Genomic DNA, 90,716 nt, shown 5'->3' on the forward strand with positions numbered 1-90,716 from the left:
TCGGCTTCACAAGAAACGGGGACCGCCCGCTTGCGATAAACACATGGTGTCCCTGCCTCTGAAGCTCCGCTACCGTTTTTCTTGTGCTTTCCGGTATCTTTTTGTCGTGATCATATATCGTGCCGTCAATATCGAAAAAAATTAATTTTGAGTCCATCGTTATTCCCCTTTATCGTCTAAATCTGCAATTCCCACACTCATCATACAAAAAGATTTCGTTTCAGCAAACTATTTCCCTCAAAAACAAAATAAAATTCCATTAATATCCACGAAAAGTCCATGCTAAACTCCGCATACTATTTGTATAAAACAGCCTTGGACAAGTATCAATCGAAGGAGGGACCGCATTATGCTTCGGAAATTAAAAAAGAAACTCAGAAGACAATGGAACGGAATGCTCCGCAGGAAAGCCATTGCCTGATAAGGGATCTGTCCCTTTTTGAAAGGTCCTTATTTTGCTCAAGACTTTCCTTATATTCCGTTTTCGAATATAATAGAATAAGCGAGTCTAACATACGGCATTTAAGGAGAGATTTGGATGATTTATAAGGTATTTTATCAAAAAAAAGCTGAGGAAGTACCTGTTCGGGAAAAAACAGATTCACTTTATATTGAAGGCGTATCAGAGCGTGACGTCAGAACGAAACTGAAAGACAAGAAATTTAATATTGAATTTATCACACCTGTTGACGGTGCTTTTTTAGAATATGAGCAACAGAGTGAAAATTTTAAAGTATTGGAGTTATGAGCGGTATGAAATTTGTAAAAAACGATCAGACTGCTGTTTTCGCCCTCGGAGGACTGGGCGAAATCGGTAAAAATACGTATGCGGTGCAGTTTCAGGATGAAATTGTGCTGATTGATGCGGGGATCAAGTTTCCCGAGGACGAACTGCTCGGTATTGATTACGTCATTCCCGATTACACGTATTTAGTTAAAAACGAAGATAAAATTAAAGGGCTTTTTATCACTCACGGGCACGAAGACCATATCGGCGGCATCCCGTACCTGCTTAGACAAGTCAATATTCCCGTTTACGGCGGTAAACTCGCGATCGGCTTACTTCGGAATAAACTTGAAGAGCACGGATTATTAAGACAGACTAAGCTTAACATCATCGGTGAGGATGATATCGTAAAATTTCGCAAAACGGCTGTGTCATTCTTTAGAACAACACACAGTATTCCGGATTCCTACGGTATTGTTGTAAAAACGCCGCCCGGAAACATCGTACATACTGGAGATTTCAAATTCGACTTTACTCCAGTCGGCGAGCCGGCAAACTTAACGAAAATGGCCGAAATCGGCAAAGAAGGCGTTCTGTGCCTCCTTTCAGACAGCACAAACAGTGAAAACCCGGAGTTCACTATGTCTGAACGCCGTGTCGGAGAAAGCATTCATGACATTTTCCGCAAGGTGGACGGCCGAGTTATCTTCGCTACATTTGCGTCGAATATTCACCGCTTGCAGCAGGTAATTGAGGCTGCTGTATTAAATGGAAGAAAAGTTGCCGTATTTGGACGCAGTATGGAATCGGCTATCGAAATCGGACAAACTCTCGGCTATATTAACTGTCCTAAAAATACGTTTATTGAACATAACGAAATCAATCGCATTCCTGCCAATAAAGTAACAATCCTGTGTACAGGAAGCCAAGGGGAACCGATGGCGGCTTTATCCAGAATTGCAAACGGCACACACCGGCAGATTTCAATCAATCCTGGAGATACAGTCGTATTTTCTTCATCCCCTATCCCGGGCAACACAATCAGCGTGAGCCGCACAATTAACCAGCTGTATCGTGCGGGGGCCGAAGTTATTCACGGACCTCTTAATGATATCCATACATCCGGTCACGGCGGACAGGAAGAACAAAAGCTGATGCTTCGTTTAATCAAGCCTAAATTCTTCATGCCGATTCACGGTGAGTACAGAATGCAAAAGATGCATGTCAAGCTTGCGACAGATTGCGGCATCCCTGAAGAAAACTGCTTTATCATGGATAACGGTGAAGTATTGGCGCTTAAAGGCGATGAAGCTTCAGTTGCCGGTAAAATCCCATCCGGTTCAGTATACATCGACGGTAGCGGTATCGGTGATATTGGAAATATCGTGCTTCGCGACCGCAGAATTCTTTCTGAAGAAGGTCTTGTGATCGTCGTTGTCAGCATAGATATGGATGACTTTAAGATTTCAGCGGGCCCTGACTTGATTTCCAGAGGGTTTGTTTACATGAGAGAATCAGGTGATTTGATCAATGACGCCCAGGAGCTTATTTCAAACCACTTGCAAAAAGTTATGGAACGAAAAACCACTCAATGGTCAGAAATCAAAAATGAGATCACGGATACGCTTGCTCCGTTCTTATATGAAAAAACGAAACGCCGCCCAATGATCCTTCCGATCATTATGGAGGTTTAAAAAAAGATGCACTCACTTAGGAGTGCATCTTTTTTATTGCAGTGCTATATGCTGAAATGACTTTACATCAAACAATCCTGTTGTCGTCATTTTGATGTCAGGAATGACAGGCAAAGCCAAGAATGAAAGCGTCAAAAATGGGTTAAACCGGTCTTTAAAACCGATAAATGAGAGCTTTTCATGAAGCGTCATTAAGCTTTGATTCACTAATTCTGCAGATTGGTCGGATAATAACCCCGCAATCGGCAGAGCAACCGAGTGAAGTTCTTCCCCGTCTTTTATAACTGTTAATCCGCCGCCAATTTCCTGCAGCTTATTAACTGCGGCTGCGATATCGGTGTCATTTGTCCCCACGGCAATGATATTATGCGAATCGTGTGAAATCGTTGTTGCAATCGCCCCGCTTTTCAAACCAAATCCTTTCACAATACCAAGTCCCGTTTCTTTTAATCCCTTATGCCGTTCCACGACTGCAATCTTTAACAAGTCAAGATCGATATCAGGCTGAAAAATGGGTGCTTCTGGAGCCGGAACACTCACCAGGCGTGTTTCAAGCTGATTTGGTATGATTTGAATGACATTCATCTGCTGCTGGGGATCAATTGGCATATGAAAATCCTGTTCGGAAAGAGGAGCAGCAAGGTTAACGGAATGAAGCAGCGCCGGGTCTGGTGTTAGCGTATGAGCTTGCGCCTGACAAACTGCTTTATTATCTTCAGCAACAGTTTGTCCTTTTACCAACGTCTTTGTGACAGTGACATTTTCCACATCTGAAATAAAGAGCAAATCGGCGTCAAATCCCGGAGCAATCGCTCCCTTTGTATCTAGGCCGTAGCATTCCGCTGCATTCAGGCTTCCCAATTGGTATGCCAAAAACGGATCGAGGCCAGCTTGAATAGCCTTTTTCACCTGATGATTCACACTTCCCTCTGACAATAAATCATCTACGTGTTTATCATCAGTACAGAAAAAGAAACGGCGCGCATTCTTTTCATTAACAGCCGGCAGCACTTTCATTGTATTTTTGGCGACTGACCCTTCTCGCATCATGACGTACATTCCTCTTCTGATACGATCCAGCGCTTCTTCCTTCGTCGTTACCTCATGATCGGTCAAGACAAAAGCGGTTCTGTAAATATTGATGAGATCAGTTGACAAGCCTGCTAAATGTCCGTCAATCCGTTTCCCCGCGCTCCGGGCATCAAACAGCTTATTAACCATGTCTGCTTCACCCTGCTCAACCGATACATAATCCATCACTTCAGCCAGACCCAATACCTCTTTCTCTTCGTAAAATGGCTTCAAATCGGCCGCCCGAAGTACCGCACCGGATCGCTCAAAGCTGGCGGCAGGCACACTGGAGGGAAGCATAAAATGGATATTCAGCGGTGTTTGCCGAGCCTGTTCAATCATAAATTTGATCCCTTCCTGACCGGACACGTTCGCTATTTCATGCGGATCGGTAATGATGGTCGTCACGCCATTCGGCAATACGGCTTTTGCAAACTCGATCGGTGTCACCATTGATGACTCAATATGTACATGACCATCAATAAATCCCGGCACAATGACTTGCCCCTCTGCATCAATGGTTTCTTCACCTTCATACTGGCCGAGGCCTACAATCACTCCGTCTGTTATCGCAATATCTTCATAAATCCACTCATGATTATATACGTCCATGATTTTCCCGTTCTTAATGACGATGTCAGCTTTTTGTCTGCGGGCTGAAGCATTCAGCCTTTTGACCAGCGCTTCTTTATTCAAATGGCCCCCTCCTCTTTTTTATTTATATGGTACAATATGCTATCGGAACGCTTATCCGTAGTCAATAAAATTTTAGTAAATTGGCGCTTAGTTCATTAAAGTTGTTATATTCTGATAATATTAAAAAACCGCCCCTAAGGACGGCTTATATTTCTTCTATTTCGTATGAAGAACTCTTTTCTCAAAACGTGAAATATCCGTAACCGATCCAATGACGATGAGAATATCTTCTTGATGTATCACTTCAGTCGCAAGCGGCGACACGATGACTTCCTTGCCCCTTTTAATCGCTACAATATTAATACCGTATTTCGCCCGTATATCTAAATCGAGAAGAGTGTTTCCGGCAAGACGGCTGTTGGCAACGATCTCGACAAGACTATGCTCTTCTGACAGCTCCAAATAATCAAGTACATTGTTGGAAACGATATTATGCGCAATTCTTTTTGCCATATCACGTTCCGGGTGGACAATGTGATCCGCGCCGATTTTGGACAGCACTTTTTCATGGTAATCATTCTGAGCCTTAACTGTAATCGTATTGACACCTAGTTCTTTGAGAATCAGAGTTGTTAATATACTCGCCTGAATATTTTCACCAATCGCAACAATGACGTGGTCAAAATTCCTCAAACCTAAATTTTTCAGAACAGATTCATCGGTCGAGTCTCCGATGACGGCATGTGATGCAATCTTGGCATACTCGTTGACTTTATCTTCATCAATATCCATCGCCATGACCTCGACGCCCTCTTCACTCAATGCTTTGCATATACTTCCACCAAAACGGCCGAGTCCAATTACGGCAAATTCTTTTTTCATAGTGGTGCTCCTTTACCTAACATCATATTGATCAAATTTTAACATATTCTTTTGAGGCAGTGTTAATTTCATCAACCTTTTGGCAGCGAATTCATATGCTGCTTAAGCCGTTCAGTAAAGCCCTTGGTCAAATAAAGCTCCGCTCCCCGTTCAATCTCGATTTGATAATGCTGAGGAGGTGCTGTTTCTGCTTCTTTTCGGAGGACGAGAAAGGTTAAACAATCGGTATAGAGCTTTCCCCCTGCTTCAACGTCTACAAATGCCGGCCGATAGGTATGAGATTCAACCCCTTCCCTTTTATACAAATAGGCGACAGCTGAAAAAGGAAGACGATACAACACCCCTTCTGTCGTACCTCCGTCTTCAGTGATATCCGCTCTTGAGCCGTCTGGCCTTTTTAACGTAAAGCGGGTTGTATACCCTTTTAAAACAGCTCCTCCCACTGGATCTTGAAAATAATGATCAACCCCTGCTTTTTGAAAACGGGCATTGTCCATACAAGATCCGTAGGCAAAATAGTACACGGGATCTTTAGATTTGCTGATCATCTGATGTTCTTTCCAGTCACCGCTGCCTATGTTCACAAAGTCAGCACAATCATATTTTTTCATATAATATACAACTGCTTCCTTGATTCCAGCATCAGTTTCGACATGTACAGATGTCTTGTGGTAGCCTTGATAAAAAAGATCAAGCTTATGTATAAACGATTCATCTGCTTCATATATCTCACCGCAAATATAGCCATCAGCCCCAAACACGGCCGCAGGTTCCTCGGCTGCCGTATTAAAAAGACTTCCCTTTGTCCGCGCCTGCTCACTGATACAAGCCGACTGTGATAACAAATGATGATTTTTTTCATGCTTCCTTAAAGTCCCATATACAAACAGAAGCGAGTTCATCTTGTTTTTCCCCTCTCAGCTGTCAGATTTCAAAGGCAAAACAACTTGAAAGATGCTGCCTTTTCCAGCTTCACTTTCAATCTTCAATTCCCCGTTATGTTCCTTTAATATTCTCAAACAAATGGCGAGCCCCAGCCCTGTGCCTTTCTCCTTTGTTGAATAAAAAGGTTTTCCGATTTGCTCAAGCTTTTCCTGTGACATGCCGTTTCCTTCATCTTTTACGCTTATTACGACGTGTGAAGCTGTTTTAGCAGTGGAAATCGTTACGATACCGCCTTTTGGCATTGCTTCAATTCCATTTTTGATAATATTGATAAAAACCTGCTTCAGCTGGTTTTCGTCCCCTTTAATCATACAGGCTTCCGTCTCACCAAAATTCTTTTCTATAGCAATATTGGACAATATGGCATTCGTATCAAGCAATGTCGTGACTTGTTTCAAAATTTCATTGATTGGGTGCGTTTTAAATGTAATTTCCTGCGGCTTCGCCAGCAGCAGCAGCTCGCCGAGCACCAAGTCAATTCTTTTAATCTCTGAAAAGATGATATCAAAATAATCTTTTCTATCCGGATATGATGTTTTCATAATTTGAAGGAATCCGCTGACGGACGTTAAAGGATTTCTGACTTCATGTGCAATGCCGGCAGCCAGTTCACTCGTGATTGACAGTTTCTGCGACTCCCTCGCAAGCCGTTCATTGATTTCCAGAAGCTCATCTTCAGCCTCTTTTCGCTCAGTGATGTCTGACATTGTACCCAGGCTTCCGGTAAATTGCTCATCTCGGTCATAGTAAAGTTTATAGTGAACCTCGCCCCAAAAAATCGTCCCGTTCTTTGTCACATATTTTGCCGTAAACATCCCAGAGGACGCTTTGTTTTTGATTTGAGTATTAATGTGATCAGCTACATGCTTTTCTTTTATGAAATAATCATTATACATTGTCCCCATACATTCACTGATCGAAAAACCTGTGATAGCTGCCCACGCTTGATTTAAGTATGTAATTTCGCCTTTTGCATTTGTTTGAAAAACGATCTCCTGTAAATTATCCATGATGCGGTTCTTCTCATCAGAAAGCTGTTTATACTTCCATTCATTATCTTTCATTTTCTTGACCAGCTGTTTTTTCTCATCGACATAATACGCCAGCATCCAGACACTGAAAATCGTTACTGCTGTATACACAATGTCAACAGGCCAATTAATCGGGTTTTTGCCTATAAAATAAAATAAATAATCCCAAAACATAATAAAAATCATCGCCAAAATAATGGAAATGATACGTGCTTGATATTTTCTCATATGACCACCTGCCGCTTGTGTTTCTCTGTTTATTGTACCATTCTTCGACAAATAATTGAGTAAAATATGTAAAGTATCCCAAATCATTCATTACCTTTTGTTCATGATGTCATATCTTAGGCGGCGGTAATCAGAAATCGGCACGCAAAAAAAGGCGGAGATTACACCATTCCGCCTTTTTCAACATATATTATTCTTTTAAAGCGGCTTGAATTTCTTCGAGAAGCAGCTGTGCGCCTTCAGGGCTTAACGTAATTTTACCGTTGCCGTACTCTTTATTTTCTGAAGTGATTTCCCCAGTCATTAAACAAATGCCATGAGGTTTGTACTTTTTCAAAATAATTTTATCGCCCTCGACAAAAAACTCAATGCTGTCTTTAATAGCAATATCCAGTGCCCGTCTTAACTCTATCGGCATAACAATACGGCCTAATTCATCTACTTTTCTTACAACACCTATTGATTTCATAAAAACCCTTCTTCCTTAAATGTTTCTTTTTTCATGTAATATTCAAGGTTGTCCCTCAATATATCGTAGACGTACGAAACGCAGAAAAAGTTTCCCGCTTTCTTGAAGAATCGCAAGATATTTTTTCCATAAAACCGAAAAATGTATTACTTCTGTTACACCCTTCCGCAGTTTTTTACAAAAACATTTCTTTCCCGACGCACACCCCCAAAAATCGCTTCTTTTCTTAGAAACTTTAAATGTAGAATCATATAAAATCAGGATAAAGATTGGGTGAAAACATGTTTCAATCAACTGAAATTGGAATTGACTTAGGAACAGCTAATATACTTGTTTACAGCAAAAATAAAGGAATCATCTTAAATGAACCTTCTGTTGTCGCAGTAGATACAACGACTAAAGCAGTGCTTGCGATCGGGACTGACGCGAAAAATATGATCGGTAAAACACCGGGAAAAATTGTCGCTGTCAGACCGATGAAAGACGGCGTTATCGCTGACTACGACATGACAACTGATTTGTTAAAGCACATCATGAAAAAAGCCGGAAAGAGCATCGGCATGTCGTTCAGAAAGCCGAATGTCGTTGTGTGCACACCATCAGGCTCAACTGCAGTAGAACGCCGCGCCATCAGTGACGCGGTGAAAAATTGCGGAGCGAAAAACGTCCATTTAATTGAAGAACCGGTGGCAGCTGCAATCGGAGCGGATTTGCCGGTTGACGAGCCGGTTGCTAACGTGGTGGTAGATATCGGCGGCGGGACGACGGAAGTCGCGATTATTTCCTTTGGAGGCGTTGTCTCCTGCCATTCAATCAGAATCGGCGGCGACCAGCTTGATGAGGATATCGTTGCTTTTGTGCGGAAAAAGTACAATTTGCTGATCGGTGAACGCACAGCTGAGCAGGTTAAAATGGAAATTGGCCATGCATTGATTGAGCATGTGCCGGATGCAATGGAAATTCGCGGACGTGACCTTGTGACGGGGCTACCGAAAACCATTATGCTTCAATCAAATGAAATTCAAAACGCGATGCGTGAATCTCTCCTTCATATTCTTGAAGCGATTAGAGCCACACTTGAGGACTGTCCTCCTGAATTAAGCGGAGACATTGTCGATCGCGGCGTAATTTTAACAGGCGGCGGGGCGCTTCTTAACGGAATCAAAGAATGGCTGTCAGAAGAAATCGTTGTACCTGTACACGTGGCGCCAAACCCGCTTGAATCCGTGGCAATCGGCACCGGCCGTTCTTTAGAGGTGATTGATAAGCTCCAAAAAGCGGTTAAATAATCCTTTTCTCGCAAAATCTCAGAAAGTAATTGAAATTCCTGCTTCTTTTTTCCTCTCTCGCTTCATATTGTGGGAAATGGAGAAACGATAAGGAGGAAACAGATGCTTAGAGATTTAGGAAGACGGGTAGCGATTGCAGCCATTTTGAGCGGAATCATTCTTGGAGGCATGAGCATTTCACTGGCAAACATGCCTCATGCGCCTGAAGGCACTGTAAAAATGAATCATCCATAAGTGTTGAAAAGCCCAAGACCAATTTGTTTTGGGTTTTTCTCTTTGCACTCCTTTCTTTTCTTTATAGGAGATTATTTGATATGATGAGAAAAAAGCACGAGGAGGAAAGATTGATGGATACATTTTCAGAGAAACTAAATACATATGCCCAGCTGGCGGTTGAGGTCGGCGTTAATGTCCAAAAAGGCCAGTATGTGGTGGTAAATGCTTCGACGGAAGTACGCGATTTCGTCCGTCTGATTGTAAAACATGCATATGAAAAAGGCGCAAAAAATGTAACAGTGAATTGGCAGGATGACGAAGTGGCCAAATTAAAATATGAACTGGCGCCGTTTGAAGCCTTTGAAGAGTATCCTGAATGGGAAGCGAAAGGCAGAGAAGAGCTTGCCAAGAAAGGAGCTGCTTTCATTTCAGTCGTATCCTCAAACCCAGATTTACTGCAAGGGGTAGATTCCAAACGGATTGCCGCCTTCCAAAAAGCTGCAGGCAAAGCGTTACATACATACAGACAATACATTCAATCTGATAAAGTGAGCTGGACTGTCGTCGGTGCTGCATCAGCAGGTTGGGCTCAGAAAGTCTTCCCTGGCAAATCAGAAGAGGAAGCGACACAGCTCCTGTGGGAACAAATTTTTAAAGCCACACGCGTAAACGAAGAAAATCCGGTTCAAGCGTGGATCAATCATGATCAAAACCTTCATGAAAAAGTTGATCATTTGAACCAAAAACATTATGCCGCTTTACATTACCAAGCAGAAGGAACTGATTTAACAATCAAGCTGCCGAAAAAACACGTTTGGGCAGGTGCCGGAAGCGTAAATGAAAGCGGACATGAATTTATGGCCAATATGCCGACAGAAGAAGTATTCACACTGCCGCAAAAAGACGGGGTTGACGGGTTTGTATCGAGCACAAAACCGCTAAGCTACGGCGGGAACATTATCGAAAACTTCACGCTCACATTCAAAAACGGCCGTATTGTTGACATTAAAGCCGAAAAAGGAGAAGACATTTTAAAAGAATTGGTCGAAACAGATGAAGGCTCTCACTATCTTGGTGAAGTAGCTCTTGTCCCGTACGATTCGGCTATTTCACAGTCAAATATTCTTTTTTACAACACTTTATTTGATGAAAATGCGTCAAATCACCTGGCGATCGGCAGTGCCTATGCTTTTAATATTGAGGGCGGAAAACAGATGTCTCGCGAAGAGCTTGTCAAAGAAGGCTTAAATGAAAGCATTACCCACGTAGACTTTATGGTTGGTTCTAAGGATATGAACATTGATGGAATTACTGAAGACGGAAAAAGAGAACCTATCTTTAGAAATGGAAATTGGGCTTTTTAAATAAAGAAGGAGGCTTTCGCCTCCTTCTTATTTTTTTGCTTCATACATTTGCAGATTGGCATAAACTGTTTCTAATATTGGTGTTGACAGAGACAAACGCTTTGCTTTATCAAGCAAAAAGCCGTGCAGATGATCTCCTTCTGTCGTTTGGCCATTTTCCATATCACGGAGCATGGAGGATTTCATATGATAAGACATGCTTGTCATTGTGCGGAAGCTGTCTTCTTCAAGCTCTGGATCAGCCGGAACTCCTTCCTTGCGCAAGATCATGCCGATTTCCCCAATGAGTGTTCGCGCAGTGTGCCGCCCGCTCTCTGTTTCAAGGATTGGTCCAAGCGGTCTTTGAAATAAGGTTGTCACTCCTGCTTGTGCTGCAATAAACAGATATTTTTTCCAGATGTCTTTCTCAATATGCCCGCTAATGATGACCTCTGCCTTCACTCCTGCAAATGCTTCCTCAAGCTCTTTTATCCGTTCCGTGCGCTCACCGTTCCATTCACCGAACACAAAACGATGCGACGCACTTGTATGTTTGATTTCTCCCAGATTGTTTAAAGCACTTTCTATGAAACACAGCCCGCCCAGCACCTGATCTTTCGAAAATGCCGTAAACAGCTGCTCGTAGTGACGATAACCGTTTAAGAAAGGAATAATGACTGATTCGCTGTGGACAAAAGGTTTGACATCGCTAATCACCTGACCGAGTGAATATGCTTTAGAAGCGATGATGATCACATCAAACTGTTCTTTTTCTCCTGCAGTGATTACTGCGGGCTGAAAGGACACGTCACCCTTTTCACTATGAATAACTAGTCCCGTTTGTTTTAACTGTTCAGCTCTTTTTTGGCGGACAAGAAACGTCACCGCATTCCCTTTCTCTGCAAGCCGTCCGCCAATATAACCGCCTACTCCACCTGCTCCGACAATTAAAAATTTCAAGTTAATGTCCCCTTTCTTTTCTATGTACAAAAAAAAGCAGAGAATTCTCTGCTTTTTTTATTACGCGTATAGTTCAGCCAGTTTATTCTGCACATCAGCATTTTCAAGGAACTCGTCATAGCTCATTTGCTTGTCAACAATGCCATTAGGTGTAATCTCTATGATTCTGTTGGCAATCGTCTGTACAAACTGGTGGTCATGTGATGTAAACAGCATAGCGCCTTTAAAGCTGATTAAGCCATTATTGAGCGCTGTAATAGATTCTAGGTCTAAGTGGTTGGTCGGTTCATCCAAAATTAAAATATTGGCGCCAGAAAGCATTGCTTTCGAAAGCATGCAGCGAACCTTTTCTCCCCCGGATAAAACATTTGCTTTTTTGTGTACTTCTTCACCGGAAAACAGCATGCGTCCTAAGAAGCCCCGTAAAAAGCTCTCACTTTGGTCATGAGGAGAATATTGGCGAAGCCAGTCTACAAGATTTAAATCACTGCCTTCAAAATATTCGCTGTTGTCTTTAGGGAAGTACGCTTGAGATGTCGTCACGCCCCATTTAAATGTTCCGCTGTCAGCTTCCATTTCCCCGGAAATGATTTTGAACAGAGTAGTAACAGCCAATTCGTTACGCCCTGTAAAAGCAATTTTATCTTCTCTATTCATAATAAAGCTGACATTGTCGAGAACTTTTACACCGTCAATTGTTTTCGTTAATCCTTCTACCCGGAGAACGTCATTACCGATTTCTCGTTCCGGTGTGAAATTGACGTAAGGATAACGGCGTGAAGACGGTTTAATATCATCAAGAGAAATTTTATCAAGAAGTTTCTTTCTTGAAGTCGCCTGTTTTGATTTAGACGCATTTGCGCTGAATCTGGCCACAAACTCTTGTAGCTGTTTAATTTGCTCTTCTTTTTTCTTGTTCGCTTCTTGAGAAAGCTTCAAAGCAAGCTGGCTTGATTCATACCAGAAATCATAGTTTCCGACGTAGATTTGGATTTTGTTAAAATCAAGGTCAGCAATATGTGTACACACTTTATTTAAAAAGTGACGGTCATGGGATACAACAATCACAGTGTTTTCAAAGTTAATCAGAAACTCTTCCAGCCACTGAATTGCCTGAAGGTCTAAGTGGTTCGTCGGCTCATCAAGAAGCAGGACATCGGGCTTGCCGAATAATGCCTGAGCCAAGAGAACTTTCACTTTTTCGGAGCCGCCAAGATCTTCCATCTTCTTCGTGTGAAGATCTTCTGAGATGCCGAGACCTTTTAGAAGGATCGCAGCTTCACTTTCTGCTTCCCATCCGTTCAGCTCTGCAAATTCACCTTCGAGCTCTGCCGCACGAATTCCGTCTTCATCCGAGAAATCAGGCTTCATGTAAATTGCGTCTTTCTCCTGCATGACCTCGTATAAACGCTTATGTCCCATAATCACAACTTTTAGCACTTCATACTCTTCGTACTCAAAGTGGTTCTGTTTCAGGATGGCAAGACGCTCGCCAGGACTCATATGAACATCGCCTGTCTGAGGCTCAATTTCTCCTGATAACACTTTCAGAAACGTTGATTTACCAGCACCATTGGCACCAATTAACCCGTAGCAGTTGCCTGGGGTAAATTTAATATTTACATCTTCAAATAACTTGCGATCCGCAAAACGCAAGCTCACATTATTTACTGCAATCATTTAATATCCTCCATCATGTCTATCATCATTAAAAGTATACCATGAATGGAAGACAAGAGAAATGCTTCACTGATAAAAGCAGGCAGAAACACTTCTACACTAAAAGGGCGAAGCTGTGATACAATTGAAGACAAAGAGGATGCATCCAGATGGAAAATCATACATTCTTACTCGGAGGAACACATTGAGGCTTTTAACACTGACTGAATATTGCTTATTGATCTTTTTTACAGGCTTTTACCTTGCCGTAACTGGCTTTACCGCCAAAGATATCGGATTATATATCGGGATCGCCCTGATTTATATCTTCTCACATATCTTCTCTAAACGGTTATTAGAAAAACGCGGCAAAGAGAACAAGCAAGTGCACCTTTTCTTCAGTGTGCTGGCCATTATCGGTTCAGTATTTGTCACTGTATTATGCATTGCATTAGTCGCTTCTTTTTCCAATTAAAAAACGCCTGCTGTCCAAAGGCCAGCAAGGCGTTTTTATTTGGTTTGGCGCATTTCATTAAACGGGAAAAATACAAACTTCGACGTACCCACAATCCGATCTTCCGCAATCAGTCCGAGGCCATTTCTGCTGTCCATGGAGTTTAGCCGGTTATCCCCCATGACGAAATATTTGCCTTTCGGTACTTTCACCGGGCCAAAGTCGCCTGTAAGACTGACACCAAGCTTTTCTGCCTCTTTTTTGTTTTTAGACAAATAAGGCTCGGCAACTTTTTTTCCGTTTATATAAAGCGTGTCATCCTTCATTTCCACGGTTTCTCCAGGCTTACCGATCAATCGTTTGACGTAATGGATTTTTGAAGTCTCACCATTGATAATGACGATATCTCCCCGCTCCAGGTCACCGATATAGTGTACCGTTTTATTGACAAACAGTCTTTCGCCGTCATGTAAAGTGGGGTACATAGATGAACCTTCGACTAAATACGGTTCAAATAGGAAGTGGCGGATAATGAGTGCCAGCAGGACAGCAATGACAATTGCTTTTCCCCATTCCCAATACGTATTTGTTTTTTTCTTCCCCGCTTTTTCAGTTTTTGTTTGATTTTCTTCGGTCAAAGTGTTTCCTCCTAGACGATTGCTATGTCAGTTGTTTCCCTTCTTTTACTTTATCATAATTTATTATAAAATACATAACTTAACCGCGCTGCCGCGAGAAGATAGAGAAAAAGCGTCCTTTAGTAACAGGACGCTTTTTTTCCTTATTTTTCAGTTACAGGTTTTTTCACGATACCTAGGATCATCGCCATAATCACAGCACCAATTACAATACTTAATAAGTAAAGGAGCGGATGGTTTGTAATAAAGGCTACGAATATGCCCCCGTGAGGTGCAGGAAGGGTTACACGGAAGAATTCAGTTAATCCGCCGGCAACCGCTGCACCGACCACAGCCGCTGGAATGACGCGAAGCGGATCCGCCGCAGCAAACGGGATTGCGCCTTCTGTTACGAAAGCCGCACCCATGAAGTAGCATGTAATACCTGCTTCACGGTCACGCTGAGAGAACTTGTTTCTGAAAATTGTTGTTGCAAGTGCGATACCTAATGGAGGAACCATACCGCCGGCCATGATCGCTGCATGAGGCGCATAGTTGCCTGCATCAATCATCGCAATACCGAACGTGAAGGCTGCTTTGTTAAGCGGACCGCCCATGTCAATCGCCATCATACCGCCTAAAATAATACCCATTAACACCAAGTTTCCAGTACCAAGGCTTTGAAGCCAGTCTGTTAAGAAATTCATGAATGCTGCTACAGGTGTATTGATTACAAATTGCATTAATACGCCAGTGATAAAAATACCAAACAGCGGATAAATCAATACAGGCTTCAATCCATCAAGGGACTGAGGGATAAACACAAATACTTTTTTCAATAAAATCACGACATAACCAGCAAGGAATCCGGCAATCAAACCGCCTAAGAATCCAGCATTCGCTTGAGTGGCCATAAACCCGCCGACCATACCAGGAGCAAATCCCGGACGATCTGCAATACTCATCGCGATAAAGCCGGCCAGAACTGCAACAATCAGTTTTAATGCATTGTCGCCGCCAATAAAGTTCAATGCTGCAGCAAACGTATTGTAGCTAGGATCATTCGGATCTGAAGAATGGATACCCCAGAAGAATGAAATTGCAACGAGTATACCGCCGCCCACTACGAATGGAAGCATGTTGCTGACACCGCTCATAAGGTGCTTATAAAACGCGTTTCCAATGCCGCCGGATTTGGCTTTTGGTTCATTTTCATCACTTTGTGCAGAAGAACCGCCGCCGCTGCCTTGATAAATCGGTGCGTCTTGATTCACCGCTTTTTCGATAAGCTCTTGCGGACGTCTGATACCTGCCGTTACTGGAACCTGGAGCACGCGTTTGCCTTTAAAGCGCTCCATTTCAACCTGCTTGTCCGCTGCGACAATGATTGCAGGTGCATCTTCAATTTCTTGAGCAGTTAACTTGTGCTTAATACCGCTTGAACCATTTGTTTCAACCTTAATTTCAACACCAAGCTCTTTCGCTTTTTCTTTAAGGGCATCCGCTGCCATGAAAGTATGGGCGATACCTGTCGGACAAGCTGTAACCGCTAGGATTTTACCTTTTCCGGCTGGTGCTGGTGCCGTTTCTTCTTCTTCTTCCTCTTCGTCATCATCTTTATCATGCTGATTGATAATGTCAATAATCGCGTCTTCTGATTCGGCTTCAAGCAGCTGTTTGCGAATTTCTTCACGCATTAACAGCGTAGACAGTCTTGACAGTGCTTCAAGGTGAGTGTTGTTTGCACCTTCAGTCGCTGCAATCATGAAGACCAAGTGTGCCGGCTGGCCGTCTAGTGATTCATAATCGACACCGTCTTTTGAACGCCCAAACGCAATCGCCGGGTTGATAACGCTTGCCGTTTTCGCATGCGGAATAGCAATTCCTTCACCGATACCCGTTGAACTTTGGCTTTCACGATTTAAAATGGCTTCTTTATAGGCTTGTCTGTCATTTAATTTTCCAGCCTTATCAAGAACTGTGACCATTTCGTCAATCACGTTTTCCTTTTCTTTGCTTTCAATATTAAGCTTTATCGTATGCTTCGTTAAAAGCTCAGTTATTTTCACTTTTGTTTCCTCCTCTATAGACGTGTGACCTTAACTTCAGGAAGAAGCTGCTGGACAAATTCTTCTGTACCAAGTTCCTCAGAAAACGCGGTAGCGCTGCCTGATGTAACTCCTAAGCGGAATGCCTCTTCAAGCGGCAGCTGCTTGGAAACACCGGCAAGAAAACCTGCAACGACAGAATCTCCTGCTCCGACTGAGTTTACCAATTTCCCCTTTGGTACGTTTGCAAAGTAAACGGCATCCTTCGTAAACAGAAGCGCTCCGTCACCGGCCATGGATACGATTACATGCTCAGCGCCTTGTTCTACAAGCTTTTTCCCATAAGGAACAGCTTCTTCAACAGATGAAATCGTTGTTCCGAACATTTCACCAAGCTCGTGATGGTTCGGCTTCATCAAAAACGGTTTCATTTCTGTTGCTTTCATAAGCGCTTCGCCAGAGATATCTAACACAACACGTGCGTTCTGCTGTTTGCAAGCCTCTGCGATTTTTTCATAGGTATTTTGAGGCAGTGAAGAAGGAATGCTTCCAGCAAGAACGACAATATCCCCCTCCTGCAAAGATGTAAACTGTTCTAAAAAGGCATTGAAATCTTCGTCTGAAATCGTTGGTCCCTGACCGTTAATTTCCGTTTCATCACCAGTTTTCAATTTTACATTGATGCGGGTATCTTCTTTTACTTCAGAAAAAGCTGTTTCCAGGTTTTCTTCGCGCAAAAATGTTTTGATATATTCTCCGGTAAATCCGCCGATAAATCCGAGCACTTTTGACTGAACATGATGTCTTTTCAGCAGTCTCGATACGTTGATGCCTTTTCCCCCTGGATACTTTGTATCGTATGCGGAACGGTTTAGGCCTCCTACAGTAAAATCTTCAACGTGAACAATATAATCGACAGATGGATTAAGTGTTACAGTATAAATCATGGTTTCACTACCTTTACGACAGTTTTTTCTTGGTAATTATCGAATGTAAGCTCTTCAGCGTCAGTCGTAATGATTGTTGCGTCGCCTATGCCGGCAAATGCCGAAAATGAAATTTCTCCAAATTTCGAAGGGTCCGCTAAGACGTAAGCGTGTTTTGCCTGTTTGACAGCCTTCGTTTTCAATAGGGCTTCATCAGGGTCAGGCGTTGTGAAGCCGGCCTCTGTATGCACACCGTTTGCCCCCAGAAAACTCTTATCGAATCTGTACTGATCCATGGCAATCAGTGAAGCGCCTCCGATAACCGCGCCCGTTCTGTGCTTTACATATCCTCCAAGCAGATAAAAAGATATTTCTTTCCTTATCAATGCGTCGATGTGCATAACCCCGTTCGTGACTACAACGATATCTTTGCTTTTATCCATAAAATCAATCATGTGCAAAGTCGTCGTGCCCGCATCGAGATAAATGCAATCCCCTTCCTCCAAAAGTGAAGCGGCTTTTTCAGCAATCTTCAATTTGTCTTGAAGGTTTTTGGATGATTTTTCAAGCATATCAGGTTCAAGTCTGATATCGGAAAGCTTGGCAGCTCCCCCGTGAACACGCTTTAAAAAACCGCGTTCTTCAAGCGTCGATAAATCTCTTCTGATTGTAGATTCAGAAGCATTTGTAAGATTTATGAGCTCTTGAATCTTTACCACATCATGCTTTTCTATTTGATCAATAATCAACTGATATCTTTCAGGAGTTAGCATGCTTCACCTCCTAATGAAAACGTATTCATTTTGAATACAATTTCATTGTAAACGCTTTTTTTACAATAGGCAACTAAAATCATTCAAATTCATTCAATAACTATCAAAATCTTTCACGTTTCTCCATATTAACGTATGTATATAGGGTTTGTAAACTGTAAATTCGACAAAAATAAGGACAATTGTATGACTTTTTCTTCTTATCTTAATGTAAAAAGTCTTTTATATTCATAGTAAAAAGCACCAAACATAAAAAAACCTCATGCATATGCATGAGGTTACTCGTAACGCAGCGCTTCAATCGGATCGAGCTTGGCAGCTTTATTTGCAGGAAGCATTCCAAAGACAACGCCAATAAGCATACTGAACAGCACGCCTCCGCATACGACCTGCCAGGATACTAATGACGGCCAGCCGGCAATAGCAGAAACCAGCGCTGCCCCTCCGTATCCGATCCCGATCCCAATCAGTCCGCCGATAAGCGTTAATACGACTGATTCGATTAAAAACTGGGTCAGAATCTGTCCTCTCGTCGCTCCGAGTGACTTCCGAATCCCAATTTCCCGCGTTCGCTCTGTCACTGACACGAGCATAATATTCATGACACCGATTCCGCCGACTAAAAGCGAAATGCCTGCAATTGAGCCGATAATCGTGGTCATGATTGTTGTGATCTTTCCAATTCCTGCTGCAATCTCTTCCATGTTCATGACTTGATATGAATCCTCAGTGCCATGATGGTCATTCACCAGCTGTGCCGCTTCTTTTCCGATAGATTTTATATCATCAGCCGATTCGACCTGCAATGACACATTACTGAAGTCACTTGTACCGAAAGACGATTTCATCATATTAAACGGCACATACATTTCACTTAGTCCGAAAGACAGCAAACCTGTTTCTTTCTTCAGCACACCGATAATTTCCACAGGCTGTCCGTTTACCCAGACAACTTCACCGAGAGGAGAGGATTTATCAAACAGCTCTTCGGCCATTTTTTGTGATATAATGCCCGCCCTTTTTCCCGCAAGAAAGTCATTATCAGTAAAGGTTCTTCCGCTTTCTATTTCTAAGGAATTCACATTCATATATCCGTCGTTGATTCCGTTAATGGTTACATCGGTTTCTTCCTCATGATAACGCGCCTTCATGCTTTCAGAAGTGGATGCAACTACTTGTCTTATCCCATCTATCTCTTTTAATCCGCTAATATCGTTTTCTGTGAAAGTTGACTCCGTTACGGCGTTCGGATTGCTTGCAAGCTCTTCGTCACTCGGCATGTAGTATAGTTCCACCGTATTCCCCGGACCGCTGATGGACTGCTTAAGCATCTGCTCGCCGCCCTGCCCTACAGCAACGACAACAATAACAGAGCCAACACCAATGATGATTCCGAGCATCGTTAAAATGGAACGCATTTTATGTGCAAGAACAGAGCTCAAAGCCATTCTGATGTTTTCTAACAGACTCATTCCCCCACGCTCCTTTGTCCGGAGCCGGGAGGAACAATTTCTCCGTCTCGCACCATGATGACCCGGTTCGTGCAATCTGCAACTTCCGGCTCGTGGGTAACAAGTACAATCGTTGTTCCCTCGTCGTTTAACGCTGTAAATTGGTCCATAATCGCTGCACTTGTTTTCGTATCCAACGCGCCAGTCGGTTCATCCGCCAAAATTAATTTTGGTTCATTGACGATTGCCCTCGCAATGGCCACACGCTGCTTCTGACCGCCGGATAACTCATTCGGCATATGAAGCATCCGATCGGCTAATCCAACCTTTTCTAAGGCTCTTTCAGCTCTCTCTTGGCGTTCTTTTTTTCCAATGCCGGAATAAATCATTGGCAGCTCGACATTTTTTTTAGCGTTCAGCCGCGGGAGAAGCTGGAATTGCTGAAAGACAAAACCGATGGATTTGTTGCGGACTGCGGCCAGTTCTTTGTCTTTATAAGATGAGATGTCTTCACCGTCCAGCTTATATATACCGGAAGTCGGACGGTCTAGACAGCCGATAATATTCATAATCGTTGATTTTCCCGATCCTGACGGCCCCATGATCGAAACGTATTCCCCTTGATTGATGTTCAAATCAATCGAATGAAGAACATCAAACATTTCTCTGCCGATCTGGTAGCTTTTTCGCACTTTAGAAAGCTGAATCATTTATGCTTTCACTTCCGTTCCGTCAGCCAAATCATCAGCAGGATTTAAAATGACCTGATCATCCTTAGAAATTCCTTCTTTTATTTCCGTTACATCGTCTGTTACTTCCCCGATTTTGACGTCGACTCGCTTGGCTTTACCGTCCTTTACTGTATACACATAATATTGATCATCTTCTTTTTTAACTGCCTTAGAAGGAAGCGTATTGGTTTTCCGCTTATCTGTTTCTATATTCATAATGAATTTAAAACCTGGCTTTCCTTCAGGAAGATCACCTTTTATTTTGACTTGAAGCGGGTACTGTACCGCCTGATCTGTGCCAGCTGCTGCCGCGGCGTTATCCTGCTGATCTGGCACTAGTCCGACAGCTGCAACTGTACCTTTCCATGTTTTATCCTGAATGACATCTGAAGTGAGTGTGACCTTTTGGCCTTTGTTGACTTTAAGTGTATCGTATTCAGACAATTTTCCTGAAACGACAAGGTCTTTAGGATTGCCGATATGTATGACGGGCTCTTGAATATCTGACTTTTTTGATGCCGCTTCCTGGTTGACAGAAATCACAGTGCCTTCGATCTCGCTTTTCACTTGAAGATCTGACACTTGATTGGCAAGCGACTGCCGCTGAAGCTCAGTTTGCTTTAATTCAATTTGAGCTGTTTTTTCCTGCATTTCAAGCTCTGTGCGCTCAGAGTCAACTTGTTTTTCTGCTTCTTTTTTTCCAAGCTGTTTTGTCAGTTCTTTTTCTTTACTGTCCAACGCTTGTAGCTTTTCTTGAATCTGATCGATTTGCAGCCGGTTCGATTCAGAGGTCAATTGATTCTGTTCTTTTTCCAGACTAAGCTGCTCGTTCGTATAAGTGACTAACGGCGTACCCTTTTTAACTTTGTCGCCTTCCTTCACTTTAATGTCGTTCAAAGTTCCTTTATCGGCTTCATAAAACACATATTGTTCATTTGAAAATTTAAGTGTGCCTGGAACCATAACTGTTGACGATATCTTTTTTTCTTCTAGACTGCCCGTCTCCACCTTCTGGCCGGCGCTGCCGCTTGTCGGAGCGGCAGACCGGTAAATATTAATTCCTATAAAAAGAGCGGCTAATGCTGCAATCCCAATTCCAATCCAGACTTTTTTCATCTATTTATGCACCTGCCACAGAGTTTATCGCCCCTGAAATAAACGAAAATGCGACCAAAAGGACGAAAAGAATAATAACGGATATCCATCCTGCTTTTTTGGAGATGCCTCCCGTTTTGTGAAGACCGATCGCTAATAACACATAGCTCCAAATGCTGAAGATTTCAAATGTATTTAACACATTGGCTAAAGGCATGTCTGAAGGAATAATTCCCGCAAGTGACGTCATGCTGTAAAGTGAACTTGCGTCCGTTGTAAAAGCAACAATTCCGTTAATTAATAATCCTAAGCTGCTGATTAAGGAGACAAACAGACCGAGAGAAAGCATTTTCTTATACGTCGTTACGCCTCCTGATATTTTCACACAGAGCCAATAAATGAGAGGTGCAATAAATAAAGCTGCAATTCCGCCGAGAATTGAACCTGCCATTGCTCCAAATTTGGTAATGGTTGCGACAGTTGAAATCTGCTCAGGCGATAAACCTTCAGTATCCGTCGTTTTAAGAAGCTCGCTATAATCCGTTCCGAGACCCTGCAATACAGCACCAACTATGATGATTGCCGCAACAATCAAGAGCGGGCCCCATACCACCGGCCTTTCTCTTATTCTCTCAAATTGAGTTCCAGGACTTGTGATCACTCCAAAAAGGGATGGCTTTTCAGTTGACACTCCGCCGTTTTTTTCTACATTTGCTTCCATATATAAAACCTCCTTGAACATATCTAGCTGATAATACGAAATGACCTAAAAAAAGTTTCATATTTTTCGAAAAAATATCCAAATCATTCAAAAGGCCTTCAGACTTCCAAACTGAAGGCTTTTATTCGGCAGCTATGCTGTATTGCGCTTTCACCAGTCCTGCATAAATACCTCCTTTCGCAAGCAGCTGTTCGTGGCTGCCCTCTTCCATTTTCCTGCCGTGATCAAGAACGATGATATGGTTGGCGTCGCGGATTGTGGACAATCTATGGGCAATCATGACGGCTGTTCGATCTTTCAGCAAAGTTTTTAAAGCCTGCTGGATTTTGACTTCTGTCTCTGTATCAATGCTTGCCGTGGCTTCGTCAAGAATGATAATAGCAGGATCTGCGAGCAGCGCTCTTGCGAAGGAAATGAGCTGGCGCTGACCGGCAGATAATACGCTGCCCCTTTCTTCCACTTCTGTTTCGTATCCTTCTGCTAAACCAGAAATAAACTCATCCGCTCCGACTGCTTGAGCAGCTTTTATCACTTCTTCGTCTGACGCATCCGGCTTTCCGAAACGAATATTTTCCATAATCGTTCCGGAGAAAATAAACGTATCTTGAAGCACAATGCTGATTTGAGAGCGTAAACTGGCAATGGACAGGTCTTTTATCGGAGTGCCGTCTATTTTAATGGTTCCTCCTGTTGCATCATAAAATCGGCTGATTAAATTGGCAATCGTTGTTTTCCCGCTCCCCGTGTGTCCGACAAGTGCAAGTGTTGAGCCTGCTGGAATAGAAAAGGAAACGGCATGAAGTGCCTTTCGTTTTTCATCATAAGAAAATTCAACCTCTTCAAAGCTGATATGGCCTTTAATATTTTTCTTGTGAACGGCATCCCGCTTTTCCTTGACGTTCGGCTGTTCGTCTAAAAACTCGAAAATCCGCTCTGACGAGGCCATCCCCATTAACAATTGGTTATAAACCTGGCCCAATCTTGAAATAGGCTCCCAAAACATGCCTAAATAGAAGGCGAAAGATACGAAGACACCTATTGTAATGGTTTGGTTCATGATGAGTGTGGCGCCATACCATATTAATACAGCCGTTCCTATCGCATTTGTCATTTCTACCAGCGGACGGAACACAGCATTTTTTCTTGTTGCTTCCCGCCATGATTGATAGTTCTCCTGATTGACTCCGTCAAAGTACGCCATGTTTTCTTGTTCCTGCGTGAAAGCCTGCGTTACGCGGATACCTTGTATGCTTTCGTTTAAATGGGAGTTCAGCTTTGATTGCTTCAGACGCACCGTTTGCCATGAACGGCGGATTTTTTTTCTGAGACTTGTTGAAATAAAAAACATAATCGGCAGAGTCACCATGATGGCTATGGTCAGTTCAGGACTCAGCGTGAATAAAATGATGACGACTCCCGCCAAAAGCAATAAATCTGTTAATAAGTTAATTACGCCGCTTGTGAAAAGCTCCTGAAGGGAGTTAATGTCATTCATAATTCTGACGAGAATAGACCCTGCCGATCTCTGATCAAAAAATCGGTGGGACAAGCGCTGTACATGGGTAAATAAATGCTGGCGCAAATCGTAAATGACATGCTGGCCAAGCTGGTTCATCCATCTGATCCTTAGCATATTGGCTGCATAATTAACAGCGTATAAAACGCTGATCAAAATAATCAGCTGCATCAGCAATTCCGAATTCTTTGCTGTAATGGCTTGATCGAGAACATAAACACCGATCAGAATGGGAATGACAAGCTTCACAGCAGTCCCAATCAAAACGGTGAGAAAAGAAAGCGGCAGAATTGTTTTTCGGTACGGGTTGACATAGCTTAACAGCCGCCACATTTGAGCCCAGTTAAACGGTTTTTCAATGATTTCATCTGAAGAATAATAGAAACGCTCCAAAATCCCATGTTTTTTTGCTTGTTTCATATGTTCCTCCCTATCCGACCTGATGCGGCTCATTTATCATATTGACGTCCCGGTATTGCAAATCGTATATCTTTTTGTAATAGCCGTTCTCGGCAAGAAGCTCGTGATGATTGCCTCTTTCACGAATGCTACCTTTATCGAAGACAAGAATTTCATCTGCGTGTTTCAGTGAAGAAATGCGGTGAGCGATGATAAAGGTTGTGCGGTTTTTCATGACTTCTTTTAACGCAAGCTGTATGCTGTGCTCAGTTTGCATATCTACTGCACTTGTGGCGTCATCTAATATTAAAATGCTTGGGTTTAAACAGATGGCTCTGGCAATAGCAATGCGCTGCTTCTGGCCTCCTGAAAGCCCCAGCCCCCTTTCTCCAAGCATGGTGTCATATCCGTCAGGCAGTTCCATAATAAAATCGTGAGCCTGAGCTCTTTTTGCCGCATTTATAATGTCGTCCATCGAAGCATCCGGCTTCCCGTATGAAATATTTGAGCGAATAGTAGATGAAAATAGGAATGATTCTTGAAGTACAACTCCAATATTTGAGCGAAGGGTTTTTAATGAATAATCTGTGATAGGTTTATGATCAATCGTAATGATTCCGCCTGCAGGGCTGTAAAATCTAGTGAGGAGCTGTGTGACTGAGCTTTTTCCAGATCCCGTAGGGCCCAAAAGTCCGATCATCTTTCCGCTTTTTGCTTCAAAGCTTACATCGGAAAGCGCGTTCGTTTGTTCATTTCTGTATGTGAGAGTTACATCTTTGAATGAGACATCTCCGGTTAACTTTGGATGATGTAAAGCATGAACGTGGCCTTTGATGTCTTCCTCTTCATCAAGAATGTCTAACAGACGCTCTCCTGAGGCTTTTGCCTGAGAAAACATATTAATCACAAAACCTAAGTTCATGATTGGCCACATCATATAATTGACCAGACTGAAGAAAGCGACAAGCTCACCCGGATTCAGCTGATTTTGCATGACCAAATAGCCGCCGTATGAAAGAAGAGCCACAATACAAATATTGCCGATAAACTCCATCAGCGGAAAATACGCAGACCAGATGGATGACGTTTGTAAATATTTTGTTCTGTAGGCCGCATTTGCCTTATTAAAGGCGCTGATTTGAAAATCTTCTCTTGATAGTGACTTCACTGTGTTGATGCCGCTGATATTTTCCTGCACCTTTGTATTGAGTTTCGCAAACGATTTTCTGATGCCTCGGAAGGCGGGGTGTACTCTTTTGTCAAACTGATATACCGCGACCGCCAGAAAAGGCAAAGCAGCGATTGTTACCAGCGTAAGCGGAGCCGAATAGTAAAACATGACCGATAAGCTGATTGCAACCAGCAAACCGAATCGAATAAACTCAGCAAGCCCGTAGGATAAAAAAAACCTGAGCCCTTCAACATCGGCTGTCAGCCTGGACATCAAATCACCTGTTTTTGCGTTGTCATAGTAAGAAAAAGAAAGCCTCTGCAGTTTTGCATACAGGCCATTTCTCAGCCGGTAAACAGATTTGATGCCAAACATATCACCTAAATACTGATGAAAAAAAGTGGCGGTTCCTTTTACAGCCATAACCGCAATAAATCCCAGACTGATCCATGCTGCAAGCTGATACTGCCTCCCCAGTACGATCTCATCAATCGTAATTTGCAGAATGATCGGATAAACGACCGTAATGGCTGTCATCAAAAGCATCGCCAGAAGCGACCACATAAACACCTTTCTGTACGGCCAATAAAATGATTTTAATCTTTTAAATGTCTCCATACCCAGCACCCTTCCAGTTTTTTCACCCTTACTATATCGATTCCCGAAATAAATTTCTATTATTTTTCGAAAATTCAATCTAATGATGGAGATGGTCTCTTACTTTATATGGTGGGACTTATGTAAAATAAACGCTTACAGAAAATCATTGTATGCAGGATGATGAGCAGGATATGCAAAAAACGGAGAGATATGGCTTTTAACGCAAAAACCGGACGGCTTTATCGCCGTCCGGTTTTCATCCCCCGCTGACAGGTGGAATAACAGCCACCGTGTCACCGGAAGATACAGAGGTATTTTCTTTGACGTAGTTTTCATTTACAGCAATCATAGCCGTATCAATTGATTCAAGTCCGTATTGTTCCTTTAAAACCGCTTTTATATCTTCGGTTGTTGCTTGTTCCATATCAATTTGAAGCGTTGACGTGCCGGCCTTTTCAGCAAGTCCCGCAAACAAAAGAATGTTAATCATGCTGCTCTCCCTCACTTACATCTGGTTTTCCATTCGGATAAGCTGTTGTCTCAAGCTGGTCACCGATCCATTGCTCTCCGTCTTCCCAAATTTCTTTTTTCCAAATAGGCACAATCTGTTTAATGCGTTCGATTGCATACTCATTGGCTTCATAAGCGGCTTTTCGATGGGGAGAAGACACAGCGATGACAACTGCCGCTTCGCCGATATCCAGTACACCGATCCGATGTGTGATAGCAGCCGAAGCACCTTTCCATTTCTCTTCTATTTCAGCCCCGATTTGGGCCAGCATCTGCACAGCCATCGGTTCATAAGCCTCATATTCCAGCCGGATTGTTTTTTTTCCGTTTGTCCACTCCCGAACTGTCCCGATAAACGTGGTAATAGCTCCGGCTTCCCGTTTCTCTACTTTTTTTATGATATCTTCAGTAATGATGGGTGTTTTCGTAATCTCAAACCGTCCCATTACACAGATTCCCCCTTCAGCTTTGAAAGCACAAAATCAACTGCTGCTGGATCATCCGCGTGAAAAACGGGTAATCCTTGGTGTGCAGCCATTTGTTCTTTTTCTCTGTATATAATTCCGATGATATTTACTGCCTGCAGTTCAGCCAGATCATCCTTATCTCGTACTATTACTACTTTAGGATAAGGAGCTTTTTTAAAGCCTTCTATGAGCAGGCAATCCATATCGAGAAAACGATATAACTCGATCAGCTGCGGGAGATCCCATTTACGGCGGGCCGTAAGCTGTAAAACACCCGCTCCTTCTACTGCTGTTATATCAGCTCCCGCAGCTTGGTAACGGTCAGTGTCTTTTCCTTCAGTGAATGCTTCCGGTTCACCGCCATGACCGTGATGCTTCAGGCAGCCTGCATGCAGCCCCTCTAGTGCGGCTTTTTTAAGAATACGCTCTATCAACGTTGTTTTTCCGCTGTTTTGGAATCCTACAACTTGGACGATCGGGAAAGGACGGACCAAGGCCACTCACTTCCATTCTCTTCTCTGATCAGCAGCACGTGGACCGTTCTGCCTGATTCGTAACCTCTCGTACCGCCCGGCAGGATGATAAACGCATTCGCCTCTGCAAGTGAAGTGACAGAGCTTGACTTATCTAATCCAACGGGAGCCGCTAACAGCTTTCCTTCCTGATGGTGTACATAAGCACGTACAAATCGGGTAAAAGGATTCGGCTTCGGAAAGTCCTTAGTCAAAACAGCTTCTGCGCAAATCGGATGCGGTTTATCATGAAGCAGCCATGACCGGATCATCGGTTTTACAAACAGTTCAAAACCGACATAGCATGCCGACGGGTTACCTGACAGCCCAAACAGCAGCATATCGTTTGCATGAGCCACAGTCGTTACACTTCCCGGGCGCATAGCAACTTTATTAAAGAGCACATCAGCCCCGAGTCTTTCATAGATTGCAGGCAAAAAGTCAAAGTCACCCACTGACACGCCGCCTGTGGTGATTAGAAAATCAACCTTTTCCATTGCTTCCTCGACCGCAGCAAAGCTTTGATCAAGATCATCGGAGATTTTCCCTAAGTAAAGAGGTGAAGCGCCCGCTTCGATAACTTGTGCATATACCATACTGGCGTTGCTGTTACGGATTTTCCCCGGCTCCAGCGGGTCACTGACATTCAGCAATTCAGTGCCGGTAGCGATAATCCCGACAACAGGCTTTCTCATGACAGGCACAGAAGCGTATCCAAAGGTTGCCAGAAGAGCTGTTACCCCCGGAGTGATTCGCGTGCCCTTTCTGACTAAAACGCTCCCTTTTTGAGCATCTTCACCTGTTTTTGAAATATTGTCCCCTGGCTGGAAGCGGCGTTTTAAAGACATAAACGGCTGACCACTCTCTTCAAAGGTTTGAGTCAGCTCAATCATGACCACGGCATCCGCGCCTTTTGGAATTTGCGCACCTGTCATGATCCGCACTGCCTGAAACGCAGCAAGTTCTTTTTCAGATACAGCTCCCGCTCCGATATGGTCAATGACCTCAAAGCGGACAGGGTGCTCGCGTGAAGCTTCAGCCGTATCACATGCTCTGACAGCAAAACCATCATATGGCGAACGGTCAAATGCAGGCACATGGTGATCTGCCGTTACATCTTCAGCTAAAAATCGGTGAAGGCTGTTTTCAAGCGCCACCCATTCTGTTTCCCCTCGTTTTTGAAATCGGCTGACACGCCGAACAGCTTCATCTACCGGTATCGGTGTTCTTTTCTCCAGCATTCTGAACCCTCCTGTTGTTACAATCCGATTACTCTTGCCAACACAGAATTGGCTTCTTTCACATCACTTGTTCCGTGTATCAGAGCCCGTCCGTCATTAAAAATGACGATTCTGAAATGTTCATAATAGATATGAAGCAAAAATGCATTGGCCTCTACCTTGCCGATTGTTTTCAGCCGACTGGCCAGCTCCTGCTTCGGTATTCTTTTTAATGACTCTGATCTGACTTGAACCGTATCACGGCCGCACAGCACAGCCGCTTTTGGCGTGTTCCAGTCTTGAAGATAAGGATAAACTGCGTGTGCGCCGCACGACGGACAATCTTCGACTCGTACATTGCTAACGTTGATTTTCATATGTGAATTGTTCCAGACATCAAACGTGACAAAGCCGCGCTGTATCGCTTCTGTGTTTCCCGTTAACAGTTTCAGCGCTTCCGCCTGCTGATAGGCTGAAACCATATGGACCGCAGGCGGAATAATCCCCGCTGTATCGCACGTCGCTCCGCCGACAGGAATTTGCTCAAACAAACAAGACAAACAAGGTGTCTCCCCCGGAATAATCGTCATGAACATCCCTTGGCTGCTTACACAAGCGCCATAAATCCACGGTGTCTTTGTTTTCTGAGCTAGATCGTTGATAAGCATGCGTGTTTCAAAATTATCTGTTGCATCGATGACAACATCCGCTTTTACGATCAGCGGTTCAAGCGTTTCAGCCGTCCCCTCTGTAACGTATGCCTCAATATGTATGCCGCTGTTAATAGCGGATAAATGTTCTTTGGCAGCCATAGCTTTTGGCATGCGGAGTTCCGCATCGCTTTCTGTATAGAGCTGCTGCCTTTGCAGATTGCTCCATTCTACATAATCACGGTCAATGATGGTGACGGTTCCAACTCCCGCTCTCGACAGCCCTTCAGCTCCGGCTGTTCCGAGCGCTCCTGCTCCTACGATCAGCACGCGGCTGTCTGCCAGTCTTTGCTGGCCCTCTTCTCCAATTTGCTTAAATCTGATTTGCCGTGAATAACGCTCTTCCATCAAACCTGATCTCCTTATCTTTTATGTCAATCATACCATGATTTCCCCCCGTCAGTCCCAGCAGGAGAATGTCTTGAGTTCATTCAAACGCCTATAGTCATGTCGTGTATTAATATTCATAAACTCTTCCGGCACTGCCGCGATTTCCTCTGCCTGTACGTACCGAACTGAAATACGGTCTAAGAAATCTGATAGTTTTAATTTTTTCTCAGATAGCTGTTCATATAGAATAGGCATGACCCTTTTATGATACAGTGCTATCAATGGCTGCACTCGTCCGCCTGATATCGGGATGACTGCGTCCGTATCGGCAGTTACCATGCGCCTGAGCTCCGCCATCGTCCTTTTTCGTATCAGCGGTGTGTCACAGGATAGAATCGTATAAAGGTCACCGTCTGTCTTTTCAAAAGCAGTATAGATACCAGCCAATGGGCCCATTCCTTGGAACGGCTCCGCGTCTTGATACACTTCGGTTTCGCCATTCTCTTGAAATCTATCGATAAACTCGGGACGGCTGATGATGACCGCTTGCTCACCCAGCGACTTTTTAGCCCATTCGTAAAACATACGGCCTCTCCATTTTACAAACGCCTTGGGCTCCCCAAACCGGCGTGAGGCTCCTCCTGCTAAAAGTACATTTATTTGTTTCATGCTCTCACCTCTAGTTACCAAAAGCATAGCAAAAGCAAAGCCCCAACGCCAATGCTTGTCTGTTTATTAAAGAGGAATAGCTGTTCAGTATTTGCATATTGTAATGTTAACATCATGAGGGAGATGGTTCGATTGAAAAGAACAGGTCCTTTTTTCCATGACGTGTCACAGGAGAACCTTTATTTAAAATCAGAGCTGTCAAGGTGCCGTAAACTAATTTCCGAGCTTGAGGCAAGCTACTTCCATCAGAAAAATAACAAACTGCTCAAAGAAAATACCAATATGAAAGAAAAACTTCAGCAGCTGTCCGCTGAGCTAAAGCAAATGTCAATGAAAGAACAACACGCCTCCTATACGAGCCATACACTGCATCAAATGAGAGCCGAACTGCTCGATAAAATCGTCACCTTGCAGGAGCTTCTTTCCGCAGAAACCTACAAACGCAAAACCGAAATCGAAGAAAAACATAAGCTTCATATCGAAAAAATCAAAATTGAGGAAGAAAATAAAAATTTGCATAAACAAATTATTCATCTTAATACCTCTATCCAGCGGGAACAGAACGAATTGTTTCAAGCCAAGCAGCAAGCTGAAACGATAAAAGCCGAAAACGGACGCTTGAAAGAGCAAATGATAGAAAAAGAATACCAGCTAAAACATATCAAAATAGAAATAGATCATATGAAAGACCGAATCATAGAAACGAAAGAAAGGCTGCTTGAAATAGAAAAAACGAAAGAAAAACTATTTCAAGAAACTATTATTTCGTACAAACGGCAGCTCGATGAAAGTGATGCCTGGATTGCTTCTCATTTTGCCGATATTGATGGCGGTGCGAAACAGAAAGAAAAAACGGCAGAAGAAGCTCAAACCGTTTACGCACCGTCAAGTCATGTAGAGACCATCCTTGAAGATGTCACAAAACAAGTAAATGAGCTTCAAAAACAGCTGACCCGAGCCCAATCATCTGACCAGCTTATCAATCATAAAATTGAAGAGCTGAAGAGCCGTGCCGCCGAAGAAAAACCTTATCAAAAATGGGTGTATAAGCTTAATCTTGAAAAAGAAAACAAACCTTCACCGAAAAAAACCCAATAATAAAAAAACTGCTTGAGCTCCCAAGCAGTTTTTCTGTGTGTTTATTCTGTTGCTGATTCAGCTGATTCGATGTCACCCTCTAAAATGTACTGGCCGCGATACGGTTTTTTCACTTCCGGATACATTTTAATTAAACTTTGCATAAATGTTGTCATATTAGGGATTTCAAGACCGCTTTCCTTTTCAATCTCTTTTTGAAGCTCGGAGCTCTTAATCGCCGCGTTGTGGCGTTTTAATGTTTTAATAGCCGCTTCACGCAGTTTAGCTGCTTTAGATCCCGGTCTTGCCGTTCCTCTTCTTCTTCGTGTTGTTCCGTCTGGTATACCGGCAGGAAGAGAGGAAATAGTTTGAAGCTGAGGCTGAACAGACTGTTGCTGTGATGGCGGCTGATAGCTTCTGATTTCCTGAGCCGCAAGCTCAGCGAGAACCGGCAGAGAGTCAGTTTTTCGTTCAGAACGGAAATCCTTTTTCGTTTCGGAAGGGCTTCCATTTCTGTCCAGCTCTCTTAATTTAGCGTATATTTTATCGCGTTCAATTTGATATTCACGAATGACTTTCACTTCAGCTTCATTTAATTGTTCTAATCGCAAGCGCAAAGCTTCTCTTTCATTAAACATTCCTCAATGTACCCCCTATCAGAATTAACATCTTTAATTAAGATATTAGATTACAAAAGTAATTTTATCAACTATTATTTTAGCATTTTACTATTATATTTACTCTATGAAAAATTCCTTATTTTCTGAAAACGTTTTATTTTTTAACAGACCTCTTTATTCACAAGGGTTCAAGAGCTTATGTCAGTCATTTGGAATAAAGTTGAAAATATATCTTTTAATTACTTCTTTAATGAAATTTAGTGTAATATCTACAATTTTCGCGTGCAGAGATATGAAAAATATCTAAATATGCAGAAAAACATAAGAAATTAGGTCTCGTTTTTAGAAGATAAATCATTAAAAAGCGTTTTTCTTATACCCAAATATGGAAAAATAAGCTTCTTACTCTTTTCCTTTTTTGCACAAATAAAAAAACCTGATTAGGATCAGGTTTTTAATTTGCACACAATTATTCCGCTGCTTGTTCTGTTTCAGCCAGAACGCGGTTCACACGTTTTTCAAGCATTTTCATGCCGCTGCCGCCGGCTTGGAAATGACGAAGCTGTCCGGTTTTATCAAACACATAGTACGCAGGCACATACTCGTTTTCAAATGCGTCGGTTAAGGCGTGGTCGCTGTCAACAAAAATAGGCTGAGTAATGTCATGTTCAGCAGCTACTTCCTTGATTTTGTCGAGATCCAGGTCATCTTCGGAACGAGGCATATGAACAGCTACAACGTTCAGCTTGTCTTGATATTTGTCCCGGAATTCATTCACCTGCGGCATTGCTTCTTTGCACAGATGGCAGCTGATGGACCAGAAATGAATAAGTGTCGGTTTTTCTCCAATCAGTTGTTCTTTTGTTACTTCACCATTGAACCAAGCTTTTTCTCCTGTCAATTCAGGCATTGGCTGACGTAATTTCATCGCTTTTCCCTCCTAGTGAGCAGTAAGAGTCAAAAAGGCCTAACGAATTGTTAGACCTTTTTCTTTCGTTCTCAAAAAGAATTAAAGTGTTTTTTGACCTGGTTTCCAGTTAGCCGGGCATAGTCCGCCTGTTTGGAGTGCTTGCAGCACTCGAAGCGTTTCATCAACGTCACGTCCGATGTTGTTATGGAAAACCGTTTGATATTGCAGCTCGCCTTCAGGATTGATAATAAACAATCCGCGAAGTGCAACGCCTTCTTCTTCAATTAAAACGCCATATTCATGGGATACTTCATGGTTAGTATCAGCAGCAAGCGGATATTTCAGCTGACCAAGACCATTTTCTTTACGGTCTGTGTTGATCCACGCCAAGTGAGTATGGATTGTATCAGTTGAAACGCCGATCACTTCAGCATCAAGATCTTCGAATTCGTCATAACGGTCAGACATCGCTGTAATTTCTGTCGGACAGACAAAAGTAAAGTCCATTGGATAGAAGAAAAGAACCGTCCATTTGTCGTTTTTCATGTTTTCTTCAAGACTTACTTTGCCAAATTCCTTATTTGCAAGGACTGCTTCCATTTCAAAACGAGGAGCTTGTTTACCTACCATACGTTCTGCCATATGTATCCCTCCAATTGATAGTTTGGCTTTAAAAGCCAGATGAACAAGAAAATAAAGGAAAATATTCCTTAATTCGTCAATGACCTCACAATGACTATTATATCGAACCGCATTTTCCCAGTCAATTTTTAACAAAGAATACATGTCTTTGCCTTCGACATTTTACGGTAAAAAGTTTAACATGTTCATGTATAGGGAAACAAACTTTAACATGCTGCAACACATTCAGAAAGGGAGCACCAACATGGATTTTATTACACACTATGATTGGGCAGGTCTTGTCACCAATGCGGGTGTTTTACTCATTAAGCTCGTCATTATGATTTGCCTCTATTTTATCGTTCGATCTGTAGGCATGAGAATTATTAAACATCTATTTGCAAAATTTGAAGCGCAAAACAACCTGACTATCGGACGCGCTCACACGCTCCGAAGCCTGACACTTAACGTATTTGCTTACATATTGATTTTTATTTTTTTCGTTATGGTTCTGGATTTGTTTCATTACGACCCGAGCGCTCTTTTAGCAGGGGCGGGAATCGTAGGTCTGGCGGTCGGTTTTGGCGCCCAAGGCCTTGTCAGCGACATCGTGACAGGTTTTTTTATTCTGCTTGAAAAACAATTGGATGTCGGAGATTATATCACCGTTGCGACTTTTGACGGAATTGTGGAGCAGGTCGGTTTAAGAACGACCCAAATCCGCAGCTTTGACGGCACACTGCATTACATTCCGAACCGGAACATCACAAATGTAAGCAACCATTCCCGCGGAACGATGCAGGCGCTGGTTGATATTAAAGTCCCGGCTGAAAGAAACCTCGATGAAACCATTCACATCTTACAACATGTATGTGACGAAACGGCAGCTGCTCTTCCGCAAATAAAAGAGGGTCCTACTGTCATTGGCATTCAAGAGCTGGGAACCTCTGAAATTGTGATCAGAGTCATTGCCAAAACAGAAAATATGGAACAGTGGCGGGTCGAACGCGTGCTGAGAAAAGAAATAAAAACCGCACTCGACCGCGCTTTTCCTAAAGAAACAGAATAACAAAAGAACCGAAGCTTTTGCTTCGGTTTTTACTTTACTGAATTCTGCTTTCAACTTCGCTGCAAATTTCTTCAGCAGTCATCCCGGAAGCTGTAATGACCGGTGCTTGTGTTACTGTATCGGCAATACCTTGCACATTGTTGTCTAGCCCTGTTACGACACAGCAGTCACAGCCTTTTGCATCTGCAGGACTTTTCATCATGACAACGTCATATCCTTTTTCTCTTAATGCAGCTTCTACATCTGATAACGACTGTTCAATTCCTATTTTTTTTGTCATAAAGAACACCTCCGTTAAATAGGGTGCTCATCATATGGCATTTTATTCTTTCTATTGTACTTAATTGGCATAAACAGAAAAATAACCTGTCATCACGTTAACCGCTGTTTCGATCGCATTTTCATCAGGATTCAGCTTTGCGTGATGGAGTCCGTGCGCGGAATCAGCGCCGAGCCAGAACATGAAACCCGGGTATTTTTTCAGCATGTAGCCAAAATCCTCTCCGGTCATCGCTTCTTTTGCTTCGATTACTTGTGCCAATTTTTGCTCAGCAACAAAAGACATAAACTCCTCTGTGAGCCCGCTTGTATTGTAAACTTGGTGATACACAGACGGATACGTCACTTTTCCTTTACAGCGGAAGCCGATTTCGATTCCCTTCACTAAATCTTCGATCCGTTCCTTTACCTGCTTCATGGATTCTTCAGAAAGCGTGCGGATTGTGCCTTCCAGGTGAGCTGTTTGCGCAATGATATTTTGCGCGGAGCCGCCCGTAATCGTACCGATAGTAATCACAGCGCTGTCAAGCGGGTCTGTGTTTCTGGAGATGATTGTTTGCAATTGAGTAACGAGTGTGCTTGCCGCTACAACCATATCCTCAGCTAAGTGCGGATAAGCGGCATGCCCCCCTTTGCCTTCCAGGTCAATGACAAGCTCTGATGTATTCGCAAAAAGCAAACCGCTTTTTGTCGCGATGGTGCCGACCGGAAGCTCTGGCGCAATATGAAGCGCAGTGATGAGATCAGGCTGCCACTTTTTTAAGACGTCGCTCTCAAGCATCGGTTCCGCTCCGCCTGGCCCTTCCTCTGCCGGCTGAAATAAAAAGAGCAGATCATGCTTAACAGGGTGATGAACAAAGTGGTCGATGATGCCCAGCGCAATCGTCATATGCAAATCATGTCCGCAGGCGTGCATGTTGCCGTGATGCTCTGATGCGAACGGCAGCCCTGTCTGCTCTTCGATTGAAAGCGCGTCAATGTCCGCTCGGTATCCGAGCATTTTTTCCGGCGCTGTTCCGTTCACTTTCACAAAAAGTCCGGTTCTCCATTTTTCAATTTCAATTCTGTCTTTCGGATATTGCTCCAAGACGTTTAATAAATATTGCTGTGTTTTGAATTCCTGAAATCCAAGCTCGGGTATACGGTGCAGATCTCTGCGGATTGCAATGAGCTCCTCTTTCTTCATTTTCATTTCCTCCTGCCTATACGAATAAGGCGTGGATATATCATCCACGCCTTTTTGATCAAATCATTCCTTACAGCTGGCGTAATTCCTGCTTGATTTCAGTTTTGCCTTTTGTTTTCTCATCGATATCTTTGATTTTCTTAGCAGGTGTTCCCGCAACAACTGTGTATGGCTCAACATCGTTCACTACGATCGCTCCCGCAGCGACAACAGCTCCTTTACCGACTGTTACACCTTCAAGTACGACAGCATTTGCACCGATCACAACGTCGTCTTCAATGACAACCGGTTTAGCGGATGGCGGCTCAATAACGCCCGCAAGCACAGAACCCGCACCGATGTGACAGTTTTTACCGACAGTAGCTCGTCCGCCAAGAACAACGTTCATATCGATCATTGTACCTTCTCCGATAACTGATCCGATATTGATAGAAGCCCCCATCATGATGACTGCGTTATCGCCGATTTCAACTTGGTCGCGGATGATCGCACCCGGCTCGATGCGCGCTTTGACATCCTTAAGATCAAGCATAGGAATCGCAGAGTTGCGGCGGTCATTTTCAACCACGTAATCTTCGATTTTGCTTTGGTTTTCTTCAATTGCTGTTTTGATTTCGCTCCATTCACCGAAAACAACACCAGTGTTTCCGTTTAGAAAAGCTTTCGCAGAATCACCGAAATTGATTCCTTCCAGCTCACCTTTTACATAAACCTTTACAGGTGTAGATTTTGTACTATTTTGTATAAATGAAATAATTTCATTTGCGTCCATCATTTTCATATGTATAGTCCTCCTCCTGATTTTCTACCTCATTACTGTATCAAAGGAAAGATACAAAGACAAGAAAAAAAGGAAACACCCGCTCGGCAGTTCCCTTTGCATCTATCAGACAGCACAGCCGCTTTTTCTGGCAAATTGTCTGCCGAATTCCTTTAATACTTCTTCTTCTTCCCCTTCAGGATTCATTTCAACCTTTACGGAAGGAAGCACAATTTCGCCGCCTCGTTCTTTTATTTTCTCTTCAAGCGTATCTACAGCACCGCAGAAATATTCATATGCTGTATCACCGGAACCGAAAACGGCGCATGTTTTTCCGGTAAAGTCAAGGGCCTCCATTTCTTCGGCAAGGTCAAGAAATTCATCAGGCAGATCACCGTCTCCCCATGTATAGGTTCCTAAGATGATATGTTCATAATCATTAAACAGCTCGGCATCATCAATGTCCATTGCTTCAAATCGATCTACTTCCGCTTCCGCCTCCTGAAGACCCTTTTCAATCAAATCAGCCATGGCTTCTGTGTTGCCTGACATCGTTGCGTAAACCAGCAAAATCTTCCCCAATTCCGTATTCCTCCTCTAATGAATCATTGCTGAAACTTCGTACGGCTGGACAAATTTACATTCATACAAGCCTGCACAAAAGAAATTTTCTCTTTGATTGGCGACTCTCCATCCATGACCTTTAATGGTATCGAACCATTTTAGCTCTCGGGCCTCAAGATCAGCCTGATAAATCCTCGAATAGCCATTTTCGTCTTGAGCCGTTGTGACATAAATAATGCCATCATCCTCTGAAATATCAAGAAACGATTCTTCCTTTTTGATCATGCTGGAATGTATCGTGACTTCTTCAGCCGTTAAAATATGTTGTGCAGTGACGGCTCCGCGCTTTCCTTTTGCAGAGCCCATTGCAGCAACCAGCCATTTATCATCGAACACAAGCATGGATGCCGTCATACGGCTGTCTTCTTTTTTTACCATTCGGACAGCGCCTTGTTTGAAATCGTAAGCCCAAATCCCTCCGAAACATTCGTGTATTTGTGTACCAATATAAAGATTCCCGCCATGCAGACACAGTGAACGAATAACAGGCGGATGTTCAAATTCCGCAAAGGGTTTGGCAACCCGCCACGAAATACCGAAGTCTTCTGATACATAAATGCAATGCTTGCCATGGGCGCAAACAAATCCATCACTCCTGCCGGTCATCGACCACACTGTCGCATTTGTCGGGAAGCTCGACATCGTCCAGCTTTTCCCTTCGTCAGATGAACGAATGATCGTTCCCTTTTCACCGACACCGAATAAGTAAGGACCGATATAACTGATGCAGTGTATTTTCGCTTTTAAATGAAAAAGCTTTTTCCAGCCTTGTTCCAAAGAATAATGAAAAATGCCTTCTCTTTTCACTGCCACAAAATAGCCAGAAAACGCCGATGCCGCAACAGCTGTCGCCCCTTTATGAAACATGGCTTTTTCCCTTGTTCACAAAGTCTGCCCATGCAAGAAAACCTCTTGCAAATTCTCTGCAGCTTTCCACGTCATCATCCGTTTCAGGGGCAAGCTCAATTTTAAGTGTTTCTTGATAGACAGCAGCTCCCGCCTCTTGCAGCATGTCACTGAATAAATTAACAGCTTCGCAAAACTTTGGATAAGAGTAATCCCCCGAGCCGAAGCAAGCTGTTTTCAAACCGTTCAGCTGAAGCTGCTGAACCTCTTCGAAAAAGTCCTCTGCTTCGTAAGGCAAATCGCCATCTCCCCATGTGTAGGTGCCAATGAGCACATAATCATAAGAAGTCAGAGACGATGCCTCCGCGTCATCCATATCGATGCAATCAATGTCTAAACCATATTCCTGCAGTGTATCTTTTATAATTCCGGCAATGTCTTCGGTATTTCCTGACATGCTGGCATATGTAATCAAGGCTTTTGCCATGTTATCACCTCATAATTGATAATGATTTTCAATATCATATGTATCACTTTAAATGATAATGATTTTCATTGTCAATATATATTAATAAAAAAAGACAGCCTTGTGCTGTCTTTTCTCTTAAAATGGGTGCTCTTGATCAAGCATCTCCTTTACAACTGAAACAAAAGCTTGAACTTGCTTCAGTTCAAAAGCAGGTTCATAGCCTAATAACCAGGTATCCCGCCCGATAGGGTTGCCTTTCACGTCTAACAGAGGCATTTTATTGACTTTGTCTTCGTTCTGAAGGGTAACAGACGGCAAAATCGCATATCCGATCCCGTGCAGCGCCATCTGTTTGCACGTTTCAATCTGATCAACCAATATAGTCTGTTTTGGCGACGTTTTAAATTTTTGATGCCACCAATGCTGAATCTCCTGAAAATAAGTGCTGTCGCTTTTAAATTGGATAAACGGCCGTTCTGTATGAGCAATATCTTCTATACAAGAGATTTCAGTGTCGACTAAATACAGATGGTCTGTCATTAAATAGTCTTTGCGGCCTTTCCACTCGGGGTTTCCTCTAATAATGCCAATATGAACCTGATCCTCATAAAGACTTTTCAGCATTTCGCTGCTCCAGCCGGTAATGAGCGAGACCTTTGCATTCGGATACTTTTCCACATACGTTTTTAGAACTTTAGGAAGCCAATGCTGGCCGATGATGGAGGCGACGGCAAGCTTCAGTGTGCCGTGAATTTCTCCTTCGAGCTCATCGATTTTTTCTCTAATTCTGTCCTGCTCTAACGTAACGTCATTCGCAAACTGAATGATTTTCTCTCCGGCCGGCGTTACCGTCAATCCTTTTTGGGATCTTAAAAATATCTTTGTCCCCCACGCCTTTTCAATGGTTTGTAAACGCTGAGATAAAGCCGGCTGGGATACAAAAAGCCGTTCCGCCGCCTTTCTCATATTTAACTCCTCAGCTAAAACTACGAGCATATGAAGCTCTTGAAGCTGCATGTCGTCCTCCTTTTTATTGTCAATAAGTTTTTCTTATCTTCTATTCTAATAAAATCTTAGTTTATGATTCAAGTCCTTTTCACCCTAATTTATGTATGCGCTTTCTTTATTGCTCTGCAAATATAATAAAAAATAGGCTGAGCAGCCTACTTGTTCAATGAGCGAATATGCTTATGCAATTCCTTCAAAACCACTCTTCTTGTGAAAATCCCCTCAAAGACCTGATCATCATTTTCAACGCAAACAAACCCGTTATCAATGACCATGCTGAATCCTTTGATAATCGGATCATTTATATGAAGACGCGGAATATCAGTCAGCATAACTTCCTCAACGGTAATCTGGTCAAGCTTTTCAAATTCAATTCTTTCAAGACCAAAAATGCTGTTCATGATCATATTGGTCCCTATTAAGCCGTGTAAACGATATGACGCATCCAGCACCGGGATGGCCGTGTACCCTGTTTTTGTCAGCACTAATAAAGCGTGCTCCAGGTTGTTTCCAACTTGAACGTGCGCTACTTTGTCCGCCTCAATCATAAATTGTCCGACTGTTGCCTCAAGAAGCTGATCTGATTGCAAGCTTATCATGTTTTCGACCCCTTTTCATTTTCATCAACACATACATTCCCTATACTACAATAATATAAACTTTATCAGTATTTGTCGAAAAGTTTCCTTCAATAAAAAAGATACTCTTTGGAGGAGTATCAATTATAAGGTGTGCCATTAATTTTCAAATCGAAATCGGTCGTATAGCGTTACAAGTTTTTTGTAGGTGGTTCCGTCAACGTTTTTGGTTCCTGTCTCTATATCGTTGATCTCACTGCTTAAAAGCTCGATAGCATACTCATGGTTGATCAGGATATTCAGCAGAAGTTTTTGTTCTTCTTCTGTAAATCGTTCACCGATAAGACTCATTCGTAATCAGGCCCCCTGTTTTATACTGAATACCTCTGAAAGCAAGAAAACTTACTTTCAGCTCTACCGCTAGAATAAGTAATCAGAAAACAATCGTCAACCGCATAATTCGACATTTCCCTCGGCTTGCGAGCCGGAATTATTTTGTGAAACGATTTGCATAGCTGAAGGCTGTGTATGAATCCGGTTTGATTTTAGCCTCAATCCCCATTGAAGTTATGCGCCCTGTCATTTCTTGAATCAGTTCTTTTGTAAGCCCTTTTTTCCCAATATCCAAGTGAACCTCAAATGTAAGATCCGCCCCTTCGCCTGTAAAAGGCAGGAGCAGATCGGTAATATCCATCAAGTGTCCATCCAGAATATAGGCGGCTGTTTCTTGACTGTACGCCGTTTCTAACGAAATCTTTTCACGAAGGCTATGTATGGGTCTGTCGACTGCGTGGTTTTTCAAGCAGCCCCAAGCTCCCTTGCCTGTACGATGCAAATGTAATGCAGTAATAAACTTTGTGTAATCACGATAAACCTGTGAATCGGTTCCGATCGATAACACATATGAAGAACGGGGATCCCTTCGAATAAAGGCTTTAAGCCGTTCCATCACATCTTGAAAGGTCATCTGTGCTTCTGAAAGATTATAAAACAGAAAAGAATCGGCCACGACGACACTCCTTTTCAAGGATTTACAACCATGAAACAAGTATGTTCCTTACCGTTTATTTCGATTACATGCTGCAAAGCGAAAGCTTGTTTCCCCTATATCAAGAGTCTTACTGCAGAAGTTCAAAAATTTCGATTGAAACCATGTCGATATTATCAAACGGATATGTGTTCGGCTTTTCACCTTTTTGGAAAACCGTCAGTTCAAACGTTTGATTTTTTTCGAAATATTTAACACTGCATATTTTCTCACCATTTACTTCGAAGTAGCGCTGCATTGGCTCGTTAGCCGCTTCCGCCGTTTCTTGCAGACTTTGCAGCCGTGTGATGATACCCATTAATTGTGACATTCTAAAAAAAGACTCCTTTCAAAAAACAACTTCAAATCAACAAGTATTTATTATAATACAAGTTCTATTGAGCATCATACCATAAAGTCGGACAGGATGGCATTTTCCCTGCTGAATTTAAGAAAAGAAAAAAAGTGAAAAAACTATTTTTACGTAGTTTGAGGCTTTTTTTGGAATGTCATACACACAATTATGATTTTTTTGATATTCCGGCAGAATCCAACAGCCTTTTTGCAATTTCGTCAAAATCCTCTTTTGAAATCCCGGGAGCAAATTCCTCCGGCACTTCTCTGAAATCAGGAACGGGCGCTCCCTTAGGGCTTCCCTCAATGACATGAAGCTCACTGCCGTCTATCGGATGCTCACCTTTCCAGATTTTATTGATATCCTTGTAATCCGTATCACTGAATGTATACAGCTTCGTATGAATTCCCTGATCTTCGAATTTTCTGGCTGTATCAAAATGTTTATTATCAAGGTTCGGGATCGGAAGCATTTTGCCGATATTTACGCCAGTCGCAATCTCAAGCGCTTTGGCATACGCCACGATATGAACGCCGCCGCGCACGAGCAAATAACCGATCATTTCTCTGGCCACCGGATGATCAGTCATTTCATACACTCTCATTTTGTGAGTTCGGGCGCCGCATTCCAGGAAAAAGTTATGGAGCAAATCCAGCACCAGATTTCCGCTGTTAAACACATTTTCACCGGTCCAGGCTTTCCCCATCGAATCAAACGGATAAGACGTTTGAGCCGTTTCAATAAAATGCTGGGAATTTCGTTTATTTTTTGCATCTCTCATCGGTGAAACGTCGGGATCACCTTTAAATGTCGAACCTGTCAGCATTAAAGATATCGTATTAGACACAAGCTCCACATGGCCGAATTCTTCAGCGGTAATGCTTGATACAAGATCGTAAAACGGTTTTAATTTTTTCTTGCTGCGAAAGTTAAAGGACTGGAACATATAATTATTGAGAGTGGACATTTCACCAAATTTGCCGCCTAACAGCTCTTGAACCGCCGCTGCCGCATTTGGGTCAGGGTGTTCTGGGGTTGGAAGGTCAATAAGCAGTCTGTTGCTCCTTTTGAACATGTTTGTACCTCCTAGTGCCGTTGTTTACCACTAATAAGGTTTATTGTTTCTATGGATTGTCTTATGCGTTGACAAATAAAAAACTTGGCGGGGGTAGCGCCAAGCTTTTCGGATCTTGATCTGATAGAGGGGTTGGGGAACAGAGAGTAGCTTCTCTCTATAATTAAATGATAATGATTCTCAGTATCAATGTCAATCGTTTTTTGATATTTTTTCAACTCATAAAAAAAACGGCTCTTCAGCCGTTTAAATCAATCCATCCTGCTCATATAAATAAGAATACGGCAGGTCTATAAACAAATATATTTGATCATCCATCGGATATGAAAACGTTCTGATCATTTCGCCTGTTTCCAAATCGCTGTACAAATCACTGAAAAACCCTTTTCTGAGGTTTCTCATTCTCATGATGTTCTCCAGAAAATAAGGACGCCAGCTCCAGTTCTTCTCCGTATACTCCGGCTGGTAAATCCATTCTCCGTCTTGTTTAAAAACATTTCCAGTCAGCTGATCGCCTTCTCCATCACAGATATAAATTCTAAAGCTGCAGTCCGTCAGCTCTTCCGCCAGCTTTTTAATAAAGTCATCATCCGGAGACTGGCTGTTTTTTCGCAATGATGTAACAGCCTGGTGCACCCGTTTGTAAAACTGTTCAGAGTGCTCATAGACGGTTTCTAGTTTCTTTTTCTCATGTGTGATAAATTGGTGAAATTCAGTCTTAAGTCTTCGCTTCAATACATCTCTCTCTAAAAACGTTTCTGACGGGGACACCAAATAATAGCCCTGAAAATAGCGGCCGCCATTTCTCCATGCGTATTGAAGCTGAAAATTCGCCTCAATATCTTCGTAAAGCAGCGCCGCACCGATTTTTCTAGCTAATAATGAAATGCTGTACAGCACATGCTCATAAGACGGAGATGGCTGTGAGATTTTCAGCGCCTGTAAATCGATTTTTAACAAATCTGGCGATAGCAGCGCAATTCTGTCCAGATTGCTGCTTTCTTTTCCGATATTATCAACTGCAATTTTGATTCCGTATGTACGATAGTAGGCAAGCATATGGTAAAGCTGCTCAATATCCCCTTCAAAATTGTGCTCTGTAATTTCAAGCACGAAACGATGAAGTTCGATCCCTCTCTCTTCATATTCTTTCAGAAGCTCAAGAAAGCTTTCGCCGTGATCAAGCATTAAAAGATTGGCATCCTGATTCATAAAAATCAGCAGATCAGAATCCGCTTCTAAAAAGCGGTCAAGAGCCTGGCGGATAATTCTGTTATCAACCTCTAACTTATATTCTTCGGGTATCCCCGCATCTAAAAAAAAGGGTCCGAGACTTTGAATTTCTGAATCTGCCAATATACGTCCCAGCACCTCATATCCGACGATTTTCTGCTCCTCGGCACTGAAAATCGCCTGGTAATATGGGAGGACATCATCAATGTTCGTTAAAATATCAAGTGGATCCAACATGTTATCACCTGCTTCTCTATCTTTGTCTGATTATACCACATTGAATCCAAAGTTTAATATGCTTTAAAACGGATAAGGATTCAGCCATTGCCCCCCATCCAGAGTGACACATTCCCCATTCATATAGGACGCTTCAGCAGAAAGCATAAACGCGGCCAAGGCGGCGATTTCCTCGGGTGTGCCAAGCCGGCCGAGCGGCACACTGTTCAGCGTGCGGGACATCGCTTTTTCTGATTCAAAAAGCTTCTCTGCACCGCCTGTTCGTTCAATTGGACCGGGTGCAATCGCGTTTGTACGGATTCCGTATTGACTGCCCCACTCTACGGCGAGAGTTCTAGTGAGCGACAATACGCCAGCTTTTGCCGCAGCGGAATGAACAACCCCCGCTCCCGCTCCCCACGCATATGTGGCGGCCATATTTAGAATAACACCCCTCTGCTGATGCTCAATCCAGTGCCTGGCTGCGGCTTGGCTGCAAAAAAACGTGCCATTTAATACAATCTCAATTACCGCTTTCCATCCATTGGGAGTGAGCTTTTCTGCCGGGCAAATAAAATTGCCGGCCGCATTATTAATAAGTGCATCAAGACGCCCAAACACATGTAACGCTTCTGCAACCATTTGTGCTGCCCCAGAATCAGAACGGACATCCATTTGAAAACAGGCAACTTGGCCCTCAAAGGTTTCAATTTCTTTTTTTGTTTCTTCAAGTGCTTCATGGTTCCGCCCTGTTATCATGACATTCCAGCCCAATTCGGCCTGTTTTTTTGCCATTGCTTTTCCCATGCCGCTTGACCCGCCGGTAATAATAACAACCTTTTTTTCCATTGTATGATCCCTCCTGTTATGAATGAGTATTCATTCAATATTATTCTACCATTATACGCAAGCTTCTGTCAGTACATGCTAAGATGAGATTTTTTCAAGTTACAGGTGATATAATAGAAAAACTCTACTAAAGGTTGGTTTGAAATGAAAAAGATATCCAGAAGACAATTTTTAAAAGGAACGCTCGGCGTTTTTGCGGCCGGGGTTTTAACGGCCAGCGGGGGATATGGCTATGCCCGCTATCTGGAACCGCATATGATTGAGACTACTAAACACACGATTAAAAGCTCTCTCATTCCCCATGGATTTGACGGTTTTAAAATCGTGCAGTTCAGTGATACACATTTAAGCGATTATTTTACGCTTGAAGACTTTAGAACTGTCATCCTGACGATCAATGAAACTAAGCCTGATTTAATTGTTTTTACCGGGGATATTATCGATAACCCTGATACGTATCAACATTATCAGGCAGTGATTCCTTTTTTGAGAAAGCTGCAAGCACCCTTCGGCAAGTTTTGTGTTTACGGCAATCATGATCACGGCGGCTATGGAACCGATGCTTATAAAAGCCTGATGTCATCAGGAGGTTTTACGGTATTCCGCAACGCCTATCAAAAATTGACGCTCACAGACGGCAGCGAAATTGAGATCGCTGCGCTCGATGATTTAATGCTCGGCAAGCCCGATTATGAAGGCACCCTATCGAAACTAAGCGAAAGGCTTTTTTCCATTTTGCTCGTCCATGAGCCTGATGCTGCCTTGAATACAAAAACATATCCTGTCAATCTGCAGCTATCCGGACACACACACGGCGGGCAGATCCAGCTGCCCTTCTACGGACCGCTTATTACGCCTCCGTACGGAAAAGTCTATACCGAAGGAATGTACCAAACAGGCGACACTCATATTTATGTGAACCGCGGCCTCGGGATGACGAGACTGCCTTTGCGATTTCTGGCTAAACCTGAAATCACAGTCTTTACATTAAAAAGCACAACTTAATGTAGCAGAATGGGTTCCTCATCAATACTTATAAATAAAAAAGGGAGGATGAGGAAACTGCTTACGTACCAGATTAAACAAGGCGATACACTCACCAGCATCGCGGCCGATTTCAGAATCAGCACTGCTGCTTTGATCCAAGCCAATCCATCGCTGCAATCAGGAGTTATCGCCGGACAGCGCATTGTCATCCCCGGTCTGCCAGACCCAAATACGATCCCATATCATATTGCAGTCTCTATTGGGGCTAAAACCCTTACTTTGTACCAAAATAATCAGGTAATAAAAACTTATCCGATCGCCGTCGGTAAAATACTGACACAAACACCAACTGGCGAGTTCTACATTATTAACCGCCAACGCAATCCCGGCGGCCCATTTGGCGCTTATTGGCTGAGCCTTTCAAGGCAGCACTATGGAATACACGGAACGAATAATCCCGCTTCGATTGGCAAGGCTGTGTCTAAAGGCTGTATCCGCATGCATAACAAAGATGTTCTAGAACTCGCTTCAATTGTGCCAAACGGAACAAGAGTCATGATTAACCGGTAATGTTTTCTTATTTGTTTCAAAAACAGGCGGTTTATAATATGATAAAGTGGGACCTTTAGGGTAAGGAGCGTTTTTATGGATATATTTAAAAATCGTAATTTTGTTCGTCTATTTTTCGCAGCACTCGCTTCTCAAATGGGCACGACAGTAGGCAACATGGCATTTGCTTTTTTCTTGCTGGACCGCTTCAGCAGCCAGCCTTCTTACACAACCTTGGCTGAACTGATGTATTCCCTTCCTACAGTATTTGTGTTTTTGCTTGTGGGAGTCGTTGCGGACCGGTTTGACAGAAAAAAAGTCGCGGAAAACTGTGATTGGATCAGAGCCGCCCTGACTGTCGTACTTTTTTTCACTTTATTTACCGGCAATATTCCTCTTGTTTTCTGTATTTTGTTTGTCAGAAGCGCTGTAACCAAGTTTTTCTTTCCTGCAGAAAACAGTTTAGTACAAGCCATCCTGCCGAAGGAGCATTATGCGAAAGCGGCCGGGCTTAATCAGATGCTTTTTAGTATCTTTATGGTATTTGGCGTTGGAATCGGTGCTTTTATGTATAACACAATCGGAATTCATGGAGCGATTATTCTTGATTTTGTCAGCTTTATTATTTCCGGCCTGCTTATCCGCACCTGCCGGATTCCGAAAGAAGCCAGACAGCCGAACGGCACATTTAACTGGAGACAAGCTTCCGTCAAGGATTCGATAAACGATTTTAAGGAAGGCATTGTCTACATTTTAAAAAACAAGCTGCTGGCCTCTCTTATTTTCGGTTTCTTTGTTTTTGGTTTTGTGAACGGAGGATTTGCTGTATTGCCAATGTTTACAATGAAGTATGGACTGGCACCCGACCGTTATGAATGGCATACATCCGTATTTACAATCGCAATCGGGTTTGGGCTTTTGGCAGGAAGTGTGATCGGCACGTTAATCTCTAAAAAAGTGAAGCCTCACTTTTTAATGTCGGTGCCGATTTTAATTGCAGGCTTGCTGATTTTTGTCCTTGGCTACACCAAAGTTTTATGGGTGTACTATGCAACTACTTTTGTACTGGGGATGTGCATCGGTCCGGTAAACATCGCCATTGGGGGATGGATGCCTAAGATTGTCCATCCGAAGCTGATGGGACGTGTAAGCGGCTGGCAAGATCCTTTTATGATGTTTGCGCAGTCTTTGACACTTGGCTTAGTGGCGCTGTTATTCCCTAAGTTTGTATCAAACATCGATTATCTGTATTACGGCATGGGCGTTTTCATTTTAGCTGTTTTCATTTTCTATTTTGTCGCACTGCCAAAATACAGTGCGCAGGCTGTAGAAGTGAATGTACAGGAAACATTTCAGGCTCAGCCGAAAAAGAAAGCAAAATCTGTATAATATAAGTTGAAAATGCGCTTTTTTCCATAGAAAAAGCGCATTTTTGCATTCAATATTTGCATTTCAACCTTAAAAAAGTATAATCTAATCATAAGAAATTTGATAAGAGCAAAGGAGAGAAATAATGGACGACCATGCATACTCGAAAGATCTGCAGCCAACCGTAGAAAATCTTTCAAAAGCAGTTTACACTGTGAACCGCCATGCAAAAACCGCCCCCAACCCTAAATACCTATATCTGCTGAAAAAACGGGCTTTGCAAAAGCTTGTCAAAGAAGGTAAAGGTAAGAAAATAGGGCTTCATTTTTCAAAAAATCCAAGGTTCAGCCAACAGCAATCGGACGTGCTTATCTCAATCGGAGACTACTATTTTCACATGCCTCCAACTAAAGAAGACTTCGAACATCTTCCGCATTTAGGTACACTTAATCAGTCGTACCGAAATCCAAAAGCTCAAATGTCTTTAACAAAAGCAAAACACCTATTGCAAAAATACGTCGGCATGAAAGAAAAGCCGCTTGTGACGAATCGCCAGCAGCCCGCTTATCATAAGCCTGTCTTTAAGAAACTCGGCGAGAGTTATTTTTAATAAAAAAAGCCGATGCCACTTATGGCATCCGGCTTTTTTTATTAATCGATCACATACGTATCCACTTTTTTAATCAGATCGCTGATTTCCGGCTTGCTGATTTGCTCATCGGCGCCGACCACTTCTCCCCGGTGACGCAAATCATCTGTTATTAATGATGAGAAAATCATAATCGGCACATCAGAACTCTTCGGATTGTCTTTAAGCAGCTTTGTCAGCCTGTGTCCGTCCATTTTCGGCATTTCAATATCACTGATGATCATATCGATTTGTTCTGTTAAATCATTGCCGCTTTCGGTAAGGTTCATGATATAGTCATATGCATCTTTTCCATTCTCAAACGCTGTAATATTGTTGTATCCAGCTTCGGTTAATTCATCTTTTAAAAGGCGCATCAGAAGCGGTGAGTCTTCTACAATGATAAGCTTTTTATCAGTTCTTCTTTCATCAAAGCCCTCGGTATGCATATTGTACGTATCAACACCTGAGTCTGATTCGATATCATAGATGATTTTTTCATAATCAGGCAAAAAGATCATCGTTTCTTCCAGTTTGATAATCCCTGTGAGGTGCCGCTCCATTCCTTGATTTAGAGAAGTCGGTTTTTCAATTGCTTCCCATGAAACCCTGTGAATTTGAGAAACAGACCCGACATGGAAAACAATTTTTCGCTTATTAAATTCGGTTACGATATACTTCTCGTCTTTTGATCCCTCAGGCTCCACCCCGAAAAAGGAAAACAGGCTGATGACTGGGAGAATTTCTCCTCTTAGTTTAATCATTCCTTCTACATGCTGGTGGGAGTGAGGCACTGATGTGACCTCGACAGGCTGAATAATCTCTCTCACTTTCATGACGTTAATGCCGAAAGCATTGCCACCAACGCCAAACTTCACAATTTCTAATTCATTTGTACCAGAATCCAATAAAATTTCGTATTGTTGTAACGACAATTCAATCCCTCGCTATTCGCATTCAGTATTGTACTGTATATATCGGCGAAAATTATAAAAAATGAATGGTGAGGCTCTTCAAAATCCTATTCTGGCGACAGTTATGCTGATAACCTTAAAAAAGAAACTTTTTTCCTAATGACCATTGACTTTCCAACTGACAGTGATAAAATAGTCAAGGATTTTTCCAAAGAAGGGTGTAAATAATGGGTACTTTAGTAATATTTAAAGAAAATGAAATGACTGTTTTAGAGGATATCAGTGAAGAGACTTATCTTCATATAAAGAAAGAATCTGCTGATCTTCAAGAAGAGCATCCCCCGTACATGATTTGGCACGAAGACCTTCATTTTGACTATGGTTATTGATGAAATTGGCACATATAAACAATAATAGAACATGATACAATAAAGACAATCAAATCGCTGGTTGTCTTCTTTTTTTCTGAGAAGGAAGGTATGTTCTAGTAAATAGGCGCATACAATCGAAATATATCGGTTAAAAAGGTGACAAATGGCCAGCTAGTGGTAAAATAGGAGAAACTCATTATATATATTAAGGTGATGAATTATGGAACATTTGCTGAATCCGAAAGCCAGAGAGATTGAAATTTCAGGAATACGCAAATTCTCAAATCTTGTATCTCAACACGAAAATGTCATTTCACTTACGATCGGCCAGCCTGATTTTTTCACGCCGCATCATGTGAAAGCTGCCGCAAAAAAAGCCATTGATGACAACGTTACGTCATACACTCCAAATGCCGGCTACCTGGAATTGAGACAAGCTGTTCAGCTTTATATGAAGAAAAAAGCAGACTTCAACTATGAAGCTGAAAGTGAAATAATGATCACAACAGGAGCAAGCCAAGCCATTGATGCAGCATTCCGCACCATTCTGTCTCCCGGCGATGAAGTCATTATGCCAGGTCCGATATATCCGGGTTATGAACCTATTATCAATTTATGCGGTGCCAAGCCTGTCATTGTTGACACGACGTCTCACGGGTTTAAACTCACAGCCCGGCTGATTGAAGAAGCTCTGACTCCCAATACCAAGTGTGTCGTGCTTCCTTATCCGTCAAACCCTACCGGTGTGACATTATCTGAAGAAGAGCTGAAAAGCATCGCGGCTCTATTAAAAGGCAGAAATGTCTTCGTATTGTCAGACGAAATATACAGCGAATTAACATATGACAGACCGCACCATTCGATTGCAACACATTTGCGGGATCAAACCATTGTCATTAATGGCTTGTCAAAGTCCCACAGCATGACGGGATGGAGAATCGGATTTTTATTCGCTCCGAAAGACATAGCAAAACACATTTTAAAGGTTCATCAATACAATGTGTCATGTGCGTCCTCTATTTCTCAAAAGGCAGCGCTTGAAGCTGTGACTAACGGATTTGACGACGCCCTGATCATGAGAGAGCAGTACAAAAAACGGCTCGATTATGTGTATGACCGCCTCGTGTCGATGGGTCTTGATGTCGTAAAACCGTCTGGCGCATTTTATATTTTTCCTTCTATTAAATCCTTTGGGATGTCTTCGTTTGACTTTAGTATGGCTCTTTTGGAGGATGCTGGTGTGGCGCTTGTGCCCGGCAGCTCGTTCTCAGCGTTTGGTGAAGGATATGTAAGGCTGTCTTTTGCATACTCGCTGGACACATTAAGAGAAGGATTAGATCGTTTAGAATTATTTGTACTAAAGAAAAGGGAATCGATGCAGACGATATAAACAACGGCGTTTAAGCCGTTGTTTTATTTTTTTGGAAATGAGATTTTAAACGCTGTGCCTTTATCCGGCTGGCTGTCTACATGGATAACGCCTTGATGATTCTCAATGATATTAAATGTTACCATCAGCCCGAGCCCTGTTCCCTTTTCTTTTGTCGTTAAAAATGGTTCTCCAATACGGTTGAGCACCTTTTCAGGTATGCCCTCCCCTTCGTCCTTGACGGTAACATGAACAGAATGCTTATCCTCTGTTACGATAATGTCTACAGTGCCTCCGTCAGGCATAGATTCTACTGCATTTTTTATTAAATTAATGAATACCTGCTTCAGCTGATTTTGGTCCCCGTTTATATAAATGCTGTCTTTCTCATAACGGGTTCTGATGAAAATCCCGTTTAAATTCGCCTGGGTTTCCAGCAGCGCAGAGACTTCACCGATTAGTTTTTTCAAGTTCAAATGCTCTTTCACGGCATTCTGCTGGGGCTTTGCCAGCATCAGCAGTTCACTGAGTATTAATTCAATTCGGCTGAGCTCAGAGAATACAATGTCAAAATAATGTTCATTTCCTTCCATCGTCGGTTTCATCAGCTGTAAAAACCCTTTAATCGCGGTAAGCGGATTGCGGATCTCATGCGCGATTCCCGCTGCGAGCTGTCCTGCGATAGATAATTTTTCTGATTTAAGCATGAGTTCCTCTGTTTGTTTTCTCTCAGAAATATCACGCAGAATGACTTGGACAGCCGCTTCACCGAAAAAGGTCGTCGGAATGCAGACCATTTCCGTGTAGATGACCCTGTTCTGAAAGGTAAACCATGATTGCTTAACGATTTCCGATTCTGTTTTTTGCTCGGCAATGTTTTGGATTCTCTCTTTCACGTCCTCATGATCGCAAGGGTGGAGCTGATCGTATATATTTTTGCCGATTAAATCCTCATAGGTCGCCGCTTCAAACAGCGAAATTCCCGACTCATTCATAAACACCCATTTCCCATTATGAATCACAGCAATAGTATCGATTGAATTTTGAATCAGCAGCTGATATCGTTCACGGCTTTTTTGCAGGATGGTTTGGAATTTTTTCCTTGAAGAGATATCGATTAGCAGAAGCAGTTCAGCCTGCTGGTTTTTGTAGACGGTCGGGGACGCTTTCACTTCTAAATGAACAGGTGTGCCATCAAGCCTTTTCCACGTCTGTTCAATCATTCCGACTTCCATTCCTTTTTGCATTCGTATAATTCTGTTTTTCACGATATCATGATACTCTTCCTCAATAAATTCATAGGACCATTTGCCAATAACAGCATCCTTGCTTTTTGCTCCCAGCATGGAAAGCATCGCGCTGTTTACATAGACGATTTTGCCGCTGACACTGATGCATAGCGGGCTTGGAAGATTTTCAACTAGCCGCTCATAATCATCCGTTATATATGTAGTTGATTCCGGGTTCGCAGGCTCAATTTCATGTTTTTCGCAGGTAAGAGGCTGATGCCCGGACTCTTCTTCGAGAATCTTCATTTTCAAAATGATTTCCCGTTCCGTCCGCTCAGCTCTCGTCGTCACAATTTCTACTGCAGCCTCCACCCATACAATCGTATGATCTTTTTTAATGAAACGAAAGGTGCACGGCATCAGATGATGTTCATTATAAAAATAGCTTTCAACTAAAAATTGGTCTTCCTCATGCAGAAATGTCTTGAGGAATGATCCGATCATTTCTCCCTGAAGATAACCCAGATACAGTTTGGAGTTGGCTGATATATAAATGATGCGTCCATTAGAAGCCAAGACTGCATGAATATCGGTTTTCGTTTGAAATGGCTTAACATACTGCGTATCCTGTTCCACAGAATCCCTCCTTTGCATGATTATCATGTTCGACATTTACAGATTGACTTTTACCTAGTATGATTCGCTAGAAAATGAGTATTCTCCTTCTATTCTTATAGTGATCTCTAATTTTTGAGGAAAAGAAAGGGCACACAATCTGTCAGATGTGCACCCTGTTTTTTATTTTTCGCTATTTTTCTTTTCGAGCTCTGCGTAAGCGTGTATGGCTCTTTTGGCAATAATTTTATTGATTTTATCGTCATCATCTACTGACGGCACAACGACACTAAAGGCCACTTTTGGATTTTTCGATGGGTAATAGCCGACAAAAGTCAGATTGTATGTTTTTTTCCCCCACCAGTTGCGATTCGTGCCGTAGTAATATGTTTCTGCTGTTCCAGTTTTTCCCGACACATCTTCTGTAAAAGTATTTTTAGCTGTTCCTGAAGAGGTTACTAATTTCATACCTGTTTGCACTTGCTGTAAATCACTTTGGGAATTATTGATCTTATTCAGCACTTTAGGTTTCCTTTGCTCGATTGCCTTACCGAGTTCATCTTTTTTGCCTGGCTCATGTATGCTTGTGACGATTCTAGGCTGTACACGGTATCCTCCGTTTGCAATCACAGAAATGTACTGCGCCATTTGAAGCGGTGTGTATGTATCATATTGACCGATGGCCAAGTCTAAAATTAAGCCCCCTACAACATCAGGTGTCGTTTGCATTCCTGCAGATTCCTGCGGCAGGTCAACACCAGTCTTGACTCCAAGGCCAAACTGGCTGTAGTAATTTCTCATTTTTTGCAGATCCTTCTGATCAGCAGGAAGCGGTCCATACGGCTTATACGTTACCCCAGCTATATGCATAGCAACATTAAACATATATACGTTTGAACTTTTTTGCAAAGCCGTTAATTCATTGATGGTTCCCATATTTGTGTAAGATTTTTTTATGAGGTTCCTTCCTAAATGCATCGGCGCATCATGGAAATATTTATAATGTGGTATCCCATCCTGATAGCCCGCGAGAACGGTTGCACCCTTAACAGCTGATCCCATTTCATATTGGGTTGTAAAAGCACCGATCGCATAATCTTGAATCTTATTTGTTTCTAAATCTATCTTTTTTCCTGCCATCGACAAAATATCGCCGTTATTCGGATCCATCATCACAACAAAGGCCCGGTCAAGCATATAGTTTCCGCGCGCGCGGCTATTTCTCACTTCTTCTTCAACAATCTTTTCTACCTTTGCCTGCAGCTCCATGTCAAATGAAAGCCGAAGATCATAGCCCCTGCTGCCTTTGTCGATTGTTTTCTGGCTGACGACATTTCCTTTATTGTCTTCCACGTATTCCACTTTTTCTTTTTGAGAATTTAAATAGTCCTCATATTGATACTCCAAATAACTTTTGCCGACTCTGTCATTACTCGCATAGCCTCTCGTAACATAAAAGTCTTTCCGGTCGCTGAGCAGCCCTTGATCAGGTGTTGTGACACCTCCAAAAACGGAATAAAGTGTTTTGTCATAAGGGTATTTTCGTGTCCAATCGTTTACGACATCTATCCCCGGCAGCTCTTCTAAATGCTCAGACACAATAGAAATTTCATCATATGTTAAATCATTTTTCGGTCTTTGCGAGGAGTTTTTCTTTTCATCAAGCAATGATCCGTTTTTGCCGTTGCCGTTGCTGTCATTCGGGTCCATCGCTTTTACAATCTGAGGTTCATACGCATTCCCGCTTGAAAATCTTGTGTATATGGCCGCGGTTTGCATTTCTTCGTCATCCCGCTGGATGGCCTTCAAATCTTCAGCCGGGACGCGTTCAACTTGAAGCTTGTAAGCCTGTGTCCCCTTCAGATTGCTTTCAGATTCCTTTAACAGGCCGAGAGCTTTTTTTGGATGAGAAGCGAGCCAGTAATCACGTAAATCTCTATCCTTTAAAAATTCGGTATCAATATCGATCAAAGCGGCAAGCCGTTTAGCTGTTTTGATTTTGTCCTCTGTTTTTGTGCTTGATGTTGAGACATACACAATTTCCGGCACGCTCTGGTTCTCAACAGCCACTTTCTCGTTTCTGTCATACATCTTCCCCCGAGGCGCTGGATAATACGCTGTCTTCGCATTAGCTCTCTTAGCGTTTTCTTCATGCTGTTCACCTTCGACAATCTGAACAACGCCAAGCTTAAAGATTAATGCAGTAAATAGAACAAAGACCGCCAGGAAATACAGATTCATTCTGATTGCTCTGTTTCCTTTGCGCTTTTTCTTTGGTTCACGTCCTATTTCAGTCACTTCTGGTTACCCCTCTCAAATCATTCAATATATTTACATATACTGTTTTTAATTGTAACACCTTTGTAATAGTTGTTACAGCGAAAAGGGATAAAAAAAGTTGTCAATATTGAAATACATTAAAATATAACTAACGATTCAAAAAATAGGAAGCTATGTAACTGTGAGATAAAGTCCCTACATACGCGTTACTCGCTTGTCATCAGCGGTTCAGCGCGTTTTGATTACAAAAATGACAATCACCATTTGTCAAAGGAAAGTGATGGTTTCTTTATGACAAAAAAGCTATGTTATGATTTTTTTGTAGAAAACAAACAACTCTAGGAGGTTACGAACTAATGAAAAAAGCATTTATTTTATCTGCTGCCGCTGCGGTTGGATTATTCACATTCGGAGGCGTACAGCAAGCATCAGCGAAAGAACTCTCCTGCCAGCCTGTGGTAACGGTCAAAACGGGGAACACAGTGCAAAACCTTACACTTAAGGATGTAGTGAAAAAGCTACATATTAAAACAAATATAAAAACACTAAATGCGGCTAACGAAAAAGAGCTCGAGAAGCTTCTTCAAAAGCACGCGAAACAATCCAACATGAAGATTCAGGATGTTCAAAAGCCCGAAGCTGCAAAGCCAGCCCAAAAGGCTCCTGAAAAAGCCGCTGCTGATAAAAGCACTGCTGCTAAAGCACCGGCTACTCCTGAAAAAACAAGCAATAATACAACAACAGCTGCACCTTCATCTGTAAGTGCATATGAGAAAAAAGTTGTTGAGCTGACAAATGCAGAAAGACAAAAACAAGGTTTAAAACCGCTTCAAATTGATGAAACATTAAGCAAATCTGCACATGCAAAATCACAGGATATGAAAGACAAGAACTATTTTGATCACCAAAGCCCAACGTACGGCTCACCGTTTGATATGATGAAATCTTTCGGAATCAGCTACAAAACAGCTGGTGAAAACATTGCTAAAGGACAAAAAACACCTGAAGAAGTAGTAAAAGCTTGGATGAACAGTGAGGGCCACAGAAAAAACATTCTTAACCCTAACTTCACACACATCGGTGTCGGTTATGTTGAATCCGGCAGCTACTGGACACAGCAATTCATCGGAAAATAATAAAAAGAGATTGCCTGTTTTGGACAGGCAATCTCTTTTTATTTCACCCAAAGCTTATATATACTTTGGGTTCCGCTGTTTTCTTCTCCTTGTGCGGCAAGTTGGTCATATAATGATTTCGCAAGCGACAAGCCTGGCATTTCTTCACCCATTAATTCAGCTTCCTCTAAGGCAATTCCCATATCTTTGATAAAATGCTTTACATAAAATCCTGGCTCGAAATCACCCTTCAGCATACGCGGGGCGAGATTTGACAATGACCAGCTTCCTGCCGCTCCAGTTGTAATGCTCTTCAGAACATTTTCCGGCTGAAGGCCTGATTTTTGGGCATAAGCCATCGCTTCGGCTACACCGATCATACCTGCTGCAATCGCGATTTGATTACACATCTTTGTGTGCTGCCCGCTTCCTGCCGGCCCTTGATATTGAATATTCTCTCCCATTAAAGTGAAGATGGGCAGGCAAGCTTCAAACGCTTCTTTTTCTCCTCCGACCATAATCGCCAGTGTTCCGTTTTGCGCGCCGATGTCACCTCCTGAAACAGGTGCGTCTAAGGCAAATAATGATTTTTCTTTGGCTGCCTCCGCAATTTTTTTGGCTAACGACGGTTTGGAAGTCGTCATATCAATGAGATACGCACCTTTTTTAGCATGTTCAATAATTCCGCTGCTGCCGAAATACACTTCTTCTACATCACTGGGATAGCCTACCATTGTAATAATGATATCCGCTTCTTTCGATAGTTCTTTTACAGTGTCTTTCCACACCGCGCCTTTTTCCAGTATGCTGTCCGCTTTTTCTTTTGTCCGGGTATACACCAATACGTGATGTCCATCTTTAAGGATATGTGAAGCCATACTGTTTCCCATTACTCCAAGACCGATAAAACCGACTGTTTTTTTCAAGTAAATTCCCCCAGACGTTAGATTTCATTTAGTTAAAATTTATCATTTTCTAGACTACCATATCTAGTAATCATATAGTAGAGTCTAAAAAATAAAAAAACCCAAAACTTGAAAAAGTCCTGGGTATCCAATGTTGATTATAATGTAAATTTAGCAATAGCGTTCATAAGCTCTTGGCTTGCATGTTTTAATGTATCAGTTGAGTGTTTGACTTTCTCAAGCGTGATCAGCTGTTCATCGGTTGAGGCGTTGACTTCCTCCGCTGCAGCAGCCGATTCCTGTGATATAGCTGAGATACTTTGAATCGCTTCAGAAATGGCAAGCTGTTCTTCACTCATTCTTTGTATTTCTTCGTAAATTTGATCAATACCTTGGACAAGTGACTGCATTTCCGCGGTGATGGTGTTTAATACTTCACCAGTCTCATGAATTGCGCTGTTTTGTTCATCATTCATTTTACTTGCTTCAACCATTGCGTGAGAAGCCTCTTTTGTTTCAAGCTGAATCAGCTTCACTGTCTCACTGATATGCTTGGTGGAAAGCGCTGACTGCTCGGCAAGCTTCCGCACCTCTTCAGCCACAACTGCAAATCCGCGTCCGCTTTCACCGGCTCTGGCTGCTTCAATACTGGCATTTAAGGCAAGTAAATTGGTTTGATCCGAAATATTTGAAATCGCAGTAACCACTTCTTCAATATTCTTCGTTTGATTTTCCAAATCCAGCAGCATCGTTTCGACTTTCTTTGTTTCCGTATTGGCTTCGTTTGATTTCATCAGCAGCTGGCCGAGCGCGTCAAGCCCTTTATAGCTTGCATCCTCTGAGGATTTTGAACGTGCTTTCATGCCGCCTGCCTGATCAGCAATTCGTCTGATTTTAGCAGACAGGTTTTCTGATTTTTCGTTAATGGTCTCAACTTCTGAAGCCTGTTCCGTTGCCCCTGCTGCCACTTCTTCGATCGCTTTTGCAATTTGTCCGCTCGTTTCATTGGTTTCAGCGGAGACAGCTGTTAATTGTTCAGAGGTGTCAGACACTTTTCCTGAAGAATGTCTGACTTGTTCCACCATTTCCTTCATGTTTTCAACCATCTGATTAAAGTCTCTTGTTAACATGCCGACTTCATCCTTGGTCTTTGACTCTGCCTGTACTGTCAAATCGCCTGCAGAGACGGCCTTTGTTTTTGCAATCAGCTGCTGGATCGGCCCGGTTATTGTTTTGGCGAGGAAGTAGCTGAGAATAATCGTCACCGCCAGCGCGATGAGTGAGATGAAAAGGTTCGCCCGATTCATTTTATCTGAAATCCACATTAATTGATTTGTGTCAAATTGTGTTCCGACTTTCCATCCCGTTTCTCCAACCGTTTGATACACAATCATTTTTCCCTTTGCATCTTGTATCCCGTTTTTGTCAGATGCAATGGTTTTTAATGTTTGGTCCTTGGAGATATTTTTTCCTTGGTTTGACGGATGTGCTAAAAGATTGCCGCTTGCATCAGCTAAAAAAGCAAATCCATTGTATGGCACCTTTTGCTTATTTACCATGGTCTGGATGGAAGAAAGTTTCAGATCATAACTGGCAACGCCTATCACCTTCTGCCCGTCAAGAATTGCTTTTGAAGCTGTGACGATCATTTCTCCCGTCACGACATCTTTATAGGGTTCCGTCCAGACGACTTTATCCGGTGTTTCAGCCGCGCGCTTATACCATGGTCTAGAAACCGGATCATAATCTTCTGCAAATTCTGCTTTCGGATATGTAAACATTTCTTTTTTTGCGGTGCCTATATAGGCCATCGCCACATAATCATCGTTTTCTTTAATTTGTTTAATGTCATCATTAAACAGCCTGGCAGCTTCTTTACTTGAATTTGTCACAAACGCACGTGTTAACTCTCCATTTGCCAATCTTAACAGCGAAATGTCATAACTCTTTAACTGCAGTTCGATATTTTGTTCAAGCGAGTTTGTTACGTTTTGTGTCGTGTTTTTCCCATCCTCTGTAATCATCGGTTTTAACGTCAGGTAAGAAGAAAGCATCAAAAGAACAACTGTGACGATTAACATGATAGAAACGAAAACAGCAATCTTCATGTGAAGTTTTTTATACAAACCAATCCCCTCCTATTTTCTATATCGGCCTTTTCACCCAAAAAATGAATAATCATAAAATAAATTATATTGAAATCACAAGATATTTACTGAAAATTCTAACTATATGTGTTTCAGCAGTTTGGATTACGATATAATAAACCGCACAAGGAGAGTGATTATCATTTTTAAACAGATGTATGTCCATAATGGCATTAAATTTGAGCGGCTGACGATCAGAAATTATTTGAGAACAGACATAGAGGGCTTGCTTTCTCTTCAGAAAGAGTGTTTTCCCCCTCCATTTCCGCAGGAATTGCTGTGGTCAGAAGAACAGCTTGCCAGCCATATCAACACCTTTCCGGAAGGCGCCTTATGCGCGCTGGTTAATGGTGAGATCGTCGGTTCGATGACTTCTCTTATCGTGCATTTTGAACCCGATGCTCCCGAGCATACATGGGCGGAGACAACAGATAACGGCTATATTACATGTCATGATCCGCAGGCAAATACGTTATACGTAGCGGATATTTCGGTTTCACCGCATTACCGTAAGCTTGGAATAGGAAAATGGCTGATGAATACGATGTATGAATTAGCCGTTGAAAAGCGATTGGAACGGTTACTCGGCGGCGGACGTATTCCTTTTTATCATAAGTACGCACATGAGATCAGTGCTTCACAATATGTAGAGGATGTTATAGAAGGAAAAAAGAAAGATCCTGTACTGTCATTTCTCCTCCATTGCGGCCGTTCACCGCTCTGTATCGTCAGCAATTATTTAGACGATGAAGAATCCTTGAATTACGGGGTTTTGATGGAGTGGAAAAATCCCTTTTATGAAAAAACGAGCTGTAAAGCTGACAGCCCGTTTACGTGAAATATTCAATTTTTGCATTAGGAAAATACGTATCGATATAAGATTCAAGCGTTTCTCGAAGCACATGCTCTTCATCTTTCTGATAAATATATTTTCCGATCCCGTAGCGTCCCCATTTATAGCGCCGCTTTTCTTCATCTAACTCAAGCTTTGTTTTTGGATAATTCTTCTCAATGACTCGTTTCGCCGGCTTCGTAAATCGATGCTGAATCAATTCAAAGGTAATATCATGTCTGACATCCTGCGGCAAAGCGGCATCAAGTTTTTCAAACAGATGTCTGTATCCATCCTCCCAGCCTTCATGGATGTAAATCGGCGCAACAATAAAGCCTAACGGGTAGCCTGCTTTCGCTACTTTTACAGCCGCTTCAATCCGTTTATCGAGAGGAGAGGTTCCCGGCTCAAAATTCTTAATCACATAGTCAGCATTTATGCTGAATCTGAATCTTGTTTTCCCGTTATGTTTCGCATCCAAAAGGTGATCAACATGGTGAAACTTCGTGACAAATCTGAGCTTGCCAAGCTCACTCTGTCCAAAATGTTCAATGGCGTGCTTAAGCGTATGTGTCAAATGGTCGATGCCCACAATATCCGAGGTACATGAAGCTTCAAACCTTGTAAACTCCGGTGCACGTTCTTTCATATACTGATCCGCCTGGTCCAAGATTTCTTCGACATTTACATAGGTTCTGATATAGGGTTTTGTTCCCATTGTGGTTTGTAAATAGCAGTAATGGCAATGCCCCATACAGCCTGTCGCAAACGGGATCGCATATTCAGCTGACGGTTTTGAAGAATCAAACTTTAATGTTTTTCGGACACCGATTACTAAAGTTGATTTTGCATTACGGTATTGCTGAAGATGGTTTTTACCAGGAATATTGCGCACTTGGTTATGGGACGTCGTTTCTCTAATTTCGATGCCCATTTTTTCAAATTTATCATGTAATTCCTGTGCCAATGGATATTCCATTGCTCTCGGTTCAATATAAACGAGCTGCGGAACAAATGGGTTCTGCATGGTGCCACATCCTTTTCCTTTTCTACCGTTACTTTTCTCATAAAGCGGAAAGGATATGAGTTGTAATGTTTTCCTTGTTACTCGTACGGATCGATATCAAATAATTCTTTGTAAAGCGTTTTTGCTTCTTCATAGCTTGCAAAAACAGCATCATCCTCGGCAAACGGATGGTAGGTTTCAAATATAAACAGGGAAAGCTCACCCTCATGGTATGGGTGATGCACAATTTCAGCTTCCTTTATATGAGCAACATTGGCGGCGTGCGGATTTCTGTAGATGACGTAGACTGTATCTCCTGCGTTAAATTCGTTTGACATTCTATCCCTCCTAGCCATGTTATTGTGCCCCGCTGCATCCCTGATTATGAAAAAAACCAGACAGGCCGGAGGCCGTCTGGTTTTGTGCATTACTTGAATGTTTCTTTTACGAACGCGACAACTTCTTCTGTCGTGCTCATAGATAAGATTTTCTCTTTGAATGATTCAGCTTCTTGTTTAGACAATTTGCTGATTTGTGTTCTTGCCGGAAGGATAGAAGTTGCGCTCATTGAGAACTCATCTAAGCCTAAGCCAAGAAGAATCGGAATCGCAATTTCATCTCCTGCCATTTCTCCGCACATGCCGACCCATTTTCCTTCTTTATGTGCCGCTTCAATTACAAGTGTAATTAAGCGAAGGATTGCAGGGTTGTATGGCTGATACAGGTAAGATACACGTTCATTCATACGGTCAGCTGCCATTGTGTATTGGATCAAATCATTTGTTCCGATACTGAAGAAGTCAACTTCTTTAGCAAACTGATCAGCGATAACTGCAGTTGACGGAATCTCAACCATCATACCGACTTCGATGTCGTCAGATACAGTTTGTCCCGCTTTGACAAGCTTTTCTTTCTCTTCAAGAAGGATCGCTTTCGCTTCTTTGAATTCGTTAACTGTCGCAATCATAGGGAACATGATTTTCAAGTTTCCGTATGTACTTGCACGAAGCAGCGCGCGAAGCTGTGTTCTGAAGATTTCTTGCTCTTCAAGGCAAAGACGAATCGCTCTGTAGCCCAAGAACGGGTTCATTTCTTTAGGAAGCTGCAGGTAAGGAAGCTCTTTGTCTCCGCCGATATCAAGTGTCCGAACGACAACTGATTTTCCTTCCATACGCTCAAGAACCGTTTTGTAAGCGTCAAACTGCTCATCTTCTGTAGGCAGCTGATCTCTTCCCATGTAAAGGAATTCTGTACGGTAAAGACCAACTGCTTCTCCGCCGTTTTCAAGAACACCTTTCACATCATCGGGAGTACCGATATTCGCTGCAAGCTCTACATGATGACCGTCTTTTGATACAGTCGGTTCATTGACCAGCTTCGCCCACTCAGCTTTTTGAGCTAAATAAGCGTTATGTTTTTCTTCATACTCTTTTACAGTTTCCGCAGAAGGATCGATAATGACATCGCCATTAATACCGTCAACGATAACAGTCACGCCGTTTTGGATCGTGCCTGTAGCCGCTTTCGTTCCGACAACTGCAGGAATCTCAAGAGAACGCGCCATGATGGCAGAGTGAGATGTGCGTCCGCCGATATCAGTTGTGAATCCTTTTACGAACTCACGGTTTAATTGAGCTGTGTCAGACGGTGTTAAGTCTTCAGCTATAATAATAACTTCTTCTGAAATCATGCTTGGGTTTGGAATTTCAACGCCAAGCAGGTGGCCCGTTACGCGTTTTGTTACGTCGCGGATATCTGCCGCACGTTCTTTCATGTATTCATTATCCATAGATTCAAACATGGTAACGAACATAGAAGACGTTTCTTTTAAAGCGAATTCAGCGTTTACAGAATCAGAGCTGATTTTTTCTTTCACAGGATTCAGAAGCTCAGGGTCACTGAGAACTAAAAGGTGAGCAGAAAAAATATCAGCTTTATCCTGACCCAGTTCTTTCAAAGCATGCTCTTTGATTTTTTCGAGCTCTTCTTTAGAACGTGCAATCGCTTCATCAAAACGGCTTACTTCCGCTTCAGAATCAGAGATGTTTTTCTTTTCAACCGTTAAATCTGGCTCTTCAAGCCGGTACGCTTTTGCAATCGCGATGCCGGCTGAAGCACCAATCCCTTTTAATTCTTGCATTACTCGCCGAGTCCTTCGCTTTTCATTGTTTCTTCTAAAGCGTTAAGAGCATCGTTTTCGTCAGCGCCAGCAGCAGAAATTGTGATTTCAGCGCCTTTAGCGATTCCAAGAGACATAACACCCATGATTGATTTAAGGTTTACAGTTTTGCCGTTATATTCTAAATTAACGTCAGCGTCGTATTTGCTTGCAGTTTGTACAAGAACTGTTGCAGGACGAGCGTGAATTCCAGAATCTGCAGTTACTTTGAATGTTTTTTGTGCCATTTTTATCATTCTCCTTTTAACTTAAAGCTATATTACTTCACAATATTATATCATACAGCCGTACTTGTCATCTGACAAGCACAGCGTACTATATACCCTTATTTTTCAATCTTCACAATGTCTTCTTGCTCTCTGTTAACTGATCCGCTTGCCTTAATGCTGACTGTTTCTCCTTCAGCAAGGTTCGTAAATACGATCGGTGTCATCAGAGACGGTACATTCGGTTTTACTGCGTCCAAGTCAACTTCAAGAAGCTTTTGTCCAGGCTCAACGCGGTCCCCTTCTGATACGAAAGACGTAAACCCTTCGCCCTTGAGGCTGACCGTATCAATGCCGAAGTGGATCAAAATTTCTTTTCCACCGTCGGATTGCAGGCCGATTGCATGTTTTGTCGGGAAAACATTTAATATTTTTCCTCGTACCGGAGAAACGACGATGCCTTCAGAAGGAAGGATCGCAAAGCCGTCACCCATCATTTTTCCTGAGAAGACTTGGTCAGGAACATCAGTAATCGGGTGAATTTCTCCAGCAATCGGAGAAACAAAGACTTCCTCGCCAATTTCATTTTGCAGCGGTTCTGCAATGACTTCCTCAACCTGCTGCCCTACTTCTTCCTCAGCGGATGTTTTCGGTTCAGGTCTTGGTTTGCGTCCAGCGATGATGTCCTGCATTTGTGTTTTTAATCCGTCAGAACGCGGTCCGAAAATCGCCTGAATATTGTTGCCCACTTCCAGAACCCCGGAGGCGCCAAGCTGCTTCAGACGGTCTTTATCAACCTTTTTCTGATCGTTTACAGTCACACGCAGACGAGTGATACAAGCATCAAGGTGTTTGATGTTTTCCTGGTCACCCATTGCCTGCAGGATCTCGTAAGGAAGGTCGCCTGCTTCTCCTGTTTTCCCGGATGCTGCTGTTTCAGCTGAAGCATCCTCACGGCCTGGTGTTTTCAGATTAAATTTGCGGATCGCAAATCGGAATCCGAAGTAGTAAATAAGCGCAATCCCTAAACCAACAGGGATGACAAGCCACCAAGCCGTCCGGTTCGGTAAAATGCCGAAAAGGAAGTAGTCAATTAAACCGCCGGAGAATGTCATACCAATCTTAACATTCAACAGCTGCATGACCATGAATGAGAGCCCTGCAAACAAACAGTGAATCGCAAATAGGACAGGGGCAACGAATAGGAAAGAGAATTCCAATGGCTCTGTGATCCCTGTCAAGAAGGATGTCAGTGCTGCTGAACCCATAATACCTGCAACAAGTTTTTTGTTTTGCGGTTTTGCTTCATGATAAATCGCAAGCGCCGCAGCAGGAAGACCAAACATCATAAATGGATATTTACCTGTCATGAACGTACCTGCTGTTAATTGTACGCCGTCTTTAATCTGCGCCATAAAGATGCGCTGATCCCCGCGGATGATCTCTCCGGCTGCACTTTTGTAGCTGAAGAATTCATACCAGAATGGCGAGTAGAAAATATGATGCAGACCAAATGGAATAAGCGAACGTTCAATGACACCGAAAATAAATGCAGCAAGAGTTGGATTCGCTTCCACTAATCCAGTTGAAAAGGCATTCAATCCATGCTGGATCGGAGGCCAGATCACTAACATAATAAGACCCAGAATCAGTGCGGAAATTGACGTAATAATCGGTACGAAACGTTTACCCGCAAAGAAACCAAGATATTGCGGCAATTCAATTGTATAAAATTTGTTAAACAACAATGCCGCCAGCACACCGACGATAATACCGCCGAATACCCCTGTCGCCAAGGTAGGTATGCCGAGCATGTTTACATATGCCGGGTGGTTTTCAGTGAAGAACTTGGCTCTTTCGATTGAATCGGAAGGAATGGTTCCGTTTGCAAGAAGAACCGCACTCATGGATACGTTCATCACCAGATAACCGATAATTGCTGCTATCCCGGCAACTCCATCTCCGTTGGCAAGCCCGATGGCTACACCTACTGCGAAAAGAAGCGGAAGGTTATCGAAAACAATCTGCCCAGCGCTTTCCATCACACCCGCTACGAGCTGAACATTGTCATTGCTTAGGAAATGCAGGACTTGAATCATGTCCTTGTTTTGCATTGCATTCCCGATCGCAAGCAAAATACCCGCCGCAGGAAGAATCGCAACTGGAAGCATAAGCGCACGCCCGATTTTTTGGAGAACGCCGAATAATGCTTTAAACATAAGAATTGACCTCCTCTTTTTACTAGTCTGACCTTACAGCTAAAAATCATGACAACGAATTCACAGGCGTAAGTCTTCCAGTTTAACCGTTTACATTTGCCCTTTTACACAACAAAAAAGGCATGAGCAAAATAGGGTGCGCAAAAGAACGAGAATGATCTTCCCGTTTTTTCCCCTCAATCACTCATGCCTGATCGGATCAGTAACACGTTTTTAAAGGATAAACTGAATTTATGAAATTTTATTGGTTAATCGGTACAGATGAAGCGTGAGATAAACCGCTTCCGCCTCATGAACTGGTTTCTTCAATGTTTGCTGCAAGATTTTAATCAATTTCCAAGCTGTATTGTAGCATAGCGGATATTCATTTTTCAATAACAACATTAATTTTTCTGGTTCTTTAGTCGGTTCCTCTTTTTTAATTCTTTCTATTGTAAATCTGATGTGCCGGATAAGCCGTAAATAGTTGACGCTTTCCTTATTTACTTTCATTTGAAACGAGTCTTCAATCACCTCTACAAGCTGCGCCATCAGCTGAGAGTGCTTATTGACTTCGGACAGCGGGCGATTCGTCAGGGCTGAATGAATATGCAGAGCGATAAAACCGATCTCCCCTTCCGGAAGGCAGATGCCCGCTTTTTTATTGATCATTTCAATGACTTCTTTGGCAATCTGATATTCATCCGGATAAAGTGACTCCGTCTCCATTAAAAAAGGATTTTTCATATCAAAGCCCTGCTGCTGCCTTTTGATTGCAAATGCAATATGGTCAGTCAGTGCAATATGAATATGTTCATTTAGTGAACGGTTTGTCCGATTGCTAATGTGATATATGACATCGTTTGAAATATCAACAAGCTTTTCATCAACATAGTCGAGGAGCTTTTTAAACTGCTTCTGTTCCTTTTCGTCCTTTAAAATGAACATTTTATCGTACCCTTTATCTTCAATCACATCATCTTGTTTTTTTCCGAAACCAATTCCTTTTCCGATCAAAACTACTTCACTGTATTTATGATGAGAAGCAATTAATACGTTATTATTCAGTACCTTTTTCACTGTAAAGGACCCATTCACGATCCTCAGCTCCTTTGTCATTCAATACCTCATATCGTACATAACGAACGGAATGCGCGTCAAACCTTTTTTCATCCTTTCACTAAACAGTCGATCTTTCAATGAGACGGTAATCAAGAACCCTGCTTTCAATCGGCTGACCTTGAATCCTTTTTTCCAGCATGGCAAACGCCTGCTTGCCCATTTCCTTCGCTTGAATATCGATAGTTGATATCCCAAGCAATTGGCTGATTTCATGGTTATCAAAGCTTAAGATCGCAAGTTCACCCGGAACAGACACTTGCTGAGCTTTCGCTTCGAGTAAAAGCCCTGCCGATACCTGGTCATTGGCGACAAAAATAGCCGTCGGCCTTTCCCTCCAGTTGTTCCATTTATGAAAAAGCGCTTTTCCATCGTTCATTGTAATCGCTTTCTCAATCACCCATTCTTCATTGAATGTTTCTCCGATCTCTTCCAATGCTTCTTTATATGCTTTGATGCGAAAATGACTGTTCATGCCTTTTTTTCTCGCTAAGCAAATCGCTATTTTTTTGTGCCCTTTGGCGATTAAATAGTCGAGTCCGTCCCGGAATGCGGCTTGATGAGGAATGCTGATTGTGGGAAACCCGCCCTTATTTGAATTCTGACAAAGCAATATCGGCCCTTCCCACTCCTTGAGCTTGTCATCAGACAGCGCCTTCGAGCAAAAAATCAAACCGTCAACCTGGCACTGTTTTAATTGGGACAGCGCAAAGATTTCTTTCTTCACGTCATAATTTGTCTGGAATAAAGAGAGGTGAATGCCTGATTCTGCGGCAGCGTCTGAGATTCCCGCCATCAGTTCCGCAAAATAAGGAAGGCCGATCGTCGGCATCACAACACCGATCATGTTTGAAAACCCCTTCGACAAATGCACAGCGTGGACATTTCTTGTGTACTCCAACACTTCCATTGCTTCAAGCACTCTTTTTCTTTTCTCTTCACTTACATAAGGATGATTGTTTATGACTCTGGAAACCGTCGTAACGGAGACACCGGCTTTGTCTGCAATGTCTTTAATATTAGCCATAAATTCCCTTCTTTCTGATTTCCCTTGATCTGGAATGCGTTTCATACAATACGATAAGAACGTACCGACAGATTAGATGTTTTTTTGCTGAAAGGAGAAGATATAAATGGGTTTCTTCATTTTAATTGGATTATGTCTGGCCGTTCTGGGCGGAAGCTGCCTGGCTGTAAGACCGCTCAATCAAAAACATGAAGTGAAACCATTTCGGACGTTTGATGATTTTTTTATTTAAAACAGATAAAAAAGGACGATGTCGAGAACAAAGTCCTTTTTTATCTCTGCCTGTTACGGCAATATCGTTAATTCCTTCGGATATTGAGTAAGCGCAACCGCCCCGTCTTTTGTTACGTGAACGTCATCTTCAATGCGTACGCCGCCAACATCCGGCACATAAATGCCCGGTTCGATTGTGTAAACCATTCCTTCCTGCAGCAGCGTGTCATTGGCTTTGCTCATTGACGGGTACTCATGCACTGAAATGCCGAGACCATGGCCCAGCCGGTGAGGGAAATATTCTCCGTATCCGGCTTTTTCAATGATTCCGCGGGCAGTTAAGTCCAGATCTCCGATTCTCACGCCTGGTTTGCTTGCTTCTATCGCGGCTTTTTCCGCTTGGAGCACCGTCTCGTACATTTCTTCCTGCTTCGGATTGATTGTTTTGTAAGCAAAGGTTCGCGTGATATCAGAGCAATAGCCGTCCATAATAACACCCAGGTCAAACAAGACAAAATCGCCTTTCTTTAATGTGGCTGTTCCCGGGTTTCCGTGAGGCTGACCTGATTTTTTCCCGAATAGCACCATTGTCGAGAAAGACATGCCCTGAATTCCTTTTTTCTTCAACTCATACTCAATCTGAGCGAGAACTTCCACCTCACTGATGCCTTCACGCAAAGCAGCTGTTCCGACTTCAACACCAAAATCGGCAAGCTTCGCCGCCTCTTTCAGCAATTTAATTTCATGCTCGTCTTTCATCAGACGAAACTGGTTAAGTGTTTCTTCTGCTGATACAAATTGAGCCCCTCCAGCTGAATGCTTCAGTTGTTCGGCACGCGAAAGCGAGATTGAATCCTTTTCTACGGCAAGCGTATGTATGCTGACATTTCGTTTTTTGAGTGCTTTTTCAATGAGCTCCCATGGATTTTCGTGATCGGCATAGCCAATAATTTCGTGATTCCATCCGGCATTTCGGGCCTGGTCTGCCTCCATTCCCGGACAAACGAAAAATGGCTCCTCCTCTTGAAAGATAAACAAACCCATTACACGTTCATGCGGCTCTGTATAAAAACCGGTTAAGTAAAATACATTTTCTTTCGTATGAATAAATGCGGCAGTATGCCCCGCTTCCTTCAGCCATGAAGAGACGCGTTGTATTCTATTCATTTCTTGTTCCTCCCTGCCTTTTGCCATGCATTGTTCTTTATATATTGTAACAGGTTTTACGGGTGTTTGCCTTTCACGGCGACTTTCCGTTTTCCATCATTTTATTTCCTGCCGGTCATCTTGTATACTGAGAGGAGAGTTAAATCGCAGGGAGTTGTTCCGTTTGCTGATGAATTTTTTCAGACGTAAGGCAGTTGTTCTATTAACAGTTGGGGGAATTTCCGCTCCTTTTGTCGGTATGAAGCTGGTGGATTTTTATTATTACAGCTCTATCATAGGCTGTGCAGCCGGCTTCCTTTGCTGCATCCTGGCTCTCATCATTGTGATGAAAAGGCCGGATCAAGAGAAAAAGCAAAGGAAGGTAAAACTTGATCCATAAAAAAACAGCAGCCCATTTGGACCGCTGTTTTTTATTTTAAAAGCCTTAAACCGTTTAGAATCACCAAGATCGTACTTCCTTCATGGCCTATAACGCCAAACGGCAATTCCATCACCTGTAAAAAGTTTGCGCAAATAAGCAGGCAAATGACCGCGAGAGAAAATACGATATTCTGCTTTACAATCCTGTTCATTTTCCGTGATAAACGGCACATTTTTACGAGTTTTTTCAAATCGTTTTGCATGAGCACCATATCAGCAGTTTCAAGGGCCACGTCTGTTCCGCCGCCCATTGCAATGCCGACATCCGCCGCTTTTAGTGCCGGCGCATCGTTGATTCCGTCTCCGACCATTGCAATCGTCCCGAATTCTTCTTTTAATCGTTTCACTTCATTTACTTTTTGGTCAGGCAGACATTCTGCTGCAACTGTTGTCATTCCCGCTTCCTTCGCTATCGCTTGAGCCGTGTCCTCGTGATCTCCCGTCAGCATGGCCGTTTTAATCCCCAGACGGCTCAGTTCATCCATGACTTCTTTTGCTTCAGGTCTGATTTGATCTTTCAAAGCGATACAGCCGGCAATTTGATCGTCCTTTTTCACAAACACTATGGTTTGGCCGTTTTGAATGATATCTGATGCAGATTGTTTCAAAAATTGTGCTGACAATTCTTCCCCAATAAATCCTGCCTTTCCGACTTTCCATTTGGCACCCGCCACTTCAGCCATTACACCAAAGCCTGACGTTTCTTCGATTGATATGTAGCCGGACTTGTTGATGCCGCGGCTTTCAGCGTAGCCGGCAATGGCTTGCGCGAGCGGATGGCTGGACTGCTTCTCAATCGCATAGACAGCTTCAAGCACTTCCGTTTCTTCATACCCTTCCGCCAGTCTGACCGTCTCAACCGCGGGCTGGCCTTTTGTTACAGTCCCCGTTTTGTCAAAAGCGATCATTTGCACAGATCCCAGCTGTTCAAGAAATACACTTCCTTTCACTAGCATGCCGTTGCGGGCGCCATTTGAAATCAAGGACAGCGCTGCCGGCATGATGGACGCGACAAGTGCGCAAGGTGACGCCACCACCATAAATACCATCGCGCGATAAAAGGTTTCACTCCAGCTCCAGCCAAGTGCAAAGTGCGGCACAAACAACAGCAGCCCCACCACGATCAGAACGCCTTTTACATATGCATTTTCAAATCGTTCGATAAAAGCTTGCGCAGGTGACACACTGTTTTGCGCAGATTCCACCAATTTGATAATCTTTCGGAATAAAGAATCTTCGCTTGCTTTTGTGACACGGACGGTCAAGGAGCCGTTTCGATTAACAGTTCCCGTATACACAGCGTCGCCGGTGTTTTTTTCTACGGGCATCGATTCGCCCGTTAACGCTGACTCGTCAAGACTTGTAGAACCAGATTCAATGATTCCGTCAGCTGCCACCCGTTCTCCAGGTTTGATAACAATCGTATCACCAGCCTTTATATCTGCAACCGATACTCTTTTGGTTTCACCGTTTACAATCAGCGTTGCTTCTTCAGGCTCAAGCTTCATTAAAGAAGTTAAATCCCTGCTGCTTTTATTCATCGTGTATGTTTCTAAAGCTCCGCTTAAGGAAAAAATAAAGATTAAAACGGCACCCTCTGCCCAGTACCCAATCAATGCGGAACCCACGGCAGCGAAAATCATTAAAAGCTCAACATTCAGCGTTTTGGATTCGAGCGTTTCTTCGATTCCTTCTTTCGCTTTAGCAAATCCGCCGATGACAAAGGCCAGCAAATATAGCGTTACCGATAACAACTGATGTGAGGAAAGGAGCCAGCCTGCTAAAATAAGAGCACCTGACACAAGGGCTGCGATAAGCTCCGCATGCTGGGACCAGCTTTTTTCTGGCTGTTCTGTCTTTAATGGCTGATGCTGATCTTGTTGAAGCATCACTTGTTCATTCATATCGAATTCTCCTCCCTAATTGAGAACGCAAATCATCTTCATTTCTCTTATAAAAAACAAAATCGCCGCCCAGAAGGCAGCTTCATCGTTGATTATTTCATGATGTCTTTCTTAATTATAGCATGCAGAAAAAGAATTTCAATTATAATTATTTTAATTTCTTTTTGATAATAATTATCATTAATGTCTGTTCACCTTTCATTATATGACAAAAAAGCTGAAAGGCTACGCTCTCAGCTTATTCTTTCGTCCATTCTTTCAATTGTTCAGCCGTCATCGGCCCCACTTTTGTTTCTTCAATTTCACCCTGTTCATTCAGCAAAAACGAGGTGGGAATCGTTATAATATGATATTCCTTCATTAAATCCCCTTTTGTGTCGAGAACAATCGGAAAGGTCAGATGGTTTGCTTTGATAAAGTCTTCAACGACTTGCTGATTTTGTTCTGAATTCACTAAATTGACCGTTACCAGCTTCACACTGTCAGATCGATGAGCCTCGTAAAATGATTGGAACTGAGGAAGTTCCTTTTTGCAGGGCGGACACCATGAAGTCCAAAAATGCAGGATCGTTTTCTGTCCTTTATTTGGGATGGAGATATCCTCTCCTTCTATCGTTTTCATGAGGAAAACCGCAGGAACAGCAGGCTGTTTAGTGGCAGCCTGTGCCGAAAGAGGCAGCCATGAAATCATAGCAAATAAGATCAGGCAAATAGCGAGGGGCAAGCGTTTTGTCAACATGGAATCTTCCTTTCATGCTTTTCAAATAGCTTGCCCCGCTAGAGATTTATCATCCTTCAATCCGCGGCGTTCGGTTTCCTCCCGTCAGAAAAACAGATACACGCAGCGCTTTGCAAATCGTTGTATAATGTAGGCTCGTCAGCAAAATCATGCCTGTATTCATCCCAAGGATAATCCCGAGCATTTGCAGGTTTTCCATTGAACCCAGCACATACATCATACTCAGCGCAACGAGATGGCTCCACACGTTGTGATAAAAAGCTTCTTTGACAAAGCCCATCCCGATTAAACATGCCTGAAGGGGCATCACAAATAAATGAAAGAGAAAGTACGGCCACAAAAGCTGCAAATAATATTGTGCTTCAGGAGAGTGAAAAAACAGATGGGTCAGGGGCTCCGCAAACTGGAACATGATCCAGACAGCCGGTATACCATATCCCAACGTAATAAAGATCGACTGCTTCAGCCTTTTTAATACGATGTCATATTGAGAGAGAGAATAAGCTTCAGAAATACTGGGAATCATGACGACCATTAACGAATGAGCGATAAAAGCAGGAAACGACCCTATCGTCACAGCCACTCCGGCAAGCATGCCGTATTGATCGATTGCAGTTGTCCCGGCAACGCCCGCTGCCAAAAGCGCTCCTTTTACTAAAAAGGGTTCAATGGCGTTGACTACGGCGTGGAAAATGCGCAGTCCGGTTGTCGGAATCGATACGGCAAGCAGTCTTTTTCTAACATCTTTTCCACGCAAATGGATATGCTGCTGAACCGATACCGCACGTCTTGCCAGGATAAACTGTGAATACAAGTAAACAAGCACGATCACATCACTCACGACAAGGACAAACAGCGAAATCAGCACAGCCATGTCCAGCTCAAACGAGTACCATTGAAAGAAGATGAACAAGCACAACAGCTGAATGATTTTTTTCAGTACATTAGCGATGGCGATCTTCCCCATTTTTTGCACACCCATAAAGTAGCCTCTGGCAATTGACGTAAAGGCGACAATAGGAATCAAGCCGATGACAATTCCTTTGATAAACGGGTGATATGTATCAAACACCGGAATAAAAGGAAGCGCAATACTGGCGGCGGCGGTGGAAAAGGCTGTGAAAACAGCTGTCATTCGAAAGGCGTGCCTCAGCATGCTTTCATGGAGCTTTGGATTTGATTCAGCGATAAATTTAGAAATTGATATTGGCAGCTCCAAGCTTGCGATGACAATAATTAAAAAGATGGTAGGCAAAATACTCATGTAAAGCCCCATCCCGTGTTCGCCAAGCTCGCGCGCCAAAATCATATTCACGACAAATTCAAGGCATTCGGCGAAAAAGGCGGCAATGGATAAAAGAATAATCCCTTTTACAAATCGATTCATGATGTCTCTCCTTGTCTCTTGTACTACCAACATCATATGAGACAAGTTCAAAAATTATTTTATTTTTACTCTTTCTATAAAAAAAAGCACAGCTGAGACGAATGGTCTCTTCTATGCTTATATGGCAAAGACATGCCTGCCGATTTTTCCAATGATTTTCCTTGAGCGAATCCAGTCATCTGACGCCGTTTTCGGGTTATAAAAGAAAAGGGCTTCTGTTTCTCTGTCCTTAGATGACATCGCTTCTTCAACAGCCTCAATTGATTCTTTGTCAGGCTCTTGATTAATGCTTCCGTTTGCGACAGGTTCAAAGGCATTTTTCTGATAAATAACTCCTCTGATTGTATCGGGAAAGCCGTTCTTATCCGTCCTGTTCAGCACAACGCTTGCAACAGCGACCTTGCCTTCATAGGATTCGCCCTTCGCCTCTGCGTGAACGAGTCGGGAAAGCAATTCTTTTTCAGACTCAGAATAAGTTTCTTTCTTCTCATTCGTTTTCTCTGATTGTTCGTTTTCTTTCTTTTCAGTGTTCGCTGATAGCTTGATCGGCTTTATTTTTTTCTTGTCCTCATCAGCAGACAGTGAAGAGAAAGATGTGTCTGTGTCATGATTTATATGGGTAAGCAGCTTAGCTTCTTCATGTTTTGTCTTCTTTGTGTTCAGTAGTGAAGCTTGTGTATGTTCAATTTTCGAAACAGGCATGAAACAAAGAAGAAAAACAGCTAGCGCAGTAAATTTTGTCGTCATACAGTTTCCTCCTTAAAGTGCTCAAAAAACACTTCATAACCTTAACAAGAGATCAAATCAATTTCACGGAAAAAGATTTTCCAACTCTCCCAAACAGGTATCAGGATGGAATATACCGGGTGACGCACTGATTAATGGCAAAAAAACAGCCTGATTTTCTATAAATATTGTCATTTCAATGAATATTTATCCATTTTTGTAATTTTACATTTTGTTTACGTCTGTTACATCATTTGTAATAAAAGTCCGGCGTTCTGTCATATATGATAAAAAGGCTTCTCACTTATGAGAAACCTTTTAGCTTCTTGGCTGTTCTAAATATTGAAACACCACATCTCCGCCTTGCTGGGCAATGCCTCGGAAATGCTTAAAATCGTCCTGTTTCGATAAAACGGCCCTGAAATCAAGAAAGTGTTCTTTTTGGACTCTCAATTCTTTTATTTCACCAGTACGAAGCTGTTCAATCTGTTCTGTTATGTCTTCGGGACGCAATCAAAACTCCCCCTTTTCAATCTTTGAACGAAAATCAATATATCATTTTTCCTGGGCCAGGACAATTCCTTAGGACGATAAAACTCCTTATCGCTTTACTTCTCAATAAAAATACTGTTTAATACTTTCAAAAGGAATTATTATGTTTAAAGGAGAGGAAGCTTGTGAAAATCGCTAAGGTCGGAAACGTCATTGAATTTAAAAACGGATTAACCGGTGTTGTTGAAAAAGTTAATGAGAATTCTGTTATCGTAGATGTTACCATTATGGATAACTATCGGGATCTTGAGCTAGATTCACTGACTGTTGTTAATCATAAAAATTATAAGATCATCAGAGACTCCTATTAAATCCTCCTTCATCCACACGCATTCGCAAAAACTGCAAGACGAACAATTAAACACCTTACATATCAAATTAGCTTTCTCAAAAGCTGCCGGCCGGCAGCTTTTATACATAAAAAAACACCGATTATGAATCGGCGTTCGTGTCCGTTTCCGTTATTTCGATATAAAATTCACTCACGGCTCCCGCTTCGTACAGGTTGGTCAATGACGTTGAATAATTTGTGATTTCACCGCGAAAGGCAAGATTCCGTTCCGGAACTTCGACGTTAAATGTCTTTTCATATAACAGCACAGCGATATCATGATAAGTCTCACTGGTAACGTGTAAGGTAAAGGCAATTTTCCGCTTCGGCTCGCTCTCTTCTTGATATGTTGACATTTCTAACGTGACATCGTTTAAACGCAATGTTTTCACTTTGTATCACTCCTTATCAGTTCATGCATCTTAACATAATCCCGTTAAGGTTTACAATGAATCTGTTTTGAGCATTATTTTAACCATTTCTTTAAAAAAGACGCCTTTACAAACATACGTTCGATATTTTATAATAAAACAGACGAGCTGCCATCCAGCATCCCGTCTTTTCATTAGAAGGTGACGAGTGGCATTCCCCCCGGATTCACTCGTCTTTTTTATGTATAAAATCCCCTGCATTCCGCAGGAGAAACTATATTAACGATTATTAACCGCCTCCGCTTATATATTTTTAAACACTCTATTCCAGACTGACGAATCTTCTTGTCCAAGACTCCAGCTGCCAAGACCTTTTAGGTTATATTTTTGAACGAGTTTTATTTTTGCTCTGAGTGACTGTTCATTTTCGAACCATAATGTATATGTTCCTGAAGGTAATAGATCCTTCTTATCGTGTTTGATCGTAAAAACAGCTTTTGGAGATTGACTCTTTATGTCAAAAATAATTGTACCGTTATGCCTTTTTACTAATGAGTTAACAAGGTAAAGTGAAATGGCTTGTGAGTTAGATTGGTCTTGCATCCAGCAACGGCCATAGAAAGGCAATCCTAAAACCAGTTTTTTGGGAGAGATTTTTTGGGCTAGAGCATATTGAATGGACTTTTCCACCCATCCTACACTTGCAGTAGGCCCAGCAAGGCGGCTTTCATCATAGGCCATAACCATTAGATAGTCCGCATGTTTAGCTAAATTCTCATAATCATATAATCCGTGCCAGCCCTTCGTCCAGCCAAAAGGATTTGCTGCCACTGCAACTGATACCTCTTTGTGCCTAGGAATACCTTTTCTTACTAATCTAACGAAATCCGTAAATGCCTGCCGATCTTTCTCTGTAAGGTTTTCTATATCGATATTGACGCCGTCTAGATTCAGCTCTTCTATTGCATTAGAAATTTGTTTAGCCAAAACCACTCGTTTCTTTAACGCAACTCGACCCAAATCCTGATTCCAATGATTGCTTAAAAAAGGAACTACTTTTAATTTTCTTCTATGAAGAGCTTTAATCACATCAGGATTAGCTGAACGGAGAAGTAGTGATCCATTTTTTCTGATATAGAAAAAGTCAGGAGACACGACTTTTAATACTCCGTTCGTTTGATCAACGTGCTGAATAATATCATAACCTAATCCAGAGTAGAATTAGCTCATTTGAAACATCTCATAACCCCTTCATTCTCAAAGATATCAAGTTTTACCAAATAATTGACCATTCCAATTTGTTTCGTTTCCGAAACCTCATAAATTACCTTTCTCTTATCTTTATCATTTGTCCGGGATAAATTCTATCTGAAGAAAGCTTATTAAGATTCATAAGTTGTACCGGAATATTAAAGGATTTTGAAATCGTCCATAATGTATCGTCGGATTCCACACAATATACTTCATCTGTCACGGGAAATTCCATATAACGAGGCGTTCTTTTCACTTCTGTTTTGGTTTTTTCCCTTCATTTATATTACTCTCCTTTAGAAAAATTTATTTTTAACATCTCTAGACCGTTTCTTTCTAATCTTAATGATTTGTCCCGCATATATCTGATCTGATTTGAAATGATTTAGCTCCATGATTTGTTTAAGGGGAATATTGTAATTTATAGCGATTTTCGTTAATGTTTCACCGGGAGCAACATGATGGATCACGTAATTTTCTTTGAGAACATCAACATAATGAATGGTTTCCTCTAGGTTTCTTAAGATTCCTCTGCTTCTTAGCACCTCAAGCATTCTCTCAGCTCTATGCCGATAGGAATCATTCTTTACAGCCTTTTTACCGTTTATCCGAATCTTCTTTCTCTCGCTATCATGATTCAAATAGTATTTAACCTTTTCAAATGTTTCTTTTGGGGAAGATGAAACGATGAGATCGCGGCCAGGTTTGAATTTACCTCGAACTGCTGGTGTATCCGATGTCAATAAAACCCCTCCGGAACCAAGAATCTCATAGGTGCGCTGCGTAAGCTGGCTTTCACAGTTTTGCAAACCAAGAATAATTTTTGCTGAACTGTAAACTTTATATGCTTCAGTATAATCAAGGTATCCATGAATCCAATTTCGGGGAATTTCTCTTCCTATATGTTTGCTCATTTTCTCCCAATTTTTCCCCCAAAAATCAATGCGAATACCATTTCGTATGAGAGGACGAATAAGCGTTTTTAAAGAGGACGAGCGGAACACTTCCGGATGTTCCTCAAGAAAATTAGGGTAAGCATTAGCCACCACCGCTATATCACAGCTATATTTGTCCAATGGTTTAATCTGATGATGTATACTTTCGTGATATGCAAAGTCTAAATGAGCCGCTTTTACCCCCATTCTTTCATAAGTTTTACACAGAGAAGGTGTAACGGTGAAAACAAAATCCGGTTTCATCTTTTTAATTAACGGGATAGTAAAGTTTTGAGTGTGCAACGGGTCTTCAGTTGCCCAATAAACGAGGGGGATCTTCACCTTTTTAGTAGCATTGCGGATCCAGGCCTGCTTTTCCCTAGAATGCTCTGGTGTCCAACCCATAGATACGATTAGATCTGGTTTGAATTCTTCTATCATTTCAGTAACATTTTCCCGACTTACAGGGCCCGAAATCATTACGGTATGGCCTGCTTCACTAAACCCATTCGGTAAACCATAGAGCCACATAGGATGACTCTCTAGAAAAAGAATTTTCACACATGTTCGTCCTCTCTTTCACTTTTTAATGTCTACTTATTGGTATGTATTTGTAATATAACTTGTGACGGTACTAGTCTATACAAAACGTTCAGATATGAGATGACGTAATAGCTTCCTGAAAAATTACATTCTAAGAGAACGAAAAATAATCGTTTCTCTCGCCGACACGAAAAAATATAACAGAAGCTGAAAAATACTTTCGGTATTACCGGATACGCCATCCATATATAATGAGAAATAAAAATTGTAATCATCATTTAATAGCTTGTGCGTATGCCCCACAGAAAAGAAAGCGATCTACAAAATACTTTCCTTTGATTTCGCTAGACTTTCTGCCAAAAAACTTACGTTAATATATTGATTTTTGCATAAAAGAAAAAGACGTACACATTTGTACGTCTTAAATTACCTTCCAATATCAACTTTTCACTGCATAAAAGTCACACTAGGTTACACTTTTATTGGACTTAGTGCGGGTTCTCATTAACGATTATCAATCGTCTCCGGATACAAGTCATGATTCATCATGCGGTATTCGGCCATTTTCTCATATTTCGTGCCAGGTTTTCCGTAGTTTGTGTACGGATCAATGGAAATTCCGCCTCTTGGCGTGAATTTGCCCCATACTTCAATGTAGCGCGGGTCCATTAATTCAATCAAGTCATTCATGATGATGTTCATGCAGTCTTCGTGGAAGTCTCCATGATTTCTGAAGCTGAACAAGTACAGTTTGAGTGATTTGCTCTCCACCATTTTTTCATCAGGAATATAGCTGATGTAAATTGTTGCAAAGTCAGGCTGTCCTGTTTTCGGACATAAAGATGTAAATTCAGGGCAGTTGAATTTTACAAAGTAATCACGGTTTACATGTTTATTCGGGAAGGATTCGAGCACGTCCGGCGCATATTCGAATAAATAGTTTGTTCCTTGGTTGCCAAGCAGTGTTACACCTTCTAATTCTGATTCTTTTCTTGTCGTCATGTTTATCTTCCTTTCTATTAAACTCCTCGTTTGTTGCCCCATAACAGGGTATGCAGCTGCGGAAGCACTCTGACGAGATTCAGCTCTGCATCGGCAGCTACCTGATCAACTAACGCTTCATATTTTCCAAGCAAATGTGCAATGAGTGATTTGTCGTCTGCCGTATGCACATCATCATTACCGACTTGCAGATAAAACGGTATCCCCGGGTAGCGCTTGTGTACAGTTTTGGCAAACTCGAGATCTTCATCATTAAAAATGACAACCTTCAAGCTGACAGCATGCTGTCTGTTATTCTCTTTCAGTGATGTCAAAATGTGATCCAGCTTATCAAAGTTCGTCACCATTTTCGAGCTTGGCGGTTTTGGTGAAATCGTCAGATCATCGATCAGTGTAAACCAATCCTGATAGACTGTCCCCTGTGTCTCGAGAGCTGCACGGATATTGTTTTCCTTCAGCAGTTCTATCAAAGCATCCAGCTGTTTTAACAGCGCCGGGTTTCCGCCGGAGATTGTAACGTGGGAAAACGCGTCTCCCCCAATCTCCTTAAGCTCTGAAAAAATCTCATCGGCTGTCATCCAGCGAATATCTTTTTTAGCAGATCCGTCCCAAGTGAAGGCGGAGTCACACCAGCTGCAGGAGTAATCACAGCCGGCCGTGCGGACAAACATTGTCTTCTGTCCGATCACCATGCCTTCTCCTTGAATCGTCGGGCCGAAAATTTCTAATACAGGAATTCCTTTAGCCATTCAAACCACCCTTTTTCGGACGGTATACACAATAACTGGTCGGTGTTTCACGGACAAACACCTGCACACAGCTTGGTTTATTCTCCAGTTTGTTTAAATAAGCCTGCACTTTGTCATAGATCGTTTTCGCCACGACTTCAGTTGTCGGCAGCGAATACGGGTCATCCTTAGAAAATTCTTCATGATCATTTAAAAGCGTATGGTCATAGGAGCCGTGAACCAGCTTTTTGAGCACACTGAAATTCACGAGAAAGCCGGAATTGTCAAGCTCATCACCGGCAACGGTAATATTTACGGTATACGTATGCCCGTGAACCCTGCTGCACGCTCCCGCACTTTCACGCGGAATAAAATGAGCAGCAGAAATTTGCATGTCCTTATTCAATTCAAATGAATAAGGATGCTGGACCTGTGGATATATTTGAGATAACAATTTATGCCCGCTCTCCTTTCATCGCCATATATTCTTCATAGCCTCTGGAGCGAAGATGACATGCCGGACATTCGCCGCAGCCGTCTGCGATGATGCCGTTATAGCATGTAAGCGTGTTGTTTTTCACAAAATCAAGCGCGCCAAGCTCATCTGCAAGCTTCCACGTTTCCGCCTTATTCAGCCACATGAGCGGAGTATGAATCACAAATGGCTTCTCCATGGCCAGGTTAACCGTCACATTGCAAGATTTAACGAATTCATCACGGCAGTCAGGATAGCCGCTGAAATCCGTTTCGCAAACGCCCGTGATAATATGGCGGGCGCCAATTTGGTACGCCAGGATAGACGCAAAAGATAAGAACACTAAGTTACGGCCTGGAACAAATGTTGATGGCAGCTCGCCGTCTTTTGCTTCAATTTCTATATCATTTCTCGTCAGGGCATTAGGCGCAAGCTGGTTCAAAAGTGACATATCAAGCAAATGATTTTTCACGCCAAGCTTATCCGCAATCCCCTTCGCCACTTCAACTTCCTGCGAATGACGCTGATTATAATGAAATGTTACTGTTTCCACCTCTTCAAATTCCTTTAACGCCCACAGTAAACATGTGGTACTGTCTTGACCGCCGCTGAATACGACAATTGCTTTTTCCTTTTTCATGATTCCTCTCCTTCTCCGCTATAAAAATCTCGGCGAGAGACATCGCTACAACTGTTAAATATAAAAAACACCTTTTCGGAAAGGTGCTCTAGAAAAACATAAAAAAGGCCGTATCCAAGGATACAGCACGTCCTTAGTTTTTTATAGAGGGTGTAGCTAGAACCTCTCCCGCATATCGAACGGATTTTCTTCAATTTTTCACTTCTGCTATCTTACCATAATGTTGTTTTTCTTGACAATAAAAAAGATAGCCGAAAAGCCTGTCTCATTTTTTCCGCCTTAATCCTTTTACACAGCGAAAATACCTAATTAAGATCCGTTTCGGGCTGGCGCAGGGTTTAACATAAACGTTTGCTTCATTATTATATATATGTTTCAATATTGTGATTACAAACTGCGCCGGGGGAGCTTTTTACAGACCAAAGCGCCTATGAAAGCCAAGCTCACATAGCCAAACAGTGGGTAAATGGTTGAAATGAGCTTGCCGTAGCCGATTTGACTCGTGATATAAGCCGTAATCATGATTGCCGCAAAAATATATTTGCTTTTTATAGGAAGAAAGCTCTTCACTTGTTTTTCCAGCCCATAAAGGTTTCCGATCACCGATGTGAACACTTCGCCGAATATAATCAACAAATAAATCAAATGTACAGATCGCGCGAAGAGGTAAACCACTTGAGCCATCGGAATATCGTACAAAAATACATCCGGGAGCATCGACAAAGACAAAAAACTTGCAGCAAGCACAATTGTCAGCATTGTACCGCCGATGAAAGCGCCTTTTTTTATCACCTGTTCTGAAGACATTTCATTCGCCAGCGGCACCAAAACAGCCTGGGCAAGCGATAAATTCAAGGCTCCGTATGACACTGCTGATAATAGCCAGTCCCATCGATGCGGCCACACCCACTGAGCTGTATTCCGCGTCTCACTGAAAATAAATGAATCGGCCACCACAATCATAGAAAAGATAATCAAAAGCGGTACAACAAACACATTTACACCAAAAATGCCTTTTACTCCTCTTGTCATGACAATCAAACTTAATCCAATTGTGATCAGCATTCCAACCTGAGCGGACATCCCAAGCTGTTCCTCAAAAAGCGCCCCTGCCCCCGACAGCATGACAGATGTGACACCGAGGAGAACGAACAGCATAAAGACATTGATAATCCGTCCGGCAGCCGCCCCGAACAAGTATATATTCATTTCTTGATAGGACTTGGCATTGATTCGCTTTGAAATGATCATCAGCTTTGCGCCTAAAAACGTGAACATCCCGCCGCTTATAATAATACCAAGCAATCCGAACCAGCCGAACTTCAGAAAAAACTCAACAATTTCCCTGCCAGTTGCAAATCCCGCTCCGACGACTGTGCCTATATACACAAAAGCGAGCTGATGTGCAGACCCTTTTGATTGTTCCATTTCTCCCCTCCGAACCAACCGCAGTATTGTCCTTTTAGCCTTTTTATAGCCTATGAGACAAGTTCCTTGAAAAGACGAACAAAACATGTTTTACTGTGTTAACAATTCAAAAATATTTTTGAGCAAAAGCCTTGAAAGTCAAAAAAGGTCAGAGTATACTATTAATCAAAGAAGGTCAAACCAGCCGTCTTTTTATATTATTTCATTGGTCAAAGTTAGTCAAAAACAAGACCGCTTTGAGCAAATGGTTTTGAAAGCCAGTGAATCTGGCGTATACTAATAGTCAAAGAAGGTCAAATAAATCGGCCTTTTTTTCTGAACCGATTGGTCAAAGATGATCAAATTTTATAAGGAGGTTTTGGCAAATGCGTTGTCAACACTGTCATCAAAACGAGGCGACGATTCGCCTTAACATGCAAATAAATTCCGTTCATAAACAAATGGTTTTATGTGAAACTTGCTATCACGAACTGACCCGTAAACCTTCAATGAGCATGGGTCCTCAATCTTTCGGTTTTCCGTTTGAACAAGCATTCCAGCCGAAAGAACAAAGCGCAGCTAAGCAAAGCGAGAAAAAAGGATTGCTTGATGAACTGGCGCAAAATATTACAAACGGCGCAAAAGCCGGTCTGATTGATCCCGTCATCGGCCGTGATGAAGAAGTTGCGCGTGTGATCGAGATTCTTAACCGCCGCAACAAAAACAATCCGGTTCTGATTGGAGAGCCTGGTGTAGGGAAAACAGCAATTGCAGAAGGGCTCGCTTTAAAAATCGCTGAAGGCGATGTTCCAAATAAATTGAAAAACAAAGAGCTTTACTTGCTTGATGTCGCATCCCTTGTTGCAAACACTGGCATCAGAGGTCAATTTGAAGAAAGAATGAAACAGCTGATCACTGAGCTGAAAGAGCGCAAAAATGTCATTCTTTTCATTGATGAAATTCACCTTCTCGTTGGCGCAGGCTCTGCAGAAGGCTCAATGGATGCAGGTAACATTCTCAAACCCGCTCTTGCCAGAGGCGAGCTGCAGGTTATCGGAGCGACAACACTGAAAGAATACCGCCAAATTGAAAAAGATGCTGCGCTGGAAAGACGTTTTCAGCCTGTCATGGTGCAGGAGCCTACAATTGATCAAGCGATCAGCATTCTGCAAGGAATTAAAGACAAATACGAAGCATACCATGGCGTGACATTCAGCGATGAAGCCCTGAAAGCCTGTGTCACTTTATCATCACGCTACATTCAGGACAGACATCTGCCGGACAAAGCGATTGATTTATTAGACGAAGCTGGATCTAAAGCCAACCTGTTAATTGATGATTTGAATGATGAAGATGCAGCTGAACGGCTGACTGCAATTGAAGCAGAAAAAACAAAAGCGCTGGAAGAAGAGAATTACGAATTGGCAGCAAAACTCCGTGATGAAGAAATCGCACTGGAGAAAAAACTGAACAGCTCTTCTTCACATTCCGCCGTCACAGTGGAAGCTGAGCACATTCAGGATATCGTCGAACAAAAAACAGGCATTCCTGTGGGAAAACTGCAGGCAGATGAGCAAACAAAAATGAAAGAGCTTGAAGTAAAGCTTCACGAACGCGTCATCGGACAAGAAGCGGCTGTTCAAAAAGTGGCAAAAGCGGTCAGACGCAGCCGCGCCGGCTTAAAATCAAAAAACAGACCAGTCGGCTCCTTCCTCTTTGTCGGACCAACCGGCGTAGGGAAAACAGAGCTTTCTAAAACACTGGCGGATGAATTATTCGGCACGAAAGATGCCATTATCCGCCTCGATATGAGTGAATACATGGAGAAACATGCCGTATCTAAAATCATTGGTTCACCGCCTGGATACGTCGGCCATGAGGAAGCTGGACAATTAACGGAAAAAGTGCGCCGCAATCCATACAGCATCGTGCTGCTTGATGAGATTGAAAAAGCACACCCAGATGTCCAGCATATGTTCCTGCAAATTATGGAGGACGGCCGCTTAACGGACAGCCAAGGCAGAACCGTAAGCTTTAAAGACACCGTCATCATAATGACAAGCAATGCAGGCACTGGTGAAAAACAAACGAAAGTCGGTTTCCAATCAGAAGACAGTGTGATTGAAGAACAAACATTAATTGATTCACTCAGCATGTTCTTTAAACCTGAGTTTCTCAACCGATTTGACAGCATCATCGAATTCCGTTCCCTTAAAAAAGAGCATCTGGTCAAAATCGTCAGCCTTCTTCTTGGAGAATTGGAAGAAACATTGGCAGAACGCGGCATCAGCTTGAGTGTTTCAGATGAAGCGAAAGAAAAAATCGCTGAGCTGGGTTACCATCCTTCATTCGGTGCGCGCCCGCTCAGAAGAACAATCCAGGAATGGGTTGAGGACGAAATGACTGATCTGCTGCTTGACAGTAACGAGATTGCAAGTTTTCACGTCACAGTAGAAAATGATAACATCAAAGTTCAGGCAAAATAAAAATCAGCGGCTTCCTTTTCAGGGAAGCCGCTTTTTATGTGAAATCCTTCTCTCGTCCGAGAACATGTCATTCCATCCCCTGAAGCGCTCATCTCCTTCTTTCTTTACACTTTTCTAAAAGAGGGATGGAGCATGATGAATATTTATTTCTATTGTTATACGAAAGCACTTTAGAGAATCAGATACGCACATCAAAACCCGCGGCCTTTCCCCTGCTGAAAAGCCTGCGTTTGTTTATTTCTCCCTTCTATGTATCTTCCTTGAATATTTCATGAACAATTTCACAATGTCCCTAAAGTTCCAGACACTGATACCGATATTAACCATAGACAAGCTAGTAAAAAAGGATTTGGTGAAAATTATGGATAAAACTTCGATTATCGGTATTATTCTTGCTTTTGTTGCATTGAGTGTGGGAATGGTTCTGAAAGGCGTCAGTTTCGCCGCTCTTGCAAATCCCGCTGCCATTTTAATTATCATCGCCGGAACGATATCAGCGGTAGTCATTGCGTTCCCAACGAAAGAAATCAAAAAAGTGCCTGTGCTGTTCCGTGTGCTATTTAAAGAAAACAAACAGCTGACAATAGAAGAACTCATTCCTATGTTCTCTGAATGGGCTCAGCTTGCACGCCGTGAAGGTCTTCTGGCTTTGGAAGCAAGTATTGAAAATGTAGATGACGCGTTTCTGAAAAACGGTCTCAGCATGGCTGTTGATGGGCAAAGCGCAGAATTTATCAGAGATATCATGACTGAAGAAGTTGAAGCGATGGAGGAAAGACACCAGGCCGGAGCCGCTATTTTTACACAGGCGGGAACTTACGCGCCGACACTCGGGGTGCTCGGTGCTGTTATCGGACTGATCGCCGCACTTTCTCATATGGACAATACAGATGAGCTTGGTCACGCCATCAGTGCAGCCTTTGTAGCCACCCTTCTCGGTATCTTTACGGGATATGTATTATGGCATCCTTTTGCAAACAAATTAAAACGCAAGTCAAAACAGGAAGTCAAGCTCCGTGAAATTATGATTGAAGGCGTCCTGTCCGTATTAGAAGGACAGGCACCGAAAGTGATCGAGCAGAAACTTTTAATGTACCTTCCTGCGAAGGATCGTTTGAAATTTGCAGAACGAGAAGGAGAGGCGCAAAATGGCGAGAAAAAAGAAGAAGAAGCATGAGGACGAGCACGTTGATGAATCATGGCTGGTTCCTTACGCCGATATCCTTACCCTTCTCCTAGCATTGTTTATTGTGCTGTACGCGAGCAGCTCAATTGACGCAGCTAAATTTCAAATGCTTTCAAAATCATTTAATGAAGTCTTTACAGGCGGGACCGGCGTATTGGATTATTCCAGCGTCACCCCTCCTAAAGATGAGTCAGACGGAATCGACGAAGTGGAAAAGGAAAAAGAAGAGAAAAAGGAAAACAAGAAAGAAAAGGAAAAAGCAGCTGATCAAGAAGAACTTAAAAACGTGCAGAGCCAGGTTGAAAAGTTCATTAAAAATAAAAAGCTGGAGCATCAGCTGGAAACAAAGATGACTAAGGAAGGCCTGCTGATCACGATTAAAGACAGCATCTTCTTTGATTCAGGAAAAGCGACCATCCGCCAGGAAGACATTCCCCTTGCAAAAGAGATTTCAAACCTTCTCGTGATTAATCCGCCGAGAAACATCATTATCAGCGGACATACAGACAATATGCCGATTAGAAATTCAGAATTTCAGTCAAACTGGCATTTAAGTGTGATGAGAGCCGTAAACTTCATGGGGCTTCTGATTGAGAACCCTAAGCTTGATGCCAAAGTGTTCAGTGCCAAAGGCTATGGTGAGTATAAACCGGTGGCCTCCAACAAAACTGCGGAAGGCCGAAGCAAAAACAGGCGGGTTGAAGTTCTCATCTTGCCAAGAGGCGCAGCGGAAACAAATGAAAAATAGTAAAAAAGGAAGCCTGATCTATCACAAGGCTTCCTTTTTTTACTTATTATGAAACTGTTTTGCGTTTAATCCTACTCTTTTTAACATTTCAGTGCACATTTCAACTTCTTCTTCGCTTAATACGCTGATCATTTCATCAATTTCAGCTGCATGATCAGGGAAAATATCATCCAAAAGACTGATGCCTTTTTCGGTAATTTGTGCAAATGTTACTCGTCTGTCTGTAGGCGACGCTTTCCGAATAAGGAGCTCTTTTTGCTCAAGCTTATCTACGACGTAGGTGATGCTCCCGCTGGCCAAGAGTATTTTATCCCCTATCTGCTGCAGCGGCTGATCACCTTTATGATATAACAGCTCCAGCACAGCAAATTCAGTAGGATTCAGTCCATGCTTATGAATATGCTTATTCATATGATCATTAATAGACCGATACGCGCGCGACAGCACGATAAATAACTTCAGTGATTTTTCTGTCATGTCTCAATCATCCTTTTAGAAACCGTTACAGAGAAACATTAATAAACAAATACCGAAATGTCAATAAAAATCTTTCCAATATTTCTCTTCTTTTTTATTATTCATGTGAACAACATATTTTTCTTAATTATTTTGGTTATTTTTTCTTATTAAACAAGAAGAAACAATGATATAATACCTCTAATCAGGTGTATGTTGGAGCGATGCAAATTGAAAATACTAAAAGGCGCCTGCGGGAGAATTAAGCTTTATATTGCACTAGTAGTGATTCCGGCACTCGTCATAAGCTTTTTCGTCTATGAAAAGGAAAAAGAAACAATAGCTGCAGAACATAAGCAAGAAGCCAGTGTTATGCTGAACCTTCACCGCAACAAAATAAATTATTTAATCGGAGAAACAAAAGCGAGAATGACGTCCTTGTCTATCGCTATCGACAGACCGATAGATATGAATAAAATGAAAACTGTTTTGGAAAAAACATTTGATTCCGAACCAAGGTTTTCCGGGCTCTATTTTCTCAATGCCAAAGGAGATGTCACTGCCAGCGCAACAGAATTAAAAACTAAAGTCAATCTGGCCGACAGATCCTTTTTTACAAAAGCGAAAAAAACAAAAAAGACTGTCATTACAGACAGCTATTCAAGCAGGATCACAGGCCAGCCGATTTTTACAATTTGTGTTCCCGTGCTGGATGAAAAGAAAAATGTCACAGATTATCTTGTGGCAGCTATACAAATTGACTATCTGCAAAACCTGATTAACTTGCTGAGCCCTGATGTCTATATTGAGGTTGTGAACGAAAATAACAAAATGATTTTCTCAAGCGGACAGGCTTCTCACGCAAGAGATCAAAAACCTGTCAGCGGTTATCTTGATGATATCAGCTGGAATATGAAAGTATATCCGAATCCTGTGACAATAGAGGAGCTGAGTAAAAGCCTTGTGCTTCCTCTTTCCTGTATTATAGTCTTGCTGAATATTCTTTTTATTCTTGTACTTTATTATTTGCTGAAGCGGCGGACCCAGCTGGAGCGCACGGAAAATGAGCAGCAAAAATTAGAGCTGATCGGAACGCTTGCTGCCAGCACGGCTCACGAAATCCGCAATCCGCTTACCGGCATCAGCGGTTTTATTCAGCTGCTGCAAAAGAAATATAAAGGTGAAGAAGACCAGCTGTATTTTTCAATTATCGAACAGGAGATTAAACGTATCAACCAAATTGTGAGTGAGTTTTTAGTTCTCGGAAAACCGACAGCTGAGAAATGGGAGCTTAACTCGCTTCAGGATATTATCGGAGAAATTATGCCGATCATCTATTCTGAAGGAAATTTATATAATGTGGAAGTAGAGTTAAAATTTTTAACTGATAAACCTCTAAAAGTAAAATGTACAAAAGATCATATTAAACAAGTCATTTTGAATGTTGCGAAAAATGGCCTTGAGTCTATGCCGGAAGGCGGCAAACTCACAATTTCCTTAGGAGCAGTTGATAAAAAGGCCATTATAAAAGTGATGGATAACGGTGAAGGGATATCACAGGAAATGCTGGATCATATCTTTCTTCCATTTGTCACTTCTAAAGAAAAAGGAACCGGCCTCGGGCTTGTCGTATGTAAACGGATCGTGCTGATGTACGGAGGTTCCATTCATATAGAAAGTGAAGTACGAAGAGGAACCGAGGTTACCATTACCCTCCCCGTCTCATCTTCCTAGCCCCCTGACAGTCTCAGGAGGGCTTATTTATTTACGTGAACGGGTATTTTCATTCTCCTTGCTTACTGCTCCTCCTGAAAAGAAGAATCGGATCAAACGCAAAAGCATTTTCAAAAGCAAAAAGATGAAAAAGAACACCAAAAAGCCTTTTAACCCTTCCGTTGCATCTAAAAATTCCATATTTCCCCGTCCGGTCACTTTTTGCTGAATCTCAATTGCAAATACGATAACAATGATGATCGTTACGGTATAGATAAAGGACAAAGCCGTCAAGCTCCATTTAGAAAGCCATGTAAATACAGCGTGAGTGACAGCGAAAAAGAAGATGCCAAATATTCCAATTACCCAAAAATGCATTTCTTTGTCGGTTAATTGAATGCCAAGCATCCCGCATATCGAAATAAAAGCATCGTGAAATTGGTTTATCATTTCAGTAATGACTACCGCCAGTTCTTTCATCAGTTCCCTCTTTCGTATGAAATTTTCCCAGAAAAAAAGAGCGCTTCTGAAAAGCTCTCTCTTTATATATGCATCAGATAGCGCCGCTATTTATGTGCATCATATGCAGGCATGACGTCTCTTCGGGGCCACAAGCCTAATTTCTTCACAAGGCCTTGAATTCCTTTGGAATGTTCGTTTTCTTGCATGAGCTGGTGGTATTCGTTCATTAAAGAATCCAGCTCCTGACTGTGCCTGATTGTGTCATGCCCTGTAAATCCCTGCTTACTAGCGGCGTCTATCATTAACTTTCTTTTTTCATCAATAGACACCAGCAATCTTTCTTGTTCAGAAGAACAGCCCATTCAATTCACCCCTCGCCGCTAAGAAATAGGAAACAAGTTTGATTGGGTTATTGTGCATTATTACAGATTATACTTTATTTGTAAACATATTTTTATTAAATAACTTAATTTTTCATTTATAATAGATATATTGATAGGATTAGAAGAACAATACCCAGACGAAGACCATCTTAAACACACCGGCAGGCAGGAGGAATGCTAAATGAAGAAAAAAAAAGCGATAATGCTCGGTGCGGCAGGCGGAAAAGCTATTCTGAAAAGGAAAACCCGCAAAAAATTAATCAATCATATCACGATCTTTTGTCAAATGCTTCGCGATTGGCGAAATGGTGACTATCCCCGTTCACAGATTAAAACACTGTTGCTTCTGACAGCTGCTGTCTTTTATATCATCATGCCGATTGATATGATTCCGGACTTCGTGCTCGGTTTAGGAATTCTTGACGATGCTGCCGTTCTCGGTTTGATTTGGACGCTGGTCAAAAAAGAAATGTCCCAATACGAAGAATGGCGTTTACGATAACAAAAAAAGCCCCGCCTTTGGGACTGACCCCATAAGATGAGACAAATAAAAAACACCTTCAAGTTTGAAAACG

The 90,716-nt window shown here is 42.3% G+C and carries 95 protein-coding genes, 1 pseudogene and 1 riboswitch (1 of these 97 cut by a window edge); of the genes and pseudogenes, 24 read left to right on the top strand and 72 right to left on the bottom strand.

Annotation, left to right across the window (positions count from 1 at the left end; translation table 11 throughout):
• On the bottom strand, nt 1-157 hold the beginning of the coding sequence (locus LNN34_RS08235) for a Cof-type HAD-IIB family hydrolase (RefSeq protein WP_229043081.1). Its footprint begins 617 nt before the window's first position; 157 of the gene's 774 nt are visible here — the first part of the coding sequence; the start codon lies at nt 155-157; its stop codon lies beyond the left edge, outside the window.
• A 381-nt stretch (nt 158-538) separates the two neighbouring features.
• Here LNN34_RS08235 and rnpZA point away from each other — a divergent pair, with 381 nt between their 5' ends.
• Nucleotides 539-748 (top strand): RNA polymerase subunit omega 1, encoded by a 210-nt coding sequence (rnpZA, locus tag LNN34_RS08240; protein ID WP_010334097.1) that lies wholly within the window; start codon nt 539-541, stop codon nt 746-748.
• Nucleotides 749-753: 5 nt separating this feature from the next.
• Complete coding sequence (rnjA, locus tag LNN34_RS08245; protein ID WP_010334096.1) at nt 754-2,421, top strand: ribonuclease J1; 1,668 nt, start codon at nt 754-756, stop codon at nt 2,419-2,421.
• Between the two features lie 33 nt (nt 2,422-2,454).
• Here the strand turns inward: rnjA and ade are convergent, their stop codons facing one another.
• The 5 genes from ade to abhA all read right to left on the bottom strand — a co-directional run bounded on the left by ade (nt 2,455) and on the right by abhA (nt 7,683).
• Nucleotides 2,455-4,188, bottom strand: coding sequence for an adenine deaminase (gene ade / locus LNN34_RS08250; protein ID WP_202656967.1), 1,734 nt, complete (start codon nt 4,186-4,188; stop codon nt 2,455-2,457).
• Between the two features lie 156 nt (nt 4,189-4,344).
• Nucleotides 4,345-5,010, bottom strand: a complete 666-nt coding sequence (gene ktrC / locus LNN34_RS08255) for a Ktr system potassium transporter KtrC (protein ID WP_010334094.1) — start codon at nt 5,008-5,010, stop codon at nt 4,345-4,347.
• Nucleotides 5,011-5,081: 71 nt separating this feature from the next.
• Nucleotides 5,082-5,912, bottom strand: a complete 831-nt coding sequence (locus tag LNN34_RS08260) for a gamma-glutamylcyclotransferase (protein ID WP_099042907.1) — start codon at nt 5,910-5,912, stop codon at nt 5,082-5,084.
• A gap of 15 nt (nt 5,913-5,927) precedes the next feature.
• Nucleotides 5,928-7,214, bottom strand: a complete 1,287-nt coding sequence (locus tag LNN34_RS08265; protein ID WP_044156033.1) for an ATP-binding protein — start codon at nt 7,212-7,214, stop codon at nt 5,928-5,930.
• Nucleotides 7,215-7,404: 190 nt separating this feature from the next.
• Nucleotides 7,405-7,683: a transcriptional regulator AbhA gene (gene abhA, locus LNN34_RS08270; RefSeq protein WP_024121253.1), complete on the bottom strand. Its 279-nt coding sequence runs from the start codon at nt 7,681-7,683 to the stop codon at nt 7,405-7,407.
• A gap of 281 nt (nt 7,684-7,964) precedes the next feature.
• Here abhA and mreBH point away from each other — a divergent pair, with 281 nt between their 5' ends.
• From mreBH to LNN34_RS08285, 3 genes are all read left to right on the top strand, one after another.
• The gene (gene mreBH, locus LNN34_RS08275) at nt 7,965-8,972 is read left to right on the top strand and encodes a cell shape-determining protein MreBH (protein WP_024121252.1); all 1,008 of its coding nucleotides are present in this window, start codon (nt 7,965-7,967) and stop codon (nt 8,970-8,972) included.
• 102 nt (nt 8,973-9,074) lie between these two features.
• The gene (locus LNN34_RS08280; RefSeq protein WP_024121251.1) at nt 9,075-9,206 is read left to right on the top strand and encodes a protein YkpC; all 132 of its coding nucleotides are present in this window, start codon (nt 9,075-9,077) and stop codon (nt 9,204-9,206) included.
• 113 nt (nt 9,207-9,319) lie between these two features.
• Nucleotides 9,320-10,552: an aminopeptidase gene (locus LNN34_RS08285; RefSeq protein WP_229043082.1), complete on the top strand. Its 1,233-nt coding sequence runs from the start codon at nt 9,320-9,322 to the stop codon at nt 10,550-10,552.
• A gap of 27 nt (nt 10,553-10,579) precedes the next feature.
• On the opposite strand, the gene LNN34_RS08290 is transcribed toward LNN34_RS08285, so the two are convergent.
• From LNN34_RS08290 to LNN34_RS08300, 3 genes are read right to left on the bottom strand one after another with little or no spacing between them, the layout of a single operon-like run.
• Nucleotides 10,580-11,491 (bottom strand): ketopantoate reductase family protein, encoded by a 912-nt coding sequence (locus LNN34_RS08290; RefSeq protein ID WP_059292851.1) that lies wholly within the window; start codon nt 11,489-11,491, stop codon nt 10,580-10,582.
• A gap of 60 nt (nt 11,492-11,551) precedes the next feature.
• Entirely contained in the window at nt 11,552-13,171 is a 1,620-nt protein-coding gene (locus LNN34_RS08295) for an ABC-F family ATP-binding cassette domain-containing protein (protein ID WP_229043083.1), read from the bottom strand.
• The gene (locus LNN34_RS08300) at nt 13,168-13,305 is read right to left on the bottom strand and encodes a hypothetical protein (protein WP_157722710.1); all 138 of its coding nucleotides are present in this window, start codon (nt 13,303-13,305) and stop codon (nt 13,168-13,170) included. Before LNN34_RS08300 ends, LNN34_RS08295 begins: the two co-directional genes overlap by 4 nt.
• 50 nt (nt 13,306-13,355) lie before the next feature.
• Between LNN34_RS08300 and LNN34_RS08305 the strand changes: the two genes are divergently transcribed.
• Nucleotides 13,356-13,625, top strand: coding sequence for a hypothetical protein (locus LNN34_RS08305; protein WP_010334087.1), 270 nt, complete (start codon nt 13,356-13,358; stop codon nt 13,623-13,625).
• Nucleotides 13,626-13,660: 35 nt separating this feature from the next.
• Here the strand turns inward: LNN34_RS08305 and sipT are convergent, their stop codons facing one another.
• The 16 genes from sipT to LNN34_RS08385 all read right to left on the bottom strand — a co-directional run bounded on the left by sipT (nt 13,661) and on the right by LNN34_RS08385 (nt 30,070).
• Complete coding sequence (sipT, locus tag LNN34_RS08310; RefSeq protein ID WP_044156035.1) at nt 13,661-14,242, bottom strand: signal peptidase I sipT; 582 nt, start codon at nt 14,240-14,242, stop codon at nt 13,661-13,663.
• Nucleotides 14,243-14,385: 143 nt separating this feature from the next.
• Nucleotides 14,386-16,290: a PTS fructose transporter subunit IIABC gene (locus LNN34_RS08315; protein ID WP_044156037.1), complete on the bottom strand. Its 1,905-nt coding sequence runs from the start codon at nt 16,288-16,290 to the stop codon at nt 14,386-14,388.
• A gap of 14 nt (nt 16,291-16,304) precedes the next feature.
• The gene (gene pfkB, locus LNN34_RS08320) at nt 16,305-17,216 is read right to left on the bottom strand and encodes a 1-phosphofructokinase (RefSeq protein WP_044156038.1); all 912 of its coding nucleotides are present in this window, start codon (nt 17,214-17,216) and stop codon (nt 16,305-16,307) included.
• Nucleotides 17,213-17,968 (bottom strand): DeoR/GlpR family DNA-binding transcription regulator, encoded by a 756-nt coding sequence (locus LNN34_RS08325; RefSeq protein WP_044156039.1) that lies wholly within the window; start codon nt 17,966-17,968, stop codon nt 17,213-17,215. Before LNN34_RS08325 ends, pfkB begins: the two co-directional genes overlap by 4 nt.
• Nucleotides 17,969-18,246: 278 nt before the next feature.
• The gene (gene skiZ, locus LNN34_RS08330; protein WP_044156041.1) at nt 18,247-19,440 is read right to left on the bottom strand and encodes a sporulation-delaying-protein transporter subunit SkiZ; all 1,194 of its coding nucleotides are present in this window, start codon (nt 19,438-19,440) and stop codon (nt 18,247-18,249) included.
• On the bottom strand, nt 19,437-20,129 hold the full coding sequence (locus LNN34_RS08335; protein ID WP_229043084.1) for an ABC transporter ATP-binding protein: 693 nt from the start codon (nt 20,127-20,129) through the stop codon (nt 19,437-19,439). The genes skiZ and LNN34_RS08335 overlap by 4 nt, the downstream gene beginning before the upstream one ends.
• Nucleotides 20,130-21,266 (bottom strand): efflux RND transporter periplasmic adaptor subunit, encoded by a 1,137-nt coding sequence (locus LNN34_RS08340; RefSeq protein ID WP_099042904.1) that lies wholly within the window; start codon nt 21,264-21,266, stop codon nt 20,130-20,132. It lies immediately after the preceding gene.
• A gap of 4 nt (nt 21,267-21,270) precedes the next feature.
• Nucleotides 21,271-21,966 carry a toxin SDP protection protein YknW gene (gene yknW / locus LNN34_RS08345; RefSeq protein WP_044156045.1) on the bottom strand — a complete coding sequence of 232 codons (696 nt, stop codon included), beginning with the start codon at nt 21,964-21,966 and terminating at the stop codon, nt 21,271-21,273.
• Between the two features lie 121 nt (nt 21,967-22,087).
• Nucleotides 22,088-23,902, bottom strand: a complete 1,815-nt coding sequence (locus LNN34_RS08350) for an ABC transporter ATP-binding protein (protein WP_229043085.1) — start codon at nt 23,900-23,902, stop codon at nt 22,088-22,090.
• A 10-nt stretch (nt 23,903-23,912) separates the two neighbouring features.
• Nucleotides 23,913-25,670: an ABC transporter ATP-binding protein gene (locus tag LNN34_RS08355; protein WP_229043086.1), complete on the bottom strand. Its 1,758-nt coding sequence runs from the start codon at nt 25,668-25,670 to the stop codon at nt 23,913-23,915.
• Nucleotides 25,671-25,908: 238 nt separating this feature from the next.
• Nucleotides 25,909-26,142 carry a molybdopterin converting factor subunit 1 gene (gene moaD, locus LNN34_RS08360; protein WP_059292855.1) on the bottom strand — a complete coding sequence of 78 codons (234 nt, stop codon included), beginning with the start codon at nt 26,140-26,142 and terminating at the stop codon, nt 25,909-25,911.
• Nucleotides 26,135-26,608, bottom strand: coding sequence for a molybdenum cofactor biosynthesis protein MoaE (locus LNN34_RS08365; RefSeq protein ID WP_059292856.1), 474 nt, complete (start codon nt 26,606-26,608; stop codon nt 26,135-26,137). The genes moaD and LNN34_RS08365 overlap by 8 nt, the downstream gene beginning before the upstream one ends.
• Complete coding sequence (gene mobB, locus LNN34_RS08370; RefSeq protein WP_202656963.1) at nt 26,608-27,129, bottom strand: molybdopterin-guanine dinucleotide biosynthesis protein B; 522 nt, start codon at nt 27,127-27,129, stop codon at nt 26,608-26,610. The genes LNN34_RS08365 and mobB overlap by 1 nt, the downstream gene beginning before the upstream one ends.
• Nucleotides 27,090-28,382 carry a gephyrin-like molybdotransferase Glp gene (gene glp, locus LNN34_RS08375; RefSeq protein WP_229043087.1) on the bottom strand — a complete coding sequence of 431 codons (1,293 nt, stop codon included), beginning with the start codon at nt 28,380-28,382 and terminating at the stop codon, nt 27,090-27,092. The genes mobB and glp overlap by 40 nt, the downstream gene beginning before the upstream one ends.
• A gap of 17 nt (nt 28,383-28,399) precedes the next feature.
• Nucleotides 28,400-29,419: a MoeB/ThiF family adenylyltransferase gene (locus LNN34_RS08380; RefSeq protein ID WP_059335871.1), complete on the bottom strand. Its 1,020-nt coding sequence runs from the start codon at nt 29,417-29,419 to the stop codon at nt 28,400-28,402.
• A gap of 51 nt (nt 29,420-29,470) precedes the next feature.
• Nucleotides 29,471-30,070 carry a molybdenum cofactor guanylyltransferase gene (locus LNN34_RS08385; RefSeq protein WP_229043088.1) on the bottom strand — a complete coding sequence of 200 codons (600 nt, stop codon included), beginning with the start codon at nt 30,068-30,070 and terminating at the stop codon, nt 29,471-29,473.
• A 132-nt stretch (nt 30,071-30,202) separates the two neighbouring features.
• Here LNN34_RS08385 and LNN34_RS08390 point away from each other — a divergent pair, with 132 nt between their 5' ends.
• Nucleotides 30,203-31,168, top strand: a complete 966-nt coding sequence (locus LNN34_RS08390) for a hypothetical protein (protein WP_024121231.1) — start codon at nt 30,203-30,205, stop codon at nt 31,166-31,168.
• Between the two features lie 41 nt (nt 31,169-31,209).
• Here the strand turns inward: LNN34_RS08390 and rok are convergent, their stop codons facing one another.
• From rok to ahpA, 3 genes are all read right to left on the bottom strand, one after another.
• On the bottom strand, nt 31,210-31,785 hold the full coding sequence (gene rok, locus LNN34_RS08395) for a transcriptional regulator Rok (RefSeq protein ID WP_229043089.1): 576 nt from the start codon (nt 31,783-31,785) through the stop codon (nt 31,210-31,212).
• Between the two features lie 451 nt (nt 31,786-32,236).
• Nucleotides 32,237-32,695: a thiol-disulfide oxidoreductase YkuV gene (gene ykuV, locus LNN34_RS08400; RefSeq protein ID WP_059292859.1), complete on the bottom strand. Its 459-nt coding sequence runs from the start codon at nt 32,693-32,695 to the stop codon at nt 32,237-32,239.
• 81 nt (nt 32,696-32,776) lie between these two features.
• Complete coding sequence (gene ahpA, locus LNN34_RS08405; RefSeq protein ID WP_199397577.1) at nt 32,777-33,319, bottom strand: peroxiredoxin; 543 nt, start codon at nt 33,317-33,319, stop codon at nt 32,777-32,779.
• Between the two features lie 244 nt (nt 33,320-33,563).
• On the opposite strand from ahpA, the gene LNN34_RS08410 reads away from it, so the two are divergent.
• A complete protein-coding gene (locus tag LNN34_RS08410) occupies nt 33,564-34,367 on the top strand; it encodes a mechanosensitive ion channel family protein (RefSeq protein ID WP_229043090.1) in 804 nt (267 codons plus the stop codon).
• A gap of 34 nt (nt 34,368-34,401) precedes the next feature.
• Here the strand turns inward: LNN34_RS08410 and LNN34_RS08415 are convergent, their stop codons facing one another.
• From LNN34_RS08415 to fadH, 14 genes are all read right to left on the bottom strand, one after another.
• Complete coding sequence (locus LNN34_RS08415; protein WP_010334064.1) at nt 34,402-34,647, bottom strand: YkuS family protein; 246 nt, start codon at nt 34,645-34,647, stop codon at nt 34,402-34,404.
• Between the two features lie 60 nt (nt 34,648-34,707).
• Nucleotides 34,708-35,832 carry an N-acetyldiaminopimelate deacetylase gene (locus LNN34_RS08420; protein ID WP_044156065.1) on the bottom strand — a complete coding sequence of 375 codons (1,125 nt, stop codon included), beginning with the start codon at nt 35,830-35,832 and terminating at the stop codon, nt 34,708-34,710.
• A 70-nt stretch (nt 35,833-35,902) separates the two neighbouring features.
• Entirely contained in the window at nt 35,903-36,613 is a 711-nt protein-coding gene (gene dapD, locus LNN34_RS08425; protein WP_059352842.1) for a 2,3,4,5-tetrahydropyridine-2,6-dicarboxylate N-acetyltransferase, read from the bottom strand.
• Between the two features lie 105 nt (nt 36,614-36,718).
• Entirely contained in the window at nt 36,719-37,174 is a 456-nt protein-coding gene (locus tag LNN34_RS08430; protein ID WP_024121225.1) for a flavodoxin, read from the bottom strand.
• Nucleotides 37,175-37,189: 15 nt separating this feature from the next.
• Nucleotides 37,190-38,083, bottom strand: coding sequence for an exo-alpha-sialidase (locus tag LNN34_RS08435; RefSeq protein WP_193660463.1), 894 nt, complete (start codon nt 38,081-38,083; stop codon nt 37,190-37,192).
• Nucleotides 38,073-38,549 carry a flavodoxin gene (locus LNN34_RS08440; RefSeq protein ID WP_059292864.1) on the bottom strand — a complete coding sequence of 159 codons (477 nt, stop codon included), beginning with the start codon at nt 38,547-38,549 and terminating at the stop codon, nt 38,073-38,075. Before LNN34_RS08440 ends, LNN34_RS08435 begins: the two co-directional genes overlap by 11 nt.
• Nucleotides 38,550-38,666: 117 nt before the next feature.
• Nucleotides 38,667-39,548, bottom strand: coding sequence for a transcriptional regulator CcpC (ccpC, locus tag LNN34_RS08445; protein WP_229043091.1), 882 nt, complete (start codon nt 39,546-39,548; stop codon nt 38,667-38,669).
• 146 nt (nt 39,549-39,694) lie between these two features.
• A complete protein-coding gene (cbpB, locus tag LNN34_RS08450) occupies nt 39,695-40,138 on the bottom strand; it encodes a cyclic-di-AMP-binding protein CbpB (protein ID WP_044156071.1) in 444 nt (147 codons plus the stop codon).
• 138 nt (nt 40,139-40,276) lie between these two features.
• On the bottom strand, nt 40,277-40,468 hold the full coding sequence (gene abbA, locus LNN34_RS08455; protein ID WP_003218673.1) for an AbrB antirepressor AbbA: 192 nt from the start codon (nt 40,466-40,468) through the stop codon (nt 40,277-40,279).
• A 139-nt stretch (nt 40,469-40,607) separates the two neighbouring features.
• Nucleotides 40,608-41,126, bottom strand: a complete 519-nt coding sequence (locus tag LNN34_RS08460) for a ribonuclease H-like YkuK family protein (RefSeq protein ID WP_024121220.1) — start codon at nt 41,124-41,126, stop codon at nt 40,608-40,610.
• A 109-nt stretch (nt 41,127-41,235) separates the two neighbouring features.
• On the bottom strand, nt 41,236-41,475 hold the full coding sequence (locus tag LNN34_RS08465) for a YkuJ family protein (RefSeq protein WP_003218671.1): 240 nt from the start codon (nt 41,473-41,475) through the stop codon (nt 41,236-41,238).
• 190 nt (nt 41,476-41,665) lie between these two features.
• Nucleotides 41,666-42,574, bottom strand: coding sequence for a manganese catalase family protein (locus tag LNN34_RS08470; protein ID WP_202647251.1), 909 nt, complete (start codon nt 42,572-42,574; stop codon nt 41,666-41,668).
• Nucleotides 42,575-42,820: 246 nt separating this feature from the next.
• A complete protein-coding gene (locus LNN34_RS08475; RefSeq protein WP_229043092.1) occupies nt 42,821-44,044 on the bottom strand; it encodes an EAL-associated domain-containing protein in 1,224 nt (407 codons plus the stop codon).
• Between the two features lie 63 nt (nt 44,045-44,107).
• Nucleotides 44,108-44,872, bottom strand: a complete 765-nt coding sequence (gene fadH, locus LNN34_RS08480; protein ID WP_229043093.1) for a 2,4-dienoyl-CoA reductase — start codon at nt 44,870-44,872, stop codon at nt 44,108-44,110.
• 144 nt (nt 44,873-45,016) lie between these two features.
• Here fadH and LNN34_RS08485 point away from each other — a divergent pair, with 144 nt between their 5' ends.
• The 4 genes from LNN34_RS08485 (at nt 45,017) to LNN34_RS08500 (ending at nt 48,386) form a co-directional block, all read left to right on the top strand.
• A complete protein-coding gene (locus LNN34_RS08485) occupies nt 45,017-45,877 on the top strand; it encodes a metallophosphoesterase (protein ID WP_044156078.1) in 861 nt (286 codons plus the stop codon).
• A gap of 57 nt (nt 45,878-45,934) precedes the next feature.
• Nucleotides 45,935-46,429 carry a L,D-transpeptidase family protein gene (locus LNN34_RS08490; protein ID WP_081638296.1) on the top strand — a complete coding sequence of 165 codons (495 nt, stop codon included), beginning with the start codon at nt 45,935-45,937 and terminating at the stop codon, nt 46,427-46,429.
• A 75-nt stretch (nt 46,430-46,504) separates the two neighbouring features.
• On the top strand, nt 46,505-47,797 hold the full coding sequence (locus tag LNN34_RS08495; protein WP_044156081.1) for an MFS transporter: 1,293 nt from the start codon (nt 46,505-46,507) through the stop codon (nt 47,795-47,797).
• 124 nt (nt 47,798-47,921) lie between these two features.
• Complete coding sequence (locus LNN34_RS08500; protein WP_024121211.1) at nt 47,922-48,386, top strand: YkyB family protein; 465 nt, start codon at nt 47,922-47,924, stop codon at nt 48,384-48,386.
• Between the two features lie 41 nt (nt 48,387-48,427).
• Here the strand turns inward: LNN34_RS08500 and cheV are convergent, their stop codons facing one another.
• On the bottom strand, nt 48,428-49,339 hold the full coding sequence (gene cheV, locus LNN34_RS08505; protein WP_024121210.1) for a chemotaxis protein CheV: 912 nt from the start codon (nt 49,337-49,339) through the stop codon (nt 48,428-48,430).
• Nucleotides 49,340-49,545: 206 nt separating this feature from the next.
• Between cheV and LNN34_RS08510 the strand changes: the two genes are divergently transcribed.
• Nucleotides 49,546-49,707: a hypothetical protein gene (locus tag LNN34_RS08510; protein ID WP_229043094.1), complete on the top strand. Its 162-nt coding sequence runs from the start codon at nt 49,546-49,548 to the stop codon at nt 49,705-49,707.
• Nucleotides 49,708-49,909: 202 nt separating this feature from the next.
• Nucleotides 49,910-51,093 (top strand): annotated as a pseudogene (locus tag LNN34_RS08515) (aminotransferase A).
• Nucleotides 51,094-51,102: 9 nt separating this feature from the next.
• Here LNN34_RS08515 and kinA read toward each other — a convergent pair.
• On the bottom strand, nt 51,103-52,923 hold the full coding sequence (gene kinA, locus LNN34_RS08520; protein WP_024121207.1) for a sporulation histidine kinase KinA: 1,821 nt from the start codon (nt 52,921-52,923) through the stop codon (nt 51,103-51,105).
• A gap of 162 nt (nt 52,924-53,085) precedes the next feature.
• Entirely contained in the window at nt 53,086-55,200 is a 2,115-nt protein-coding gene (locus tag LNN34_RS08525) for a peptidoglycan D,D-transpeptidase FtsI family protein (protein ID WP_229043095.1), read from the bottom strand.
• A 338-nt stretch (nt 55,201-55,538) separates the two neighbouring features.
• Here LNN34_RS08525 and LNN34_RS08530 point away from each other — a divergent pair, with 338 nt between their 5' ends.
• Nucleotides 55,539-56,318 (top strand): CAP domain-containing protein, encoded by a 780-nt coding sequence (locus tag LNN34_RS08530; RefSeq protein ID WP_059292873.1) that lies wholly within the window; start codon nt 55,539-55,541, stop codon nt 56,316-56,318.
• A gap of 38 nt (nt 56,319-56,356) precedes the next feature.
• Here LNN34_RS08530 and LNN34_RS08535 read toward each other — a convergent pair whose 3' ends face one another.
• Together LNN34_RS08535 and LNN34_RS08540 are read right to left on the bottom strand one after the other, a co-directional pair.
• Nucleotides 56,357-57,223 (bottom strand): NAD(P)-dependent oxidoreductase, encoded by an 867-nt coding sequence (locus LNN34_RS08535; RefSeq protein ID WP_229043096.1) that lies wholly within the window; start codon nt 57,221-57,223, stop codon nt 56,357-56,359.
• Between the two features lie 137 nt (nt 57,224-57,360).
• A complete protein-coding gene (locus LNN34_RS08540) occupies nt 57,361-59,328 on the bottom strand; it encodes a methyl-accepting chemotaxis protein (RefSeq protein ID WP_229043097.1) in 1,968 nt (655 codons plus the stop codon).
• A 157-nt stretch (nt 59,329-59,485) separates the two neighbouring features.
• On the opposite strand from LNN34_RS08540, the gene LNN34_RS08545 reads away from it, so the two are divergent.
• Nucleotides 59,486-60,187, top strand: a complete 702-nt coding sequence (locus LNN34_RS08545) for a GNAT family N-acetyltransferase (RefSeq protein WP_229043103.1) — start codon at nt 59,486-59,488, stop codon at nt 60,185-60,187.
• Here LNN34_RS08545 and splB read toward each other — a convergent pair.
• The 7 genes from splB to LNN34_RS08580 form a co-directional block, all read right to left on the bottom strand.
• Nucleotides 60,180-61,208 (bottom strand): spore photoproduct lyase, encoded by a 1,029-nt coding sequence (splB, locus tag LNN34_RS08550; RefSeq protein WP_059292876.1) that lies wholly within the window; start codon nt 61,206-61,208, stop codon nt 60,180-60,182. The two genes, LNN34_RS08545 and splB, sit on opposite strands and share 8 nt — an antisense overlap.
• A gap of 77 nt (nt 61,209-61,285) precedes the next feature.
• Nucleotides 61,286-61,525, bottom strand: a complete 240-nt coding sequence (gene splA, locus LNN34_RS08555) for a splAB operon transcriptional regulator SplA (RefSeq protein ID WP_044156104.1) — start codon at nt 61,523-61,525, stop codon at nt 61,286-61,288.
• 89 nt (nt 61,526-61,614) lie between these two features.
• Complete coding sequence (gene ptsP / locus LNN34_RS08560) at nt 61,615-63,327, bottom strand: phosphoenolpyruvate--protein phosphotransferase (protein WP_059335886.1); 1,713 nt, start codon at nt 63,325-63,327, stop codon at nt 61,615-61,617.
• The gene (locus tag LNN34_RS08565; RefSeq protein ID WP_010334034.1) at nt 63,327-63,593 is read right to left on the bottom strand and encodes a phosphocarrier protein HPr; all 267 of its coding nucleotides are present in this window, start codon (nt 63,591-63,593) and stop codon (nt 63,327-63,329) included. Before LNN34_RS08565 ends, ptsP begins: the two co-directional genes overlap by 1 nt.
• 98 nt (nt 63,594-63,691) lie before the next feature.
• Entirely contained in the window at nt 63,692-65,791 is a 2,100-nt protein-coding gene (gene ptsG / locus LNN34_RS08570) for a PTS glucose transporter subunit IIABC (RefSeq protein WP_044156106.1), read from the bottom strand.
• A gap of 231 nt (nt 65,792-66,022) precedes the next feature.
• Nucleotides 66,023-66,889: a glucose PTS transporter transcription antiterminator GlcT gene (gene glcT, locus LNN34_RS08575; RefSeq protein WP_059335888.1), complete on the bottom strand. Its 867-nt coding sequence runs from the start codon at nt 66,887-66,889 to the stop codon at nt 66,023-66,025.
• A gap of 61 nt (nt 66,890-66,950) precedes the next feature.
• The gene (locus tag LNN34_RS08580) at nt 66,951-67,916 is read right to left on the bottom strand and encodes a LacI family DNA-binding transcriptional regulator (RefSeq protein ID WP_229043098.1); all 966 of its coding nucleotides are present in this window, start codon (nt 67,914-67,916) and stop codon (nt 66,951-66,953) included.
• 106 nt (nt 67,917-68,022) lie between these two features.
• On the opposite strand from LNN34_RS08580, the gene LNN34_RS21935 reads away from it, so the two are divergent.
• The gene (locus LNN34_RS21935; protein WP_010334030.1) at nt 68,023-68,148 is read left to right on the top strand and encodes a hypothetical protein; all 126 of its coding nucleotides are present in this window, start codon (nt 68,023-68,025) and stop codon (nt 68,146-68,148) included.
• A 53-nt stretch (nt 68,149-68,201) separates the two neighbouring features.
• Here the strand turns inward: LNN34_RS21935 and papB are convergent, their stop codons facing one another.
• Entirely contained in the window at nt 68,202-69,296 is a 1,095-nt protein-coding gene (gene papB, locus LNN34_RS08585; RefSeq protein WP_101860656.1) for a di/tri-peptidase, read from the bottom strand.
• 163 nt (nt 69,297-69,459) lie between these two features.
• On the opposite strand from papB, the gene LNN34_RS08590 reads away from it, so the two are divergent.
• Nucleotides 69,460-69,675, top strand: coding sequence for a hypothetical protein (locus LNN34_RS08590; protein ID WP_024121191.1), 216 nt, complete (start codon nt 69,460-69,462; stop codon nt 69,673-69,675).
• A gap of 31 nt (nt 69,676-69,706) precedes the next feature.
• On the opposite strand, the gene LNN34_RS08595 is transcribed toward LNN34_RS08590, so the two are convergent.
• The 5 genes from LNN34_RS08595 to LNN34_RS08615 all read right to left on the bottom strand — a co-directional run bounded on the left by LNN34_RS08595 (nt 69,707) and on the right by LNN34_RS08615 (nt 74,985).
• On the bottom strand, nt 69,707-71,620 hold the full coding sequence (locus LNN34_RS08595) for a heavy metal translocating P-type ATPase (RefSeq protein WP_101860655.1): 1,914 nt from the start codon (nt 71,618-71,620) through the stop codon (nt 69,707-69,709).
• 238 nt (nt 71,621-71,858) lie between these two features.
• Nucleotides 71,859-72,359, bottom strand: coding sequence for an endospore biogenesis thiol-disulfide oxidoreductase StoA (gene stoA / locus LNN34_RS08600; RefSeq protein WP_049809925.1), 501 nt, complete (start codon nt 72,357-72,359; stop codon nt 71,859-71,861).
• Nucleotides 72,360-72,408: 49 nt separating this feature from the next.
• Nucleotides 72,409-73,746, bottom strand: a complete 1,338-nt coding sequence (ykvU, locus tag LNN34_RS08605; RefSeq protein ID WP_024121188.1) for a sporulation protein YkvU — start codon at nt 73,744-73,746, stop codon at nt 72,409-72,411.
• Nucleotides 73,747-73,863: 117 nt separating this feature from the next.
• Nucleotides 73,864-74,493 (bottom strand): cell wall hydrolase, encoded by a 630-nt coding sequence (locus LNN34_RS08610; RefSeq protein ID WP_229043099.1) that lies wholly within the window; start codon nt 74,491-74,493, stop codon nt 73,864-73,866.
• A gap of 297 nt (nt 74,494-74,790) precedes the next feature.
• A complete protein-coding gene (locus LNN34_RS08615; RefSeq protein WP_010334023.1) occupies nt 74,791-74,985 on the bottom strand; it encodes a hypothetical protein in 195 nt (64 codons plus the stop codon).
• Nucleotides 74,986-75,149: 164 nt separating this feature from the next.
• Here LNN34_RS08615 and LNN34_RS08620 point away from each other — a divergent pair, with 164 nt between their 5' ends.
• Complete coding sequence (locus LNN34_RS08620; RefSeq protein ID WP_003232446.1) at nt 75,150-75,335, top strand: YkvS family protein; 186 nt, start codon at nt 75,150-75,152, stop codon at nt 75,333-75,335.
• Between the two features lie 121 nt (nt 75,336-75,456).
• Here LNN34_RS08620 and LNN34_RS08625 read toward each other — a convergent pair whose 3' ends face one another.
• From LNN34_RS08625 to LNN34_RS08665, 9 genes are all read right to left on the bottom strand, one after another.
• A complete protein-coding gene (locus tag LNN34_RS08625) occupies nt 75,457-75,747 on the bottom strand; it encodes a DUF3219 family protein (protein ID WP_044156116.1) in 291 nt (96 codons plus the stop codon).
• A gap of 282 nt (nt 75,748-76,029) precedes the next feature.
• Entirely contained in the window at nt 76,030-76,923 is an 894-nt protein-coding gene (locus LNN34_RS08630; RefSeq protein ID WP_324251395.1) for a glycosyl hydrolase family 18 protein, read from the bottom strand.
• Between the two features lie 127 nt (nt 76,924-77,050).
• Nucleotides 77,051-77,233 (bottom strand): LysM peptidoglycan-binding domain-containing protein, encoded by a 183-nt coding sequence (locus tag LNN34_RS08635; protein ID WP_229043101.1) that lies wholly within the window; start codon nt 77,231-77,233, stop codon nt 77,051-77,053.
• A gap of 40 nt (nt 77,234-77,273) precedes the next feature.
• Nucleotides 77,274-78,473, bottom strand: a complete 1,200-nt coding sequence (locus LNN34_RS08640) for a glycosyltransferase family protein (RefSeq protein ID WP_106294318.1) — start codon at nt 78,471-78,473, stop codon at nt 77,274-77,276.
• 486 nt (nt 78,474-78,959) lie between these two features.
• Nucleotides 78,960-79,457 carry a preQ(1) synthase gene (gene queF, locus LNN34_RS08645; RefSeq protein WP_003218613.1) on the bottom strand — a complete coding sequence of 166 codons (498 nt, stop codon included), beginning with the start codon at nt 79,455-79,457 and terminating at the stop codon, nt 78,960-78,962.
• Between the two features lie 17 nt (nt 79,458-79,474).
• Entirely contained in the window at nt 79,475-80,206 is a 732-nt protein-coding gene (gene queE / locus LNN34_RS08650) for a 7-carboxy-7-deazaguanine synthase QueE (RefSeq protein ID WP_044156122.1), read from the bottom strand.
• Nucleotides 80,199-80,639 (bottom strand): 6-carboxytetrahydropterin synthase QueD, encoded by a 441-nt coding sequence (gene queD, locus LNN34_RS08655; RefSeq protein ID WP_044156123.1) that lies wholly within the window; start codon nt 80,637-80,639, stop codon nt 80,199-80,201. Before queD ends, queE begins: the two co-directional genes overlap by 8 nt.
• A gap of 1 nt (nt 80,640) precedes the next feature.
• Nucleotides 80,641-81,300 carry a 7-cyano-7-deazaguanine synthase QueC gene (gene queC / locus LNN34_RS08660; RefSeq protein ID WP_024121180.1) on the bottom strand — a complete coding sequence of 220 codons (660 nt, stop codon included), beginning with the start codon at nt 81,298-81,300 and terminating at the stop codon, nt 80,641-80,643.
• 127 nt (nt 81,301-81,427) lie between these two features.
• A riboswitch (PreQ1 riboswitch) is annotated at nt 81,428-81,472 on the bottom strand.
• Between the two features lie 215 nt (nt 81,473-81,687).
• Entirely contained in the window at nt 81,688-82,728 is a 1,041-nt protein-coding gene (locus LNN34_RS08665; RefSeq protein ID WP_229043102.1) for a hypothetical protein, read from the bottom strand.
• Nucleotides 82,729-83,093: 365 nt separating this feature from the next.
• Here LNN34_RS08665 and clpE point away from each other — a divergent pair, with 365 nt between their 5' ends.
• The 3 genes from clpE (at nt 83,094) to motB (ending at nt 87,127) form a co-directional block, all read left to right on the top strand.
• Nucleotides 83,094-85,193 (top strand): ATP-dependent protease ATP-binding subunit ClpE, encoded by a 2,100-nt coding sequence (gene clpE, locus LNN34_RS08670; protein ID WP_059292886.1) that lies wholly within the window; start codon nt 83,094-83,096, stop codon nt 85,191-85,193.
• A 361-nt stretch (nt 85,194-85,554) separates the two neighbouring features.
• Nucleotides 85,555-86,370, top strand: coding sequence for a flagellar motor stator protein MotA (motA, locus tag LNN34_RS08675; protein ID WP_024121174.1), 816 nt, complete (start codon nt 85,555-85,557; stop codon nt 86,368-86,370).
• The gene (gene motB / locus LNN34_RS08680; protein ID WP_059292887.1) at nt 86,342-87,127 is read left to right on the top strand and encodes a flagellar motor protein MotB; all 786 of its coding nucleotides are present in this window, start codon (nt 86,342-86,344) and stop codon (nt 87,125-87,127) included. The genes motA and motB overlap by 29 nt, the downstream gene beginning before the upstream one ends.
• Nucleotides 87,128-87,166: 39 nt before the next feature.
• Here the strand turns inward: motB and mhqR are convergent, their stop codons facing one another.
• Nucleotides 87,167-87,604, bottom strand: a complete 438-nt coding sequence (gene mhqR / locus LNN34_RS08685; protein ID WP_024121172.1) for a MarR family transcriptional regulator MhqR — start codon at nt 87,602-87,604, stop codon at nt 87,167-87,169.
• A 192-nt stretch (nt 87,605-87,796) separates the two neighbouring features.
• Between mhqR and LNN34_RS08690 the strand changes: the two genes are divergently transcribed.
• Nucleotides 87,797-89,317, top strand: coding sequence for a PAS domain-containing sensor histidine kinase (locus tag LNN34_RS08690; RefSeq protein ID WP_082687902.1), 1,521 nt, complete (start codon nt 87,797-87,799; stop codon nt 89,315-89,317).
• Between the two features lie 27 nt (nt 89,318-89,344).
• Here LNN34_RS08690 and LNN34_RS08695 read toward each other — a convergent pair whose 3' ends face one another.
• Both LNN34_RS08695 and LNN34_RS08700 read right to left on the bottom strand, forming a co-directional pair.
• Nucleotides 89,345-89,776: a hypothetical protein gene (locus LNN34_RS08695; RefSeq protein ID WP_024121170.1), complete on the bottom strand. Its 432-nt coding sequence runs from the start codon at nt 89,774-89,776 to the stop codon at nt 89,345-89,347.
• Between the two features lie 86 nt (nt 89,777-89,862).
• A complete protein-coding gene (locus LNN34_RS08700; protein WP_024121169.1) occupies nt 89,863-90,120 on the bottom strand; it encodes an aspartyl-phosphate phosphatase Spo0E family protein in 258 nt (85 codons plus the stop codon).
• Between the two features lie 202 nt (nt 90,121-90,322).
• Here LNN34_RS08700 and LNN34_RS08705 point away from each other — a divergent pair, with 202 nt between their 5' ends.
• Complete coding sequence (locus LNN34_RS08705; protein ID WP_217827077.1) at nt 90,323-90,643, top strand: YkvA family protein; 321 nt, start codon at nt 90,323-90,325, stop codon at nt 90,641-90,643.
• Nucleotides 90,644-90,716: the final 73 nt, after the last annotated feature.

Origin of the sequence: Bacillus sp. AF23 (genome assembly GCF_020861455.1) — a bacterium.
In the GTDB taxonomy this organism is placed as follows: domain Bacteria; phylum Bacillota; class Bacilli; order Bacillales; family Bacillaceae; genus Bacillus; species Bacillus halotolerans.

Bases quoted from the DNA above. Each gene is read 5' to 3' on its own strand.
- fadH (WP_229043093.1), bottom strand. From the start codon at position 44,872: ATGGAAAAAAAGGTTGTTATTATTACCGGCGGGTCAAGCGGCATGGGA.
- LNN34_RS08690 (WP_082687902.1), top strand. From the start codon at position 87,797: ATGTTGGAGCGATGCAAATTGAAAATACTAAAAGGCGCCTGCGGGAGA.
- mreBH (WP_024121252.1), top strand. From the start codon at position 7,965: ATGTTTCAATCAACTGAAATTGGAATTGACTTAGGAACAGCTAATATA.
- cbpB (WP_044156071.1), bottom strand. From the start codon at position 40,138: ATGATAAGCTTGCAATCAGATCAGCTTCTTGAGGCAACAGTCGGACAA.
- LNN34_RS08475 (WP_229043092.1), bottom strand. From the start codon at position 44,044: ATGTTGGATCCACTTGATATTTTAACGAACATTGATGATGTCCTCCCA.
- LNN34_RS08440 (WP_059292864.1), bottom strand. From the start codon at position 38,549: ATGGCAAAAGCCTTGATTACATATGCCAGCATGTCAGGAAATACCGAA.
- skiZ (WP_044156041.1), bottom strand. From the start codon at position 19,440: ATGAGTCTGTTAGAAAACATCAGAATGGCTTTGAGCTCTGTTCTTGCA.
- moaD (WP_059292855.1), bottom strand. From the start codon at position 26,142: ATGATTAACATTCTTTTGTTTGCGGGACTTGCTGAAAAGGCCGGCACG.
- ktrC (WP_010334094.1), bottom strand. From the start codon at position 5,010: ATGAAAAAAGAATTTGCCGTAATTGGACTCGGCCGTTTTGGTGGAAGT.
- LNN34_RS08465 (WP_003218671.1), bottom strand. From the start codon at position 41,475: ATGTCACAATTAATGGGTATCATCACACGGCTGCAAAGTCTGCAAGAA.
- LNN34_RS08340 (WP_099042904.1), bottom strand. From the start codon at position 21,266: ATGAAAAAAGTCTGGATTGGAATTGGGATTGCAGCATTAGCCGCTCTT.
- LNN34_RS08580 (WP_229043098.1), bottom strand. From the start codon at position 67,916: ATGGCTAATATTAAAGACATTGCAGACAAAGCCGGTGTCTCCGTTACG.
- pfkB (WP_044156038.1), bottom strand. From the start codon at position 17,216: ATGATTTATACTGTAACACTTAATCCATCTGTCGATTATATTGTTCAC.
- queC (WP_024121180.1), bottom strand. From the start codon at position 81,300: ATGAAAAAGGAAAAAGCAATTGTCGTATTCAGCGGCGGTCAAGACAGT.
- LNN34_RS08325 (WP_044156039.1), bottom strand. From the start codon at position 17,968: ATGCTAACTCCTGAAAGATATCAGTTGATTATTGATCAAATAGAAAAG.
- LNN34_RS08665 (WP_229043102.1), bottom strand. From the start codon at position 82,728: ATGGAACAATCAAAAGGGTCTGCACATCAGCTCGCTTTTGTGTATATA.
- LNN34_RS08595 (WP_101860655.1), bottom strand. From the start codon at position 71,620: ATGAATGAACAAGTGATGCTTCAACAAGATCAGCATCAGCCATTAAAG.
- rok (WP_229043089.1), bottom strand. From the start codon at position 31,785: ATGTTTAATGAAAGAGAAGCTTTGCGCTTGCGATTAGAACAATTAAAT.
- LNN34_RS08705 (WP_217827077.1), top strand. From the start codon at position 90,323: ATGAAGAAAAAAAAAGCGATAATGCTCGGTGCGGCAGGCGGAAAAGCT.
- LNN34_RS08700 (WP_024121169.1), bottom strand. From the start codon at position 90,120: ATGGGCTGTTCTTCTGAACAAGAAAGATTGCTGGTGTCTATTGATGAA.
- LNN34_RS08470 (WP_202647251.1), bottom strand. From the start codon at position 42,574: ATGTTCAAAAGGAGCAACAGACTGCTTATTGACCTTCCAACCCCAGAA.
- ykuV (WP_059292859.1), bottom strand. From the start codon at position 32,695: ATGAAATTACGTCAGCCAATGCCTGAATTGACAGGAGAAAAAGCTTGG.
- splB (WP_059292876.1), bottom strand. From the start codon at position 61,208: ATGCAGAACCCATTTGTTCCGCAGCTCGTTTATATTGAACCGAGAGCA.
- LNN34_RS08420 (WP_044156065.1), bottom strand. From the start codon at position 35,832: ATGAAGAAAGAGGAGCTCATTGCAATCCGCAGAGATCTGCACCGTATA.
- LNN34_RS08260 (WP_099042907.1), bottom strand. From the start codon at position 5,912: ATGAACTCGCTTCTGTTTGTATATGGGACTTTAAGGAAGCATGAAAAA.
- rnjA (WP_010334096.1), top strand. From the start codon at position 754: ATGAAATTTGTAAAAAACGATCAGACTGCTGTTTTCGCCCTCGGAGGA.
- abhA (WP_024121253.1), bottom strand. From the start codon at position 7,683: ATGAAATCAATAGGTGTTGTAAGAAAAGTAGATGAATTAGGCCGTATT.
- LNN34_RS08435 (WP_193660463.1), bottom strand. From the start codon at position 38,083: ATGTTTCATAAAGGGGCGACAGCTGTTGCGGCATCGGCGTTTTCTGGC.
- rnpZA (WP_010334097.1), top strand. From the start codon at position 539: ATGATTTATAAGGTATTTTATCAAAAAAAAGCTGAGGAAGTACCTGTT.
- dapD (WP_059352842.1), bottom strand. From the start codon at position 36,613: ATGAAAATGATGGACGCAAATGAAATTATTTCATTTATACAAAATAGT.
- mhqR (WP_024121172.1), bottom strand. From the start codon at position 87,604: ATGACAGAAAAATCACTGAAGTTATTTATCGTGCTGTCGCGCGCGTAT.
- LNN34_RS08695 (WP_024121170.1), bottom strand. From the start codon at position 89,776: ATGAAAGAACTGGCGGTAGTCATTACTGAAATGATAAACCAATTTCAC.
- abbA (WP_003218673.1), bottom strand. From the start codon at position 40,468: ATGAGTCTTATCGGTGAACGATTTACAGAAGAAGAACAAAAACTTCTG.
- glcT (WP_059335888.1), bottom strand. From the start codon at position 66,889: ATGACAAAGGAGCTGAGGATCGTGAATGGGTCCTTTACAGTGAAAAAG.
- LNN34_RS08485 (WP_044156078.1), top strand. From the start codon at position 45,017: ATGAAAAAGATATCCAGAAGACAATTTTTAAAAGGAACGCTCGGCGTT.
- stoA (WP_049809925.1), bottom strand. From the start codon at position 72,359: ATGTTGACAAAACGCTTGCCCCTCGCTATTTGCCTGATCTTATTTGCT.
- LNN34_RS08385 (WP_229043088.1), bottom strand. From the start codon at position 30,070: ATGAAACAAATAAATGTACTTTTAGCAGGAGGAGCCTCACGCCGGTTT.
- ptsG (WP_044156106.1), bottom strand. From the start codon at position 65,791: ATGTTTAAAGCATTATTCGGCGTTCTCCAAAAAATCGGGCGTGCGCTT.
- queF (WP_003218613.1), bottom strand. From the start codon at position 79,457: ATGACGACAAGAAAAGAATCAGAATTAGAAGGTGTAACACTGCTTGGC.
- LNN34_RS08495 (WP_044156081.1), top strand. From the start codon at position 46,505: ATGGATATATTTAAAAATCGTAATTTTGTTCGTCTATTTTTCGCAGCA.
- LNN34_RS08280 (WP_024121251.1), top strand. From the start codon at position 9,075: ATGCTTAGAGATTTAGGAAGACGGGTAGCGATTGCAGCCATTTTGAGC.
- LNN34_RS08350 (WP_229043085.1), bottom strand. From the start codon at position 23,902: ATGAAACAAGCAAAAAAACATGGGATTTTGGAGCGTTTCTATTATTCT.
- LNN34_RS08285 (WP_229043082.1), top strand. From the start codon at position 9,320: ATGGATACATTTTCAGAGAAACTAAATACATATGCCCAGCTGGCGGTT.
- ccpC (WP_229043091.1), bottom strand. From the start codon at position 39,548: ATGCAGCTTCAAGAGCTTCATATGCTCGTAGTTTTAGCTGAGGAGTTA.
- LNN34_RS08295 (WP_229043083.1), bottom strand. From the start codon at position 13,171: ATGATTGCAGTAAATAATGTGAGCTTGCGTTTTGCGGATCGCAAGTTA.
- LNN34_RS08355 (WP_229043086.1), bottom strand. From the start codon at position 25,670: ATGGAGACATTTAAAAGATTAAAATCATTTTATTGGCCGTACAGAAAG.
- LNN34_RS08610 (WP_229043099.1), bottom strand. From the start codon at position 74,493: ATGACGACAAAATTTACTGCGCTAGCTGTTTTTCTTCTTTGTTTCATG.
- LNN34_RS08415 (WP_010334064.1), bottom strand. From the start codon at position 34,647: ATGACAAAAAAAATAGGAATTGAACAGTCGTTATCAGATGTAGAAGCT.
- LNN34_RS08380 (WP_059335871.1), bottom strand. From the start codon at position 29,419: ATGGAAGAGCGTTATTCACGGCAAATCAGATTTAAGCAAATTGGAGAA.
- ptsP (WP_059335886.1), bottom strand. From the start codon at position 63,327: ATGCAAGAATTAAAAGGGATTGGTGCTTCAGCCGGCATCGCGATTGCA.
- queE (WP_044156122.1), bottom strand. From the start codon at position 80,206: ATGGCTAAAGGAATTCCTGTATTAGAAATTTTCGGCCCGACGATTCAA.
- ahpA (WP_199397577.1), bottom strand. From the start codon at position 33,319: ATGGCAGAACGTATGGTAGGTAAACAAGCTCCTCGTTTTGAAATGGAA.
- LNN34_RS08530 (WP_059292873.1), top strand. From the start codon at position 55,539: ATGAAAAAAGCATTTATTTTATCTGCTGCCGCTGCGGTTGGATTATTC.
- glp (WP_229043087.1), bottom strand. From the start codon at position 28,382: ATGCTGGAGAAAAGAACACCGATACCGGTAGATGAAGCTGTTCGGCGT.
- yknW (WP_044156045.1), bottom strand. From the start codon at position 21,966: ATGGAAGCAAATGTAGAAAAAAACGGCGGAGTGTCAACTGAAAAGCCA.
- LNN34_RS08265 (WP_044156033.1), bottom strand. From the start codon at position 7,214: ATGAGAAAATATCAAGCACGTATCATTTCCATTATTTTGGCGATGATT.
- LNN34_RS08500 (WP_024121211.1), top strand. From the start codon at position 47,922: ATGGACGACCATGCATACTCGAAAGATCTGCAGCCAACCGTAGAAAAT.
- splA (WP_044156104.1), bottom strand. From the start codon at position 61,525: ATGTCAAACGAATTTAACGCAGGAGATACAGTCTACGTCATCTACAGA.
- clpE (WP_059292886.1), top strand. From the start codon at position 83,094: ATGCGTTGTCAACACTGTCATCAAAACGAGGCGACGATTCGCCTTAAC.
- LNN34_RS08410 (WP_229043090.1), top strand. From the start codon at position 33,564: ATGGATTTTATTACACACTATGATTGGGCAGGTCTTGTCACCAATGCG.
- LNN34_RS21935 (WP_010334030.1), top strand. From the start codon at position 68,023: ATGGGTTTCTTCATTTTAATTGGATTATGTCTGGCCGTTCTGGGCGGA.
- LNN34_RS08510 (WP_229043094.1), top strand. From the start codon at position 49,546: ATGGGTACTTTAGTAATATTTAAAGAAAATGAAATGACTGTTTTAGAG.
- LNN34_RS08565 (WP_010334034.1), bottom strand. From the start codon at position 63,593: ATGGCACAAAAAACATTCAAAGTAACTGCAGATTCTGGAATTCACGCT.
- LNN34_RS08365 (WP_059292856.1), bottom strand. From the start codon at position 26,608: ATGGGACGGTTTGAGATTACGAAAACACCCATCATTACTGAAGATATC.
- papB (WP_101860656.1), bottom strand. From the start codon at position 69,296: ATGAATAGAATACAACGCGTCTCTTCATGGCTGAAGGAAGCGGGGCAT.
- ykvU (WP_024121188.1), bottom strand. From the start codon at position 73,746: ATGAATCGATTTGTAAAAGGGATTATTCTTTTATCCATTGCCGCCTTT.
- motB (WP_059292887.1), top strand. From the start codon at position 86,342: ATGGCGAGAAAAAAGAAGAAGAAGCATGAGGACGAGCACGTTGATGAA.
- motA (WP_024121174.1), top strand. From the start codon at position 85,555: ATGGATAAAACTTCGATTATCGGTATTATTCTTGCTTTTGTTGCATTG.
- LNN34_RS08335 (WP_229043084.1), bottom strand. From the start codon at position 20,129: ATGATTCAGCTTTCTAAAGTGCGAAAAAGCTACCAGATCGGCAGAGAA.